This window comes from Paraburkholderia sediminicola (assembly GCF_046026895.1).
GTDB lineage: Bacteria > Pseudomonadota > Gammaproteobacteria > Burkholderiales > Burkholderiaceae > Paraburkholderia > Paraburkholderia sediminicola_C.
On the sequence record NZ_JAQQEU010000035.1, the window covers coordinates 1 to 84,556 of the forward strand.

Sequence of the window (84,556 nt, forward strand, 5' to 3'; positions counted from 1 at the left end):
TAGACGTTCGCGGCCGGACTCGGGACGAAACCGAAACGTGCGGCGACGTCGGCGCGCCGCATCGGTTGCAGCGGCAACACTCGGTGGTTGTTCCAGTGGAAGTCGCCGCTCATCGAATCGTCGGCGAGCGTCGCATGATCGGAGAAGACCTGCAGATCGTGATCGTGCAGAACCGCGACTCTTGTACACGCCGAGTTGTCGGCGAACAGAATCCCGCCTTCTTCATCGACAAAGACAGCAGCGGGCTCGAAAGCGCCGCCGGCCTGATCCTGCAGCGCGAGCGCCCCATCGGCTCCGGCCGACAGCCGCACCACCCACGGGGTATAACCCAGTTCGACATACACCCGCTGCGGGCCGTTCTGGAAAAACCACTGGCCGCGTTCGTCGGCGTCGTAGTTGCGGTTGATGAACCCGAGCAGCGCCTCATGCCGGATCGGCTCGCCCGGCGCACCGCTCGCCTGGGCGGCTTCGTCGCGCATGCGCCAGTTGCCGCGCCGGTCCAGCATCAGCCAGCCGGTGCAACTCGGAACGTTCGGCCACTTGGCCAGAGCCTGCCTGACGATGTCATCCATGATCGACGTGTTGCTCCAGGTAGCCGAACACGCGCCGCGACAGCCAGTCGATGCGGCCCGGAAACGGCCCGGTCATGAAGCCGGCGTGGCCGCCGTGCCTCGGTTGGTCGAGTTCCACCGCCGCCGACACTTCGTGCCGCGACGGCAACGCCCCGGCCGGAAGGAACGGGTCGTTGCGCGCGTTCAGGACCAGCGTCGGCACCTGAATGTGCGGCAGGAGCGGGCGCGTGGTCGCGGTGCTCCAATACTCGTCGGTATTGCGAAAGCCGTGCAGCGGCGCGGTCACCACGTTGTCGAACTCGTACATCGTGCGGCTCGCCAGCATCGCGTCGCGGTCGAACAGGCCGGGGAACTGGACCAGCTTCTGCCCGGCTTTCTGCTTGAGCGTCTTCAGGAAACTGCGCGTGTAGACGAGGCCGAAGCCCTGCGACAACGCGCGGCCGCCAGCATGCACGTCGATCGGCGTCGAAATCGCGGCCGCCGCCGCGACCACCGACGCCGCTTCGTCGCGCCGCTCGCCGAGCCAGCGCAGCAGCACATTGCCGCCGAGCGACACGCCCGCCGCGACGACCGGCCCACGATGCGCGGCGCGCAAGCGGCGCAGCACCCAATCGACTTCGTTGCTGTCGGCGAGGTGATAAAAGCGCGGCAAGCGATTCAACGTGCCGCTGCAACTGCGAAAGTGCGGCACGACGCCGTGCCAGCCATAGTCGCGCGCGGCCGCCATCAAGCTGACCGCATAGTGCGATGCCGAGCTGCCTTCGAGCCCGTGAAACAGCACGAAGAGCGGGGCATCGGCGGCCGGAATCCTGGCCGCGGCGCCTGGCGCGAGCGACGACGTTGAGGACTGGCCGTCATGCACGACCCAGTCGAGATCGATGAAGTCGCCGTCCGGCGTGTCCCAGCGCTCGCGCCGCAACGACACCGCCGGACGGCGCGCGAACAGCGACGGCACGATGGTTTGCGCGTGCCGGTTCGGCAACCAGAGCGGGGCGCGGTAGAGCAGCTCGACGGTGGCCTCGGCGGCGGCCGCGACCGTGGAGCGGGCCGTGCCGGAGTAAGCGGGTTTATCGTGCGTCGAACTCATGCCGGCGTTGGAGCGAATAAGTAAAGCGCGAACCTCACTCTGAGCTCGAGCCGCGCGTCAGTGCAGCGAGCCCTGGCCATGCCGCATCTTGGTGGCGAACTGGCTGGCGGTCTCGTTCGGCATCGGGCTCGCGTGAATGTGCGCGATGCGCCACTCGCCGCGTTCGTGGACCATTACGTAAGTGGTGAAGACCATCGCGGGCGTGGCGGTCGGGTCGGCCGGACGATGCGCTTCGGCAATCGCGTAGACCACGGTGCCGAGACTGTCGTACACGCGGATGTCGAGCGGCTCGATCGAAACGGGCGCGGCTTCGAGCTGGATCTGCAAGCCGGTGCGAATGCTGTCGAGGCCGTGCAGGTGCGAGCCGTCGGCGCAGATGCAGCTGACGAACTCTTCATCGATCCACAGGCCCATCAAGCTGTCGATGTTGACCTCGGCGACGGCCTGATAGTAGGCGTTCAGGGTATCGGCGGCGGCTTCGAAGATATGGGCAAAACGTGGCATGGCTCGTCAGTCTCTTGTGCGCGGCGCGCGGTTGCGCGACAGCGGTCAGCGGGCGGTCCGGAGCACCGGACCGTCGCACCCGAGCGCCAGAATGCCCGCGCCGCAAGGCGCGAACGTGACGCGACGCGCTCAGGGGCGTGCGGTGTTGCGTACAAGCGTCGGCCGGGTCAGCGTTGCGTCAGCAACATGCCGCGCAAATCGCTGAAGACCTGCTCGGCGCTCAACTGCTTCAGGCAGTTCAGATGACCGAGCGGACACTCGCGCTCAAAACAGGGGCTGCATTCGAGATGGAGCCATTGTACCTTCGCAAGCTCCGACAAGGGCGGCGTGTGGCGCGGATCGGTCGAACCGTACAGGGCCACCAGCGGCCGGCGCAGCGCGGCGGCCACGTGCATCAGGCCGGAGTCGTTGGTGACGACCGCGTTGGCCCGCGAGATCAGCGCGCAAGCTTCGCCCAGCGCGGTCTGGCCGCACAGATTGCGCACGTTCGGCGCTTTCTCGGCGATTGCCTGCGCAAGCGGCGCGTCTTTCGGCGAACCGAGCGCGACGATCTGCGTGTACGGGAACGACTGGCCGACCATCTGCGCGAGCGCCGCGAAGTGCTCCGGCGGCCAGCGCTTGGCGGGGCCGTATTCGGCGCCCGGGCAGAACACGAGCAGCGGCACCCGCGTATCCAGATTGAAGCGCGCCGACACGCGCGACGCTTCGTTCAGATCCGCGTCGAGGCGCGGCATCGGCAGGTCGTCGGGGAGCTTGGCGCCGGGCGCGTAGGCGAGGGCGGCGTACTGGCGGACCATCGGCGGGCGCTCGTCCTTGCGCGGATTCGCGTGACGCACGTTCAGCAGGCCGTAGCGGCTTTCGCCGGTATAGCCGATGCGCAGCGGTATGCCGGCCATCCACGGAATCAGCGCCGATTTGAGCGAGTTCGGCAGCACATACGCCGCGTCGTAGCCGACGTCGCGCAGATCGCTCGCCAGCTGCCAGCGACGCAGCATTTGCAGCTTGCCGTGCGCGAGGTCGGTGGCGTAGACATCGCGGATTTCGGGCATGCGTTCGAGCACGGGCGCGACCCACGAGGGCGCGACCGCGTCGATGACGATGCGCGGATGCAATTTCACGAGGCGCGCAAACAGCGGCTGCGCCATCAATGCGTCACCGATCCAGTTCGGTGCGATAACCAACGCGCGACGCATCAGATTCAGTGTCCGGTGTCGAAATGAGATGCCGCGCGCGCAATGCGCGTGGCATTCGGATTGGTGAAAGTGGAAAAGCCGCCAACCGTGCGGCGCGCTTGCGGCGTGGCCGGAAGGGTCGCGGTGGCGGTGGCGGCCCTGCTGCGGCGTGTTTGCGCTTGCGTGCGTGTTGACGATGTTGTGCGTGCGTACCGTGCAGCCGGGCCAGGCTCGCCAGACCACGAAGCGGCGAGCGAAATCATCAGCCAGTCAGTCAGCACAGCAATGCAGAGCGGGCAGCGAAGCGGTTGACAGTGCGGCACCGCGCCGCCTCTCGAACCCGGCGACACGGCGCAGCGCGCATAAAACGCCCGTTAACCCAACGCCAACAACTCCCGCACGACACCCACACACAGCGCCGCAAGCAACCAACGCTCACTGCGCCGTGTTCAATGCCCCTTGACGACTTCGCCCTCGCGGAGTTTGTAGCGCGTGCTGCAATACGGGCAACGCGCCTCGCCGTGCGTGACATCGATAAAGACGCGCGGATGCGCGCTCCAGCGCGGCATGGCCGGGTTCGGGCAGTACGCCGGCAGGTCTTTTGCCGACAGTTCGACCAGCGGCATTTCCTTGATTTCGCTCATGGGACTTTCTCGTTGTATGCAGGGTGCGGGCGTTGCGCCGGTCAAGCCCGGACCGGCAAGAGCCAAAGGTTCGGCTGGGGTCAGCTTGCCGGCGCAGCGCGCATTAGATCTTGGTCAGCCAGTGCGCGTACTTGTCACTCTTGCCGTTCACCACGTCGAAGAACGCCGACTGCAGCTTCTCGGTGACCGGGCCGCGTGCGCCTGCGCCGATCGTGCGGTTGTCGAGTTCGCGGATCGGCGTGACTTCGGCGGCGGTGCCGGTGAAGAACGCTTCGTCGCAGGTGTACACCTCGTCGCGGGTGATGCGCTTTTCGATCACGGGGATGCCCATGTCGCGCGCCAGCGTGATGACCGTGTCGCGCGTAATGCCGTCGAGGCACGACGACAGGTCCGGCGTGTACAGCTTGCCGTTGTTGACGAGGAAGAAGTTCTCGCCCGAGCCTTCCGACACATAGCCGTCGACGTCGAGCAGCAGCGCCTCGTCGTAGCCGTCGGCGATCGCTTCCTGGTTGGCGAGGATCGAGTTCACGTACCAGCCCGACGCCTTCGCGCGGACCATCGACACGTTCACGTGATGGCGCGTGAACGACGAGGTCTTCACGCGGATGCCCTTGGCGATGCCGTCTTCACCGAGGTAAGCGCCCCACGGCCAGGCGGCGATGGCGACGTGGATCGTGTTGCCCTTGGCCGACACGCCGAGCTTTTCCGAACCGACCCAGATGATCGGGCGCAGGTAGCAGGAATCGAGCTTGTTTTCGCGGACCACTTCGCGCTGCGCGGCGGCGAGCGTTTCGTGGTCGAACGGCACGTCCATCTGGAAGATCTTGGCCGAGTTCAGCAGACGCTTGGTGTGCTCCTGCAGACGGAAAATCGCGGTGCCGCCGCCGGCCGTCTTGTAGGCGCGCACGCCTTCGAAAACGCCCATGCCGTAATGCAGCGTGTGGGTGAGCACATGGATCTTGGCATCGCGCCACTCGATGAGCTTGCCATCCATCCAGATCTTGCCGTCACGGTCGGCCATTGACATACGATTCTCCAGCAGGTGCGTTATGAGGTGCGACTACGCGCGTCAGGCGCAGCCAAGAGCGATATTTTAGCGTCTTTTGCACACGGAACGGGCATTTGGCCGCATTCCCGACGCTATAATCCGGCACACGCCTAATTCAAATCCGGTTGCGCCAGCGGGTGCCTGACGACCTGGCGCTGACTTCCCTTCGTTGCGGCGCATTGGCGCCGGCCCGTTTCGCCTCATGCTCGCTCGTCTGTCAGATACCAACCGCCGCGCCTTCCGTGAGGGCGCGCGCGACTACTCGCCCACGCTGATGGCGATTGTCTCGTGGGGCCTCGTCACCGGTATCGCGATGAGCAAATCCGTGCTCACGCTGCCACAGGCGCTCACCATGTCGCTGCTGTGCTACGCCGGCTCGTCGCAGCTGGCGGTGCTGCCGCTGCTCGCCGCCAAGCTGCCGATCTGGACCGTGCTGCTCACGGCGGCCATGGTCAACACGCGATTCGTGATCTTCAGCGTCGGGCTGGCGCCGCATTTCTCCTATCTGTCGATGTGGCGGCGCATCGTGCTCGGCTACTTCAACGGCGACGTGATCTATCTGCTGTTCCAGAAGAAGAGCTTCCCGACCGGCTATGTGCCGGGCAAGGAGCCGTACTACTGGGGCATGGCGGTGTCGAGCTGGCTGTCGTGGCAGGTGTCGTCGATTGCCGGCATCCTGCTCGCGAGCCTGATTCCCGACAACTGGGGACTCGCGCTGGCCGGCACGCTGGCGTTGCTGCCCATCATGGTCTCGGCGATCGCGACGCGCTCCACGCTGGTGGCGGTCAGCATCGCCGGGGTCGTGTCGCTGCTCGCTTTCGACCTGCCTTACCGGCTCGCGTTGCCGCTCGCCGTGATCGCGGCGATCCTCGCGGGCAGCGCCGCCGACCTGATGGTCGAGCGCGCCGATCTGCGCCGCATCCGCAACAGCGCCGGAGACTCCCGATGACATCCACGCAGATCTGGCTAGCCATTTTCGGCATGACCTTCGTCACCGCGCTGACCCGCGCGATGTTTCTGATCGGCGGGGAGCGCACGATGTTGCCGGAGCGCGTGCAGCGGATGCTGCGCTATGCGCCGGCCGCGGCGCTCGCCGCCGTGGTGCTGCCCGACGTGCTGGCCACGCCGGAAGGGCTGTCGTTCGCGCCGACCAACCACGAGTTCTACGCGACGCTGTCCGGTCTCGGATGGTTTATGTGGCGCCGCACCATGCTCGGTACGATCGTCACGGGAATGGTCGTATTCACGTTGTTGCGCCTCTTCGTGTGATAGGGTCAGCAACCGATGCTGCATTGCGTCATGAGTGGCGCATCGCAAATACGGGACATTGGCTCAACTGTGGGTCAGCAGGCAGTGTGGATCAGTTAAAATGGCCGTTTCCGGGTGGAGCGCGCCGCTGCTGGGCGCGAGAGCCGCGGCCTCGCTGGCGGCGCCCGCGCACCTGGACTGGAGCCGCTGTCGTGCCGAAGCGCAGGAAATTGCCGCACATGAAGCCCACGCGCCGTCCGCTACCGCCTTCTCATCAACTCGCACACACACGCCCATGAACAAGGTATTGCGTCTCTCCGATCTGATCGCCGAAGGCAAGCTGTCCGGCAAACGCGTGTTCATCCGCGCCGATCTGAACGTGCCGCAGGACGATCAAGGCAACATCACCGAAGACACCCGCATCCGCGCCTCGGTACCGGCCATCAAGGCGTCGCTCGACGCAGGCGCCGCCGTGATGGTCACGTCGCACCTGGGCCGCCCCACCGAGGGCGACTTCAAGCCGGAAGACTCGCTCGCGCCGGTCGCGAAGCGTCTGGCCGAACTGCTCGGCCGCGACGTGCCGCTGGTCGCGAACTGGGTTGAAAACGGCGTGAACGTCGCGCCGGGGTCGGTCGTGCTGCTCGAAAACTGCCGCGTGAACAAGGGCGAAAAGAAAGATTCCGACGAGCTCGCGCAGAAGATGGCGAAGCTCTGCGACATCTACGTGAACGACGCGTTCGGCACCGCGCACCGCGCCGAAGCCACCACCCACGGCATCGCCAAATATGCGCCGGTCGCCTGCGCGGGTCCGCTGCTGGCGGCCGAGCTCGAAGCGCTCGGCCAAGCGCTGGGCGCGCCGAAGCGGCCGCTGGTGGCGATCGTCGCCGGCTCGAAGGTGTCGACCAAGCTGACCATCCTGAAGTCGCTCGCCGAGAAGGTCGATCAGCTGATCGTCGGCGGCGGCATCGCCAACACGTTCATGCTGGCCGCCGGCCTGAAGATCGGCAAATCGCTCGCCGAAGCCGATCTGGTCGACCAGGCCAAGGCCATCATCGACGCGGCCAAAGCCCGCGGCGCATCGGTGCCGATCCCGACCGACGTGGTCACGGCCAAGGAGTTTTCGCCCACCGCCAAGGCCGAAGTGAAGGCCGTCGCGGACGTGCAAGACGACGACATGATCCTCGACATCGGACCGGACACCGCCAAGGCGCTCGCCGCGCAGTTGGAGAAGGCCGGCACGATCGTGTGGAACGGCCCGGTCGGCGTGTTCGAATTCGACCAGTTCGGCAATGGCACGAAGACGCTGGCGGACGCAATCGCCAGGTCCTCGGCGTTCTCGATCGCAGGCGGCGGCGACACGCTCGCGGCCATCGCCAAGTACGGCATCCACGACAAGGTCAGCTACATCTCCACGGGCGGCGGCGCCTTCCTCGAGTTCCTCGAAGGCAAGAAGCTGCCGGCGGTCGAAGTCCTGGAATCGCGGGCTTAACGTGGCGACGCGCTCTCCCACGGCAAAGTCTGCAAAGGCGCGCGGCGGCAAGTCGCCGCGCAGTACCGCAGCAGTGACGGCAGGAGAGCGCGCAGCACGCTCTGCCGCCAATCCGGCGGCGTCCGTCGAACGAGAAGAATCCGAGGCGCCTCTCGCGCTCGCGGAGTTGACCACTGTTACTGTCGACGAACCGGCGGACCTGTCCGCCGCACCGGCCGCTCAGGCCGCGCCGTCGCAGGCAGAACTCCTGGACGAAGAGACCGTCCCCCGGCCGGCACCGCCCGTGCTGGCCTCGAACACCGCATCACCTCATAAAGCGACGCTGGTTTCAACCGGCGCGCAGCCCCTGGCAGCATCTTTCGGTGCGCAGCCTCCGCATCCGACTCGCAGCGCTCTTTCCAGCGATCCTATCCAGACGAGGAGACTCATGCATCGCGCCACCAAGATTGTCGCTACCATCGGACCGGCTTCCAACACGCCGGAAATCCTGCTGCAAATGATTCAGGCGGGGTTGGATGTGGTGCGGCTCAATTTCTCGCACGGCACCGCCGACGACCACCGCCAGCGCGCCGAATTCGTGCGCGAGGCGGCCCGCCAGGCCGGCCGCGAAGTCGCCATCATGGCGGACCTGCAGGGCCCGAAGATCCGCGTCGGCAAATTTGAGAACGGCAAGGTCATGCTGGTTGCCGGCGAGCCGTTCGTCCTCGACGCCGACTGCGAACTCGGCAACGAGCAGCGCGCCGGTCTCGACTACAAGGACCTGCCGCGCGACCTGAAGCCGGGCGACGTGCTGTTGCTCAACGACGGCCTGATCGTGCTGAACGTGCAGCGTGTGATCGGCAACGAAATCCACACGATCGTGAAGATCGGCGGCGAGCTGTCGAACAACAAGGGCATCAACCGCCAGGGCGGCGGCCTGACCGCGCCCGCGCTCACCGCGAAAGACATGGAGGACATCCGCACGGCGATGTCGCTCGGCGTCGATTATGTCGCAGTGTCGTTTCCGAAGAACGCCACCGACATGGAAATGGCCCGCCAGCTGGCGAACATCGCCGGCGCGCCGTTCGGCATCAAGCCGAAGATGATCGCCAAGATCGAGCGCGCGGAAGCGATTCCGGCGCTGCAAGGCATTCTCGACTCGTCGGACGGCATCATGGTCGCGCGCGGCGACTTGGCCGTGGAAGTGGGGAATGCCGCAGTTCCCGCGCTGCAAAAGCGGATGATTCGTATGGCGCGCGAATCGAACAAGTTCGTGATTACCGCGACCCAGATGATGGAGTCGATGATCTACGCGCCGGTGCCGACCCGCGCCGAAGTCTCGGACGTCGCCAACGCGGTGCTCGACGGCACGGACGCGGTCATGCTGTCGGCGGAATCGGCGGCGGGCAAGTACCCGGTGCAGACCATCGAGACGATGGCGGCGATCTGTCTCGAAGCCGAGAAGTCGGAGCAGTCGGAGCTGGACCGCGATTTCCTCGACCGCACGTTCACGCGGATCGACCAGTCGATCGCGATGGGCGCGCTCTTCACGGCCTATCACCTGGGCGCGAAGGCGATCGTGGCGTTGACCGAATCCGGCTCGACCGCGCTGTGGATGTCGCGCCACTGGACCCACGTGCCGATCTTCGCGCTCACGCCGCGGGTCGGCAGCGAACGGGCGATGGCGCTGTACCGCAACGTGACGTCGCTGCATCTGGACACCAACACCGACCGTGACACGGCGTTGCAGCAGGCGTTGGAGACGGTGGTCAGCAAGGGTTATGCGTCGCGCGGCGACATGGTGGTGCTGACCGTCGGTGAGCCGATGGGGCAGGCAGGCGGCACCAATACGTTAAAAATCGTACGGGTGGGTGAACCGTACTGATCGGGTCGCAATCGTCTTGCATGGGATGGGGGTAAGCGCTAAAGCGCTAACTCCCGTCGACTCGCGCTACGAGACCGCACGATCGGCACAGGCTGGATTGAGCCACGCAGGCCGGCATGCCCCGCGAGAGGCGGCGCACCGTCTTCAATCGCGTCCGGAGCGGACAGGACCCGCTCGGCGTTTTAGGGACCGTGCGAGAGGGTATGCGGCTTGCTTCGCGATAAAATCGCCCAAAGAAGATGCCGACGGCACACGAATTCGTTTCAATCTAAGGAGTTACAGCATGCCTCTCGTATCAATGCGTCAACTGCTGGACCATGCCGCTGAAAACGGCTACGGCCTTCCGGCATTCAACGTGAACAACCTGGAGCAGGTGCAAGCGATCATGGCGGCGGCCGACAAGGTCAATGCCCCGGTCATCATGCAGGCTTCCGCCGGCGCGCGTAAGTACGCGGGCGAGCCGTTCCTGCGCCACCTGATCGAAGCAGCGGTCGAGTCGTATCCGCATATCCCGGTCGTGATGCACCAGGACCATGGGCAGTCGCCGGCGGTCTGCATGGCGGCAATCCGCAGCGGCTTCACCAGCGTGATGATGGACGGCTCGCTCGAAGCCGACGGCAAGACCGTCGCGTCGTACGAGTACAACGTCGACGTGTCGCGCAAGGTCGTCGAAGCCGCGCATTCGATCGGCGTCACGGTTGAAGCGGAACTGGGCGTGCTCGGCTCGCTGGAAACCATGAAGGGCGACAAGGAAGACGGCCACGGCGCGGAAGGCACGATGACCCGCGAGCAACTGCTGACCGATCCGGAGCAGGCCGCCGACTTCGTCAAGCTGACCCAGTGCGACGCATTGGCGATCGCGATCGGCACCTCGCACGGCGCGTACAAGTTCAGCAAGAAGCCCACCGGCGACATCCTGTCGATCCAGCGCATTAAGGAAATCCACCAGCGTATTCCGAACACGCACCTGGTGATGCACGGCTCGTCGTCGGTGCCGCAGGAACTGCTCGCCGAAATCCGCGAATTCGGCGGCGACATGAAGGAAACCTACGGCGTGCCGGTCGAGGAAATCCAGGAAGGCATCCGCAACGGCGTGCGCAAGGTCAACATCGACACCGACCTGCGTCTGGCGATCACCGGCGCGATCCGCCGCTACATGGCGACCAATCCGGGCAAGTTCGATCCGCGCGATTATCTGAAGCCGGCGCGCGAAGCGGCGATGAAGATCTGTATCGACCGTTACACGCAATTCGGCTGCGAAGGCCAGGCCGGCAAGATCAAGCCGGTTTCGCTTGATAAAATCGCGGAGAAGTACAAATCGGGCGAGCTTGCGCAAGTCGTCCGTTAAGCTATAACTGCTCTGCACCTGGCCGTTTGGCCAGGTTGTCGTTAGATCGCCGTTCCCGCATCATCCGGGGAACGGCGTTTCCCTTTTGTTCCGGTCACACTTTTTGCCTCACTTTTAGCGAACCACGACGATGTCTACCCTTTACGAATCCACGCTCCGCTCGCTGCCGCTGCTCGGCCGCGGTAAAGTCCGCGACAACTATGCGGTGGGCAACGACCAGTTGCTGATCGTCACGACCGACCGTCTGTCGGCGTTCGACGTCATCATGGGCGAGCCGATTCCGAACAAGGGTCGCGTGCTCAACGAGATGGCGAACTTCTGGTTCGAGAAACTGAAGCATGTGGTGCCGAACCACCTGACGGGCGTCGCGCCCGAGTCCGTGGTCGCGGCCGACGAAGTCGAGCAGGTCAAGGGCCGCGCGGTGGTCGTCAAGCGCCTCGAACCGATCCTCGTCGAAGCGGTGGTGCGCGGCTATCTGGCCGGCAGCGGCTGGAAAGACTACCAGGCAACCGGCTCCGTGTGCGGCGTGCAATTGCCGGCGGGTCTGCAAAACGCGCAGAAGCTGCCGGAGCCGATCTTCACGCCGGCGGCCAAGGCCGAAATGGGCCACCACGACGAAAACATCACCTACGACGAGATGGAACGCCGCATCGGCACCGAACTGTCGGCCACGATCCGCGACATCTCGATCAAGCTGTACAAGGAAGCCGCTGATTACGCGGCGACGCGCGGCATCATCATCGCGGACACGAAGTTCGAATTCGGCCTGGACAATCACGGCAAGCTGTACCTGATGGACGAGGCGCTGACCGCGGATTCGTCGCGCTTCTGGCCGGCGGATCAGTATCAGGTCGGCACCAACCCGCCGTCGTTCGACAAGCAGTTCGTGCGCGACTGGCTCGAAACCCAGGACTGGAAGAAGGAACCGCCGGCGCCGAAGCTGCCGGACGACGTGGTCACGAAGACGGGCGAAAAGTATCAGGAAGCGCTCGAACGCCTGACCGGGCACAAGCTCGCCTGACCAGAAGCGCCGTTCGGGAAACAAGGAAGCCGTAAAGATGAGTGAAGCTCAGACCGCCCATACGCATGGCGCGCCGGTTGTCGGCGTGCTGATGGGCTCCAGTTCCGACTGGGAAATCATGAAGAACGCCGTGGCGATTTTGCAGGAATTCGGCGTGCCGTATGAAGCGAAAGTCGTGTCCGCGCATCGCATGCCCGACGAAATGTTCGCCTATGCTGAGAGTGCGCGCGAGCGCGGCATTCGCGCGATCATCGCGGGTGCGGGCGGCGCGGCGCATCTGCCGGGCATGCTGGCCGCCAAGACCACGGTGCCGGTGCTCGGCGTGCCGGTGGCGAGCAAGTATCTGAAGGGTGTCGATTCGTTGCATTCGATCGTGCAGATGCCCAAGGGTGTGCCGGTCGCGACGTTTGCGATCGGCGAAGCGGGCGCGGCGAATGCGGCGCTGTTCGCGGTGTCGCTGTTGAGCGGCACAAGTCCCGAGTATGCGGAAAAGCTGGCTGCGTTCCGCGTGCGCCAGAACGAAGCGGCTCACGCAATGGTATTGCCGGCGCTGTAATAGCGCGCGGGCTGATTGCTTTAAGACGTCCCCCTGTCCGACCCCCGGCCGGGTGCCCGTAGTCGCACGACTGCTGGCGCACCCGGCCGCGACCGACCACTGAGATGAACCCAGACAACACACCGGTTTCACCGATTCTGCCCGGCGCATGGCTTGGCATGGTCGGAGGCGGCCAGCTCGGCCGCATGTTCTGCTTTGCCGCCCAGGCGATGGGCTATCGCGTCGCCGTGCTCGATCCGGACGAAAGCAGTCCGGCGGGCGCCGTCGCCGACCGCCATCTGCGCGCGGCATACGACGACGAAGCGTCGTTGACCGAACTCGCGCGGCTGTGCGCGGCGGTGTCGACGGAATTCGAAAACGTCCCGGCCGCGAGCCTCGACTTTCTCGCGAAGACCACGTTCGTGAGTCCGGCGGGCCGTTGCGTCGCGGTGGCCCAGGACCGCATCGCCGAGAAGCGTTTTATCGCGTCGTCGGGCGTGGCGGTGGCGCCGCACGTGGTGATCGAGTCGTCGGACGCGCTGGCCGCGCTCGACGACGCCAAACTCGAAGCCGTGCTGCCGGGCATCCTCAAGACCGCCCGCATGGGTTACGACGGCAAAGGCCAGATCCGCGTGCGTAACGCCGAGGAAGTGCGCGAGGCGCATGCTTCGCTCGGCGGCGTGCCGTGCGTGCTGGAAAAGCGTTTGCCGCTGAAGTTCGAAGTGTCGGCGCTGATCGTGCGCGCGTCGAGCGGCGGGTCGGCGGTCTATCCGCTCGCGCAGAATACGCACCGCGACGGCGTGCTGTCGCACACCATCGTGCCGGCGCCGGACGCGAGCCCGACGCTCGTTCAGCAGGCGCAGCAGGCCGCGCTGCAGATCGCGGACAAGCTCGGCTATGTCGGCGTGCTGTGCGTCGAGTTCTTCATTCTTGAAGACGGTTCGCTGGTGGCCAACGAAATGGCGCCGCGCCCGCACAACTCCGGCCACTACACCGTCGACGCCTGCGCGACCAGCCAGTTCGAACAGCAGGTGCGCGCGATGACCGGCATGCCGCTCGGCGACCCGCGTCAGCATTCGCCGGCGGTGATGCTGAACATTCTCGGCGACGTGTGGTTCCCCGACGGTCCGAAGCGCGCGGCGGTCACGCCGCCGTGGCACGAAGTCGCCGCGATGCCGGCGGCGCGGCTGCATTTGTACGGCAAGGAAGAGGCGCGCTGCGGCCGCAAGATGGGGCACGTGAACTTCACGGCGGCTACGCTCGAGGAAGCCCGCACGGCCGGGCGAGATTGCGCGCGGCTCCTGCATATCATCACGAGCTGACGCGAGCGCCATGCCGGATCGACAGAACCCCGCTGAAGGCGCCGCTAGCGCATTACCTGTGAGCGCCGCGCAGATCGAGCACGCGGCGGCATTGCTCGACGCGGGCGGTCTGGTCGCGTTTCCCACGGAGACGGTGTATGGCCTCGGCGGCGACGCCGAGAGTCCGGACGCGGTTGCGCGCATCTACGCCACGAAGGGCAGGCCGGCCAACCATCCGGTCATCGTGCACCTGGCGCCGCAAGGCGATCCGAACTACTGGGTCGAGCACTTGCCGGCGGACGCACAGCGCCTGATCGACGCGTTCTGGCCAGGCCCGCTCACGCTGATCCTGAAGCGCGCCGCGCGGATTCCGGCTGCGGTCAGCGGCGGCCAGGATTCGGTGGGATTGCGCTGTCCGTCGCATCCGGTCGCGCAGGCCTTGCTCGAAGCGTTCAGCGCATTGCGCGGTGGTCATGGCGGCGTGGCTGCGCCGTCGGCGAATCGCTTCGGACATGTGAGTCCGACCACGGCGCAACATGTGCGCGACGAATTCGGCAGTGCGATTCATGTGCTGGACGGCGGCGCGTCGGATGTCGGGATCGAATCGACCATCGTGGATCTGTCGCGCGGTTTCCCGGCGCTATTGCGGCCCGGCCGCGTGACACCGCAAGACATTGCCGAGGTGCTCGGCGAAGCGCCGCGTTTGCCGGACGGATCCGATGCGACTGCGCCGCGGGCTTCCGGGACACTGAAGGCGCACTACGCGCCGCGCACGCCGTTGGCGTTGTTGCCGTTCGGTGCGCTCGAGCCCTTGCTCGCCGCGCGCGAAGTGGGCGAGCGGGTGGCCTTGGTCGCGAGGGCTTCGCGTGCCGGGCATTGGGCCGAGATGGAAGGCGTGTATTTCATCGCCGCGCCTGAAGATCCGCACGTGTACGCGCGCGAGTTGTACGGCTTGCTTCGTGCGCTGGATCGCGCGAATGTCTCGCGAATCTTGATCGAGAAGCTGCCCGAGACGATTGAATGGATCGCGGTGAATGACCGGCTCGGTCGGGCTGCGGCTGCGTTCGAAGCACAAGGATAGGCGCGGCCTGGTTAGCACCGCGCCCATCCTGTCGCCGCTATGCGGCCATCGTCAACTTACTTCCCCAACCCAGTCGCCGCGATCTGCTGTTCGACGAATTGCGCGAACAAGGCGTGCAAGTGCGTGCTCGGATGGACCATGTCCGCGAACATGTAGGTCTGGTCTGCGCCAGCCACCGTGTACGTCTGCGGCGAGCAGAACAGCGACATGCCGAACTGGGCGCCGTACTGCTCCGGGGTCAGCCCGTTCGTCGCGCTCGGATTGGCCCTGGCGTAAGCGGTTGCGTTGTTCTGCATCGACGTCAGGTCACACGCTGTGTCGGTGTTGGACACCTTGAAGCCGAGCGCCTGGTAGTTCGGCAACTGCTGATCCAGCCACGTGAACGCATCGGCCACGATCACCTTGCCCGTACCCACCAGGCCGAGGGCCGTCAGGTTCTGGACGAGCAGATAGTTATATGCCGCGCTGATTCCCGTCAGCAGTGCAGCCGCGCCAGGCGATTGCAAGTTGGCTGCGACGCCTTGCGGCGTGCTGCCGATGTCAGGCACCGTCGACACCACCACGTGAGTCGCACCCGAGTTGACGATGGTCTGGACTTGTGCGGCGAGCTGGGTGGCGGCCTGCGCGATCTGGGGGTTGGCCAGTTTCTGCAGGTAGCCGGCGATGAACGCGACCTGGCCTGCCTGCGAGTTTGGCAGTGTGCCGGCCCGCACGAGCTGCGGGTATTGTGTCTGTAGCGCGGCGCCGAGCGCCGCAAGATTGCCGCTGGCCTCCGCGAACTGGAAGATGTCGTTCGCGCCACCGTTCACCAGCACGAGCTGGTTCGAGTTGAAGCTCGTGTGTGCGCTCAGGTAGTTCGCCACCTGCGTCACGACCGGCACCGTCGTAGCCGCCATACTATTCGGCGCCCAGCCTTTACCTTGAGGGTTGACGACGTCCGAGCCGCCCTGCGCATAACCGAAGCCGCCTGCTGCGACCAGCGGCTTGCCGAAGCCGCCGAGGTACGCCGCGGTCAACGTGCCGCCGTAGTACTCGGCAACCTTCTGCGTCCACACCTCACCCGGGTTGGTCGTGAAGCGGCCGCCACCGAAGCTCGCCTGAATCACCGGCGCATACGTGCCGACATCCGACAGGCTGTCGCCGAACGACACCACCTGCAACTTGACGCCACCCACGGGCGTACTACTCGTATTGTTGTTGTCATCGCTGCTGCCGCCGCCGCAAGCCGCGAGCAGGGCGAACGCAGCGCTAGCCAGCGCAATCTGCGTGACGCGAATGAATTGACGGTTCTTCGATGTTGTTTGCTTCATGTTGACTACATCTCCTCGTTTATGTGGTCCTTGTGCCATGTGTTGCAGGCAGCGCCCGCCGCGTCGGCAGCGTGGCGACAGCTTACAGAATCTTCTACGGCCTGCGCGGCGTTCGAAACGCGGCCGTATGGTTTGCGTTCACAGTCGATTGCCCGGTCTCCTGTTCTCTCATCGGCTGTTCGCGTGACTGTGCATCAGCAACGACCGAGCCTGCGGCGCGACGCGCATGATAGTCGGCGGCCCACGCGGGCGGCGCGAACAATGCGCGCCACTTGTCGCGCCAGCCGCGCACGCTCGCGAAGTCGGCGCCCATCGACGCCCATTCGTGAAACGTCGCCTTCAGCGGGTTGTACGTATGCAGCGGTTCGACGATGCCGTACACCGGCGCGTCGCGCGGATCCTCGTCGACGTAGCTGCCGAACAGGCGGTCCCAGATCACCAGCACGCCCGCGTAGTTGCGGCCGATGTAACGGTCGTTGCGCGCGTGATGCACGCGATGAATCGACGGCGTATTGAACACGCATGCGACCCGGCCGAGCTTGCCGATTGCCTGGGTGTGCACAAAGAACTGGAAGCCGAGATTGATCAGCACGATCGCGACGATCTGCTTCGGCGCAAAGCCGAGCACGGCGAGCGGAATCCAGAACAGCCACATGCCGGCAATCGGATACATGAGGCTCTGGCGGAACGCGGTCGAGAAATTCATGCGCTCCGACGAGTGATGCACGACATGCGCGGCCCACAACCAGCGCACGCGATGGCTGCAACGATGAAACACGTAGTAGAGCAGGTCCTGCGCGACGAACAGCACGACGAACGACACCCAGTTCGCCGGCCACGTATAGATGCGGTAGTGCTGGTAGAAAAACGCGTAGATGGGAATGATCGGGAGCCACGCGAGCTTGTCGGCGGCTTGTTGCATCAGCGCGAGCGCGGCGTTGCAGAACGTGTCGCGCCAGCTATAGATCGGCTCGCCCGGTCGCGTGCGCCGCAGGTGCCACGCCTCCCAGCCGATACATGCGAGAAAGACTGGCGCCATGGCGAGCAGCAGCAATTCAGCATCGAATTGCATGGTGTCTTCCTCCGTGGTCCCTGTCCGCTGCGTGGTTCGCCGCGGGCGGTGTCGTTATCGTTCGAGTGAGCCGGCGTCGTCTCGGCGCGCGGCTTGTGCGACACGCATGGCGCTGTGCGCGCGCATCAAACACTGCCCGACAGCCTACACGTTTAGGGCCTTGCCGCGCGCGGCTTCGCTAGAAGGAATACTCAGTGGGCCCCCCGTTTGTGCGGGTTTTTCCTGGGCCTGACGCGCGGTTCTTCGATGGGGTCGGCGATCTTCGTGAAGCCTTGGGATGGTCCTTGATACACCCATTCGAGCAACGCGTCGTGCGCGGCGCGCGCGGCCTCCGAATGCGGATCGTTGATCAGGCTGACGACCACGTAGCTGTTGCCGTCCGCCGATGCGACATAGCCTGCGATCGCGCGCACGTCGCGCAAGGTGCCGGTCTTGATATGCGCGTTGCCGCCCGCGCCCTGGTTGGCGAGGCGGTTGCGCATCGTGCCGTCGACGCCCGCGATCGGCAGCGATTCGACGAACACCTGCGCGACCGGGCTCGCGTTGGCCCGTTGCAGCAGATCGGCGAGTGCGAGCGCGGTGACGTGCTCGTCGCGCGACAGGCCCGAGCCGTTCTCGAGCGTCAGGTATTGCATGTCGACGCTGTCGCGGCGCAGAAACTCCTCGATCGCGCGCGCCGATTTGGCGGCCGTCGCGGGCGGCCTTTCTTCGGTGGCGCCGATCGTCAGGAACAGGTTGCGCGCCATCGTGTTGTTGCTGAACTTGTTGATGTCGCGAACGATGTCGGACAGCACCGGCCCCTGATGCGTGGCGACCAGTTTGGCGCCGGCCGGCACCGCGCCTTCGCGGGTCGCGCCCTGGAAGGTGCCGCCGGTTTGCTGCCACAGCGCGAGGAAGCCGCCCGCGAAAAACGCCGAGTGATCGAGCACCGCGACGTTGACCGTGCGCGCGTCGCAGCGCAGCGAGTAGTCGCCGGTGAAGGAGGCCACGACGGTGCCGTTGGGCTGCGGCGTGACAGTGGGCGACACCGAGGCCGAGTCGCCGCGGCACGGACCGTTGACCGCGCGCATCTGATTGTCGATCTGCAGTTGCGCGAGCGGCGGCAGTACGTCGATCGCGACCTTGCCGTCGGGCGACGGCGTCACCGTGAACGATAGCGCCTTGAATGCGTACAGCAGCGGATCGGGGCCGACGTTGTACGGCGCGGTGGCGTCGTCGTCGAACGGCGGCAGGTCGCGCGTCGACGGATCGAAGTAGCGCTTGTCGAGCACCAGTGCTCCGTCGATCCCGTTGATGCCCGCCTTGTGGATCTTCTGCACGAGGTCGATCAATTCTTCCGGCACGAGCTTCGGATCGCCGGTGCCTTGAATGTACAGATTGCCGTGCAGCACGCCGTTGCCGTCGAGCGAGCCGTCCGCATAGGCACTCGTGCGCCAGCGATAGTCGGGGCCGAGGATCGACAGACCGGCGTAGGTGGTGACGAGCTTCATCGTCGACGCGGGCATCATCGGCTTGCCGGCGTTCAGCGCGAGGAGCGGCGTGCGGTCGCCGACTTTTTCCACCACCACGCTGATCGACGACAACGGCACGTGCGCGCGCTGCAAGCCGACCATCACCGATTGCGGCAGCACCGTGGTGACGTTGACGCTCGGATGCATCGCCTTGATGCGCGCGTGAGCGGCAAGCGGCAGCACCGCGCCCGCACCGAGCGCGGCGCAGACGACGAGCCATGCCGCCGCGTGGGGGGCGAGCGGGCGACGCACGCGAACGGCAGAGGAGGAAGCGGCTGACGCAGTATTGGCCTCGGCAGCGGCAGCGGCAGCGGCAGCAGAAACAGAAACAGCGGAACGGCGCGGCCGCAGCGCCACGCTGCGTGCGACAAAGGACAGGAAAGCGTGCGTCATGAACGGGCGAAAAGGCAAAATTTCAGGGCGTAGGGCACGCGGCAATTCGGGTGGCATCCATGCATGGGCGTCGCGTCAAACTGATCGACTGCGTGTGGCGCAAGCGGCATCGACCCGTCTCGCAAACGCTTCGGCCAGTCGACGCATATCCGCATGCATGGGCGGCGTGCACGGGGCGACTCAGCGCCGCGCGACGCAAAGCGCACATTGTAGTGACATGCCGCCAGGCTGCGGTGAAAAAAGCGCCACACGCCGCGCACGCCGGGTCGGGCGCTAGAATGCGGCATCAATCAATCGTTTCGGAACGTATAACATGCGCATCTTGCTAGTCGAAGATGACCGGATGATCGCCGAAGGCGTGCGCAAGGCGCTGCGCGGCGAAGGCTTCGCGGTCGACTGGGTGGAAGACGGCGAAGCGGCGCTCAATGCGGTGGCAGGGCAACCTTACGATCTGGTGCTGCTCGATCTCGGCCTGCCCAAGCGCGACGGTCTGGACGTGCTGCGCACGCTGCGTGCGCGCGGCCACGCGTTGCCGGTGCTGATCGTCACCGCGCGCGACGCGGTGGCCGAGCGCGTCAAAGGCCTCGACGCCGGCGCTGACGATTACCTTGTCAAACCTTTCGATCTCGACGAACTCGGCGCGCGCATGCGCGCACTGATCCGGCGGCAATCCGGCCGCAGCGATTCGACGATCCGCCACGGCACGCTGACGCTCGACCCCGCGTCGCATCAGGTCACCCTCGACGGCGCGCCGGTCGCGTTGTCGGCGCGTGAATTCGCTCTGCTCGAAGCGCTGATCGCGCGGCCCGGCGCGGTGCTGTCGAAGAGCCAGCTCGAAGAGAAAATGTACGGCTGGGGTGAGGAGATCGGCAGCAATACCGTCGAGGTCTACATTCACGCGCTGCGCAAGAAGCTCGGCGCGGACCTGATCCGCAATGTGCGCGGTCTGGGCTACATGATCGCGAAGGACGCCTGAGTCGATGCGTTCGATTCGCCGTCAACTGCTGGTCTGGCTGCTGGCGCTGGTGCTGCTCGGCGTCGGCATTGCGGGTTGGCTGATCTACCGGCAGGCGCTTGCGGAAGCCAACGAACTGTTCGATTACCAATTGGAGCAGATCGCCGCGGCGCTGCCGGCCGAGCCGTTTTCGCAGGTGCTCGGTTCGCGCGACACCGGCGACGAAGGCATCGTGCTGCAGATCTGGAATCGCAACGGTGTGCTGATGTACTACTCGCGTCCGCGTGCGCCGCTCGCGCCGCGCGCCGAACTCGGCTTCTCGACCGAACACACGGAGCGTGGCGACTGGCGCGTGTATGGCGCGATCGTCGGCGACAACGTCGTGCAACTGGCGCAGCCGCTGTCCGTGCGCAACCGGCTCGCCGCGAACGTCGCGCTGCGCACCTTGTGGCCGTTGATCGTGCTGCTGCCGTTGTTGGGCGTGGCGGTGTGGGTGATCGTCGGACGCGGGCTGAGGCCGTTGCGGCGCGTGACCAGCGCGCTCGACACGCGTCATCCCGAAGCGCTCGACCCATTGCCGGATCAGCGTCTGCCGCTTGAAGTGCAGCCGCTCGTGCGCGCGTTGAACGGCCTGCTCGAGCGGCTCGCCACCGCGCTCGATATTCAGAAAGCGTTTGTCGCCGATGCCGCGCACGAATTGCGCACGCCGCTCGCCGCGGTGCAGATTCAGGCGCAACTGGTGGGGCGCGCGAAAGACGAAACCGCGCGCAACGAAGCGCTGGCGGATCTGCAAGCGGGCGTCACGCGTGCCACGCGCCTCGCCGAGCAATTGCTGGCGCTCGCGCGTTCCGAACCGGACGGCGTCGCCGTCACCGACGCCGTCGATCTGTGCGCTTTGCTGCACGAGTGCGTGGCGGCCTATGCGCCGCTCGCGGTGGACCGCGGCGTCGATCTCGGTGTCGAGGCGAGCGAGGCGGCGACCGTGATCGGCGATGCCGACGCGCTGCGCGTGATGCTCAACAATCTCGTCGACAATGCTACGAAATACACGCCGCGCGGGGGCCGGGTCGACGTCAGCCTGCGTGTCGAAGAAGGGCATCCGGTGGTGCGGATCGCCGACAGCGGACCAGGGATCGACCCGGCCGAGCGCGATCGCGTGTTCGACCGCTTCTACCGCGCCGGCGCCAGCGCAAATCGCGCGCGCACCGACGTGGCGGGCAGCGGGTTGGGGCTCGCGATCGTGCGCCGCATCGTGATGCAACACCACGCGAGCGTGTCGCTCGACGAGTCGCCGACGGGCGGTTTGCAGGTCGCGGTGCGCTTCTGACTATCAGCCTTTCCGTTCGCAAGGAGATTTGAACGAGGCCTGAACACGCCTCAGGAATAGGGCGTTAGCGATCTGGCGCTGCTTAAGACTCTTTTAAGCGATGGCACGTACGCTGCCCGACATCCAAACCAAGTCTCTTTCTCCAGTCAGGAGTTCACCATGAACGCGAAAACCTTGTCCCGCAGCGCTGTTGCAGCGGCTGTCGCCGTTGCGCTTTCCGCCGGCTATGTGGCGGGCCATCGCGACGTGCCCGCACCGCAGGTGATCTCGCAGGCGCAAGCCGCGCTGATGCCCGCCGAAGCCGCCGCCAAAACCGGCATCCCCGATTTCTCGGGTCTGGTCGAAACCTACGGCCCGGCCGTCGTCAATATCAGCGCGAAGCATGTGGTCAAGCAGGCTGCGCTGCGGGGTAACAGTGCCAACGGCGGCAATGGCGGCAACTTCGGCGGCGGTCAGTTGCCGATCGATCCGAGCGATCCGTTCTATCAGTTCTACAAGCATTTCTTCGGCGGCATGCCGGGCATGCAAGGCGGCGGCGACGGCGGCGATGCCCCGGATCAGCCGAGCGCGAGCCTGGGCTCGGGATTCATCGTCAGCAATGACGGCTACATCCTGACCAATGCGCACGTGGTTGACGGCGCGAATGTCGTCACCGTGAAGCTCACCGACAAGCGTGAATTCAAGGCGAAGGTGGTCGGTGCCGACAAGCAGTCCGACGTCGCCGTGCTGAAAATCGACGCGAGCAACCTGCCGACCGTGAAGATCGGCGATCCGCGTCAAAGCAAGGTCGGGCAGTGGGTGGTCGCAATCGGTTCGCCGTACGGCTTCGACAACACCGTGACCTCGGGCATCATCAGCGCGAAGTCGCGCTCGCTGCCCAACGAAAACTACACCCCGTTCATCCAGACCGACGTGCCAGTGAACCCTGGCAATTCGGGCGGCCCGCTCTTCAATCTGCAAGGCGAAGTGATCGGCATCAACTCGATGATCTATTCGCAAACCGGCGGCTTCCAGGGCCTGTCGTTCGCGATTCCAATCAATGAGGCGATCAAGGTCAAAGACGACATCGTCAAGACCGGCCATGTGAGCCGCGGTCGTCTGGGTGTCGCGGTGCAGGGTATGAATCAGACGTTGGCTAACTCGTTCGGCATGCAGAAGCCGCAAGGCGCGCTGGTCAGCTCGGTCGATCCGAGCGGTCCGGCCTCCAAGGCGGGTCTGCAGCCCGGCGACGTGATCCTGTCGGTGAACGGCGAGCCGGTCAACGACTCGGCGGATCTGCCTGCGCAGATCGCGGGTATCGCACCGGGCACGTCGGCCACCGTGCAGGTGTGGCGCGACAAGGCCGCCAAGGAACTGAAGGTCACCATCGGCTCGTTGTCGGACGCCAAGGTCGCGGCGAACAAGGCCGATCAGCCGACCCAGCTGCAAGGCCGTCTCGGCGTCGCGGTGCGGCCGCTGACCCCGGAAGAGAAGAGTGGCGCGTCCGTGTCGCATGGTCTGCTGGTGCAGCAATCGGGAGGCGCGGCGGAAAGCGCCGGCATCCAAGCGGGCGACGTGATCCTCGCGGTCAACGGCCGGCCGGTCACGAGCGTCGATCAACTGAAGCAGATGGTTGCTGGCGCGGGCAACAGCATCGCGTTGCTGATTCAGCGCGACAACGCACAAATCTTCGTGCCGGTCGATCTCGGCTGATAGCTTCTGCGGGGCGGGACGCGCGAGTACAGGACGGCAGTTTGCCCGATGTCTCGCTCGAACCGCTCATCCCTATAGGTAACGTTTGCCGGTCCTTGCATTTACTGCAACGGACCGGTTTTTTTTCGCCAGTCCCAAACGCGTGCGAGACGGCGCAGCGCGCTCCGCGCCGACACATTGCGGGCGCATCCACGCACTCCCTGCGACCGTTGGCACGCAGGTTGCTTCTCGTCTGTTCCGGACCCTTCGCGGGAGACCCGGGCGACAAAACCTTAACAAGGAGCGAACCGATGAAAACCCAACGCAATCAGCGAAGGATCGTAGCCGCTGCGGTGTGCGCAGCGCTCACGCTCGGTCTGGCGGGTGGTGTATATGCACAGCAGGCAAGCGATGTGACCGGTGGCACGACCACCGACGACACCAGCGCAGGCAACGTCAACGGCGGCGGCCTGCCGCAAGTCCAGCAGCAGGGCGACGTGTCGTTCGTATCGGGCGGCGTCGGCCTCGACGAATCGAAGGCGCTGCAACAGGCGCAAAGCCAGTGGCCGCTGTCGCTGCGCTTCACGGGCCCCAGTTCCGAATTCCTCTCCGACGTCCGGGTGCGCGTGGTCGACGCGCACAACAGCGAGGTGCTGAACACCACGTCGCGCGGCCCCTACATGCTGGTCAAGGTGCGCCCGGGCCGCTACACCGTGCACGCGCAGTACAAGGATCAGGAGCAGACCAAAGCGGTGACGATTCCGGCCAAAGGCACCGCCAAATCCGCTTTTTACTGGAGCACGAAGTAAGCGGCTTCGGCGCCGTGGCCGCTGACGCGACCGATCCAGGCGTTGGACGAAGGCCGCACAATCAGCTGGACTTTGGCCGATAATGAAGCCACGGGGATGCCCGTGGCTTTGCTGTTTGTACGACCGCACACCGACCGCACACCATCACGGAGCCGAGACATGAGCGATGCGTTGACACCTCACGGAAGCCCCGGCGCGAGCACGGGCGGCCATACCATCACGATTAGCGGCAATCACCACCGGGTGCGGGTGATCCACGGTGGCGTGACCATGGCCGATACGCAAGCGGCGCTGACGCTTACCGAGACCGGTCTGTCGGACGTGTTCTACTTTCCGCGCGAACACGTCAACATGGCCCGCCTCGAACGTTCCACGCATACTTCGCACTGCCCGTTCAAGGGGGAAGCCTCGTATTTCCATCTGCGCACCGAAGACGGCGTGATCGAAAACGCCGTGTGGAGCTACGAGGCGCCGCTCGAGCCGGTCATGCAGATCAAAGGCTATCTCGCGTTTTACGCATCGCGCGTCGACCGCATCGATCAGACATCCTGATCCCGCTGTCGAGCGTTCATCGAAGAGGCTGCCATGGAACTGAACGACGCGTTACGGATTCCGCTTGCGCCGTCCGACGTTTGGGAAGCGCTGCAAGATCTCGCGCTGTTGCGTGCCAGCCTCGACAACTGCGAGTCGTTCACGCGCCTCGCGCATGGCGAATATGCGCTGGTCATGACCGTGCCGCTCGGCCCGTTGCGCGCGCATTACGAAGCGCGCGCCCACGTGGCCGGCCAGGATTCCGGACCGGGGGATGCGCAGCGCCGCACCATCAACTTCAAGGCGCGAGCCGGCGGCATCGGCGCGTTGCGCGGACAGATCGAAATACGCGTGCGCGAGGAAGACGGCGCGCATGGCGTGGGCAAGGAGCGCAGCACACGGATTGACTACGCGATCTGGGCGACTTCGTCGGGACCACTCGCCGAACTCCCGACGCGGCAGCTCGAAAATGCGCTGCGTCAGCTGGTCGATGATTTTTTCGCCGAATTCGACGCGGTCGTGCGGGCCAAGCATGGGCAAGGCCCGAATCGCGCGCGCGGTTCGGCGGTGCGGCGGCAGCACGTGTTTCTTCGGCCGATCACGCTGGGCAACATCGCGCGGCGCGCGCGCATGGATCACGGCAGCACGCTGACAACGCGAGCGGCGAGTGCGTCGCATGGTTTGTCGCATGGCGTTTCGCATCGGGAATCGGGGCCGCACGCGGTGCCGAACTGGGCTTGGGCCGCGATGATTTTTCTGGTCGCGCTGCTGTTGTACGTCGCGCGCTGGATTAGCGAGCACTGACGGTGCGATTTGCCCGCGACGCTGATGGGTCGCGCGGCTGTCGCGTCGGCGCGACTACGAAATTCCGGTAGGACACTACGAAACGCTGGTGATTACACCCCGCGAAACTCCCGCCGCCATGCCGATGGTGAGGTGCGAAACGCGCCCGCGAAATGCTGGCGTAACGACGCGGCCGAGCCGAAGCCCGCGATTGTCGCAATCGCTTCCACGGACTCGTTGCTGCTTTCCAGCAACTGTTGCGCGCGCGCGAGCCGCTGCGCGAGCAGCCACGCGCCGACCGTGGTGCCGGTGGCGAGCCGGAAGCGTCGCGTGAAGGTGCGGCGGCTCATCAACGCGCGTCCGGCAAGCGTGTCGAGCGTATGCGGCACGTCCAGATTGCCGCTCACCCAATCCAGCAAGCCCGATAGACGGTCACCGCGCAGGTTCGGCGGCATCGGCTGTTCGACGAATTGCGCCTGATTGCCTTGCCGGTGCGGCGGCACCACCAGCCGACGCGCGACGTAGTTCGCCACCCGGGCGCCGTATATTTTGCGCAGCACGTGCAGACAGCAGTCGAGGCCGGCCGCGGTGCCAGCCGAAGTCATGACGTTGCCGTCGTCGACATACAGCACGTCGGGGTCGAGCCGCACGCGGGGATAACGTCGCGCGAAATCGTCGGCCCAAGCCCAGTGAGTCGAGGCCGGACGATCGTCGAGAATGCCCGCCGCCGCCAGCACGAACGCGCCCAGGCACAGCCCGACCAGTTGCGCGCCGCGCGCGTGGGCGCAGCGCAACGCGTCGAGCAGCGGAGCGGGCGGCGCTTCGTCGGGGTCGCGCCAGCTCGGCACGATGATCGTGTGGGCGTCGGCGAGCGCGTCGAGTCCGTGCGTGACGGCGATCGAGAAGCCGGCGGTGGTGCTCAGCGGGCCTGTTTCGGCAGCACAGACGCGGAAGTCGAAATCCGGTACGCCGCCGCCGCTGCGGTCCTCGCCGAACACCACGCACGGCACCGACAGGTGGAACGGGCTGATGCGGTCGAACGCGACCACGGCGACGACGTGGCGGGCCGCGGCGCCGCGCGTCGCACCGGAGATTGCGGGAGTCGCCATCGATGACCTCGCGAGACGAAAGAAAAAAAGGATGGCCCGATTCTAGCGAATCTTGTCATTCGGGTCGCTGTCGTGAAGGCCACGGCGGGCGAACAATGCCGTCATCGCGCCGCTGTGTCGCCGGGCACCACGACACGCCGCACCACGCCGGGCCGACTGGCGCGACCCTCCATCCCTTCATCCGACAGGAGCTTTGCCATGACTATGCCGCGCCGTGCGCTGATCGTCATCGACGTGCAGAACGAATACGTGACCGGCGATCTGCCGATCGAATTCCCCGACGTCCAGACTTCGCTCGGCAACATCGGCCGCGCGATGGATGCGGCGCGCGCCGCCGGCATCCCGGTGGTCGTCGTGCAGAACTTCGCGCCGGCCAGCTCGCCGCTGTTCGCGCGCGGCAGCGCGGCGGCGGAACTGCATCCCGTGGTGGGCTCGCGCGCGCACGATCACTATGTGGAGAAATCCCTGCCGAGCGCGTTCAGCGGGACCGATCTGGCCGACTGGCTTGCCGCGCGGCAGATCGACACGCTGACGGTGACGGGTTACATGACGCACAACTGCGATGCGTCGACCGTCAATCACGCGGTTCACGCGGGGCTTTCGGTGGAATTCCTGCACGACGCGACGGGTTCGGTACCCTACGAGAACAGCGCGGGCTTTGCCAGCGCGGAGGACATCCACCGGGTATTCAGCGTGGTGCTGCAATCGCGCTTCGCGGCGGTGGCGAGCACCGACGAGTGGCTCGCGGCGGTGACGAGCGGGGTGCCGCTCGCGCGCGGCAATATTTATGCGTCGAATCAGGCGGCGCGGGCGCGCCGGGCCTTGGCGTGACGCGAGTGCGTGGCGCGGGACACGTTGAGTAACCGTCGCAATGCGCGGCTGTGTCGGCTTGCATCATCTAGCCACAAGGCACCGGAAACTGCCGCGCACAAACGAAAGCGGGCGGGTTATTCACCCGCCCGTGTTTTTTGCATTAGTCGTATCAACCGATATCCGGGCCACCAGACCCAATAACCGCTAAACCTTCCGCTTGCGCAGCGCCGGACTCAAGCGCAGTGCGTCGAACACCCCTTCGACCAGTTGCTGCGCATGCGCGCCGAAATCCGTCGCATCGGGCAAAAACAGCATGTCGCGCAGCGAGCCGCTGACAAACGCATGCACCATCGCCGCCGCCAGTTTCGTGTCGAGATCCGCGGGCATTTGTCCCTTGGAGATCGCGTTGCGCAAACCGCCTTCGATTTTCCGCAGCCCCTCGCGCATATTGGTCTGATAGCGTTCCATCACCGGGCCCATCTCCTCGACCAGCTCGCATTTCAGAAACAGGATGTCGAACACGCGCCGGCGGCGCGGGTCGTTGGCGGTGTCGCGCAGGCAGACCACGCAGATTTCCATCACCCGCTTGAGCGGATCGGGCTCGTTGGGGTCTAGCGACGCGGCTTTGAGTTCGTCCAACGGCAGCAGCACGCGGTCGAACATTTCGGTGAACAGGTCGCTTTTGTGGGCGAAGTGCCAGTAGATTGCGCCGCGCGTGACGCCCGCGGCTTGTGCGATATCCGCGAGCGAGGTGCGCGATACACCTTTTTCGAAGAACACGCGTTCTGCCGCATCGAGAATGCTGGTGCGCGTCTCCAACGCCTCTTCTTTGGTTCTTCTGACCATATTGGTATGACCTGCGCTGATTGTGGGGTTTTCCCGAGCGTTTTTAAGTCAGCCCGATGACAATCTGTCTACTATTTCGGAGTTTTGGAACCAAACCTGCAAGTCCCCGGCCTGCAAGAGAACGAAATGCACTTTTACATGCATTCTTGAATGTATATATAATAGCACTCCACGATCGGATGGCCCAAGCCGTGACGACCGGTTAATATCCGTCACTGTTGCCTTTCAAAACGCTCTTGCGCGTTGCCCGAAAAGGGCGGCGCCGCGCGGCATTCCCCGGTATGGCGCCATCGCATCGCGATGCCCCTCCAGGTGCGATGTGTATCCACGGGCTTCCGGTCAAGCGTCGCAAGACGCATGTGTGCGCCGTCGTCCCCGGGGTAGGGATGCGCGCACTTTTTCATTCTCAGTCTTTGACAGAGGTCGCTCCATGCGCGTCGAACGGGTTCCATTCCGCTTAATCAGTGCCGCGACGGCTGCCGTATTGCTGGCAGCGTGCGGACCAAAACAATCTGCCCCGCCGCCCCAGACCCCCGAAGTTGGCGTCGTCACCGTCCAGCCGACGACCGTGCCGGTCATCACCGAACTGCCGGGCCGCACCAGCGCCTTCCTCGTGGCGCAAGTGCGCGCACGGGTCGACGGCATCGTGCTGCGCCGCGAGTTTACCGAAGGCAGCCAGGTCAAGGCGGGCCAGCGTTTGTACAAGATCGATCCGGCGCCGTACATCGCGACGTTGAACAACGCGAAGGCGACGCTCGCGAAGGCCCAGGCCAACCTCGTGACGACCACCGCGCAGGCCAACCGCTACAAGGTGCTGGTCGCCGCGAACGCGGTCAGCAAGCAGGACTACGACAACGCGGTCGCCGCCGAAGGCCAGGCCGCGGCCGACGTCGCCGCCGGCAAGGCAGCCGTCGACACCGCGCAGATCAATCTCGGTTATACCGACGTGACCTCGCCGGTAACCGGCCAGATCGGCGTGTCGCAAGTCACGCCCGGCGCCTTCGTCCAGGCGAGCGCCGCGACGCTGCTTGCCACGGTCCAGCAACTCGATCCGGTCTACGTGGACCTGACGCAATCGAGCCTCGACGGTCTCAAGCTGCGCCGTGAGATCCAGGAAGGGCGCCTCAAGACAACCGGCCCGGGCGCGGCGCAAGTGTCGCTGATTCTCGAAGACGGCCGGGTCTATCCGGACAAGGGCAAGCTGCAATTCACCGACGTCACGGTCGACCAGGGCACCGGCTCGGTCACGGTTCGCGCGATCTTCAAGAACGCGGACAAGGTGCTGCTGCCGGGCATGTTCGTGCGCGCGAAGATCGAGGAAGGCGTGAACCAGAACGCGCTCGTCGTGCCGCAAGTCGGCATCACGCACGACCAGAAAGGTCAGCCGACCACGCTGGTCGTCGGCGCCGACAACAAGGTCGAATTGCGTCAGATCGTCACCGCCGGCACGTTCGGTTCGAACTGGGTGGTCGCAGGCGGCCTGAATCCCGGCGACCGCGTGATCGTCCAGGGCACCGACAAGGCCCGCCCCGGCCAGCAGGTCAAGCCAGTTGCCGCGCAACTTCCCGCCACGCCCGCTTCCGGCGCAGCCGCTCAAGGCGCGTCGGCCGCAAGCAGCGCACAGACGGCCCAACCCGCCTCCGCTGCCTCGGGCGCGTAATAACAGGGAGCCCGCCTCATGGCAAAGTTCTTTATCGATCGCCCGATTTTTGCATGGGTGATCGCCATCATTCTGATGCTCGCGGGTATCGCGTCGGTCTTCACGTTGCCGATCGCGCAATACCCGACCATCGCGCCGCCGGCCGTGCAGATCAGCGCAACGTACCCGGGCGCATCGGCGAAGACGGTGGAAAACACCGTCACGCAGGTGATCGAGCAGCAGATGAGTGGTCTCGACCACTTGCTGTATCTGGCGTCCACGTCGGACGACTCGGGTACGGCAACCATCACGCTGACGTTCGCGGCCGGCACCAACCCCGACATCGCGCAGGTGCAGGTGCAGAACAAGCTGCAGCTCGCCACGCCGTTGCTGCCGCAAGCCGTGCAGCAGTTGGGCACCAAGGTCACGAAGTCGAGCAGCAGCTTCCTGCTGGTGATGGCCTTCGTGTCCGAAGACGGCAGCATGAGCAAGTACGACCTGGCGAACTACGTCGCGTCGAACATTCAGGATCCGATCAGCCGTATCGACGGTGTGGGCACGGTGACGCTGTTCGGCTCGCAGTACGCGATGCGGATCTGGCTCGACGCGAACAAGCTGAACAACTTCGGCCTGACGCCGGTCGACGTGCAAACGGCATTGCAGGCGCAGAACGTGCAGGTTGCGGGCGGCTCGCTCGGCGGCACGCCGTCGGTGCCGGGCCAGGTGCTGCAAGCCACCATCACGCAGGCCACGCTGCTGAACACGCCTGAACAGTTCGGCAACATCCTGCTCAAGGTGAACACGGACGGCTCGCAGGTGCGTCTGCGCGACGTCTCGCACATCGAGCTGGGCGGCGAAAACTACAACTTCGACACCAAGTACAACGGGCAACCCACGGCCGGCTTCGGTATCCAGCTCGCCACCGGCGCGAACGCGCTGGCTACCGCGAAGGCGGTGCGCGCGAAGGTCGCCGAACTGTCGAAGTATTTCCCGCACGGTCTGGTCGTCCAGTATCCGTACGACACCACGCCGTTCGTGCGCCTGTCGATCGAGGAAGTGGTCAAGACGCTGCTCGAAGGTATCGTGCTGGTGTTCCTGGTCATGTACCTGTTCCTGCAGAACCTGCGCGCCACGCTGATCCCGACGATCGCGGTGCCGGTGGTGCTGCTGGGCACGTTCGCGATCATGGGGATCGTGGGTTTCTCGATCAACGTGCTGTCGATGTTCGGTCTCGTGCTGGCGATCGGTCTCCTGGTGGACGATGCGATCGTGGTGGTGGAAAACGTCGAGCGGGTGATGCAGGAGGAGGGCTTATCGCCTCGTGACGCGACCCGCAAGGCGATGGACCAGATTACCGGCGCACTGGTCGGCGTGGCGCTCGTGCTGTCGGCGGTGTTCGTGCCGGTGGCGTTCTCGGGCGGTTCCGTCGGCGCTATTTACCGGCAGTTCTCGCTGACGATCGTGGCGGCGATGGTGCTGTCCGTGCTGGTCGCGTTGATTCTGACGCCGGCGCTGTGCGCGACGATCCTCAAGCCGATCCCGAAGGGTCATCACGAAACGGCCACCGGCTTCTTCGGCTGGTTCAACCGCACGTTCAACAAGAGCCGCGACAAGTATCACTCGGGCGTGCACCACGTGATCAAGCGCTCGGGCCGCTGGCTGATCATCTACATGGTGGTGATCTTCGCGGTCGGGCTGCTGTTCGTCAAACTGCCGAAGTCGTTCCTGCCTGACGAGGACCAGGGCACGATGTTCGTGCTGGTGCAAACGCCGTCGGGTTCCACGCAGGAAACCACCGCGCGCGCGCTGAAGGACGTGTCCGACTATCTGCGCAACGAGGAGAAGTCGATCGTCGAATCGACCTTCACGGTGAACGGCTTCAGCTTCGCTGGGCGCGGCCAGAATGCGGGTCTCGTTTTCGTGCGGATGAAGGACTACGGACTGCGCCAGCACTCGGACCAGAAGGTGCAGGCGCTGGTGGGCCGTCTCTACATGCACTTCGCCAGCTACAAGAACGCGACGGTGTTCCCGGTCAATCCGCCGTCGATTCCTGAACTCGGCACGGCCGCGGGCTTCGACTTCCAGTTACAGGATCGCGCGGGTGTGGGTCACGCGAAGCTGATGGAAGCGCGCAACATGCTGCTGGGCCTGGCGGCGAAAGATCCGACGCTGGCTCAGGTGCGCCCGAACGGCCTGAACGATACGCCGCAGTTCAAGGTGAGCATCGACCACGAGAAGGCTTCCGCGCTCGGCGTGTCGCTGGCCACGATCGACCAGACGTTCTCGATCGCATGGGCGTCGCAGTACGTGAACAACTTCCTCGATACCGACGGCCGGATCAAGAAGGTGTACCTGCAGGGCGACGCGCCTTTCCGGATGAAGCCGGAAGACGTGAACGTCTGGTTCGTGCGCAACAACGCGGGCGCGATGGTGCCGTTCTCCGCGTTCGCGAGTACCGAGTGGACCTACGGTTCGCCGAAGCTGGAGCGCTACAACGGTATCTCGTCGGTGGAAATCCAGGGCGCGGCCGCACCGGGCAAGTCGACCGGTCAGGCGATGACGGCGATGGAAGCACTCGTTGCGAAGCTGCCGGCGGGCGTCGGCTACGAATGGACGGGCCTGTCGTTGCAGGAACGCCAGTCGGGTTCGCAGGCGCCGATTCTGTACGGCATCTCGATTCTCGTCGTGTTCCTGTGTCTCGCGGCGCTGTATGAAAGCTGGTCGATCCCGTTCTCGGTGATCATGGTGGTACCGCTCGGCGTGATCGGCGCACTGTTGGCCGCAACGCTGCGCGGGCTCGAGAACGACGTGTTTTTCCAGGTGGGTCTGTTGACCACCGTCGGCTTGTCGGCGAAGAACGCGATTCTGATCGTGGAATTCGCCCGCGAACTACAGCAGGGTGAAGGCATGGGGCCGATCGAGGCCGCGCTGGAAGCAGCGCGTCTGCGGTTGCGCCCGATCCTGATGACCTCGCTCGCGTTCATACTCGGCGTGATGCCGCTCGCGATCAGTAACGGCGCCGGTTCGGCCAGCCAGCACGCGATCGGTACCGGCGTGATCGGCGGGATGTTGACGGCGACCTTCCTCGCGATTTTCATGATCCCGATGTTCTTCGTCGTGATCCGCGCGAAATTCGGCGGTGAGAAGGAAGACCCGGATGAGGCGCTCGCACACTACAACCAGCACCATCCGCATGATCCGCAAGGCGGCGGTTCGGCTGGCGGGTCGACTGATGAAGGCTCGGGCAAGGACGGACATTGAGATGCAAAAACATTCTCTGATTGCAGTGGCGGTTGCGTTGCTCGCCGCGGGTTGCACGATGGCGCCGCGCTACGAGCGCCCGGCGGCTCCCGTGACGGCGGGCTTCCCGAGCGGCGGCGTGTACGACACGCAGCCGGGGGCGACCCAGCCGGACGCCCCCGCGCGCAGCGCCAACGGTCAGGCTGCCGCCGACATCGGCTGGCGCGAGTTCTTCGTCGACCCGCGCATGCAGCGGTTGATCGAGATCGCGCTGAAGAACAACCGCGATCTGCGCGTGTCGGTGCTGAACATGCAGGCGTCGCAGGCGCAGTACCGGATCGTTCGCGCGGGTCTGTTCCCGACGCTCGACGCCGCCGCTTCGCAAACCAAGCAGCGCACGCCGCGCGACCTGTCGTTCTTTGACCAGACGATTACCAACACGTATTCGGTCGGTCTGAACGCGTCGTGGGAAATCGACTTCTTCGGGCGGATTCAAAGCCTGAAGGATCAGGCGTTGGCGACCTACCTGGGCACGGCCCAGGCGCGCAAGGCGGCGGAAATCGCGCTGGTCTCGCAGGTGGCGAACCAGTACCTGACGGTGCTCGAACTGGACGATCTGCTGAAGGTCACGCAGAACACGTTGAAGACCGCGGACGAATCGTATCGGATCAACAAGGTTCAGTTCGACACCGGTACGGGTTCGGAGCTCGATCTGCGCCAGGCGCAAACGGTGGTCGAGGTGGCGAAGGCGAACCACCAGGCGCAGGAACGTCTGCGGGCGCAGGCCGAAAATGCGTTGGTGCTGCTGCTCGGCGAGCCGATGCCCGCCGACCTGCCGCCGGGCTTGACGTTGGACAGCCAGAATCTCCTGACGGATATTCCGGCCGGGTTGCCCTCCGATCTGCTGACGCGTCGTCCGGACATCATGGAGGCCGAAGAGAATCTGCTCGCGGCCAACGCGAACATCGGCGCGGCGCGCGCGGCGTTCTTCCCGAAGGTTTCGCTGACCGGCAGTTTCGGCACGCTGAGTCCGACGCTCGGCGGTCTGTTCAAGCCGGGTTCGGCAGCGTGGAGCTTCGCGCCGTCGATCACCTTGCCGATCTTCGAGGGTGGCCAGAACATCGCCAACCTGAACCTCGCCAACATCGAGAAGAACGTCCAGATCGCCACCTATGAGAAGGCGATCCAGACTGCTTTCCGCGAAGTGGCGGACGGACTGGCGGCACGCGGCACGTACGACCAGCAGATCGAGGCGCTGGAGCGCGATACGTTTGCCGAACAACGCCGGCTGGATCTGTCGAACCTGCGCTATTCGAACGGTGTCGACAGCTATCTGGCGGTGTTGACCGCGCAGAGCGCGCTGTACCTGGCGCAGCAGTCGCTGGTTACCGCGCGCATGGAGCGTGCGCAGAATCTGGTGACGCTGTATCAGGCGCTTGGCGGCGGCTGGATCGAGCATACCGGCGAGCAGCCGCGTCCGGCCGACGCGCCGGTCGACTATGGTGCGGCGAGTGCGCCGGTGGCGGCCTCGGCGCCGAACGCGGGTTGAGCTTCGCATCAGATCCTGGGCGGGACGGATTCTGATTCGGGGAGCCGCCTCGCCGCAGTTGGACAAACGAAAACGCCACGGCATTGCCATGGCGTTTTCGTTTCTGCGGCCTTCGCAGCCGCACTCCTAACCGCGCCAACCAGCGCTAGCGGCGCTCAGTGCAAATCCACGGTGCGCAGCATCTCGTCGCCTTGCGGTTCGGCGCCGCCGCGTCCGTCGAAGTCATGGCCCGCGCGGCGAATGTCGTTCTGCGCCTTCTTCTCGCTCTTCACGCCGTTGAAGATCAGGTTCAGCACCACCGCCGAGACCGACGCCAGCAGAATTCCGCTATGCAGCAGCGGCGACAGCGCGGGCGGCAGCTTCGAGAAGAAGTGCGGCGATACCACCGGCACCAGACCCAGCCCGATGCTCACCGCGACGATGAACAGGTTGTGGTGGTTCTTCACGAAGTCGACTTTCGACAGCACTTTGATGCCGTTCGCCGCGACCATGCCGAACATCACGATGCCCGCGCCGCCGAGCACGAACGCCGGCACCGACGCGACCACTTGCGCCATCTTCGGGAACAGGCCCAGCAGCACCAGGATCACGCCGCCCATCGCGCAGACAAAGCGGCTCTTCACGCCGGTCACGCCGATCAGCCCGACATTCTGCGAAAACGAGGTATGCGGAAACGAGTTGAAGATGCCGCCGATCAGCGTACCCAGCCCGTCGACGCGCAGGCCGCGCACCAGCGTCTTCTGATCGACCGGCCGATCGACCATGTCGCCGACCGCGAGGAACATGCCGGTCGATTCGATGAAGGTGACGAACATCACGGTAACCATCGTCGCGATCGACAGCGGATCGAAGTGCGGCATGCCGAAGTGGAACGGCATCACGAAGCCGACCCACGGCGCAAGCGTGACGCCTTCCATGTTCACGCGGCCGAGCGCCAGCGCGATCACGAAGCCCGCGACGATGCCGAGCAGCACCGAGATGTTGGCGAGGAAGCCCTTGGCGAACTTGTTGATCAGCAGGATCAGCATCAGGACGAGCAGCGACAGGCCGAGATAGACCGGATTGCCGTAATCGGGATTGCCCACGCCGCCGGCCGCCCAGTTGATGCCGACTTCCATCAGCGACAGGCCGATCACCGAGATCACCACGCCGATCACCACCGGCGGGAAGAAGCGCAACAGCTTGCCGACCGCGGGCGCGAGCAGGATGCCGACCACGCCGGCCGCGATCGTCGAGCCGAAGATGTCGAGAATGCCGAGCGAAGGATTGGTGCCGATCGCGACCATCGGACCGACGGCCGCGAACGTGCAGCCCATGATGACCGGCAGACGGATGCCGAAGATCCACAGACCGAGCGTCTGGATCAGCGTGGCGATGCCGCACGAGAACAGATCGGCGCTGATCAGGAAGGCGATCTGATCTTTCGGCAACTTGAGCGCCGCGCCGATGATCAGGGGCACCGCGACGGCGCCGGCGTACATCACCAGAACGTGCTGAATGCCGAGGGTGAGCAACTGGCCCGCCGGCAGTCGCTCGTCGCACGGGTGAACCGTGTTCGCTTGCATATCGTCTGTCTCCACCATCTGGTTTTGGGATGGCTCCAAGGTATCGGGGACGAAAAGGTGCAACAAGACCACTGGGGCCTATTCCGGCATTCCCGGTGACGATATGCGAGCGCGTCGTTTGAAAGGTGATTTAAAGGCGCGCGCGCGGGCGATCGGGGCTCAACCCTTTGCAGCGGCGATGTGAGGCCGCTCGCCGCGCGTGCCCGGCGCGCGGGGATATATGTGAGAATCAATGAGGTGTATCGCGGCTCGCGCATAGTCCTGTTTTCATGCGGCTCGCGGGACGGCGGGGTTAACCCGCGATTCGGGATTTTCAGCGTGTTGTCCTCGCGCCCGATGCACATCATTCTTCCCCCCTTTTGACGACCCATCGCCCATGAGTTTTCTCGGCATCGACATCGGCACCGGCTCCCTGAAAGTGGCAATCGTCGACGCACACGGGTGCGAGCAGGCGGTGGCGAGCGTCGCTTATGCACTCGACACACCGCACGCGGGTTGGGCGGAAACATCCGTGCTGACATGGTGGAGCGCACTGTGCGAAGCGATGGCGTGCTTGCCCGGCGAATTGCGCCGCGACGTGCAGGCGATCGGCTTCTCCGGCCAGATGCACGGCGTCGTGTTGATCGACGCTGCGGGCGAAGCGTTGCGTCCCGCGATGCTCTGGCCCGACACGCGCGCACTGGATCTGCTCGATGCGTGGCCCGAGCCGCAGCCGAATCCGGTCGCGCCCGGCATGGCCGGTCCGTTGCTGCGCTGGATCGTGCTGCATGAGCCGCAGATCGCCCGCGGCACGCGCTGGGCGCTGCAGCCGAAGGACTGGCTGCGCGTCGCGCTCGGCGGCGCGGTGGCGACCGATCCGTCCGACGCCTGCGCGACCGCGCTCGCCGATCCCGCCGGCGTGTGGGACACGGCGCTGCTCGAACGCCTGCAGATTCCGCGTGAATGGTTCGCACCGCTCGCGCCATCGTATGCGGCGGGGGGCGTGCTGTCGGAGAGCGCGGCGCAGGCGCTCGGCCTGCGCGCCGGGATCGTGCTCGCGACCGGCGCCGCCGATACGCCGTGCGCGGCGCTAGGCAGCGGACTCGCGCACGACGGCGACGCGTTGCTCACCACCGGCACCGGCGGACAGATCATCGTGCTTGCCTCGCAGGCGCCCGCCGCGGCGAAGGGCTTGCATCGCTATCGGGCGGCGAGTGATCACTGGTATCGGATGGCCGCGATGCAGAACGTAGGCATCGCGCTGGAGCGGGTGCGCGGCTGGCTTTCGTATGAATGGGCCGATGCTTATCGCGATGCGTTCGGTGATGCAGCGGACTCGATCACGGCCGCCAACGACAGCACCGCACGGGGTCTGACCTTCCTGCCGTACCTCACGGGCGAGCGCACGCCCTGGCTCAACCCGCAGGCGCGCGGCGGCTGGCTCGGCCTCGCGCTCGATCACACACGCGGCGCGATGATGCGCGCCGCGTTCGAAGGCGTCGCGTTCTCGCTGCGCGCCGGGCTCGATGCGATTCGTGCGAGTGGCGCAACGGTGACGGCATTGAAGCTTGCCGGCGGCGGTTCCGTCGACGCGCGCTGGCGTCAGTTGCTCGCCGACGCGCTGAACGTCGAACTGCATGCGGTCGATTGTCCCAATGCCGCGCCGCGTGGCGCAGCGATTCTCGGCGGCCTCGCCAGCGGCCATTGGCACGCCGCTGATCTCGCCGCGCTCGCGCCAGGCGCGACGCGCGTCGCGGGTCCGCGAGACGATGCGGCGCTCGCCGCACGCTACGCGCGCTTTCTCGATCTGTACGGCCGCGTCGAAACCTGGTTCGGCGACGCGACGCTTCGTTAGCCGAAGCAATGCCGGCCTTGGACAACGCCATACCGCGCTTTGCCATACCATTACGCTTTTCGCACGCCAGGCTGGAACCCGGCGTGCGCTGCTGGCCGGTCGGGACGAGATGGGCCGCAGCAACGTGAAACGCTCGCGTCGCGCGTGAGTCACGCGCAGCGAGCGAAACGGGACACCGCGGGACGTCCACGCGCCGCGACGCACCGCGACGCGCGTCGCATTCATAGACTCACAGGAGCATTGACGATGAAAACCAAAGCAGCAATCGCATGGAAAGCCGGCGCCCCGTTGACGATCGAGGAAGTCGATCTGGAGGGGCCGCGTGCCGGTGAAGTCCTGATCGAAGTGAAGGCGACGGGCATCTGCCACACCGACTACTACACGCTGTCGGGCGCCGATCCGGAAGGCATCTTCCCGGCGATTCTCGGCCACGAAGGCGCGGGCGTGATCGTCGATACCGGTCCGGGTGTCGGCACACTGAAGAAGGGCGATCACGTGATTCCGCTGTACACGCCCGAATGCCGCCAGTGCAAGTTCTGTCTGTCGCGCAAGACCAACCTGTGCCAGGCGATCCGCGCGACCCAGGGCAAGGGTCTGATGCCGGACGCCACCTCGCGTTTCTCGCTCGACGGCAAGCCGCTCTTTCACTACATGGGCACGTCCACGTTCTCGAACTACATCGTCGTGCCGGAAATCGCGGTCGCGAAGGTGCGTGAGGACGCGCCGTTCGACAAGATCTGCTACATCGGCTGCGGCGTGACGACCGGCGTCGGCGCGGTCGTGTATTCGGCCAAGGTCGAGGCGGGTGCGAACGTGGTGGTGTTCGGGCTCGGCGGCATCGGCCTGAATGTGATCCAGGGCGCCAAAATGGTCGGCGCGGACAGGATCATCGGCGTCGATATCAACCCGGGCCGCGTCGAACTCGCGAAGAAGTTCGGCATGACGCACTTCATCAACCCGACCGAAGTCGAAAACGTCGTCGACCACATCGTGCAGCTCACCGATGGCGGCGCCGACTATTCGTTCGAATGCATCGGCAACACCAAGGTCATGCGCCAGGCGCTGGAGTGCACGCACAAGGGCTGGGGCCAGTCGTTCATCATCGGCGTGGCGGCGGCGGGCGAGGAGATCAGCACGCGTCCGTTCCAGCTGGTGACGGGCCGCGAGTGGAAGGGCTCGGCATTCGGCGGCGCGCGCGGGCGCACCGACGTGCCGAAGATCGTCGACTGGTACATGGAAGGCAAGATCAATATCGACGATCTGATCACGCACCGTCTGCCGCTCGAACGCATCAACGAAGGCTTCGATCTGATGAAGAAGGGCGAGTCGATCCGCTCGGTCGTGATCTACTAAACGAGGAGCGTCGCGATGCTGGAACTCATATCGGCGCACATGTGCCATGGCGGCGAGCAGCGCATCTACCGGCACGACTCGCAGACCATCGGCTTGCCGATGCGCTTCTCGGTGTATCTGCCGCCGCAGGCTTTGCTGGCCAACGCAAACGTGCCCGCGCTGTTCTATCTCGCGGGTCTCACCTCCACGGAAGAGACGTTTCCGACGAAGGGCGGCGCGCAGCGCTTCGCGGCGCAGCACGGCATCGCGCTGATCGCGCCGGATACCAGTCCGCGCGGCGCGGGCGTGCCGGGCGAAAGCGCGGCGTGGGACTTCGGCGTGGGCGCGGGCTTTTACGTCGATGCGACGCAGCAGCCCTGGGCGCAGCACTATCGCATGTACTCCTACGTGCGCGATGAACTGCGCGAAACGGTGCTCGCCAATCTGCCGGTGGACGGCGCGCGGCTCGGGATCTTCGGGCACTCGATGGGCGGTCACGGCGCGTTGACGCTGGCGCTGCGCAATCCGGAGATCTATCGGTCGGTGTCGGCATTCGCGCCGATCGCTGCGCCGATGCGCTGTCCGTGGGGCGTGAAGGCGTTCAGCGGCTATCTGGGCGAAGACCGCGAAGCGTGGCGGCAGTATGACGCGAGCGAGCTGGTGGCGCACGCGCCGCGCAAGTTCGCGCAAGGGATTCTGGTCGATCAGGGACTCGCTGACCAGTTCCTCGCCGAGCAACTGAACCCGGATGTGTTCGAAGCCGCCTGCCAGGCCGCAGGGCAGCCGCTGACGTTGCGCCGTCACGCGGGCTACGACCACGGTTACTACTTCATCTCGACGTTCATCGAGGATCACCTCGCGCATCACGCGAAGGTGCTGAACGGCTGACTTCCTTGCAAATCGCGATGGCGGCGGCATGCAGGTGTGCCGCCGCCATCGGCAAGCCGGCGCGCCAGCGCCCGCTCAACGCCGCCCCAGCAAACTCCCGCCATACACCACCGCCGACAGCACGGTGATCCAGAAGCTCGTCGGCCAATCGGTATAGAACGCCAGCGTCAGACCCAGCCACGCCTGCGCCAGCGCGAACCCGGCGGCGAGCACCAGCCCGGCCGAGAGCCGCGTCGTCATGTTTTGCGCTGCGGCGGCCGGGCCGACCATCAGCGTGAACACCAGCAGCACGCCGACGATCTGCGTGCATGCCGCGACGGCGAGCGCGACGATCGTCAGAAACAGCATCGACACGAGACGCAGCGAGACGCCCTTCGCTTCGGCCAGTTCCGGCTGCAACGAAGCGAACAGCAGCGGCCGCATGATCGCCGCGAGCGCGCCCAGACTGACGACGCTCAACGCCGCCAGCACGCCGAGCGTCGACGCATTCACGCCGAGCACGTTGCCGAACAGCAGCGCGGTGACCTGGGTCGCGTACGCGGTGAAGAAGTGCAGAAACAGCAAACCGAAGCCGAGCGACAGCGACAGGATCACGCCGATCGCGACGTCGCGGCCGGCCAGACGTTCGCCCAGCGCGCCCATGCCGACGCCCGCCGCGAGCGTGAAACCGATCATCCCCCAGATCGGCGAGATGCCGATCAGCACCGCGCCGGTCGCGCCGGTGAAGCCCACGTGCGAGAGCGCGTGGCCGGCGAAGGTCTGTCCGCGCAGTACCAGGAAATAGCCCACCACGCCTGCCAGCACCGCGACGATCCCCGACGCCGCGAATGCGTTCACCATGAAATCGTATTCAAACATCGTGCGTGTGTCCGTCGCGTGAGTCGTGCTGGTGTGAGTGGCCGTGCGCGCCGCCGTGGTCGTGCGAATGCCCGTGTGAATGCGAGTGCGAGTGAGCGTGGCCGCCGCCCTCGTCGTGTTCATGCCCGTGATCGTGCTTCTCGACTTCGACACCGCCCGACATCACGAAGATGCGGCCGTTCACGCGCATCACGTCGATCGGCGAGCCATACAGGCGCGATAGCACCGGCCGCGTGATCACTTCGTCGACGGTGCCGAGCGCCGCCACGCCGCTGCCGAGATACAGCACGCGATCGAGCGAGTTCAGCAGCGGATTCAGCTCGTGCGCGGAAAACAGCACGGCGATGCCGAGTTCCCGCTGCACGCTGCGCACCAGTTCGACCACGCTCTTCTGATGATGCGGGTCGAGGCTGATCAGCGGCTCGTCGAGCAGCAGCAGCTTCGGATTGCCGAGCAGGCATTGCGCGAGCAGCAGTCGCTGACGTTCGCCGCCCGACAGCTCCGAGAGTGGCCGCTCGGCCAGCTTGCGGCCGCCGACCAGATCGAGCACGCGCTCGACGTCGGCGCGGGTTTTGGCATCCGCATGCGGCAAGCCCCAGCGATGGCCGTCGGCGGCCATCGCGACGAAATCGCGGCCGCGCACGCGGCGGCCGGCGAGCGCGCTGCGCGTCTGCGGCATATAGCCGATCGACGCGTTGCCGCGTTCGACCGGCTGCCCGAGCACGCGGATCGCGCCCTGGGCCGCGGGCACGAGGCCGAGCACCGCGCGCATCAGCGTGGTCTTGCCCGCGCCGTTCGGCCCGAGCACGCCGATGAATTCGCCCTGGTTCACCACGAAGCCGGTGTCGCGCAAGATCGTGCGGTCGCCGAGTACGAGCGACACGTGGTTCAGTTCGAGCACCGGCGCGCCGCGGGGGGCTCTGGTGAGCGCGCTAGCTGGCGCGTTGCGGCCAGTCGAAGTCATTGGGGTTTTCCTTTGGCGCCGGCCGCCGCCTTCGCGCTGTTCGCTCCGCTTGCGCCGCTCGCATCGGCCGCGGCCAGCGCAGCGCCCAGCGCGTCGAGCTGGCTCAGCATCCACGTCTGATAGGTCTTGCCGGCCGGCTGGGTTTCGGTGACGCTCATGGTCGGGACCTGCGATTGCTGCGCGAGCTTCAACATGCGTTGGGTCAGGGCCTCGGTTGCCTGGCTGTTATAGATCAGAACGCGCACGCGTCTCTCGCGCAGATCACGTTCGAACGTGGCGATATCGGCCGCGCTGGCTTCGGTGTCGTTCATGGTCGCGAGCTGGAAGCGCTGGTTGCGCATCGTCAGGCCCACCGCGTCCGACATGTAGCCGAACACCGGCTCGGTCGCCGTGACCGGCACGCCCGCGTAGCGGCCATGCAGTTCAGCGACCTTGGCGTCGATCGGCTTGAGCGAGTCGAGAAACTTCGCAAGGTTCGCATCGTACGCCGACTTGTGCGCGGGGTCAGCCGCGACGAGCGCGCCGCTCACCGCGCGCGCCACTTTCGGCATGGTCGCCGGGTCGTACCAGAGGTGCGGATTGTCGCCGCCCTTCTTGCCGGTCAGCTCGGCGGCGACGATCGTGGTGCGCTTCGCACCCTTCGACGCGGCCAGCAGTTTCGCCATCCACGGATCGTAGTCGGCGCCGTTGTAGACCACAAGGCTCGCGCGCTGCAACGCGCGCGCGGTTTTCGGGCTGGCTTCGAACAGATGCGGGTCCTGGTCCGGATTGCTAAGAATGCTCGTCACGTCGACGCGATCGCCGCCCAGTTGCCGCACCACATCGCCATAAAAATTCTCCGCGGCGACCACGGGGATTTTCGCGTCCGCCGCAAACGCACCGGGGCCGAACGCGAGCGCCGCCGCGCCTACGGCCACGCACGTCGACAGTTTCAGCGCGCGGCGCGCCCCGGACCACATCGAGCCGATTTTTTTCATCGTTGTTTCCTGCTGCGTGAAAGTTGAATGAACTGCAAACGTTAGGGGCCGTGGCGGCGCGCGGCCGGCGCGGCTGCGGGCAATCAGCTCGTGCGCGACTTCATGAAGACCCGGCCTCGGGACGCGCCGCGCGGGCGCACGGCGCGCACAGACCGCTCAGTTCGATCACCTGGCGATGCACTTCGAAGCCGTTCGCGGGCCCGCTATGCGACAGCTGGTCGGCGAGGTCGTCGCCGGGAATCTCGACGGTCGCGCCGCAGCCGTCGCACATCAGGAACTGGCTGCGATGCGGCACGCCGACTTCGCAACAGGCCACGTACGCATTCTTCGATTCGATCCGATGGACGAAGCCGTGCGCGAGCAGAAAGTCGAGCGCGCGGTACACGGTCGTGGGCGGCATGCGGCCGCGTTCCGGCTCGAGCGCAGCCAGCAGCTCGTACGCGCCGATCGGCCGCTCGCTGGCGGCGACCGCCGCGTACACCTGACGGCGCAAAGGCGTCAGCGCAAGTCCGTGCGCGGCGGCGTGCGCATCGGCACGCGCGAGCCGCCCGGCGTGGTGTTCTGCAATCGACGTAGCCATCGGCATGGACCTCCAGACAAAGCGGCAATGAAACCGCCATTCAGACCGCAAAGGCTTCGAAGCGAAGCAAGGCCGCAATGATATAACGTATCTCGAATGTTTGTCAGCCGCCTGCGCGCAACGCGAATTGGCTGTCGTCTATTTCCCGTACTAGTGTTGCTGAAGGCACCTGCAACGTGCCCAGCGTCGTTCCGCGCTGCACCATCGAAATCTGGTCGAGCGCCTTGACATGACCGGGTCCGTATCCGATCATTCGATCACTAGCAGAGCAATTGTTCGCGCAATGAGCGTTCGCTCGCTGCGCCTCAAGAAGCAGAACGAACCGGAGACAGGCAGTGGGGGCACGTTTGCAAGACAAGGTGGCCATTCTCACCGGCGCGGCCAGTGGAATCGGTGAAGCGGTGGCGCGGCGCTTTCTGGACGAAGGCGCGCGCTGCGTGCTGGTCGACGTGAAGCCGGCGGACAGTTTCGGCGACGCGCTGCGCGCCGCTTACGGCGAGCGGGTGCTGAGCGTGAGCGCCGATGTCACGCGCCGCGACGACATCGAGCGCATTCTGGCGAGCACGCTGGAGCGCTTCGGCCAGGTCGACATTCTGTTCAACAACGCGGCGCTCTTCGACATGCGCCCGATCCTCGACGAATCCTGGGACGTGTTCGACCGCCTCTTCGCGGTCAACGTGAAGGGCATGTTCTTCCTGATGCAAGCGGTTGCGCGGCGGATGGTCGAACAGGGCCACGGCGGCAAGATCATCAACATGTCGTCGCAGGCCGGACGGCGCGGCGAGGCGCTGGTGTCGCACTACTGCGCGACCAAGGCGGCCGTGCTCAGCTACACGCAATCCGCGGCGCTTGCGCTCGCGCCGCACAAGATCAACGTGAACGGCATCGCGCCGGGCGTGGTCGACACGCCGATGTGGAACGAAGTCGACGCGCTCTTCGCCCGCTATGAAAACCGGCCGCTCGGCGAGAAGAAGCGGCTGGTCGGCGAAGCGGTGCCGCTCGGCCGCATGGGCGTGCCGGACGATCTGACCGGCGCCGCGCTGTTTCTCGCCTCGGCCGACGCGGATTACATCACCGCGCAGACGCTGAACGTCGATGGCGGCAACTGGATGAGTTGAACGTGGGCGCGCAACCCTGCGCGGTCCCCGTCGTTTTCGTAGAACAAACGCAGCATCACATAACGTACGAGAAAGGAGACAACACATGAAACCAGCTTTCAAATCCACGCTGAAGGCGGCCAGTGCCGGCGCGGTTGCATGCTTTGCGTTGAGCGCGTCGGCGGCCACCGTGACGATCGCGACGTTGAACAACCCGGACATGATCGAGCTGAAGAAGCTCTCGCCCGCATTCGAAAAGGCGAATCCGGACATCAAGCTGAACTGGGTGATCCTCGAGGAAAACGTGCTGCGGCAGCGCGCCACGACCGACATCACGACCGGCAGCGGCCAGTTCGACGTGATGACGATCGGCGCCTATGAAACGCCGCAGTGGGGCAAGCGCGGCTGGCTTGCGCCGCTCACCAATCTGCCCGCCAGCTACGATCTGAACGACGTCGTGAAGACGGCCCGCGACGGCCTGTCGAGCGGCGGCCAGTTGTACGCGCTGCCGTTCTACGTCGAAAGTTCGATGACCTATTACCGCAAGGATCTGTTCGACAAGGCCGGCCTGAAAATGCCCGATCAGCCGACCTACGACCAGATCGCGCAATTCGCCGACAAGCTCACCGACAAGGCCAACGGCATCTACGGCATCTGCCTGCGCGGCAAGGCGGGCTGGGGCGAAAACATGGCGTACGGCACGACGGTGGTGAACACCTTCGGCGGCCGCTGGTTCGACGAGAAGTGGAACGCGCAGCTCACGTCGCCGGAATGGAAGAAGGCGATGACGTTCTACGTCGATCTGCTGAAGAAAGACGGCCCTCCTGGAGCCAGTTCGAACGGCTTCAACGAAAACCTCACGCTGATGTCGTCGGGCAAGTGCGGGATGTGGATCGACGCGACGGTGGCGGCCGGCATCCTGTACAACAAGCAGCAGTCGCAGATCTCGGACAAGGTCGGTTTCGCCGCGGCGCCGATCGCCGTCACGCCGAAGGGTTCGCACTGGCTGTGGGCGTGGGCGCTGGCGATTCCGAAGTCGTCGAAGCAGCCCGACGCGGCGAAGAAGTTCATCACGTGGGCCACGTCGAAGGATTACATCGAACTGGTCGCGAAGGATGAAGGCTGGGCTTCGGTGCCGCCGGGAACGCGCAGTTCGACGTACGCGCGCCCCGAGTACCAGAAGGCCGCACCGTTCGGCGCTTTCGTGCTGAAGGCAATCGAAACGGCTGACCCCGATCACCCGACTCTCAAGCCGGTGCCGTACACGGGCGTGCAGTTCGTCGGGATTCCTGAGTTCCAGTCGTTTGGCACCGTGGTCGGTCAAAGCATCTCCGGAGCGATTGCCGGCCAGATGACGGTCGATCAGGCGCTGGCAGCCGGCAATGCGACCGCGGATCGCGCGGTGAAGCAGGCCGGTTATCAGAAGTGAAGCAGAAGTAACGCGGCAACCCAGCCACTTCAGTGATGTGGCACGCGCCGGCTGACGCCCGTCAGCCGGCTCACGCAGCACAGCGGGCCGTTCGCGCCGCGCTTCGCGCGGCAGACGCCGTTCCGGCGGACGCCCCGCGCATTACCGAACAGGTGGTCAATCATGCGTCCTTTGCGCCTACCTCTCATGCATGCCCATCCCCAGACAGAAAGAGAACGCGAACTCCGCAAAGCCAATTCGGCCCGCTGGCTGGTCTCGCCGTCGGTCGCCGTGCTGGTGCTGTGGATGGCGATTCCGCTCGCGATGACGATCTGGTTTTCTTTCTCGCACTACAACCTGCTGAACCCGGATCTGCACGGCTTCGCCGGCTTCGATAACTACCGGTATCTCGCGAGCGATCCGTCGTTCTGGCCGTCGATCGCGAACACGCTCGAACTGATCGTCTCCGTGCTGGTGATCACCGTGGTCGGCGGCGTGCTGATGGCGATCCTGTTCGACCGCAAGTTTTACGGCCAGGGTGTCGCGCGTCTGCTCGCCATCGCGCCGTTCTTCGTGATGCCGACGGTGAGCGCGCTGATCTGGAAAAACATGATCTTGCATCCGGTGTACGGCCTGATCGCGCAAGGCATGCGCGCGATCGGCCTGCAGCCGATCGACTGGTTCGCCGTCTATCCGCTCACGGCGGTGATCATGATCGTCGCGTGGCAATGGCTGCCGTTCGCGTTCCTGATTCTGTTTACCGCAATCCAGTCGCTCGATCAGGAGCAGAAGGAAGCGGCGAAGATCGACGGCGCGGGTCCGTTCTCGATGTTCTTCTACATCACGCTGCCACACTTGAGACGGGCGATCGCGGTGGTGGTGATGATGGAGACCATTTTCCTGCTGTCGATCTTCGCCGAAATCTATACGACCACGGGCGGCGGTCCGGGTAACGCGACCACCAATCTGTCGTACCTGATCTTTTCGCTGGGCCTGCAACAGTTCGACGTCGGTCTTGCGTCGGCGGGCGGCATTCTCGCTGTCGTGCTGGCCAACATCGTGTCGTTCTTCCTCGTGCGGATGCTCGCGAAGAACCTGAAAGGGGAGTACGAAAAATGAGCCACGTTGCCTCCACTCCGGCGTCCTCGACGACGCCCATGACCGTGCCGGCGAAGTCGCCGTTCGACGCGATCCGCCGCGGTATCCCCGGCGTGATCGCCTGGCTGGTCGCGTTGCTGCTGTTCTTCCCGATCTTCTGGATGACGATCACCGCGTTCAAGACCGAGCAGCAGGCTTATGCGTCGTCGCTCTTTTTCACGCCGACGTTCGACAGCTTCCGCGAGGTGTTCGCGCGCAGCAATTACTTTCTGTTCGCGTGGAATTCGATCCTGATCTCGGTGGGTGTCACGCTGCTGTGCCTGATTCTCGCCGTGCCGGCGGCTTATGCGATGGCGTTCTTCCCGACGCGCCGCACGCAGAAAGTGTTGTTGTGGATGCTGTCGACCAAGATGATGCCGTCGGTCGGCGTGCTGGTGCCGATCTATCTGCTGTGGAAAAACAGCGGCCTGCTGGATACGGTGTCGGGTCTGGTGATCGTCTACACGCTGATCAATCTGCCGATCGCGGTGTGGATGTCGTTCACGTACTTCGCCGAAATTCCGCGCGACATTCTCGAAGCCGGACGTATCGACGGCGCCGCGACGTGGCAGGAAATCGTCTATCTGCTGATGCCGATGTCGCTGCCGGGACTCGCGTCCACCGCGCTGCTGCTCGTGATCCTGTCGTGGAACGAAGCGTTCTGGAGCATCAACCTGTCGAGTTCGAACGCCGCGCCGCTGACCGTGTTCATCGCGTCGTATTCGAGTCCTGAAGGTTTGTTCTGGGCCAAGCTGTCGGCGGCTTCGCTGCTGGCGGTCGCGCCGATCCTGATCGTCGGGTGGTTGTCGCAGAAGCAACTGGTGCGCGGCCTCACGTTCGGGGCGGTCAAATGACGCCAGGCAAGCTCGCGCTGATCTGCGATTGCGACGGTGTGCTGATCGACAGCGAAGCCGTGGCGGCGCAGATGCTCGTGCAGGAACTCGAAGCGCGTTGGCCCGATACCGTTGTCGAGCCGGTGGTGCTGCCGCTGCTCGGCCTGCGCATCGAGAGTGTGTTGCAGGGGACGGCGGCCCAGCTCGGCAAAAGCTTGAGCGCCGCTGACATCGACGCGATTCGCCGCGCGGTGGAAGCGGCGGCGATAGAGGCGCCGGTGGTCGAAGGCATCGAGGCCGCGCTGGCCCAGGTGCCGCTCGTCAAAGGCTGCGCGAGCAACAGCTACCGGCCGTACGTGGAGGCTGTTCTGGCGCGCACGGGCCTCGTGCGGTTCTTCGGCGAGCGGCTCTTCTGCGCCGACGCGGTGCCGAATCCGAAGCCCGCGCCCGATGTCTATCTGGCGGCCGCGCAAGGGCTCGCACTCGCGCCGTCCGCGTGCCTCGTGGTGGAGGACAGCGTGACGGGCGTGACGGCGGCGAGCGCGGCGGGCATGACGGTACTCGGTTTTGTCGGCGGCGGCCACGCGAGCGATGCGCAGATCGACAGGCTGCATGCGGCTGGCGCGCGTCACGTATTCGACGACATGCAGCAGTTGCCTGATCTGGTCGCGCAATGGACGCTGAGCGCGACGGCGGCGGCGCCTTGAGCGCCTGCTTACGGCGACGAAAACTGAACGCAAAGGCACGCATAGGCAATACCCAGACAACACCCAGGCAACACACAGCATTACACGGAGACAGATCATGGCAAGCGTAACTCTGCGCAACATCAGAAAGGCCTACGACGAGAACGAAGTGATGCGCGACATCAACCTCGACATCGCGGACGGCGAATTCGTCGTATTCGTAGGCCCGAGCGGCTGCGGTAAATCGACCTTGATGCGGATGATCGCCGGTCTCGAAGACATCAGCGGCGGCGATCTGACCATCGACGGCACACGCGTGAACGACGTGCAACCCGCCAAGCGCGGCATCGCGATGGTGTTCCAGTCGTACGCGCTGTATCCGCACATGACGCTGTACGACAACATGGCGTTCGGCCTGAAGCTTGCGGGCACGAAGAAGCCGGAGATCGACGCGGCGGTGCGCAACGCGGCCAAGATCCTGCACATCGACCATCTGCTCGATCGCAAGCCCAAGCAGCTGTCGGGCGGCCAACGCCAGCGCGTGGCGATCGGCCGCGCGATCACGCGCAAGCCGAAAGTGTTCCTGTTCGACGAACCGTTGTCGAACCTCGACGCCGCGCTGCGCGTGAAGATGCGCCTCGAATTCGCGCGTCTACACGACGAACTCAAGACCACGATGATCTACGTGACGCACGATCAGGTCGAAGCCATGACGCTGGCCGACAAGATCGTCGTGCTGTCGGCGGGCAATCTCGAGCAGGTCGGCAGCCCGACCATGCTGTATCACGCACCCGCCAACCGTTTCGTCGCGGGCTTCATCGGGTCGCCGAAAATGAACTTCATGGAAGGCGTCGTGCAGTCGGTCACGCATGACGGCGTCACGGTGCTCTACGAGACGGGTGAAACGCAGCGCGTCGCGGTTGAGCCGGGCGCGGTCAAGCAGGGCGACAAGGTGACGGTCGGCATCCGGCCCGAACATCTGCATGTGGGCACCACCGACGACGGCGTGTCGGCCCGCACGATGGCGGTCGAATCGCTCGGCGACGCGGCGTATCTGTATGCGGAATCCAGCGTCGCGCCGGACGGCCTGATCGCGCGGATTCCGCCGCTCGAACGGCACGGCAAGGGCGACACGCAAAAGCTCGGCGCCACGCCCGACCACTGCCATCTGTTCGACAGCGAAGGGAAAGCATTCCAGCGTAAGATCGTCGAAGTGCTGGCCGCGTGAGGTTCGGGAAAGCGGCGGGCGCGCCGCTTTCCGTTCATTCACGCTCAGAAAACGCTCATGCCCGCCTATGTGGTCATCACGCGCGAGAAAACCCTGGACTCCGCCAAGCTGGAAGAATACAAACAGATCGCGCCCGCAGTCTTCGAACAGCATCCGGTGATGATGCTGGCGAGTCACGGGCGCAAGGAAGTGGTGGAAGGGCCCGCGATCGAGGACATTCTGATTCTCGAATTCACCGGCTACGATGAAGCGCTGGCGTGGTATCGAAGTCCGGCGTATCAGGCCGTGAGCGAGACGCGCCTGAAGGGCGGCGATTACCGGATCATCATTACCGAGGGGCTGCCGCTGCTGTAATGCGGTGGGGTCCCGCTTTCCTTTGCTGCTCTCACGCAGGCCGCCATCCGCGAACCGGCGTACGAGACTGTCTGTCTGGCTAACGCGTACGGCCGAACGCGTACAGCCCGCAAAGCCGCAACGCTCACGCTTCCAATGCCGCCCGCGCGCACAACTCGTCGGTCACCAAACCCGACAGCCAGCCACCCTTGAGCACCGCGATCAGCGCTTCGCGTTTGCGCTGCCCGCCGGCGAAACCGATCGTCGGGCGGCGCGGCGGCGCGTCGAGTGCGATGCTCGTCACACGGCGGCCGGTCGGCGATTCGACGTGCGCGCCGGCGGCATCGATCGGCAGTCCGAGCATTTCCGCCACCGCGCCGTTCTGCATCAGCTCCTTCACTTCCGCCGACGTGATGAAGCCGTCTTCGTGCAGCGGACACTTCGGCCCGATATTGCCGATCCCGACGAACGCGACATCGGCTTGCGCCGACAGCGACTCGACGATCCGGTACAGCCGGTGATTACACCACTGCGCGCGCTCGGCTTCGCTATCGGCGAGCAGCGGCGCGGGCAGCAGGAAATGCTTGCCGCCCGTCTTCTCGGAAATGTGCAGCGCGACGTCGTAGCGGTTCGACGAGCCGTCCTGCGCGATCGCCCCGACCATCGACACCAGCCGGTGCTGCGGACGGTCCAGTTGCGCGATCTGATCGACCGCGGCCTTCAGCGTGCGGCCGCTGCTCACCGCGACCACCATCGGCTTTTCGGCGGCGAGATAGCGTTCCATCACCTGCGCGCCGGCCACCGCCAGCTTGCGGTCGACTTCGTCGGATGTGTCGCCGTCGATCGGCACGACTTCGCACAGGCTGAGGCCGTAGCGCTTGGACAGTTGTTCCGCCAGCGACAGACAGTCGGCCAGTTTGTGATCGACACGCACGCGAATCAGATTCTTTTCCACCGCGAACGCGACCAGCCGTTGCGCGACCGGGCGAGAGACCTGCAGCTTCTCGGCGATTTCGTTCTGGGTATTGCCGGCGACGTAGTAAAGCCACGCCGCACGCGTAGCGAGATCTAGTTTTTCTGTGGACTTGGGCACGGTAACGGTTCGCTTGAAGTGCGCCGATGATAACAGCCGGTCCGCCCCTCTCAACGGCAGCCGGCCGTGGTTTGCCGCTGGCTCAGGCGAGCGGCGCTCGCGCCGGATCGAACAGCGGCCGCACGTGACGGTACAGCGCGCGATAGGCTTCGAGCCGCGTGCGCAACTCCGCATGCCGGCGCGGATTCGGCGTGAACTCCTTTTCGATTGGCGGCTTGGTCAGCACCGTGGCTGGATCGCCGCCCGCGGCCAGCCAGCCGAGTCGCGCCGCGCCGAGCGCCGCGCCGGTTTCGCCGCCGCCGTGTTTGCGGGTTGCGGTATCGAGCGCATCCGCCAGCAGTTGTGCCCAGTAATCGCTGCGCGCGCCGCCGCCGAGCAGCGACAGCGCCTTCGCTTCGGTGCCGGCCGCGCGCAGCGCGTCGAGGCCGTCGGTGAGCGCGAGCGTCACGCCTTCGAGCACCGCATAGCCGAGCAACGCGCGATCGGTCGCGTGGTTCATGCCGAAGAACACGCCTTGCGCATACGGGTCGTTGTGGGGCGTGCGTTCACCGGACAGATACGGCAGGAACAGCGGCGCGGTGGTCAACGCGTCGGCGGGGAGCGCCTCGATTTCGGCGAGCAGGGTCGGCTCGTCGGTGGAGGTGAGCTTGCAGACCCAGCGCAAACAACTCGCCGCCGACAACACCACGCTCATCTGATGCCAGCGGTCCGGAATCGCGTGACAGAAAGCGTGCACAGCGGACGCCGGGTTCGGCCGGAAACTGTCGCCGACCACGCACAGCACACCCGACGTGCCGAGCGACACGAAGCCGTCGCCCGGTTGCGTCGCGCCGATGCCGATCGCGCTGGTGGCGTTGTCGCCGCCGCCGGCCGCGACGATCACCCCGTCACGCAAACCGAATTCGCGCGCGACTTCGGGCAGCAGCGTGCCGGAAGGCGCGCTGCCTTCGGCGAGGGCCGGCATCTGCGCGCGCGTCATGTTGCATGCGGCCAGCAGCGACTCCGACCAGTCGCGTTTGGCGACATCGAGCCACAAAGTGCCGGCCGCATCCGACGGATCGGACACCTTGCCGCCCGTCAGCTGCAGGCGCAAATAATCTTTCGGCAGCAGCACGCAGGCGGTGCGCGCGAAGATCTCGGGCTCATGACGCGCGACCCACAGCAGCTTCGGCGCGGTGAAACCCGGCATCGCCAGATTGCCGGCGACGCTGTGCAGGTCCGGCGCGCGCTCGGTCAGCTCCGCGCACTCCTTGTCGCTGCGCATGTCGTTCCACAGGATTGCGGGGCGCAGCACGCGGTCCGCGGCATCCAGCAGCACCGCGCCGTGCATCTGCCCCGACAGGCCGATGCCGCGAATCTGCGCGAACTCGTCGGGATGCCGCGCGCGCAGTGCGGCGAGCGCCGCGCGCGTGCCCGTCCACCAGTCCTCGGGGTTCTGTTCGGCCCAACGCTGATGCGGACGCGAAACGGTAAAGGGCGAGCCTGCGGTGCCGATCACGCGTCCATCGGAGGCGAGCAGCAGAACTTTCACTTCGGACGTGCCGAGGTCGATGCCGAGATACATGGGCGCGAAACCTTCGTCGTTAGGGATGCGCTACTTTAGCCGCACATGCCGCGCGCTGCCATGCGCATTAAGCCTGGCAGCGCGCGTGATTCGAAAGAGAGCGCGGTGCGGTGTTCAAATCGCGCCGCGTTTGGCGAGCCAGACATCGACGCGCGCGAGCGCACCCGCGAGCGCCGCTTCCAGTTCCGGGGTCTGCGCCATGCTGCCCCACAGCAGACGGTCCGCGGCGAAAGCCTGCAACGGATCGGGCGCCGTGAAGAAGCTGTGCGCGACGCCCTCGTCCATCACGCCGTCCTGATACGCATACGGCAGCTTGCCCAAGTGCCAGCGTTCGAGAAAGCGGAAGAACAGCGCGGGCAGTATCGCCGTCGCGGCGGGCGTGGCGCCGCGTTCGAAACACTCGGAGAGCGTCGGCGCGATGAAACCCGGCAGCTTGGAAAAACCGTCGGCCGCGACACGCTGGTTGGTGTCCTGGATATACGGATTACTGAAGCGTTCGAGCACCACGTCGCGATACCGTTCCAGATCGAGCGGACTCGGCGACAGACACGGAATCACGTCCTCGGTCACGTAGTCGAATGCGAACTGGCGAATGTCCGCGTCGAGCGTGCCTTCGTGAATGTAGTTCAGCCCGACCAAGGTGCCCGCCCACGCGATGCAGCTGTGCGTCGCGTTGAGAATGCGGATCTTCGCTTCCTCGTACGGCAGCACGGAGTCGACCAGTTCGGCGCCGACCTTCTCCCATGCCGGGCGGCCAGCGATGAAGCGGTCTTCGATCACCCACTGGATGAACGCTTCGCTCATCACCGGACACGCGTCGTCCACACCGGTCGCGGCCTTGACGCGCTCGCGCACGTCGGGCGTCGGGCGCGGCGTGATGCGGTCGACCATCGAACTCGGGCATACGGTGTGGTCGTCGAACCATTGCGCCAGTCCGGCGGCGCCGCGCCGTTCGAGAAACTCGCTCATGCCCGCGTGAAAACGTTCGCCGTTGCTGCGCAGGTTGTCGCAAGTCTGCAGCGTGACGGGGCCCGCGCCGCGTTTCATGCGTGCGTCGAGAATCGCCGCCAGCGCGCCGTAGATCGTGGTGTGGCCGCCTTTGAGGTCGGTGGCGAGATCGGCGTTCGCGGTATCGAGCCGGTCGTCTTCGTCGAGGTAGTAGCCGCCTTCGGTGACGGTGAACGCGATGATCTTGCAGGCCGGATCGGCGCCGGCTTCGATCAGCGCGCCGAGGTTTTCGGTCCACGGCACTACGCGCTCGATCGAACGGATCGTCTCGTATGCGCGCTCGCCCTGAGGCGTAACGGTTTCGAGCGTATAGACGCCGTTTTGCGCGGCGAGCGCGTCGAGCACCGCGTTCATGTCGCTGCGGATGTTGCCGACGGTCAACGACCAGTGCGGCTCGCCGGCCGGTTTCGCCTCGTTCAATCGATGCAGATACCACGCCTGATGTGCGCGATGAAACGATCCCGCGCCGATGTGCAGGATCACGTGTGCGGCTGCGCCGCTGCCTTGCCCGCTGTTCATGTGTGTCTCCTGTGTCGATCGGAGTTAGCGCTTTAGCGCTTACTCCGATCCCATAAAATTGGTCGCCGGGTTAGCGCTTTAGCGCTTACTCCGATCCCATAAAATTGGTCGCCGGGTTAGCGCTTTAGCGCTTACTCCGATCCCATAAATTGGTCGGTGGGTAGCGCTTTAGCGCTTACTCCGATCCCATAAATTGGTCGGTGGGTTAGCGCTTTAGCGCTTACTCCGATCCCCTGACCGGTGCAGTTGCTCGCACGGCTCCGAGCGTACGTTCATCGTGGATGGAGCATTTGCTCTGTATGTGAGCGAATGATCGTACCCAGCGAAATGAAAGTCAAGGCGGCGCGACAGGGTTTTCGTGGCGCAGCGCGGCGTGGCCGGGCTCGGCCCGCTGCGTGCGGTCCCTCGCCGGGCGCGCGCAAGCGGCTCGCGGTGGGTATTGCATTGCGTCAAATTTGACGCCGGACGCGCCAGGATTAACCCGAATGCAAAAAAGTATGGGTTCACGGTCTCATTCTTAGTGGTGCCCGGCGCGTTTGAAGGCTACTTTTCGGTCTACAAGACGAAGATCAGCGGCCGGTTCGACGGCCGCTTCATGGAGGCAGACTGTGCAACCCGATCTGGAAATCGTGGCCGTGCGCCGCGACGAATCGTTCAAAGTGTGGTCGCATGGCTATCCGTACAGAACGGTGCGCTGGCACTTTCATCCGGAATACGAAATTCATCTGATCGTCGCGACCACCGGCAAGATGTTCGTCGGGGATCACATCAGCAGCTTCGCGCCCGGCAACCTGGTGCTGATCGGGCCGAACCTGCCGCACAACTGGGTCAGCGACGTGCCGGAAGGCGAGACCATCGCGCAGCGCAACCTGGTCTTGCAATTCGGGCAGGCGTTCGTGTCGAGCTGCGTCGACAGTTTTCCGGAGTGGCGCCAGGTCGAAGCGCTGCTGGCTGACGGGCGCCGCGGCGTGTCGTTCGGCGCGCGCACCAGCGCGGCGATCCAACCGCTGTTCATGGAGTTGCTGGCGGCGCGCGGATTGCGCCGGCTCGTGCTGTTCATGTCGATGTTAGAGATCCTGACGAATGCCGAGGACCGCGAGACGCTCGCGAGTCCCGCGTATCAGGCCGACCCGACCGGCTTCGCGTCGACCCGCATCAATCACGTGCTGTCGTATATCGGCAAGAACCTCGCTAACGAGTTGCGCGAATCGGATCTGGCGCAGCTCGCCGGCCAGAGCGTCAGCGCGTTCTCGCGGTATTTTCGCCGCCATACCGGCTTGACGTTCGTACAGTACGTGAACCGGATGCGCATCAACCTCGCATGCCAGTTGCTGACCGACGGCGACCTGAGCGTGACCGATATCTGCTTCAAGGCGGGCTTTAACAACCTGTCGAATTTCAACCGGCAGTTCCTCGCGATGAAGGGCATGGCGCCTTCGAAATTCCGCCGCTATCAGCAACTGAACGACGCGAGCCGCGACGCGTCCGAAGAAGCCGCCGCGCGTGGCGCGGGCATCGACGACGCGCCGGCCATCGTGCTCGCGCCGGTGCTGCCGCGCAGTGTCGCCGCGGCTTATCCGTTCACCTAGCCTGCAGTTAGCCAGCAGCCAGCGCGCGGCTGCGTGATCCGTCGCCGGGCTGCGAGCCGCAGCGTTTTACTTCAACAGCGTTTCAATACGTCTCACGCTGTGTGCGCACCGCAGGTGACGCGTCTGTCCGGCGCGGGCATGGCGCGCGTGAAGCTCATCGTCTACACCTTTCGCCGGTTTGACTTCCGCGTTCGCCGCGATCGCGCTCACCGCTCGTTTGATGAGCGGCCCGCCGAGCGCGGGCGTCGGCTTCGAACTCGACGCGATCGCCGCAGTTGTGATGGGCGGCAATTCGATCCCGGGCGGCCGCGGCTCGATCATCGGCACGTTGATCGGCGCGCTGCGGCTCGGCGTGAATCGTCGGTGCAGAACGTGATCGAGAGCGGAATCATTCTGCTCGCGATCTATATCAGCCGTGACCGAAGAAAGTAACTCTCTCCACTCATTCCTTCCTTGGCAGGACAATGCAATGACGACTCAAACCGACCAGCCGAACATGACCGCCATCGTCTGTCATGCGCCGAAAGACTATCGCGTCGAACAGGTGTCGAAGCCGCGCGCCCGCGCGCACGAACTCGTGATCCGCATCGCCGCGTGCGGCATCTGCGCGAGCGACTGCAAGTGTTACTCGGGCGCGAAGATGTTCTGGGGCGGCCCGAGCCCGTGGGTGAAGGCGCCGGTGATTCCGGGGCACGAGTTCTTCGGCTACGTCGAAGAGATCGGCGAGGGCGCAGCCGAACATTTCGGCGTGAAGCAGGGCGAGCGCGTGATCGCCGAACAGATCGTGCCTTGCGGCAAATGCCGGTATTGCAGATCCGGGCAGTACTGGATGTGTGAGGTACACAACATCTTCGGCTTCCAGCGCGAAGTCGCGGACGGCGGCATGGCCGAGTACATGCGGATTCCGCCGACGGCGATCGTGCACAGGATTCCTGACGGCATCTCGCTTGAAGACGCGGCGATCATCGAGCCGCTCGCCTGCGCGATCCACACGGTCAATCGCGGTGACGTGCAACTCGACGATGTATTGGTGATCGCGGGCGCGGGTCCGCTTGGTTTGATGATGACGCAAGTCGCGCACCTGAAGACGCCGAAGAAGCTGGTGGTGATCGACCTCGTGGAAGAGCGCCTCGCGCTCGCGCGTGAGTACGGCGCGGACGTGACGATCAATCCGCAGAAGACCGACGCGCTCGCGATCATCCATTCGCTCACCGACGGCTACGGTTGCGACGTGTACATCGAAACCACCGGCGCGCCGATCGGCGTCAACCAGGGCATGGAGCTGATTCGCAAGCTCGGGCGTTTTGTCGAGTTCTCGGTGTTCGGCGCGGATACGACGCTGGACTGGTCGGTGATAGGCGACCGCAAGGAACTCGACGTGCGCGGCGCGCACCTCGGACCCTATTGCTATCCCATCGCAATCGATCTGCTGGCGCGTGGACTCGTCACGTCGAAGGGTATCGTCACGCACGGCTTTTCGCTGCAGGAGTGGGACGAGGCGATCAAGGTCGCGAACTCGCTCGATTCGATCAAGGTGTTGATGAAGCCGCGTACGTGAGCAGGAACGTGAACGTCAGTCGTGCAAGAGGGCGCGACGTGGCCCGCAAAGGCGCACAATCTGATCGGACTGATCGGGCGCGAAGCGGCCGAGGGCGGCCGGGTCACGTTGATCGATCGCGCGCAGCCCAACGCGCGGCGACTGCCGTTGGTCGAACAGCGCTTCGGTGTTTAAACAGACTTGTATCCGGCTCTGAAGCCGGTCATGCATCGGTTGCCATCATCATGAATACGACCTTTGATTTTTCCGGCCGCTCGATTCTCGTGACGGGCGCTTCAAGCGGAATTGGCCGCGCAACGGTCGAAGCGTTGTGCGCGGCGGGCGCGAGTGTCGTCGCCGCGGCGCGCAACGTGAACGAGCTCGCGCGGCTGGCCGAGGAAACCGGCTGCGAACCGCTAAGGCTCGACGTGAGCGACGAAGCCGCGATCGACGACGCGCTGGCTTCGCTCGACGTGTTCGACGGACTCGTGAATTGCGCCGGGATAGCGTTGCTCGAACCAGCGGTGGACACCACGGGCGCGAGCTTCGATCGCGTGATGGCGGTGAACACGCGTGGCGCGGTACTGATCGCGAAACACGTGGCGCGCGGAATGCTCGACGCGAAACGCGCGGGCAGTATCGTGAACGTTTCGAGTCAGGCGGCGCTGGTGGCGCTTGACGATCATCTGAGTTATTCCGCTTCGAAGGCCGCGCTCGATGCGGTGACGCGTGCGCTGTGCATCGAGCTGGGGCCGTTCGGGATCCGCGTGAACAGCGTCAATCCGACCGTCACGTTGACACCGATGGCGGTGCAGGCGTGGAGCGAGCCCGCCAAACGCGAACCCGCTTTGAAGGCGATTCCGTTGCGGCGCTTTGCCGAATCCGCCGAAGTCGCCGCGCCGATCCTGTTTTTGCTGAGCGACGCGGCGTCCATGATCAGCGGCGTTTGCTTGCCGATCGATGGGGGCTATACGGCCAAGTGAGCCCGGTTTTGCACAGCCCCGTTGCGCTTGCTACAGCATCGTCCTCACATGCCAAAGCTCGGGAAACAGCACCACGTCCAGCATCTTGCGCAAATAGGTCGCGCCGCTCGTTCCGCCGGTGCCCTGCTTGAAGCCGATGATCCGCTCGACCGTGGTCACATGCCTGAAGCGCCATTGCCTGAACGCGTCTTCGAGATCGACCAGTTCTTCGGCCATCTCGTACAGCTCCCAGTGCCGCGACGGATTGCGGTACACCTCGAGCCAGGCCGATTCGACCGACGCGTCGTGAGTGGTAGGCTGGGTCCAATCCCGCTCCAGCCTCGAAGGGGCAATCGCAAAGCCGCGGCGTGCTAGCAGGCGGACCACTTCGTCGTAGAAAGAAGGCGCTTCGAGCGCGGTCTTCACCTCGGCGAACACGTCCGCGCGATGCGCATGGGGCTTGAGCATCTGCTCGTTCTTGTTGCCGAGCAGAAACTCGATCTGCCGATACTGGTACGACTGGAAGCCGGACGAACTGCCCAGATAAGGCCGCATCGCGGTGTATTCGGACGGCGTCATCGTCGCGAGCACGCTCCACGCCTGCACCAGCTGCTCCATGATCCGCGACACGCGCGCGAGCATCTTGAACGCCGGCGGCAGTTCGTCGCGGTGCACCGCCTTTAGTGCGGCGCGCAGTTCATACAGCGCGAGCTTCATCCACAGTTCGCTCGTCTGATGCTGGATGATGAACAGCATCTCGTTGTGATCCGGCGACAACGGGTGCTGCGCATCCAGCACTGTCCCGAGCGACAGATAATCGCCGTAGCTCATCGATTCGGAGAAGTCGAGCTGCGCGTCATGCCAGCCGTCGTCAGCGGCATCGGCAGCTTTGGCCGTGGATGTTGCAAGTGAAGCCGCAGCGGAAGCAGCCGAAGCCGAGGCCCGCCCATGCCCAAACGGACATCCCTGGGTGACGGACTCTTCCGGCAAACCCGGTGTTTGCATGTGATCGGTCATCGCGCGCTCCTCAGGTCACGGCGCCGCGAGCGGCGAATTCAGGTGCTCGCCAGGTCTCTTGCGTGAGCACTTCGCGCAAGGTTTCGACGGCGTCCCATACATCGACGAAGCGCGTATACAGCGGCGTAAAGCCGAAGCGCAGCACATGCGGCTCACGGTAGTCGCCGATCACGCCACGCGCGATCAGCGCTTGCATCACCTCATAGCCATGCGGATGTTCGAAGCTCGCATGCGAGCCGCGCTGCGCATGCTCGCGCGGCGTCACGAGCGTGAGCGGAAACTCGCTGCAACGCGCTTCGACCAGTTCGATGAACAGATCGGTCAGCGCGAGCGACTTCTTGCGGACCGCCTGCATGTCGGTTTGCAGGAACACGTCGAGCCCGCATTCGACCAGCGCCATCGACACCATCGGTTGCGTGCCACACAGGAAGCGGCCGATGCCGTCATCCGGCCGATACGCCGGGTCCATCTCGAACGGTGCACGATGACCCCACCAGCCGGACAGCGGCTGCGCAAATTCGTTCTGATGGCGCTTGGGCGCCCACACGAACGCGGGCGAGCCGGGACCGCCGTTCAGATACTTGTACGTGCAGCCGACCGCGTAGTCCGCACCGACGCCGTTCAGGTCGACCGGCACCGCGCCCGCCGAATGCGCGAGATCCCACAGCGCGAGCGCGCCCTTGTCGTGGATCAGCTTCGTCAGCGCGGCCATGTCGTGCATATAGCCGGTACGGTAGTTCACGTGCGTGATCATCGCGATGGCGGTGTCGTCGCGGATCGCCGCGGGCAACTCGGACGGCTCGTCGACGAGGCGCAGTTCATAGCCGCGGTCGAGCTGCTCGATCAGGCCTTGCGCGATGTACAGATCGCTCGGAAAGTTCGAACGCTCGGAAACGATCACGCGACGCTTCGGATCGCGCGCCTGCGCGACCCGCACCGCGGCGGACAGCAGCTTGAACAGGTTGACCGAAATCGTATCGGTGACGACCACTTCGTCGTCGGCCGCGCCGATCAACGGCGCGAGCTTGTTGCCGAGACGGCGCGGCAGTGCGAACCAGCCGGCGTTGTTCCAGCTGCGGATCAGGCCTTCGCCCCATTCGGCGGCGATCACGGTCTGCGCGCGTTGCGCGGCGGCGGCCGGCGGCACACCGAGCGAATTGCCGTCGAGATAGATGGTGGTCGGCGACAGCGCGAACTGGTCGCGCAGCGTCGCGATCGGGTCGGCGCTGTCGAGCGCCAGTGCTTCGTCACGGTGATTCATGGTGGTTCCGTCGGTTAGATCAGTGAGGTTCAGCGAGGCCGCCGGGTTCGGCGCGGCCCGGCGCGGTTCAGCGCGTCGGGGGCAGCGCGCGCAACACCGCGCGCACCGGACTCGCGTCGAGCGTGGTCAGCTTGAGCGGCAGCGCGATCAGTTCGTAATCGCCGGCAGCGACGGCATCCAGCACGACGCCTTCGAGGATCGCCATCCGATGCGCGCGAATCCGGCGGTGAGCGTCCATCGTTTTCGATTCCTGCGGGTCGAGCGACGGCGTGTCGATGCCGATCAGCTGCACGCCTCGCGACGCGAGCAGGTCGATGCTGTCCGGCGCGACCGCGCAGAACGCGCTGTCCCAGGCGGTCGTCGGCGCGTTTTTGTAAGTGCGCAGTAAGACTCGCGGCGGCAGGTCGTCGAGCGAGCCGGTCAAGTGTTGTGGCGTCACAACAGGCGACGCGCCGATGCAATGAATCACCCGGCATCGCCCCAGGTAGGCATCGAGTGGCACCTCGCCGATTGCCGCGCCCTCGGGGTCGTAGTGCAACGGGGCGTCGGTATGCGCGCCGGTGTGCGGCGACAGCGTCAGCCGCGCGACGTTGACTGGCGAGCCCGCCTCCATGCGCCACATGCGCTCGATGCCGACCGGCGTGTCGCCGGGCCAGACGGGCGTCGCGGGATTGACGTCGGGGGTGATGTCCCAGAGTGTTTGCATGTCTCCATCGATGAATTGTGGCTATGCGGGAATGATAGGCGGCCTGCTGCAAAATGTGATTGCGAAAAAATCACCTTCTGCCCGCTGTCTTGGAACATAATTTGAGTCAAACGGGAAAGGGAGACCGAATATGAACGCGATCTCGCTCGATGCCACCGATTGCCGTATCTTGACGGTGCTCCAGCAAGAAGGACGAATCAGCAATCTCGATCTCGCGGAGCGCATTTCGCTCTCGCCGTCGGCTTGCCTGCGGCGCTTGCGGCTGCTGGAAGAGCAGGGCGTCATCGAACATTACCGCGCGTGTCTGAATCGTGAAGTGCTGGGTTTCGAACTGGAGGCGTTCGTCCAGGTGTCCATGCGCAACGACCAGGAGAACTGGCACGAGCGTTTCGCGGACGCGGTGCGCGACTGGCCGGAAGTGGTCGGCGCGTTCGTCGTGACCGGCGAGACCCACTATCTGCTGCGGGTTCTCGCGCACAACCTCAAGCACTATTCGGATTTCGTGCTGCAGCGTCTGTATAAGGCGCCGGGCGTGATGGATATTCGCTCGAATATCGTGCTGCAGACGCTGAAGGAAGATTCGGGCGTGCCGGTGTCGTTAGTGAAGAAAACCGGGCACGGTGCGGCGCATAACGACCGCTGAAGAGAGGGGCTGGCCGCGCCGAAGCGCGGCCGACCATTCACAATGGCTTGAGCCCGTGAAACCGCCCGTTCTGGAACACCAGCGGCGATATGTCCGCCCCATTTTCATGCACGCCGCAGCGTTCCACTTCGCCGACGAAAATCACGTGATCGCCTTCCTGGTAGCGGCTGCGGTTATGGCATTCGAACCACGCGAGCGCGCCGTCGAGCACCGGCATGCCGGTATCGCCCTGCGCGTGCGACACCCCTTCGAAGCGGTTGCCCCTGACGGTCGCGAAGCGTTTGCATAGATCGAGCTGCGAGGCGGCCAGCACGTTCACCACATAGTGGCTGTTGGCCTGGAACACCGGCATCGACGCCGAGCGGGTGGCCAGGCTCCATAACACGAGCGGCGGATCGAGCGACACCGAGTTGAATGAACTGGCCGTGATGCCGATCAATTGGCCCGACTCTGCTCGCGTTGTAATGACGGTGACGCCGGTGGCGAATTGGCTAAGCGCCTGTTTGAAGGCGCTCTGGTCGAAATTGGGTGGACTGGCGCGCTTCATCAGGCGACGGCTCCGCGCGTTAGCGGGGCCGAAGCCGGACAGAACCCATCGCGCGCATGCTCGGAAACAAATGATTCGAAAGTCATAGTGAAAGTCGTCGATTTGTCCCAATTTTAACTGCAATCGGGGCGCGCGGGCCGCGACCCCAGCCGGTGAGCGGAAAACCCGCTAAGCTGACAAGTCCAGTTCGTGGCACGAGCGTTGCGGCGGTGCAAGACCGGCATAGGCCGACCATCAGCATGAAGGAGCGAGCAGCATGAGTCAGACAGGCGAAGTCGCCACCCTCGGTGGCGGGTGTTTCTGGTGCCTCGAAGCGGTGTATCTGGGCGTCGACGGCGTGAACGCGGTGGAGTCGGGCTATGCGGGCGGCCAGACCCGCAATCCGACCTATGAGCAGGTGTGCGACGGCGAAACCGGCCACGCCGAAGTGGTGAAAGTCGACTTCGATCCGGCGAAGATCAGCTATCGCGAGATTCTCGATATTTTCTTCGCGATCCACGATCCGACGCAGCTCAACCGACAGGGCAACGACGTCGGCACGCAGTACCGGTCGGTCATCTTCACGCATTCGGATGCGCAGCGCGAGACGGCTTTGCAGGCGATCCGCGAGATCGGCGAACAGGGGATTTACGACGGGCAGATCGTCACTCAGGTGCTGCCGCTCGACGGCAACTACTGGTCCGCCGAGGCTTATCACCAGAACTATTTTGCGCAGCATCCGAATCAAGGGTACTGCTCGTTCGTGGTGGCGCCGAAAGTGGCGAAGTTTCGTCAGAAGTTCGCGCACAGAATCAAGGCGGGCTGAGGGCAGTCCGGCTGCGCGATGCCGGGCCTTGCGCTCGGGACCGGGCAAGCCGTTCACGCTCGCTCTGGTGCTTCCAATCCGCGTTGAATGGGCGCTCGCTGGGCATGCACGGAGGGCTCCGGAAGGGGGCCTTCCCTAAGCTAGTGCCGTGCCGCCCGGCCTGCCTGACCTAGGCAGCCGGTGCGTCGCCCGGTTCGCCGTCTCCGGTCTGCTGTTCCCGCTCGTCCGAAGGCGGCTCGTCGTCCTCATGTTCCCGGTTGTGAGCCTGACGCGCATACGCCTCGGTAATCGCGCGCGCCAGTTCCACGCAGCTTAACGGCGCCGACCCTTCCGCCTTGTTGTTGATCGCAATCACCACCGGCTGGCCCGCCAGCGCGTAGCGCGCGGCCAACTCGGCGAGCGATGCGCGAGTCGCGGGGTCCTGGTCGACCAACTGCTTGAACGGCTCGTATTTCGCCTTCGCCTGTTCGTATTTGAAGCCGCCATGCAGACTCCAGCGCACGATCAGCGGCCCGGCCGGCTCGCCGTCCAGCAGCGCCAGCGCGGCGGCCTGGCGCAGCGGGTCCGGCATCCGCGCGTGAATACCCACGCAATAGCGCACGCCCGCCGTTTTCAGCGTGCGGATGAAGCGCGGCGTGAGCAGGCTCGCATCGCGGATTTCGATCGCATAGCAGGTGCCGTGGGGCAGCTTCGGCAAGGCCATCAGGAATTCAGCCAGGCGTTCGATGAATTCCGCCGGCTGCGCCAGCATCTGATCCGGCAGCGGCGAAAGCTGGAACACCAGCGCGCCGGCTTTCGCGCCGAGCCCTTCGACGCAGGGCGTGACGAATTCGTCGATCGCCATTTGCGCGTTCAGGAAACACGGGTTCAGCGAGACCGGTTCGCCGTGTCCGGCGCGCACGGTGGCATCGGTGACCGTCATCGGCGCCTTGACGATGAAGCGGAAATGCTCGGGGACCTGCTGCGCGTAACGCAGATAATCGGTGACGGGCAGCGCCTGATAGAACGACCGGTCGATGCTGACCGTCCTGAGCAGAGGATGCGCGCTGTATGCCGTGAGGCCCTCGCGCGAGAGTTTGCTGTTGCTGTATTCGTCGCCGTAGACGATGCCGTTCCAGCCCGGAAACGACCAGGTCGACGTGCCGAGGTGGATTTGCGGCGCGAGTTCTGCCGCGAGCGCGAGCAGTTCGGCCGACGGCGGGGCGGCGAGGATTTCGCGGGCGCGGCGTTTTTTCGGCGCGCCTGCGGGGATTGAGGCGGCGCTCGGAGCAGATTGCGCGGCGGCGCTGTCGAGGGCCTCTTCGTCCTCGTCCTGCCAGAGCGAGGCGGCGGCGCTGGGCTCATGGACCTTGGCGCGCGCCTGACGCCGGCGCTCGGGTGCGGGCGCGGCTCCAGTTTGTGCGGTCGTGGCAGGCGCTTCGGCGGCAGACCGGGAAGCATCGGCCGACGACGCGCGCCACAATTTTCCGCCATGAGCATCCGCCTGCGCCGGCGCGTCCGCCAGTGAAGGCGCCGGCTCCAGCGGCAGCCCGAACAGATCGAACTGCACGGCTTCGCCGCTGGCGTCATCGCCGTCGTTCGCGCCGCTTGCCGGCTGCTCAACTTCGCTTGTCCTGCTCTGGTCCATCGATGTCCGGCCCGCCATTCAACCGTCTTATAGCGGCTTTTCGTACATGTAGCGGCGCGACCACGGCAAGGTTTTCGCGCTGCGGCCGGCTTTGCGGCACACCACCTGGTAGATCGAGATGTCGTCGGTTTCGAACGCGTATGCGCAGCCCGCGAGGTACACGCGCCAGATGCGGAATTTTTCGTCGTCGACCAGTTTGCGGGCTTCGTCCGCATGCGCTTCGAAATTTTCCGCCCACAGGTTCAGCGTGTGCGCATAGTGACGGCGCAGGCTTTCGACGTCAACCGCTTCGAGCCCGCCGCGCTGCATTGCTTCGAGCGCGAGGCTGATATGCGGCAATTCGCCGTCCGGAAACACATAACGGTCGATGAATTCGCCGCCGCCGAGCGCGGTCTCGCCGCTGTCCGAATCGCTCGACGTGATGCCGTGATTCATCGCGACGCCGTCGTCGGCCAGCAACTCGCGGATCTTCTGGAAGTAGCCCGGCAGATTCTTGCGGCCGACATGCTCGAACATGCCGACGCTGGTGATGCGATCGAATTGCCCTGTGACGTCGCGATAATCCTGCAGGCGAATTTCAATCTGTCCTTCCAGACCCGCCGCTTTCACCCGTGAAGTGGCGAGATCGAACTGGTTCTTCGAGAGCGTCACGCCGACGCATTTCGCGCCGAATTTCTGCGCCGCGCGCAGCACGAGCGCGCCCCAGCCGCAGCCGATGTCGAGCAGACGCTGCCCCGGCTGCACCTGGATTTTGGTGAGGATGTGGTCGATCTTCTTGATTTGCGCGGTGGCGAGATCTTCGTCGCCGTTCTCGAAGTACGCACACGAGTAGACCATGTTCTCGTCGAGCCACAGCTTGTAGAACTCGTTCGAGACGTCGTAGTGATACTGGATCGCCTTCTTGTCCGACGCCTTCGAGTGATGGAAGTAACGTCGCACGCGCGCCAGCTTGCTCGCGCTGGTCACGGTGTTGCGCGCCAGCTGATAGCTGACATTGATGATGTCCGACAGCTTGCCTTCGATGTCGATCTTGCCCTTCACGTAGGCCTCGCCGAGATTGTCGAGGCTCGGTTCGAGCAGATAGGGCAGCGCCGTGGCGCTTTTCACATGCAGCGTGACCTGCGGGGCGGCGAACTGCCCGAAGTCATGTTGCTGGCCATCCCACAGCACGAGGCGTGCTGGCAGGTTAGCCCTGGTTTTTACCTCTTCCACCCATTGCGCCAGCTTCTTCTCCCAGAACATGTGATCTCTCCGTGTCCGTTGAATTAAAGCAAAGCCTGTGTCGATCGCGGCTCGGCGCGGCGCAACTCCCATGCCGCGAGACGCGATCAGGCCGGCGCGCGCTGCTGCGTTGGCGGCGCGCTGCCGGCGTTCAGTTCCGATTCAAGGCGATAGGCGGGAGATTTGCCAGTCGCCAGTTTCGCTTGCGCGAGTGTAGAGCAGACGGTCGTGCAGCCGCGACGGCCGGCCCTGCCAAAATTCGATTGCTTCGGGCACCAAACGATAACCGCCCCAATGCGGTGGGCGCGGCGGTTGGTCGCCGTATTGCAGCCTGATTTCACGTTCGCGCGTTTCGAGCTGCGAACGGCTTTCAATTACCCGACTCTGATTCGATGCCCACGCGCCGATGCGCGAACCGAGCGGACGCGACGCGAAATACGTATCGCTTTCCGCCGCGCTGGTTTTGACGATACGGCCTTCCACACGCACCTGGCGTTCCAGCTCGATCCAGTAGAACAGCAGGCTCGCGTAAGGATTGGCGGCGAGTTCGCGGCCCTTGCGGCTCTCGTAATTGGTGAAGAACACGAAGCCGCGCTCGTCGACGCCCTTGATCAGCACGATGCGCGCAGACGGCCGGCCGCGCGAGTCGACGGTGGCTAGCGTCATCGTATTCGGTTCGGGCAGTTTGGCGTTCACGGCCTGTTGGAACCACGTGTCGAATTGACGAATCGGATCGCGGTCGACATCGGCAACGTCCAAAGAACCCAGCGAATAGTTTTTTCGAAGTTCGGCGAGTGAAGTCATGTTCTTATGCGAACGCTACAGTCAGGCAAGTATAGCTAAGGAGTCGGATTTTTGCCCGCGACCAGCGCAAGGCCGCGCACCGTGCGAGTTGCGTGATGCAGCGGCATGAGCCGCGACGGGTTCAGGCAAAATACGGCCTGAGTATGTCTGGACCGCCCGCACCCGTTCGACCCGGGCGGCGCCCCTTTCTGTCGTACCTGTTTTAACGAGCCCTGCCACCATGTCCAGCACCACCGCGCAATCCGATCTTACTACCAGCCTCGACGGGAGTGAAACCGCCGACCGCGCGCGGCGCTTCGGCGGCATCGCGCGCCTGTACGGCGCGCCGGCGCTCGCCGCGTTCGAAGGCGCGCACGTCGCGGTGATCGGCATCGGCGGGGTAGGGTCGTGGGTGGCCGAGGCGCTTGCGCGCAGCGCGCTCGGCACGCTGACGCTGATCGATCTCGACAACGTCGCCGAGAGCAACACTAACCGGCAGATCCATGCGCTCGACGGCAACTACGGAAAACCGAAAGTCGAAGCGATGGCCGAGCGCATCGCGGCGATCAATCCGTACTGCGACGTGCGGCTGATCGAAGACTTCGTCGAGCCGGACAACTTCGCGGCGACACTCGGCGGCGGTTTCGATTACGTGATCGATGCGATCGACAGCGTGCGCACCAAGACCGCGCTGATCGCCTGGTGCGTCGAGCGCAAACAGCCGTTGATCACGGTGGGCGGCGCGGGCGGCCAGCTCGACCCGACGCGCATTCGTATCGACGATCTCGCGTTGACGATCCAGGATCCGTTGCTGTCGAAAGTGCGCGGGCAGTTGCGCAAGCAGCATGGTTTTCCGCGCGGGCCAAAGGCGAAGTTCAAGGTGAGCGCGGTGTACTCGGACGAGCCGCTGATCTACCCGGAAGCCGCCGTTTGCGATATCGACGAAGAAGCCGAGCACGTGAGCACGTCGCCGGGTCACACGGGACCGGTCGGTCTGAACTGCGCGGGGTTTGGTTCGAGCGTATGTGTGACCGCGAGCTTCGGTTTTGCGGCGGCCGCGCATGTGTTGCGGGCGTTGGCGAAACAGGCGACGGTCTGAAGCGATGCGCGCCGCCGAAAATGCGTGGCGCTTCTACGGCATAGCATGAAGTCTGCTCGGCGCGTTTTGGCACAGCGCCGCACATTCAGGCGCGGTGGCCGCATTGGCCGCGACCGCGCCTGAACCCGCATTCGATCAGAACAACGACGCGCTCAGCTTGCGCCGCCACTGCGATACCAGCTCCGGCTGATGCGCGGCCAGATCGAACACCGACAGCATCGTCTTGCGGCCGATGTCATCCCGGAACGAGCGGTCGCGCTGCACGATCGCCAGTAGATGTTCGAGCGCTTGCGCATATTTGCGACGAGCGATGAACGCGCTGGCCAGATCGAAGCGTGCTTCGAGATCGTCGGGCGCGGCGGCCACTTTGGCTTCGAGCGCATCCGTCGGCGGCAGATCGGCGGCGGCATCCACCGCGTCGAGCCGCGTCTTGATCGCGTTGAAGCGCGCGTCGATGCCCTGAGTCGTTTTCGGCGACAGCAGGTCGACTTCATTGCGCGCTTCGTCGATACGGTGGTCTTCCAGCAGCAGTTCGATGCGGTCCATGCGCGCTTCGTCGAAGCCCGGGTCGTAGGCGAGCGCGGCTTGCAGCGCTTCGTACGCATCGTCGCGGCGGCCTTCGGCCAGCGCGGCCTGCGCGTCGAGCCGCGCTACGTCCGCGCCTTGCGGCACGAGCCGCTCGATGAACTCGCGCAGCTGTCCCTCAGGCAATACGCCGATGAATTGATCGACCGGCTGGCCGTCGGCGAACGCCACGACGTGCGGAATGCTGCGCACCTGGAAGTGCGCGGCCAGTTCCTGATTCTCGTCCACGTTGACCTTCACCAGCTTCCATTTGCCGGCCGCTTCGGCTTCGAGCTTTTCCAGCATCGGGCCGAGGGTCTTGCAGGGGCCGCACCACGGCGCCCAGAAATCGACCAGCACGGGGGCCAGTGTCGACGCCGTGATGACGTCCTGTTCGAAAGTGGCCAGAGTGGTGTCCATTGCGTCCTCGTCGATAAAACGGTTTGTGGGTAGATGGGGCCGAACCGCCGGCATTCAATGCGGCGCGCAGGCCGTTGCTGAACTGCCGCTCATTTGCCGTTCGCGTGAGCCAATTTGCGCCCGTTCACGCCCATTAACGCTAATTTGAGCTTATTTGCGCTCCGGCAGCGGAATCCACTCGGTTTCACCCGGCACCTTGCCCATCTCCTGATTCGTCCACGCCTGTTTCGCGGCCTCGATCTTCTCGCGCGAACTAGCGACAAAATTCCACTCGATAAAACGCTCGCCGTCCAGCTTTTCGCCGCCAAGCAACATCACGCGCGCGCCGTGCGTGCTGGCCAGCGTGACTGTTTCGTCGAGCGCGAGCACGGCCATCTGGCCGACTTCGAGCGGTGCGCCGTCGATCTCCAGATCGCCGTCAACCAGGTAGACGCCGCGTTCCTCGTGTTCCGGTTCGAGCGCGAAGGCGCTGCCCGGCGCGAATTCGGCGGCCACGTACAGCGTGCCGGAGAAGGTCGCGACCGGCGACACCGCGCCGAACGCCGTGCCCGCGATCACGCGCAGCGTGACGCCGTTGCGCTCGACGACCGGCAGCGTGTCGGCCGCGTGATGCGCGAACGACGGTTCGATCTCTTCGTCCTCGAGCGGCAGCGCGACCCAGGTCTGGATGCCGTGCATGGTCTGGCCGCTCGCGCGGTCTTCGGCCGGCGAGCGCTCGGAGTGGACGATGCCGCGTCCGGCTGTCATCCAGTTGACGTCGCCGGGGACGATCTTCTGCTCCGAACCGAGGCTGTCGCGATGCATGATCGCGCCTTCGAACAGATAGGTCACGGTGGCGAGGCCGATGTGCGGATGCGGCCGCACGTCGAGGCCGACGCCGGGTTCGAGCGTGGCGGGGCCCATGTGATCGAAGAAGATGAACGGGCCGATCAGGCGCGCCGCCATGGCGGGCAGCACGCGCCGCACGGTCAGACTGCCGACGTCGCGCAGATGCGGTTTGAGGACGGCTTTGATCGAGGAAGTCATGGGCTGCTCGGCTGGAAGGGTGAGGGGAGATTGGGGTCAATGGACGATTCTACTGCGCAGCGCGTGATGCCGACGGCTCGCTGCACCTCGGCGCCTGGCAACTGCGACGCGCGCGGTTACGCCGGGCGCCCGGCTCCGCTAAACTGCTGATCGAATAATCAATTGGAGACCGGGATGTCGCCCAGGGATTTGCTGCTCGCGCTGGTGGTGGTCGTTGCGTGGGGCGTCAATTTCGTCGTGATCAAGGTGGGTTTGCATGGCGTGCCGCCGATGCTGCTCGGCGCATTGCGCTTCACGCTCGCCGCGGTGCCGGCGGTGTTTTTCGTCAAGCGCCCGAATTTGCAGTGGCGCTGGCTGTTCGCCTACGGCGCGACGATCTCGTTCGGTCAATTCGCGTTTCTGTTCTCGGCGATGTACGTCGGCATGCCGGCGGGGCTTGCTTCGCTGGTGTTGCAGGCGCAGGCGTTTTTCACGCTGATGTTCGCGGCGCTTTTTCTGCATGAGCGTCTTCGCTTGCCGAACGTCGCGGGTTTGCTGATCGCGGCGGGCGGGCTCGCGGTGATCGGCCTGCAAGGCGGCCACTCGATGACCGCCGCCGGCTTTGCGCTCACGCTGTGCGCCGCATGCATGTGGGCGCTCGGCAATATCGTCACGAAGAAAGTCGGCAACGTCGATCTCGTCGGGCTGGTGGTGTGGGGCAGTTTGATTCCGCCGCTGCCGTTTTTTGCGGCGTCGTATCTGTTCGAAGGGCCGCAGCGGATCGCGGCCGCGCTGTCGGGCATCAGCGCGATGTCGATCTTCGCGATCGTGTATCTCGCGTTGATCGCGACGTTGATCGGCTACGGGTTATGGAGCCGCATGCTGTCGCGCTATCCGGCGAGCCAGGTCGCGCCGTTTTCGTTGCTGGTACCGATCGTCGGGCTCGCATCCGCGTCGCTCTTTCTCGATGAACAGTTGACCATGGTGCAGATCGCCGGTGCGATGCTGGTGATGGCGGGGCTTGCGGTAAATGTGTTCGGCGGCTGGGTCGTAGAGCGGCTCACGCTGGCGCGCTGAACACCGGCCACGCGAACACGCGTTTCAAGAAGAAGCGGCCGCATCGAGCGGCCGTTTCTTCATTGCATCGCTACACCGTAGCACGCAAAGGCATCACGTCATGCGGTTCTTCGCCAGCGGCGGATTAGCTGCGAAATAGCGCTTGATGCCGTTCATGATCGCGTCGGCCATCTTGTCGCGATACGCGTCGTCGTTCAGACGGCGCTCCTCATCCGGGTTGCTGATGAACGCGGTCTCCACGAGGATCGATGGAATGTCCGGCGCCTTCAGCACCGCGAAACCCGCCTGTTCGACCGAGCCCTTGTGCAGCTTGTTGATCCCGCCGATTTCCTTCAGCACGAAGTTGCCGTAGCGCATCGAGTCGCGAATCTGCGCGGTGGTCGACATATCGAACAGCGCACGATTCACGGTGGCGTCGGCGGACTTGATGTTGATCCCGCCGATCTGATCCGACGAGTTTTCCTTGTTCGCCATCCAGCGCGCCGCCGCGCTCGACGCGCCGTGGTCCGACAACGCGAACACCGACGAGCCTTTCGCCTCCGGCGTGGTGAACGCGTCCGCGTGGATCGACACGAACAGGTCCGCGCCGACGCGGCGCGCCTTCTGCACGCGCACGTTCAGCGGCACGAAGAAGTCGGCGTCGCGCGTCATCATCGCGCGCATGTTCGGCTGCGCGTCGATCTTCGCGCGCAGCTTCTTCGCGATGTCGAGCGCGACGTGCTTCTCGTAGGTGCCCGAGCCGCCGATCGCGCCCGGGTCTTCGCCGCCGTGGCCCGGATCGATGGCGACGGTCAAGAGACGCACCGTGTTGCTCTTGCTGGATTTGGGCGTGCTGAACGCGTAGGTGTCGTCGCCGCCTGCGTCGTCGCTGTCCTGAATGCGCGCGCTGCTGTTGCCACTGTTGCCGCCTTTGTTGCGCGCGAGCGCGGTGGGCGGCGCGAGCGGCACACCCGGCGTGGCCGGCTTGCCGGCGATGATGGGCGCACCGGGCGCGGGTGTGACATGCGCCGGCGCACGCGGCGCAGCGTTGCTGCCGCCGCCATTTTGCGCATAGCGCTCGAAGAACGCTTCGCTATTGTCGGCAGTCGGCGGCGTCGTGCCCGGCCCGCTCAGCGTGGCGGGCGGCACGCCGTTCTCTTCGTCCAGCGTTTGCTGCTTGCGCTCCGTTTGCGCGAGGAGATCCATCAGCGGATCGGGGGCGACTGCCGGATACAGGTCGAACACCAGCCGATACTTATATGCGCCGACCGGCGGCAGCGTGAACACCTGCGGTTTCACCGAACCCTTCAGGTCGAACACCATGCGCACCACGTGCGGCTGATATTGCCCGACCCGCACCGACGAAATCTGCGGATCGTTCGGTGTGATCTTCGACACGAGATCCTTCAGCGCCTGATCCAGATCGAGCCCGCTCAGGTCGACCACCAGCCGGTCCGGTCCCTGCAACAGCTGCTGGGCGTTCTGCAGCGACTGATCGGATTCGATCGTCACGCGCGTGTAGTCGCGCGCCGGCCACACCCGCACGCCGAGCACCGAGCTGGCCATCGCGAGACGCGGTGCGACGAGACCGAGCACGAGCGAGGAGGCGCCCGCCCGCAGAATCTGCCGGCGCCGCCAGTTATGCGTTGCGGTGGCCGCCGATTCGATCGAGCGGAACGGTTTGATCAACATCTTTCGAGACATGCCTTTCCTGATTCGCTGTATGCCCGTGCGACGAGTACGCGGCCGTCGCCCTCGCGGTCCAGGTCGAGCGAGAAGACGAGATCCGGCACGCCGAGCAGACGCCCCGCGCGCTGCGGCCATTCGACGAGGCAGATCGCGCCGCTGTCGAAATATTCGCGAAAGCCCGCGTCGGCCCATTCGGCCGGATCGGTGAATCTGTACAGATCGAAGTGATAGAGCGCGAGTTCCCCTGCGGGCCGCTCGAGCACATAAGGTTCGACCAGCGTGTAAGTGGGACTGCGCACGCGGCCGTTATGGCCGAGGCCGCGCAAGGTGGCGCGCACGAGCGTGGTCTTGCCCGCGCCGAGGTCGCCGACGAGTTGTACCTGCAGTCCGTGGAAGGCGTTACCGCTGGCGGCGATGGCTTCGCGCACGCTTTCGATCGCCTGCGCGAAACGCTTGCCGAATGCGAGCGTAGCGGCTTCGTCCGCAAGCGCGAAAGAGCGTTCGAGCAGGACGGCGGCGGGCGGTTGAATCGCGTGATCGGGATTGACAGGCATTCTCGTAAAATGGCGTGATGAACCGAAGTCCGGAGTCCCCTGTTTCCAGCACGCCCGCGTCTGTCGACGCCGTGCGTGCCGTGCGTCATTTCGATGAAGCGGCGCTGGATGCGCTCGCGCTGAACATCAAAACCTGGGGCCGTGAACTGGGTTTCGGAGCGATCGGCATTAGCGACACCGATCTCTCCGCGGCCGAAGCGCCGCTTGCAGCGTGGCTGGAAGCGGGGTGCCACGGCGAGATGGATTATATGGCGAAACACGGGATGAAACGCGCGCGGCCGGCCGAGCTTGTGGCCGGCACGCTACGCGTGATTACCGCGCGCATCGCCTATTTGCCCTTCGCAACACTGAGCGGCGTCGCCGATGAAGGCACGACTCAGGACGGCCCGCTCGCGCGCGAGTGGCGCGCAGCCGAGCATGCGCGGCTCGCGGACCCGTCGGCGGCGGTCGTGTCGATCTATGCGCGCGGCCGCGACTATCACAAGGTGATGCGTAACCGTTTGCAACATCTGGCCGAGAAAATCGAAGCCGAGATCGGTCCGTTCGGCCATCGCGTATTTACCGATTCGGCGCCGGTGCTGGAAGTAGAACTTGCGCAGAAGGCCGGCATCGGCTGGCGCGGCAAGCACACGCTGCTGCTGCAACGCGATGCGGGCTCCTTGTTTTTCCTCGGCGAAATCTATGTCGACGTGCCGTTGCCGACCGACGCTGAAACCGTGCCCGACGTGGCGCCCGAAACGCCGGGCTCGCATTGCGGCAGTTGCACGCGCTGCATCGGCGCATGTCCGACCGGGGCGATCGTCGCGCCTTACAAGGTCGACGCGCGGTTGTGCATCTCGTATCTCACGATCGAACTGAAAGGCTGTATTCCCCTAGAAATGCGGCCGCTAATCGGCAATCGTGTGTATGGCTGCGACGACTGCCAGCTTGCCTGTCCCTGGAACAAGTTCGCACAGGCCGCGCCGGTCGCCGATTTCGATGTGCGGCATGGGCTCGATCGCGCGTCGCTGGTCGAGTTGTTTGCGTGGAGCGCGGCCGAGTTCGACACGCGCATGCAGGGCAGTGCGATTCGCCGCATCGGCTATGAGAGCTGGCTGCGCAATCTCGCGGTGGGGATGGGCAACGCGCTGCGCGCCGCGTCGGGCAGCTTGAGCGCCGATGCTCGCGAGGCGATCGTGCGCGCGTTGCGGCTGCGCGCCGACGACCCTTCGGCCGTGGTGCGCGAGCACGTGGAATGGGCGTTGGAAGCGGCGTAGAGTAGCGGCAATCCGGCGCGCTGTGATTGTTGAAAGCGTTTTGTGCGGCGCAGTTTGCGTGCAGCGTCGGCGTCCGCATGCAGGTACGCGAGGTTGCAAACCGGCACGCCGCATCAGTGAGGAGCAGGCAATCATGTTCAACGCAGTGATCGAGGCGCCGTTCGGCAAGGTCGGCATTCGTGTCGCCGGCGCGGCCGTGCGCGAGATCGTCTATCTGCCGGACTCGGTGCAAAGCGTCGCGCCCGACACGCCGTTGGCGCGCCAGGCCGTCGAGCAGATCGAGCGTTATTTCGAGTGCGCAGCCACGAAGTTCGAGTTGCCGCTGGCACCGGTTGGCACCGCGTTTCAGCGACGCGTCTGGCAGGCGCTGCGCGAGATTCCGCCCGGCGTCGTGCTGACCTACGGACAGTTGGCCAAGCAGTTGGGCAGCGTGCCGCGCGCGGTCGGTCAGGCCTGCGGCGCGAACGACTTTCTGGTTGTGATTCCTTGTCACCGGGTGGTGAGTTCGAGCGGCATCGGCGGGTTCGCGCATCACGCCGAAGAGGGTTTCTTTCGCAACGTCAAGCGCTGGCTGCTGGCGCATGAAGGCATTCCGTACGCATGAGCGATATCACTGCCGAAGGCGCGAGCGTCGCGTCGTCTTCATCACCCGGGTTCGTGACGAGCCAGGCGTCGATCGACGCGTTCTGCGACGCGCTGTGGCTCGAACACGGGCTGTCGCGCAACACGCTCGACGCGTATCGCCGCGATCTGCGGCTGTTCTGCGAATGGCTCGCGGCGCGGCGCAATGCGTCGCTCGACAGCGCCAGCGAGGCCGATCTCAACGCCTATAGTGCCGCGCGGCACAAAGACAAATCGACCTCGGCGAACCGGCGGCTCTCGGTGTTTCGCCGCTATTACGCGTGGGCGGTGCGCGAGCATCGCGCAACGGTCGACCCGACACTGCGCATCCGCTCGGCCAAACAGCCGCCGCGCTTTCCGTCGACGCTCAGCGAAGCGCAAGTCGAAGCGCTGCTCGGCGCACCCGACCTCGACGCGCCGCTGGGTCTGCGCGATCGCACGATGCTGGAGTTGATGTACGCAAGCGGTTTGCGCGTCACCGAACTCGTCACGCTGAAGACGGTGGAAGTGGGGCTGAACGACGGCGTCGTGCGCGTGATGGGCAAGGGCTCGAAAGAGCGTCTGATTCCGTTCGGCGAAGAGGCGCACGGGTGGATCGAACGCTACTTGCGCGAAGCGCGGCCTGCGCTGCTCGGCGCGCGCGCCGCGGATGCGCTATTCTTGACTAGCCGCGCTGAAGGCATGACGCGCCAGCAGTTCTGGAACATCATCAAGCGACACGCGGCGGCGGCCGGCGTGCATGCGCCGTTGTCGCCGCATACGTTGCGGCACGCGTTCGCCACGCATCTGCTCAATCACGGCGCCGACTTGCGCGTGGTGCAACTGCTGCTCGGCCACACCGATATTTCGACCACGCAGATCTACACGCACGTGGCCCGCGAACGTTTGAAGTCGCTGCATGCGGTGCATCATCCGCGCGGGTGATGCACGCCTGGCTTGGGCTCGTGCGTGCCCCCGGTGTATCGAAGTCAGATGAACTCGCGCAACCGGTGCTTGAGAATCTTGCCGGTCGACGCAGCCGGCAGCGCGGCGAGCACCTTCAATTCGGCGGGCCGCTTGTACGGCGCAAGACGCTCGCCGCACCACGCGATCAATTCAGCGGGCGTCACGTTCGCCCCCGCGATCAATTCGACGAACGCGATCACTTCCTCGTTGCCCTCGACCGCGCGTCCGATCACCGCCGACTGCACGACCCGCGGATGCGCGTTCAGCACATGTTCGACCTCGGCGGGATAGACGTTGAACCCCGAGCGGATGATTAGCTCCTTGCTGCGCCCGACGATATGCAACGCACCGTCCGCGCCCTGCCGCGCGAGATCGCCGGTCTTGAGCCAGCCGTCTGCGGTCACGGCCGCGCGGGTTTGCTCCGGACTGCGGTAGTAGCCGAGCATCGCGTTCGGCCCGCGCACCCATAGCTCGCCGATTTCGCCCGGCGCGGCATCCACGCCGTCGAGCCCGACGAACTTCACCTCGACGCCCGGAATGACCTCGCCGACCGAGCAGTCGCTGCGCGGCGCGTCGAGCATCGTATGCGAAACGGTCGGGCTGCTCTCGGTCATGCCGTAGCCGTTGTGCAGCGGTAGACCGTAGACGGCTTCGACCTGCTCTTTCAGTGCGGCGTCGAGTGGCGAGCCGCCCGAATAAGCGAAGCGAAGATGTGGCGCGGACCACGCGAGCCCCTGCGTCTGCAGATGTTCGAGCAGTTTGGCGTGCATGGCCGGCACGCCCTGGAAGATCGACACGCGTTCGTCGGCGAGCGCCCGGCGCACGGCTTGCGGCGTGAAGCGCGGCGCGAGCCGCAAGGTCGCGCCTGCGTGAAGGCTGCCTAGACATACCGAAGCGAAGCCGTACACGTGCGAGATCGGCAGCACCGCATACACGACGTCTTCGGGTCCGACCTTGCGCAGGCGGCTGGAGACCGCCGCGATGTACAGCAGATTGCGATGCGACAGCATCACGCCTTTCGGTGCGCCGGTGGTGCCGGTGGTGTAAATCAGCGCGGCGCATTGACGGTCGTTCGCGGCTTCGACCGGTTCGGCTTGCACCGCATTGTCCACCGTGTACGACCATGCGCCGATGTCTGGCGTGATGGACGGCGCGTCCATCGCTTGATGGCGCTCGGCATGCTGCCCCGCATCGCTGGAGCTTTCCACCGCATACGCGACCACGCGAGGCTGCGCATGGACGCGGATCGAGTCGAGTTCAGCCGCGGACAGCCGCGCATTCGACACCAACGCCCATGCGTCGAGCCGCGCGGCCGCGAACAGCAGCACGATCTGCGCGATGCTGTTCTCCGCGACGATCATCACGCGATCGCCGCCGCGCACGCCCCATTCGCGCAACAGCGCGGTGACGGCGTCGACGGCTTGCAGCAATTGCGCGCTGGTCAGGCGGCGCGCATCCTCGATCAACGCAACGTGCCGCGGATCGCGGGCGGCGGCGAGCGCCGGAATCTCGGCGATGCGCGCGGGCAGCGCGGCCAGCAGGGCGGGAAGGTCGATCGAGGAACGGATGGATGAAACGGGATTCAACGCGGTCTCCTGAAAACGATTCGGTGCGTGGCGCGCGCTGCGCTGCAAGGTTTTCGAACGATCGTGCCACAAGCGCCGGACCCGCACAATTGGCCATTCGGCAAATAGCCGTGGCGCAATCTCGCCATTACAATGCGCCGATGAGCAAATCCAGACACGTCTCCGAAACGCCCGCCACGCAGTTTCTGCGCCGTCACGGCGTCACGTTCGGCGAGCATCCTTACGATTATGTCGAGCATGGCGGCACCGGCGAATCGGCGCGCCAGCTCGGCGTGGACGAACATCATGTCGTGAAGACCCTCGTGATGGAAGACGAGCATGCGAAGCCGCTGATCGTGCTGATGCACGGCGACCGTACCGTCAGCACCAAGAACCTTGCGCGGCAGATCGGCGCGAAGCGCGTCGAGCCTTGCAAGCCCGAGGTGGCGAACCGGCATTCCGGCTACCTGATCGGCGGCACGTCGCCGTTCGGCACGCGCAAGCCGATGCCGGTCTATGTCGAGTCGACCATTCTCGAGATGGATCGGATCTGGCTGAACGGCGGCCGGCGCGGTTTTCTGGTCAGCATCGACCCGAAGGTGCTGACCGAACGGCTGGCGGCGAAGGCAGTGCAGTGCGCGAGCGTCGATTGACGTTTGCGCGAATGCTTTCCGGGCGGGTGCGTTCGATAGAATGTGCGCCGCTTTGTTTCGAGTTGCAGGCCCTGTTGTGTTCCCTGTTGCGGTTGGGGTGTCGAGTTTCAGACCGCGGTTCCTTATAAGAGTCCCAGATGCAAAACCTGATCGCTGCTGTCGTTGCCTATCTGATCGGTTCGGTGTCGTTCGCCGTGATCGTGAGCGCCGCGATGGGCCTCGACGACCCGCGCTCGTACGGCTCGGGCAACCCGGGCGCCACCAACGTGCTGCGCAGCGGCAGCAAGAAGGCGGCGATTCTCACGCTGATCGGCGACGCCTTCAAGGGCTGGCTGCCGGTATGGTTCGTCGTGCATTTCGGCGCGCGCTATGGGCTCGACGACACGTCGGTGGCGATCGTGTCGGTCGCCGTGTTTCTCGGCCACCTGTATCCGGTTTTCTTCCGCTTCAAGGGCGGCAAGGGCGTCGCGACCGCGGCGGGCGTGCTGCTCGCGATCAATCCGACGCTCGGCGTCGCGACCCTGCTGACCTGGCTGATCGTCGCGTTCTTCACCCGTTATTCGTCGCTGGCGGCGTTGGCCGCCGCAGTGTTCGCGCCGCTCTTCTATGCGTTCCTGTTTGGACCGCGTGTTATCGCGCTCGCGATCGTCGTGATGAGTTCGCTGCTGGTGTGGCGTCATCGCGGCAACATCGCGAAGCTGATGCGCGGGCAGGAGAGCCGGATCGGGGATAAGAAGAAGGCGGCCAGTCCGACGGCGGGGAACGATCTTTGAGGTTTTGAGGCCTTGAGGCTTGGCGTTTTTGAAGCTTGAGGCTTTGGGATTTTCAGGCGCGGGCGTGCCGCGTATCGGCGAGGCGGGTTGCTAGCAAACCTCGCACGGGCCTCGGCGTGTTTTAACGGTTGCGCTGCTGCCCGTTTCGTCGGGCGCGCACCTACGCGGCGCCCCTTGCCTCAGTCGCGGAAGTTGTTGAAGTCGAGCGGCGTATCGGTCACGTCCTTGCGCAGCATCGCGATCACGCTTTGCAGATCGTCGCGCTTGCCGCCGGTGATGCGCACAGCGTCGCCCTGAATGCTCGCCTGGACCTTGATCTTGCTGTCCTTCACGAGGCGCACGATTTTCTTCGACAGGTCGCCGGACACGCCTTTCTTGATCTTGATGACCTGCTTGACCTTGTCGCCGCCAATCTTCTCGATCTTCCCGGAGTCGAGAAAGCGCACGTCCACGTTGCGCTTGGCCATTTTCGACAGCAGCACGTCTTTCACCTGGCCGAGCTTGAAATCGTCGTCGGCGTAAGCGGTGATTTCGTTTTCCTTATGTTCGACGCGCGCGTCCGACCCTTTGAAGTCGAAGCGCGTGGAAATTTCCTTGTTGGACTGCTCGATCGCGTTCTTGACTTCGATCATGTTCGCTTCGCAGACGACGTCAAACGATGGCATTGCATTCTCCCAATAGTGCTGCGGTGTGTGACGCGGCCGGGCGGCTGAGCACGGGGCACTCGCTATAATCACGGACCGGACGTCATTTTACCGACGCCGCTCCCTTTTGCCCAAGGCCGCCGCGCATTGTCGCGCGGCCCGGGTTCGATCTGGCCGTATTCCTTCATTCGCCGTTTCATTGTTCTGATTCCGATGTCCCAATCCGATTCCACTGCGTTCATTGCCGGCTACCCGCTGAAGGCGCACAACACCTTCGGTTTCGATGTGCGTGCGCAGTTTGCATGCCGGATCCAGCGCGAAGAGCACTTGATGGCCGCGGTGCGCGATGCGCGCGCGGCCGGTCTGCCGCGTCTCGTGCTGGGCGGCGGCAGCAATGTCGTGCTGACCGGCGATTTCGCCGGGCTGGTGTTGCTGGTGGCGTTGCGCGGCCGCCGTGTGGTGCGCGAGGACGACGACGCATGGTATGTCGAAGCCGCTGGCGGCGAACCGTGGCACGAGTTTGTCGCGTGGACGTTGTCGCAAGGGCTGCCCGGCCTCGAGAACCTCGCGCTGATTCCAGGCACGGTGGGAGCCGCTCCGATCCAGAACATCGGCGCGTATGGGCTGGAAATGTGCGAGCGGTTCGCATCGCTGCGCGCGGTGGAGCTGGCGACGGGCGAGGTGGTCGAACTCGACGCGCAGGCTTGCCGCTTCGGCTATCGCGACAGTTTCTTCAAGCGGGAAGGGCGTGACCGTTTCGTGATCACGTCGGTGACGTTCCGTTTGCCGAAGGCTTGGCAACCGCGCGCCGGCTATGCAGATCTGGCGCGTGAATTGGCCGCTGTCGGCTATTCCGAACAGGCCGGCAAGCCGCCGACCGCGCAGGCCATCTTCGATGCAGTGGTGGCGGTGCGGCGCGCGAAGCTGCCCGATCCGCTGCAACTCGGCAACGCCGGGAGCTTCTTCAAGAATCCGGTGGTCGACGCGGCGCAGTTCGATGCGTTGAAGCGTCAGGAGCCGGATGTCGTGTCCTACCTTCAGCCGGATGGCCGGGTGAAGCTGGCCGCAGGCTGGCTGATCGACCGGTGCGGCTGGAAAGGCCGTGCGATGGGCGCGGCGGGCGTGCACGAGAGACAGGCGCTGGTGCTGGTGAATCGCGGCGGAGCGAACGGCGCGGAGGTGTTGGCGCTCGCCGGGGCAATCCGGCGCGACGTGTCGGAGCGATTCGGCGTGGAGCTGGAGGCGGAGCCGGTTTGTTTGTGAGCGCGGTGAATCGCACTGAATGCACGGCTTGAGGAAGTGGGGCGCTGCAATTGAAAAAAGGCGCCGGGAGAAATCCTCCCGGCGCCTTTTTATCGCCCGCATTCTGGCTCAGGCCGCGCGTTACGGCGCCTGACCTTCGCTTACGCGAAGCCAGCCTTCACCGGCACGCTATCAGCCGCGCTGACGGCGAGCGTTTTCCGCAATCCGCATACGCAGCGCGTTCAGCTTGATGAACCCGCCGGCGTCCGCCTGGTTGTACGCGCCGCCGTCGTCGTCGAACGTGGCGATGGTCTTGTCGAACAGCGTTTCCTTCGAATCGCGCGCGACCACCGAGACGCTGCCCTTGTACAGCTTGACGCGCACCCAGCCGTTGACCTTCTCCTGCGTATGGTCGATCAGCACCTGGATCGCGCGGCGCTCCGGGCTCCACCAGTAGCCGTTGTAAATCAGCGACGCGTAACGGGCCATCAGGTCGTCTTTCAGGTGCGCCACTTCGCGGTCGAGCGTGATCGATTCGATGCCGCGGTGCGCCTTGAGCATGATGGTGCCGCCCGGCGTTTCATAGCAGCCGCGCGACTTCATGCCGACATAACGGTTTTCCACCAGATCCAGACGGCCGATACCGTGCTTGCCGCCCAGGCGGTTCAGCTCGGTCAGCATTTCCGCCGCCGACAGACGTTTGCCGTTGATCGCGACCGGATCGCCGTGCTCGTACTCGATGTCGAGGTATTCAGCCTGATCCGGCGCCTGTTCCGGCGACACGGTCCAGCGCCACATATCGGCTTCGGCTTCGGCTTTCGGGTCTTCCAGGTGACGGCCTTCGAACGAGATGTGCAGCAGGTTCGCATCCATCGAATACGGCGCGCCGCCTTGCTTGTGCTTCATTTCGATCGGAATGCCGGCTTTTTCCGCGTACGCGAGCAGCTTTTCACGCGACAGCAGATCCCACTCGCGCCACGGTGCGATCACCTTGATGCCCGGTTCCAGCGCGTAGTAGCCGAGTTCAAAGCGAACCTGGTCGTTGCCCTTGCCGGTAGCGCCGTGCGACACCGCTTGTGCGCCGGTGTCGCGGGCGATTTCGATCTGACGCTTGGCGATCAGCGGACGCGCAATCGACGTGCCCAGCAGGTACTCGCCTTCATAGATCGTGTTGGCACGGAACATCGGGAACACGAAGTCGCGCACGAATTCTTCGCGCAGGTCTTCGATGAAGATGTTTTCCTGCTTGATGCCGAGCTGCAGGGCTTTCTTGCGCGCCGGCTCGAGCTCCTCGCCTTGGCCGATGTCGGCCGTGAACGTGACGACTTCGGCGTCGTAATTGTCCTGCAACCACTTCAGGATGACGGAGGTGTCGAGGCCGCCCGAATAGGCGAGCACGACTTTCTTGATATCGCTCATGGTGAACTCGTAGCTGGAAAAAGCGGGAAAACAACGCGCACCGGCGGTTCCGGGGCGCGGAAAGGCACTATTTTGACACTAAACCGCCGGGCGCCCGCGTTTTGGGGGCGGTTCGGCGATGCAGCCGGGTCTGCTTCGCAGCAGTGGATTCCGGCCCGGTGCGCGGCGCTGATGTGGATGTGTTGCCTGGTGTTCAAGGCCCCGCCGCGCCTCACGCAGATGCTGGAGAGGGCCTCGCTCAGTGATTCAGCTTGCCCAGCAGCAGGTATTCCAACAGCGCCTTTTGCACGTGCAGACGGTTTTCCGCTTCGTCCCACACGACGCTTTGCGGCCCGTCGATCACTTCAGCGCTGACTTCCTCGCCACGGTGGGCGGGCAGGCAGTGCATGAAGAGCGCATCCGGATTGGCGCGCGCCATCATTTCGGCGTCGACGCACCAGTCGGCGAAGGCTTTCTTCCGCGCTTCGTTTTCGGCCTCGAAGCCCATGCTGGTCCACACGTCGGTGGTGACGAGGTCGGCGCCCGCACAGGCCTCGTTCGGGTCGTCGAATTCCTCGTAGAACGGCGCGCTTTCGGCGGCGACCATAGCGCGGTCGAGCTTGTAGCCCGGCGGCGTGGACAGGCGCAGCTTGAAGCCGAGAATCTGCGCAGCTTCGATCCACGTGTACAGCATGTTGTTCGCGTCGCCGACCCACGCGACCGTCTTGCCGCGAATCGGACCGCGATGCTCGAAGTACGTGAAGATGTCGGCCAGCACCTGGCAGGGGTGATATTCGTTGGTCAGTCCGTTGATCACCGGCACGCGCGAATTCTCGGCGAAGCGCTCGATGATGTCCTGGCCGAACGTGCGGATCATGATGATGTCGACCATGCGCGAGATTACCTGCGCGGCGTCTTCGATCGGTTCGCCGCGGCCGAGCTGCGTGTCGCGCGTGTTCATGAAGACCGCGTGGCCGCCCAGCTGGAAGATGCCGGCTTCGAACGACAGGCGCGTGCGCGTCGAATTCTTTTCGAAGATCATTGCCAGCGTGCGATCGTGCAGCGGATGGTAGGTCTCGTAGTTCTTGAACTTGCGCTTCAGAATGCGCGCGCGTTCCAGCAGGTACTCGTAGTCGTCCAGCGAGAAATCCTTGAACTGCAGGTAGTGGCGAATTTTCTTGGCGGTCATGAAACAAATACGGCGGTCTCACCCGGCAGGATTGCCGGACGGCGCCGCCGTCGTTTGTGGTAACTCAATGCAGCATAATGGATTTCGCCGCGTTTGACGAGTCGGCGAAAAGGCCGGGCAAGCCGTCTGACAGGCTCGCGGGGGGCTCGGGTGAAGCTTGTGTGCGCTGCGGAAAAGGGTCCGCTGCGCTATAATCTACGGGTTATCCCAAAGCCCAGCAGCGCGGTATTTCGCTTGCGGGACACGGCCCGCGCGGTGCGCCAGGCCTGCCCGCGGTGCGCCGTCATGGCCCGCATCGGGGCGGCCCAGCCGGTCCCTGGCGGTTGCTGATGGCGCCGCTCGCCGTCGCGGCGTATATGGCGGCTAGCGGCAACTTCGCTCATGTAAGGCCGGCGTGCCACTGGCGTAAGGCCGGCGTGCCACCGGCTTTGCCGTCATCCCGCTGGGCAGTCACACAGGTATTCCTACATGGCCGAAACAGCTCCAACCGAATATTTCATTCAGGGCATCACGTCGACGGGAAAAAAGTTTCGGCCGAGCGACTGGTCGGAGCGGCTCGCAGGCGTGATGGCGTGTTTTGGTCCCGGTGCGAGAAAGGGGCCAAACGCTTATCTGCAGTACTCGCTGTATGTCCGGCCGACCATGATCGGCGACCTCAAGTGCGTGATTCTCGATTCGCGTTTGCGCGACATCGAACCGATGGCATTCGATTTCGTCCTCAACTTTGCGAAAGACAACGACCTCGTGGTGACGGAAGCGTGCGAGTTGGAACTGGAGCGCGCCGCGCCGCTGGCCAAGAGGCACGTTAT

Annotated in this window: 78 protein-coding genes and 1 pseudogene; 45 read left to right on the top strand and 34 right to left on the bottom strand. The window is 64.8% G+C overall.

Annotated features, from left to right (window positions below):
- The 6 genes from PQR02_RS23095 to PQR02_RS23120 all read right to left on the bottom strand — a co-directional run.
- A partial coding sequence (locus PQR02_RS23095; RefSeq protein ID WP_408236335.1) for a DUF2946 family protein occupies positions 1–572 on the bottom strand: 572 nt, incomplete at its 3' end.
- A complete protein-coding gene (locus PQR02_RS23100; protein WP_408236338.1) occupies positions 565–1,659 on the bottom strand; it encodes a YheT family hydrolase in 1,095 nt (364 codons plus the stop codon). The genes PQR02_RS23100 and PQR02_RS23095, both read right to left, overlap by 8 nt.
- A gap of 57 nt (positions 1,660–1,716) precedes the next feature.
- Positions 1,717–2,163, bottom strand: coding sequence for a nuclear transport factor 2 family protein (locus tag PQR02_RS23105; RefSeq protein WP_408236341.1), 447 nt, complete (start codon positions 2,161–2,163; stop codon positions 1,717–1,719).
- 167 nt (positions 2,164–2,330) lie between these two features.
- The gene (gene waaF, locus PQR02_RS23110; RefSeq protein WP_408236344.1) at positions 2,331–3,356 is read right to left on the bottom strand and encodes a lipopolysaccharide heptosyltransferase II; all 1,026 of its coding nucleotides are present in this window, start codon (positions 3,354–3,356) and stop codon (positions 2,331–2,333) included.
- 428 nt (positions 3,357–3,784) lie between these two features.
- Positions 3,785–3,979, bottom strand: a complete 195-nt coding sequence (locus PQR02_RS23115; protein WP_175149166.1) for a zinc-finger domain-containing protein — start codon at positions 3,977–3,979, stop codon at positions 3,785–3,787.
- 103 nt (positions 3,980–4,082) lie between these two features.
- Positions 4,083–5,006, bottom strand: coding sequence for a branched-chain amino acid transaminase (locus tag PQR02_RS23120; RefSeq protein WP_408236348.1), 924 nt, complete (start codon positions 5,004–5,006; stop codon positions 4,083–4,085).
- A 223-nt stretch (positions 5,007–5,229) separates the two neighbouring features.
- Between PQR02_RS23120 and PQR02_RS23125 the strand changes: the two genes are divergently transcribed.
- The 9 genes from PQR02_RS23125 (at position 5,230) to PQR02_RS23165 (ending at position 14,914) form a co-directional block, all read left to right on the top strand.
- Entirely contained in the window at positions 5,230–5,976 is a 747-nt protein-coding gene (locus tag PQR02_RS23125; RefSeq protein ID WP_408236351.1) for an AzlC family ABC transporter permease, read from the top strand.
- On the top strand, positions 5,973–6,296 hold the full coding sequence (locus tag PQR02_RS23130; RefSeq protein WP_408236354.1) for an AzlD domain-containing protein: 324 nt from the start codon (positions 5,973–5,975) through the stop codon (positions 6,294–6,296). Before PQR02_RS23125 ends, PQR02_RS23130 begins: the two co-directional genes overlap by 4 nt.
- Before the next feature lie 274 nt (positions 6,297–6,570).
- Positions 6,571–7,764, top strand: a complete 1,194-nt coding sequence (locus tag PQR02_RS23135; RefSeq protein ID WP_408236552.1) for a phosphoglycerate kinase — start codon at positions 6,571–6,573, stop codon at positions 7,762–7,764.
- Positions 7,765–8,191: 427 nt separating this feature from the next.
- A complete protein-coding gene (gene pyk / locus PQR02_RS23140) occupies positions 8,192–9,628 on the top strand; it encodes a pyruvate kinase (RefSeq protein WP_408236357.1) in 1,437 nt (478 codons plus the stop codon).
- A 283-nt stretch (positions 9,629–9,911) separates the two neighbouring features.
- Positions 9,912–10,976: a class II fructose-bisphosphate aldolase gene (gene fba / locus PQR02_RS23145; RefSeq protein ID WP_149671940.1), complete on the top strand. Its 1,065-nt coding sequence runs from the start codon at positions 9,912–9,914 to the stop codon at positions 10,974–10,976.
- Between the two features lie 130 nt (positions 10,977–11,106).
- Positions 11,107–11,997 (top strand): phosphoribosylaminoimidazolesuccinocarboxamide synthase, encoded by an 891-nt coding sequence (locus PQR02_RS23150; RefSeq protein ID WP_149671939.1) that lies wholly within the window; start codon positions 11,107–11,109, stop codon positions 11,995–11,997.
- 37 nt (positions 11,998–12,034) lie between these two features.
- A complete protein-coding gene (purE, locus tag PQR02_RS23155) occupies positions 12,035–12,553 on the top strand; it encodes a 5-(carboxyamino)imidazole ribonucleotide mutase (protein WP_408236362.1) in 519 nt (172 codons plus the stop codon).
- A 104-nt stretch (positions 12,554–12,657) separates the two neighbouring features.
- Entirely contained in the window at positions 12,658–13,854 is a 1,197-nt protein-coding gene (locus PQR02_RS23160) for a 5-(carboxyamino)imidazole ribonucleotide synthase (RefSeq protein WP_408236365.1), read from the top strand.
- Between the two features lie 10 nt (positions 13,855–13,864).
- The gene (locus PQR02_RS23165) at positions 13,865–14,914 is read left to right on the top strand and encodes an L-threonylcarbamoyladenylate synthase (RefSeq protein ID WP_408236368.1); all 1,050 of its coding nucleotides are present in this window, start codon (positions 13,865–13,867) and stop codon (positions 14,912–14,914) included.
- 56 nt (positions 14,915–14,970) lie between these two features.
- Here PQR02_RS23165 and PQR02_RS23170 read toward each other — a convergent pair whose 3' ends face one another.
- The 3 genes from PQR02_RS23170 to dacB form a co-directional block, all read right to left on the bottom strand.
- Positions 14,971–16,224, bottom strand: coding sequence for an SGNH/GDSL hydrolase family protein (locus tag PQR02_RS23170; protein ID WP_408236371.1), 1,254 nt, complete (start codon positions 16,222–16,224; stop codon positions 14,971–14,973).
- Between the two features lie 94 nt (positions 16,225–16,318).
- Positions 16,319–17,296 (bottom strand): sterol desaturase family protein, encoded by a 978-nt coding sequence (locus PQR02_RS23175; RefSeq protein ID WP_408236374.1) that lies wholly within the window; start codon positions 17,294–17,296, stop codon positions 16,319–16,321.
- 191 nt (positions 17,297–17,487) lie between these two features.
- Entirely contained in the window at positions 17,488–19,200 is a 1,713-nt protein-coding gene (dacB, locus tag PQR02_RS23180; RefSeq protein ID WP_408236377.1) for a D-alanyl-D-alanine carboxypeptidase/D-alanyl-D-alanine endopeptidase, read from the bottom strand.
- A 313-nt stretch (positions 19,201–19,513) separates the two neighbouring features.
- Between dacB and PQR02_RS23185 the strand changes: the two genes are divergently transcribed.
- From PQR02_RS23185 to PQR02_RS23210, 6 genes are all read left to right on the top strand, one after another.
- The gene (locus tag PQR02_RS23185) at positions 19,514–20,176 is read left to right on the top strand and encodes a response regulator (RefSeq protein WP_408236380.1); all 663 of its coding nucleotides are present in this window, start codon (positions 19,514–19,516) and stop codon (positions 20,174–20,176) included.
- 4 nt (positions 20,177–20,180) lie between these two features.
- Positions 20,181–21,482 carry an ATP-binding protein gene (locus PQR02_RS23190; RefSeq protein WP_408236383.1) on the top strand — a complete coding sequence of 434 codons (1,302 nt, stop codon included), beginning with the start codon at positions 20,181–20,183 and terminating at the stop codon, positions 21,480–21,482.
- A 159-nt stretch (positions 21,483–21,641) separates the two neighbouring features.
- Positions 21,642–23,174 carry a DegQ family serine endoprotease gene (locus PQR02_RS23195; RefSeq protein WP_408236385.1) on the top strand — a complete coding sequence of 511 codons (1,533 nt, stop codon included), beginning with the start codon at positions 21,642–21,644 and terminating at the stop codon, positions 23,172–23,174.
- 290 nt (positions 23,175–23,464) lie between these two features.
- Positions 23,465–23,962 carry a carboxypeptidase regulatory-like domain-containing protein gene (locus tag PQR02_RS23200; protein ID WP_408236388.1) on the top strand — a complete coding sequence of 166 codons (498 nt, stop codon included), beginning with the start codon at positions 23,465–23,467 and terminating at the stop codon, positions 23,960–23,962.
- A 159-nt stretch (positions 23,963–24,121) separates the two neighbouring features.
- On the top strand, positions 24,122–24,514 hold the full coding sequence (locus PQR02_RS23205) for a DUF427 domain-containing protein (protein WP_408236391.1): 393 nt from the start codon (positions 24,122–24,124) through the stop codon (positions 24,512–24,514).
- Between the two features lie 33 nt (positions 24,515–24,547).
- Positions 24,548–25,297, top strand: coding sequence for an SRPBCC family protein (locus tag PQR02_RS23210; protein ID WP_408236394.1), 750 nt, complete (start codon positions 24,548–24,550; stop codon positions 25,295–25,297).
- A 92-nt stretch (positions 25,298–25,389) separates the two neighbouring features.
- Here the strand turns inward: PQR02_RS23210 and PQR02_RS23215 are convergent, their stop codons facing one another.
- Positions 25,390–26,385: a helix-turn-helix domain-containing protein gene (locus PQR02_RS23215; RefSeq protein WP_408236397.1), complete on the bottom strand. Its 996-nt coding sequence runs from the start codon at positions 26,383–26,385 to the stop codon at positions 25,390–25,392.
- 198 nt (positions 26,386–26,583) lie between these two features.
- Between PQR02_RS23215 and PQR02_RS23220 the strand changes: the two genes are divergently transcribed.
- Positions 26,584–27,216 carry a cysteine hydrolase family protein gene (locus tag PQR02_RS23220; protein ID WP_408236400.1) on the top strand — a complete coding sequence of 211 codons (633 nt, stop codon included), beginning with the start codon at positions 26,584–26,586 and terminating at the stop codon, positions 27,214–27,216.
- A 186-nt stretch (positions 27,217–27,402) separates the two neighbouring features.
- Here the strand turns inward: PQR02_RS23220 and PQR02_RS23225 are convergent, their stop codons facing one another.
- Positions 27,403–28,044 (bottom strand): TetR family transcriptional regulator, encoded by a 642-nt coding sequence (locus PQR02_RS23225; RefSeq protein WP_408236403.1) that lies wholly within the window; start codon positions 28,042–28,044, stop codon positions 27,403–27,405.
- A gap of 430 nt (positions 28,045–28,474) precedes the next feature.
- Between PQR02_RS23225 and PQR02_RS23230 the strand changes: the two genes are divergently transcribed.
- Genes PQR02_RS23230 through PQR02_RS23240 form a run of 3 tightly spaced genes read left to right on the top strand, consistent with a single transcriptional unit; the run spans position 28,475 to position 34,472 of the window.
- Entirely contained in the window at positions 28,475–29,704 is a 1,230-nt protein-coding gene (locus PQR02_RS23230) for an efflux RND transporter periplasmic adaptor subunit (RefSeq protein ID WP_408236406.1), read from the top strand.
- A gap of 18 nt (positions 29,705–29,722) precedes the next feature.
- Positions 29,723–32,944, top strand: coding sequence for an efflux RND transporter permease subunit (locus tag PQR02_RS23235; RefSeq protein WP_408236409.1), 3,222 nt, complete (start codon positions 29,723–29,725; stop codon positions 32,942–32,944).
- A 1-nt stretch (position 32,945) separates the two neighbouring features.
- Positions 32,946–34,472, top strand: coding sequence for an efflux transporter outer membrane subunit (locus PQR02_RS23240; protein ID WP_408236412.1), 1,527 nt, complete (start codon positions 32,946–32,948; stop codon positions 34,470–34,472).
- 155 nt (positions 34,473–34,627) lie between these two features.
- On the opposite strand, the gene PQR02_RS23245 is transcribed toward PQR02_RS23240, so the two are convergent.
- A complete protein-coding gene (locus tag PQR02_RS23245) occupies positions 34,628–36,037 on the bottom strand; it encodes a nucleobase:cation symporter-2 family protein (protein ID WP_408236415.1) in 1,410 nt (469 codons plus the stop codon).
- A gap of 376 nt (positions 36,038–36,413) precedes the next feature.
- Here PQR02_RS23245 and PQR02_RS23250 point away from each other — a divergent pair, with 376 nt between their 5' ends.
- The 3 genes from PQR02_RS23250 to fghA all read left to right on the top strand — a co-directional run bounded on the left by PQR02_RS23250 (position 36,414) and on the right by fghA (position 40,091).
- Positions 36,414–37,871 carry a xylulokinase gene (locus PQR02_RS23250; protein WP_408236418.1) on the top strand — a complete coding sequence of 486 codons (1,458 nt, stop codon included), beginning with the start codon at positions 36,414–36,416 and terminating at the stop codon, positions 37,869–37,871.
- Positions 37,872–38,117: 246 nt separating this feature from the next.
- A complete protein-coding gene (locus PQR02_RS23255; protein ID WP_408236421.1) occupies positions 38,118–39,224 on the top strand; it encodes an S-(hydroxymethyl)glutathione dehydrogenase/class III alcohol dehydrogenase in 1,107 nt (368 codons plus the stop codon).
- Between the two features lie 15 nt (positions 39,225–39,239).
- On the top strand, positions 39,240–40,091 hold the full coding sequence (fghA, locus tag PQR02_RS23260) for an S-formylglutathione hydrolase (protein WP_408236424.1): 852 nt from the start codon (positions 39,240–39,242) through the stop codon (positions 40,089–40,091).
- A 75-nt stretch (positions 40,092–40,166) separates the two neighbouring features.
- On the opposite strand, the gene PQR02_RS23265 is transcribed toward fghA, so the two are convergent.
- The 4 genes from PQR02_RS23265 to PQR02_RS23280 all read right to left on the bottom strand — a co-directional run bounded on the left by PQR02_RS23265 (position 40,167) and on the right by PQR02_RS23280 (position 43,470).
- Complete coding sequence (locus PQR02_RS23265; protein WP_408236427.1) at positions 40,167–40,949, bottom strand: metal ABC transporter permease; 783 nt, start codon at positions 40,947–40,949, stop codon at positions 40,167–40,169.
- Positions 40,942–41,913: an ABC transporter ATP-binding protein gene (locus PQR02_RS23270; protein ID WP_408236430.1), complete on the bottom strand. Its 972-nt coding sequence runs from the start codon at positions 41,911–41,913 to the stop codon at positions 40,942–40,944. The genes PQR02_RS23265 and PQR02_RS23270 overlap by 8 nt, the downstream gene beginning before the upstream one ends.
- On the bottom strand, positions 41,910–42,890 hold the full coding sequence (locus PQR02_RS23275; protein ID WP_408236433.1) for a metal ABC transporter solute-binding protein: 981 nt from the start codon (positions 42,888–42,890) through the stop codon (positions 41,910–41,912). Before PQR02_RS23275 ends, PQR02_RS23270 begins: the two co-directional genes overlap by 4 nt.
- A gap of 100 nt (positions 42,891–42,990) precedes the next feature.
- Entirely contained in the window at positions 42,991–43,470 is a 480-nt protein-coding gene (locus PQR02_RS23280; protein ID WP_408236436.1) for a Fur family transcriptional regulator, read from the bottom strand.
- 335 nt (positions 43,471–43,805) lie between these two features.
- Between PQR02_RS23280 and PQR02_RS23285 the strand changes: the two genes are divergently transcribed.
- The 7 genes from PQR02_RS23285 (at position 43,806) to PQR02_RS23315 (ending at position 50,213) form a co-directional block, all read left to right on the top strand.
- Entirely contained in the window at positions 43,806–44,588 is a 783-nt protein-coding gene (locus tag PQR02_RS23285; RefSeq protein ID WP_408236439.1) for an L-iditol 2-dehydrogenase, read from the top strand.
- An 85-nt stretch (positions 44,589–44,673) separates the two neighbouring features.
- Positions 44,674–45,996: an ABC transporter substrate-binding protein gene (locus tag PQR02_RS23290; protein WP_408236442.1), complete on the top strand. Its 1,323-nt coding sequence runs from the start codon at positions 44,674–44,676 to the stop codon at positions 45,994–45,996.
- Between the two features lie 162 nt (positions 45,997–46,158).
- Positions 46,159–47,094, top strand: coding sequence for a carbohydrate ABC transporter permease (locus PQR02_RS23295; RefSeq protein WP_408236445.1), 936 nt, complete (start codon positions 46,159–46,161; stop codon positions 47,092–47,094).
- A 38-nt stretch (positions 47,095–47,132) separates the two neighbouring features.
- On the top strand, positions 47,133–47,966 hold the full coding sequence (locus tag PQR02_RS23300) for a carbohydrate ABC transporter permease (protein ID WP_408236555.1): 834 nt from the start codon (positions 47,133–47,135) through the stop codon (positions 47,964–47,966).
- Complete coding sequence (locus tag PQR02_RS23305; protein ID WP_408236448.1) at positions 47,963–48,652, top strand: HAD family hydrolase; 690 nt, start codon at positions 47,963–47,965, stop codon at positions 48,650–48,652. Before PQR02_RS23300 ends, PQR02_RS23305 begins: the two co-directional genes overlap by 4 nt.
- A gap of 97 nt (positions 48,653–48,749) precedes the next feature.
- Positions 48,750–49,859, top strand: coding sequence for an ABC transporter ATP-binding protein (locus PQR02_RS23310; RefSeq protein WP_408236451.1), 1,110 nt, complete (start codon positions 48,750–48,752; stop codon positions 49,857–49,859).
- A gap of 57 nt (positions 49,860–49,916) precedes the next feature.
- Positions 49,917–50,213, top strand: a complete 297-nt coding sequence (locus PQR02_RS23315; RefSeq protein WP_408236454.1) for a DUF1330 domain-containing protein — start codon at positions 49,917–49,919, stop codon at positions 50,211–50,213.
- Positions 50,214–50,337: 124 nt separating this feature from the next.
- Here PQR02_RS23315 and PQR02_RS23320 read toward each other — a convergent pair whose 3' ends face one another.
- The 3 genes from PQR02_RS23320 to dalD all read right to left on the bottom strand — a co-directional run bounded on the left by PQR02_RS23320 (position 50,338) and on the right by dalD (position 54,376).
- Positions 50,338–51,285: a sugar-binding transcriptional regulator gene (locus tag PQR02_RS23320; RefSeq protein WP_408236457.1), complete on the bottom strand. Its 948-nt coding sequence runs from the start codon at positions 51,283–51,285 to the stop codon at positions 50,338–50,340.
- An 82-nt stretch (positions 51,286–51,367) separates the two neighbouring features.
- Entirely contained in the window at positions 51,368–52,849 is a 1,482-nt protein-coding gene (xylB, locus tag PQR02_RS23325; RefSeq protein WP_408236460.1) for a xylulokinase, read from the bottom strand.
- A 114-nt stretch (positions 52,850–52,963) separates the two neighbouring features.
- Positions 52,964–54,376, bottom strand: coding sequence for a D-arabinitol 4-dehydrogenase (dalD, locus tag PQR02_RS23330; protein WP_408236463.1), 1,413 nt, complete (start codon positions 54,374–54,376; stop codon positions 52,964–52,966).
- Positions 54,377–54,984: 608 nt separating this feature from the next.
- On the opposite strand from dalD, the gene PQR02_RS23335 reads away from it, so the two are divergent.
- The 5 genes and pseudogenes from PQR02_RS23335 to PQR02_RS23355 all read left to right on the top strand — a co-directional run bounded on the left by PQR02_RS23335 (position 54,985) and on the right by PQR02_RS23355 (position 58,485).
- The gene (locus PQR02_RS23335) at positions 54,985–55,965 is read left to right on the top strand and encodes an AraC family transcriptional regulator (protein ID WP_408236466.1); all 981 of its coding nucleotides are present in this window, start codon (positions 54,985–54,987) and stop codon (positions 55,963–55,965) included.
- A 117-nt stretch (positions 55,966–56,082) separates the two neighbouring features.
- Positions 56,083–56,397 (top strand): annotated as a pseudogene (locus PQR02_RS23340) (ABC transporter permease subunit); the annotation flags it as partial.
- A 37-nt stretch (positions 56,398–56,434) separates the two neighbouring features.
- On the top strand, positions 56,435–57,523 hold the full coding sequence (locus PQR02_RS23345; protein WP_408236469.1) for an alcohol dehydrogenase catalytic domain-containing protein: 1,089 nt from the start codon (positions 56,435–56,437) through the stop codon (positions 57,521–57,523).
- A gap of 21 nt (positions 57,524–57,544) precedes the next feature.
- Positions 57,545–57,697: a hypothetical protein gene (locus PQR02_RS23350; protein WP_408236472.1), complete on the top strand. Its 153-nt coding sequence runs from the start codon at positions 57,545–57,547 to the stop codon at positions 57,695–57,697.
- A gap of 50 nt (positions 57,698–57,747) precedes the next feature.
- Positions 57,748–58,485 (top strand): SDR family oxidoreductase, encoded by a 738-nt coding sequence (locus PQR02_RS23355; RefSeq protein ID WP_408236475.1) that lies wholly within the window; start codon positions 57,748–57,750, stop codon positions 58,483–58,485.
- A 30-nt stretch (positions 58,486–58,515) separates the two neighbouring features.
- Here the strand turns inward: PQR02_RS23355 and kynA are convergent, their stop codons facing one another.
- The 3 genes from kynA to kynB all read right to left on the bottom strand — a co-directional run bounded on the left by kynA (position 58,516) and on the right by kynB (position 61,448).
- Positions 58,516–59,481, bottom strand: a complete 966-nt coding sequence (gene kynA, locus PQR02_RS23360) for a tryptophan 2,3-dioxygenase (RefSeq protein WP_408236478.1) — start codon at positions 59,479–59,481, stop codon at positions 58,516–58,518.
- A gap of 10 nt (positions 59,482–59,491) precedes the next feature.
- On the bottom strand, positions 59,492–60,742 hold the full coding sequence (kynU, locus tag PQR02_RS23365; RefSeq protein WP_408236481.1) for a kynureninase: 1,251 nt from the start codon (positions 60,740–60,742) through the stop codon (positions 59,492–59,494).
- Between the two features lie 67 nt (positions 60,743–60,809).
- Complete coding sequence (gene kynB, locus PQR02_RS23370; protein WP_408236484.1) at positions 60,810–61,448, bottom strand: arylformamidase; 639 nt, start codon at positions 61,446–61,448, stop codon at positions 60,810–60,812.
- Positions 61,449–61,578: 130 nt separating this feature from the next.
- Between kynB and PQR02_RS23375 the strand changes: the two genes are divergently transcribed.
- A complete protein-coding gene (locus PQR02_RS23375; protein ID WP_149671899.1) occupies positions 61,579–62,091 on the top strand; it encodes an Lrp/AsnC family transcriptional regulator in 513 nt (170 codons plus the stop codon).
- Positions 62,092–62,128: 37 nt separating this feature from the next.
- On the opposite strand, the gene PQR02_RS23380 is transcribed toward PQR02_RS23375, so the two are convergent.
- Complete coding sequence (locus tag PQR02_RS23380) at positions 62,129–62,638, bottom strand: flavin reductase family protein (protein WP_408236488.1); 510 nt, start codon at positions 62,636–62,638, stop codon at positions 62,129–62,131.
- 256 nt (positions 62,639–62,894) lie between these two features.
- On the opposite strand from PQR02_RS23380, the gene msrA reads away from it, so the two are divergent.
- Positions 62,895–63,443: a peptide-methionine (S)-S-oxide reductase MsrA gene (gene msrA, locus PQR02_RS23385; protein WP_149671897.1), complete on the top strand. Its 549-nt coding sequence runs from the start codon at positions 62,895–62,897 to the stop codon at positions 63,441–63,443.
- 169 nt (positions 63,444–63,612) lie between these two features.
- Here msrA and PQR02_RS23390 read toward each other — a convergent pair whose 3' ends face one another.
- The 3 genes from PQR02_RS23390 to pdxH form a co-directional block, all read right to left on the bottom strand.
- Positions 63,613–65,070 (bottom strand): DUF72 domain-containing protein, encoded by a 1,458-nt coding sequence (locus tag PQR02_RS23390; protein WP_408236492.1) that lies wholly within the window; start codon positions 65,068–65,070, stop codon positions 63,613–63,615.
- Between the two features lie 27 nt (positions 65,071–65,097).
- Positions 65,098–66,312, bottom strand: a complete 1,215-nt coding sequence (locus tag PQR02_RS23395; protein ID WP_408236495.1) for a class I SAM-dependent methyltransferase — start codon at positions 66,310–66,312, stop codon at positions 65,098–65,100.
- A 141-nt stretch (positions 66,313–66,453) separates the two neighbouring features.
- Complete coding sequence (gene pdxH / locus PQR02_RS23400; RefSeq protein WP_408236498.1) at positions 66,454–67,095, bottom strand: pyridoxamine 5'-phosphate oxidase; 642 nt, start codon at positions 67,093–67,095, stop codon at positions 66,454–66,456.
- A 220-nt stretch (positions 67,096–67,315) separates the two neighbouring features.
- On the opposite strand from pdxH, the gene tcdA reads away from it, so the two are divergent.
- Positions 67,316–68,173: a tRNA cyclic N6-threonylcarbamoyladenosine(37) synthase TcdA gene (gene tcdA, locus PQR02_RS23405; protein WP_408236501.1), complete on the top strand. Its 858-nt coding sequence runs from the start codon at positions 67,316–67,318 to the stop codon at positions 68,171–68,173.
- A 135-nt stretch (positions 68,174–68,308) separates the two neighbouring features.
- Here tcdA and trxA read toward each other — a convergent pair whose 3' ends face one another.
- On the bottom strand, positions 68,309–69,157 hold the full coding sequence (trxA, locus tag PQR02_RS23410; protein ID WP_408236504.1) for a thioredoxin: 849 nt from the start codon (positions 69,155–69,157) through the stop codon (positions 68,309–68,311).
- 150 nt (positions 69,158–69,307) lie between these two features.
- Positions 69,308–70,183: a pirin family protein gene (locus PQR02_RS23415; RefSeq protein ID WP_408236507.1), complete on the bottom strand. Its 876-nt coding sequence runs from the start codon at positions 70,181–70,183 to the stop codon at positions 69,308–69,310.
- 174 nt (positions 70,184–70,357) lie between these two features.
- On the opposite strand from PQR02_RS23415, the gene PQR02_RS23420 reads away from it, so the two are divergent.
- Positions 70,358–71,239, top strand: coding sequence for an EamA family transporter (locus PQR02_RS23420; RefSeq protein WP_408236510.1), 882 nt, complete (start codon positions 70,358–70,360; stop codon positions 71,237–71,239).
- Between the two features lie 93 nt (positions 71,240–71,332).
- Here PQR02_RS23420 and PQR02_RS23425 read toward each other — a convergent pair whose 3' ends face one another.
- Positions 71,333–72,922, bottom strand: coding sequence for an N-acetylmuramoyl-L-alanine amidase (locus PQR02_RS23425; RefSeq protein WP_408236513.1), 1,590 nt, complete (start codon positions 72,920–72,922; stop codon positions 71,333–71,335).
- A complete protein-coding gene (tsaE, locus tag PQR02_RS23430) occupies positions 72,904–73,461 on the bottom strand; it encodes a tRNA (adenosine(37)-N6)-threonylcarbamoyltransferase complex ATPase subunit type 1 TsaE (RefSeq protein ID WP_408236516.1) in 558 nt (185 codons plus the stop codon). Before tsaE ends, PQR02_RS23425 begins: the two co-directional genes overlap by 19 nt.
- Positions 73,462–73,478: 17 nt before the next feature.
- Here tsaE and queG point away from each other — a divergent pair, with 17 nt between their 5' ends.
- From queG to xerD, 3 genes are all read left to right on the top strand, one after another.
- The gene (gene queG / locus PQR02_RS23435; RefSeq protein ID WP_408236519.1) at positions 73,479–74,717 is read left to right on the top strand and encodes a tRNA epoxyqueuosine(34) reductase QueG; all 1,239 of its coding nucleotides are present in this window, start codon (positions 73,479–73,481) and stop codon (positions 74,715–74,717) included.
- Between the two features lie 133 nt (positions 74,718–74,850).
- Positions 74,851–75,321, top strand: coding sequence for a methylated-DNA--[protein]-cysteine S-methyltransferase (locus tag PQR02_RS23440; protein ID WP_408236522.1), 471 nt, complete (start codon positions 74,851–74,853; stop codon positions 75,319–75,321).
- Positions 75,318–76,262 carry a site-specific tyrosine recombinase XerD gene (xerD, locus tag PQR02_RS23445; protein WP_408236525.1) on the top strand — a complete coding sequence of 315 codons (945 nt, stop codon included), beginning with the start codon at positions 75,318–75,320 and terminating at the stop codon, positions 76,260–76,262. Before PQR02_RS23440 ends, xerD begins: the two co-directional genes overlap by 4 nt.
- 44 nt (positions 76,263–76,306) lie before the next feature.
- Here the strand turns inward: xerD and PQR02_RS23450 are convergent, their stop codons facing one another.
- Positions 76,307–77,869 carry a class I adenylate-forming enzyme family protein gene (locus PQR02_RS23450; RefSeq protein ID WP_408236528.1) on the bottom strand — a complete coding sequence of 521 codons (1,563 nt, stop codon included), beginning with the start codon at positions 77,867–77,869 and terminating at the stop codon, positions 76,307–76,309.
- Between the two features lie 140 nt (positions 77,870–78,009).
- On the opposite strand from PQR02_RS23450, the gene ybaK reads away from it, so the two are divergent.
- Positions 78,010–78,501, top strand: a complete 492-nt coding sequence (gene ybaK / locus PQR02_RS23455) for a Cys-tRNA(Pro) deacylase (protein ID WP_408236531.1) — start codon at positions 78,010–78,012, stop codon at positions 78,499–78,501.
- A gap of 137 nt (positions 78,502–78,638) precedes the next feature.
- A complete protein-coding gene (plsY, locus tag PQR02_RS23460; protein ID WP_408236534.1) occupies positions 78,639–79,274 on the top strand; it encodes a glycerol-3-phosphate 1-O-acyltransferase PlsY in 636 nt (211 codons plus the stop codon).
- 179 nt (positions 79,275–79,453) lie between these two features.
- Here plsY and PQR02_RS23465 read toward each other — a convergent pair whose 3' ends face one another.
- Positions 79,454–79,939, bottom strand: a complete 486-nt coding sequence (locus PQR02_RS23465; RefSeq protein WP_408236537.1) for a YajQ family cyclic di-GMP-binding protein — start codon at positions 79,937–79,939, stop codon at positions 79,454–79,456.
- A 192-nt stretch (positions 79,940–80,131) separates the two neighbouring features.
- On the opposite strand from PQR02_RS23465, the gene murB reads away from it, so the two are divergent.
- A complete protein-coding gene (gene murB, locus PQR02_RS23470; RefSeq protein ID WP_408236540.1) occupies positions 80,132–81,181 on the top strand; it encodes a UDP-N-acetylmuramate dehydrogenase in 1,050 nt (349 codons plus the stop codon).
- 171 nt (positions 81,182–81,352) lie between these two features.
- On the opposite strand, the gene PQR02_RS23475 is transcribed toward murB, so the two are convergent.
- Positions 81,353–82,579: an argininosuccinate synthase gene (locus tag PQR02_RS23475; protein ID WP_408236543.1), complete on the bottom strand. Its 1,227-nt coding sequence runs from the start codon at positions 82,577–82,579 to the stop codon at positions 81,353–81,355.
- A gap of 238 nt (positions 82,580–82,817) precedes the next feature.
- Positions 82,818–83,747 carry an ornithine carbamoyltransferase gene (gene argF, locus PQR02_RS23480; RefSeq protein ID WP_408236546.1) on the bottom strand — a complete coding sequence of 310 codons (930 nt, stop codon included), beginning with the start codon at positions 83,745–83,747 and terminating at the stop codon, positions 82,818–82,820.
- Positions 83,748–84,215: 468 nt separating this feature from the next.
- Between argF and PQR02_RS23485 the strand changes: the two genes are divergently transcribed.
- On the top strand, positions 84,216–84,556 hold a 341-nt coding region (locus tag PQR02_RS23485; RefSeq protein ID WP_408236549.1), incomplete at its 3' end, for a DUF3579 domain-containing protein.

Bases quoted from the DNA above. Each gene is read 5' to 3' on its own strand.
- PQR02_RS23190 (WP_408236383.1), top strand. From the start codon at position 20,181: ATGCGTTCGATTCGCCGTCAACTGCTGGTCTGGCTGCTGGCGCTGGTG.
- PQR02_RS23240 (WP_408236412.1), top strand. From the start codon at position 32,946: ATGCAAAAACATTCTCTGATTGCAGTGGCGGTTGCGTTGCTCGCCGCG.
- PQR02_RS23205 (WP_408236391.1), top strand. From the start codon at position 24,122: ATGAGCGATGCGTTGACACCTCACGGAAGCCCCGGCGCGAGCACGGGC.
- argF (WP_408236546.1), bottom strand. From the start codon at position 83,747: ATGACCGCCAAGAAAATTCGCCACTACCTGCAGTTCAAGGATTTCTCG.
- PQR02_RS23100 (WP_408236338.1), bottom strand. From the start codon at position 1,659: ATGAGTTCGACGCACGATAAACCCGCTTACTCCGGCACGGCCCGCTCC.
- PQR02_RS23125 (WP_408236351.1), top strand. From the start codon at position 5,230: ATGCTCGCTCGTCTGTCAGATACCAACCGCCGCGCCTTCCGTGAGGGC.
- PQR02_RS23245 (WP_408236415.1), bottom strand. From the start codon at position 36,037: ATGCAAGCGAACACGGTTCACCCGTGCGACGAGCGACTGCCGGCGGGC.
- pdxH (WP_408236498.1), bottom strand. From the start codon at position 67,095: ATGACTTCACTCGCCGAACTTCGAAAAAACTATTCGCTGGGTTCTTTG.
- pyk (WP_408236357.1), top strand. From the start codon at position 8,192: ATGCATCGCGCCACCAAGATTGTCGCTACCATCGGACCGGCTTCCAAC.
- PQR02_RS23195 (WP_408236385.1), top strand. From the start codon at position 21,642: ATGAACGCGAAAACCTTGTCCCGCAGCGCTGTTGCAGCGGCTGTCGCC.
- PQR02_RS23425 (WP_408236513.1), bottom strand. From the start codon at position 72,922: ATGTCTCGAAAGATGTTGATCAAACCGTTCCGCTCGATCGAATCGGCG.
- PQR02_RS23375 (WP_149671899.1), top strand. From the start codon at position 61,579: ATGAACGCGATCTCGCTCGATGCCACCGATTGCCGTATCTTGACGGTG.
- PQR02_RS23465 (WP_408236537.1), bottom strand. From the start codon at position 79,939: ATGCCATCGTTTGACGTCGTCTGCGAAGCGAACATGATCGAAGTCAAG.
- tcdA (WP_408236501.1), top strand. From the start codon at position 67,316: ATGTCCAGCACCACCGCGCAATCCGATCTTACTACCAGCCTCGACGGG.
- PQR02_RS23210 (WP_408236394.1), top strand. From the start codon at position 24,548: ATGGAACTGAACGACGCGTTACGGATTCCGCTTGCGCCGTCCGACGTT.
- kynA (WP_408236478.1), bottom strand. From the start codon at position 59,481: ATGACCGATCACATGCAAACACCGGGTTTGCCGGAAGAGTCCGTCACC.
- PQR02_RS23225 (WP_408236403.1), bottom strand. From the start codon at position 28,044: ATGGTCAGAAGAACCAAAGAAGAGGCGTTGGAGACGCGCACCAGCATT.
- PQR02_RS23220 (WP_408236400.1), top strand. From the start codon at position 26,584: ATGACTATGCCGCGCCGTGCGCTGATCGTCATCGACGTGCAGAACGAA.
- PQR02_RS23120 (WP_408236348.1), bottom strand. From the start codon at position 5,006: ATGTCAATGGCCGACCGTGACGGCAAGATCTGGATGGATGGCAAGCTC.
- PQR02_RS23250 (WP_408236418.1), top strand. From the start codon at position 36,414: ATGAGTTTTCTCGGCATCGACATCGGCACCGGCTCCCTGAAAGTGGCA.
- xylB (WP_408236460.1), bottom strand. From the start codon at position 52,849: ATGTATCTCGGCATCGACCTCGGCACGTCCGAAGTGAAAGTTCTGCTG.
- PQR02_RS23200 (WP_408236388.1), top strand. From the start codon at position 23,465: ATGAAAACCCAACGCAATCAGCGAAGGATCGTAGCCGCTGCGGTGTGC.
- PQR02_RS23280 (WP_408236436.1), bottom strand. From the start codon at position 43,470: ATGGCTACGTCGATTGCAGAACACCACGCCGGGCGGCTCGCGCGTGCC.
- PQR02_RS23105 (WP_408236341.1), bottom strand. From the start codon at position 2,163: ATGCCACGTTTTGCCCATATCTTCGAAGCCGCCGCCGATACCCTGAAC.
- msrA (WP_149671897.1), top strand. From the start codon at position 62,895: ATGAGTCAGACAGGCGAAGTCGCCACCCTCGGTGGCGGGTGTTTCTGG.
- PQR02_RS23305 (WP_408236448.1), top strand. From the start codon at position 47,963: ATGACGCCAGGCAAGCTCGCGCTGATCTGCGATTGCGACGGTGTGCTG.
- plsY (WP_408236534.1), top strand. From the start codon at position 78,639: ATGCAAAACCTGATCGCTGCTGTCGTTGCCTATCTGATCGGTTCGGTG.
- PQR02_RS23170 (WP_408236371.1), bottom strand. From the start codon at position 16,224: ATGAAGCAAACAACATCGAAGAACCGTCAATTCATTCGCGTCACGCAG.
- waaF (WP_408236344.1), bottom strand. From the start codon at position 3,356: ATGCGTCGCGCGTTGGTTATCGCACCGAACTGGATCGGTGACGCATTG.
- ybaK (WP_408236531.1), top strand. From the start codon at position 78,010: ATGAGCAAATCCAGACACGTCTCCGAAACGCCCGCCACGCAGTTTCTG.
- PQR02_RS23275 (WP_408236433.1), bottom strand. From the start codon at position 42,890: ATGAAAAAAATCGGCTCGATGTGGTCCGGGGCGCGCCGCGCGCTGAAA.
- PQR02_RS23295 (WP_408236445.1), top strand. From the start codon at position 46,159: ATGCGTCCTTTGCGCCTACCTCTCATGCATGCCCATCCCCAGACAGAA.
- fghA (WP_408236424.1), top strand. From the start codon at position 39,240: ATGCTGGAACTCATATCGGCGCACATGTGCCATGGCGGCGAGCAGCGC.
- PQR02_RS23420 (WP_408236510.1), top strand. From the start codon at position 70,358: ATGTCGCCCAGGGATTTGCTGCTCGCGCTGGTGGTGGTCGTTGCGTGG.
- trxA (WP_408236504.1), bottom strand. From the start codon at position 69,157: ATGGACACCACTCTGGCCACTTTCGAACAGGACGTCATCACGGCGTCG.
- tsaE (WP_408236516.1), bottom strand. From the start codon at position 73,461: ATGCCTGTCAATCCCGATCACGCGATTCAACCGCCCGCCGCCGTCCTG.
- PQR02_RS23355 (WP_408236475.1), top strand. From the start codon at position 57,748: ATGAATACGACCTTTGATTTTTCCGGCCGCTCGATTCTCGTGACGGGC.
- kynU (WP_408236481.1), bottom strand. From the start codon at position 60,742: ATGAATCACCGTGACGAAGCACTGGCGCTCGACAGCGCCGACCCGATC.
- PQR02_RS23390 (WP_408236492.1), bottom strand. From the start codon at position 65,070: ATGGACCAGAGCAGGACAAGCGAAGTTGAGCAGCCGGCAAGCGGCGCG.
- PQR02_RS23255 (WP_408236421.1), top strand. From the start codon at position 38,118: ATGAAAACCAAAGCAGCAATCGCATGGAAAGCCGGCGCCCCGTTGACG.
- xerD (WP_408236525.1), top strand. From the start codon at position 75,318: ATGAGCGATATCACTGCCGAAGGCGCGAGCGTCGCGTCGTCTTCATCA.
- PQR02_RS23345 (WP_408236469.1), top strand. From the start codon at position 56,435: ATGACGACTCAAACCGACCAGCCGAACATGACCGCCATCGTCTGTCAT.
- PQR02_RS23230 (WP_408236406.1), top strand. From the start codon at position 28,475: ATGCGCGTCGAACGGGTTCCATTCCGCTTAATCAGTGCCGCGACGGCT.
- murB (WP_408236540.1), top strand. From the start codon at position 80,132: ATGTCCCAATCCGATTCCACTGCGTTCATTGCCGGCTACCCGCTGAAG.
- PQR02_RS23315 (WP_408236454.1), top strand. From the start codon at position 49,917: ATGCCCGCCTATGTGGTCATCACGCGCGAGAAAACCCTGGACTCCGCC.
- PQR02_RS23440 (WP_408236522.1), top strand. From the start codon at position 74,851: ATGTTCAACGCAGTGATCGAGGCGCCGTTCGGCAAGGTCGGCATTCGT.
- PQR02_RS23160 (WP_408236365.1), top strand. From the start codon at position 12,658: ATGAACCCAGACAACACACCGGTTTCACCGATTCTGCCCGGCGCATGG.
- queG (WP_408236519.1), top strand. From the start codon at position 73,479: ATGAACCGAAGTCCGGAGTCCCCTGTTTCCAGCACGCCCGCGTCTGTC.
- kynB (WP_408236484.1), bottom strand. From the start codon at position 61,448: ATGCAAACACTCTGGGACATCACCCCCGACGTCAATCCCGCGACGCCC.
- PQR02_RS23395 (WP_408236495.1), bottom strand. From the start codon at position 66,312: ATGTTCTGGGAGAAGAAGCTGGCGCAATGGGTGGAAGAGGTAAAAACC.
- PQR02_RS23475 (WP_408236543.1), bottom strand. From the start codon at position 82,579: ATGAGCGATATCAAGAAAGTCGTGCTCGCCTATTCGGGCGGCCTCGAC.
- PQR02_RS23135 (WP_408236552.1), top strand. From the start codon at position 6,571: ATGAACAAGGTATTGCGTCTCTCCGATCTGATCGCCGAAGGCAAGCTG.
- purE (WP_408236362.1), top strand. From the start codon at position 12,035: ATGAGTGAAGCTCAGACCGCCCATACGCATGGCGCGCCGGTTGTCGGC.
- PQR02_RS23290 (WP_408236442.1), top strand. From the start codon at position 44,674: ATGAAACCAGCTTTCAAATCCACGCTGAAGGCGGCCAGTGCCGGCGCG.
- PQR02_RS23115 (WP_175149166.1), bottom strand. From the start codon at position 3,979: ATGAGCGAAATCAAGGAAATGCCGCTGGTCGAACTGTCGGCAAAAGAC.
- PQR02_RS23175 (WP_408236374.1), bottom strand. From the start codon at position 17,296: ATGCAATTCGATGCTGAATTGCTGCTGCTCGCCATGGCGCCAGTCTTT.
- PQR02_RS23165 (WP_408236368.1), top strand. From the start codon at position 13,865: ATGCCGGATCGACAGAACCCCGCTGAAGGCGCCGCTAGCGCATTACCT.
- dacB (WP_408236377.1), bottom strand. From the start codon at position 19,200: ATGACGCACGCTTTCCTGTCCTTTGTCGCACGCAGCGTGGCGCTGCGG.
- PQR02_RS23185 (WP_408236380.1), top strand. From the start codon at position 19,514: ATGCGCATCTTGCTAGTCGAAGATGACCGGATGATCGCCGAAGGCGTG.
- PQR02_RS23300 (WP_408236555.1), top strand. From the start codon at position 47,133: ATGACCGTGCCGGCGAAGTCGCCGTTCGACGCGATCCGCCGCGGTATC.
- PQR02_RS23235 (WP_408236409.1), top strand. From the start codon at position 29,723: ATGGCAAAGTTCTTTATCGATCGCCCGATTTTTGCATGGGTGATCGCC.
- PQR02_RS23130 (WP_408236354.1), top strand. From the start codon at position 5,973: ATGACATCCACGCAGATCTGGCTAGCCATTTTCGGCATGACCTTCGTC.
- PQR02_RS23265 (WP_408236427.1), bottom strand. From the start codon at position 40,949: ATGTTTGAATACGATTTCATGGTGAACGCATTCGCGGCGTCGGGGATC.
- fba (WP_149671940.1), top strand. From the start codon at position 9,912: ATGCCTCTCGTATCAATGCGTCAACTGCTGGACCATGCCGCTGAAAAC.
- PQR02_RS23310 (WP_408236451.1), top strand. From the start codon at position 48,750: ATGGCAAGCGTAACTCTGCGCAACATCAGAAAGGCCTACGACGAGAAC.
- PQR02_RS23415 (WP_408236507.1), bottom strand. From the start codon at position 70,183: ATGACTTCCTCGATCAAAGCCGTCCTCAAACCGCATCTGCGCGACGTC.
- PQR02_RS23215 (WP_408236397.1), bottom strand. From the start codon at position 26,385: ATGGCGACTCCCGCAATCTCCGGTGCGACGCGCGGCGCCGCGGCCCGC.
- PQR02_RS23270 (WP_408236430.1), bottom strand. From the start codon at position 41,913: ATGACTTCGACTGGCCGCAACGCGCCAGCTAGCGCGCTCACCAGAGCC.
- PQR02_RS23150 (WP_149671939.1), top strand. From the start codon at position 11,107: ATGTCTACCCTTTACGAATCCACGCTCCGCTCGCTGCCGCTGCTCGGC.
- dalD (WP_408236463.1), bottom strand. From the start codon at position 54,376: ATGAACAGCGGGCAAGGCAGCGGCGCAGCCGCACACGTGATCCTGCAC.
- PQR02_RS23380 (WP_408236488.1), bottom strand. From the start codon at position 62,638: ATGAAGCGCGCCAGTCCACCCAATTTCGACCAGAGCGCCTTCAAACAG.